Origin of the sequence: Microbacterium oxydans (assembly GCF_000956405.1) — a bacterium.
In the GTDB taxonomy this organism is placed as follows: domain Bacteria; phylum Actinomycetota; class Actinomycetes; order Actinomycetales; family Microbacteriaceae; genus Microbacterium; species Microbacterium oxydans_C.
On sequence record NZ_JYIV01000026.1, the window covers coordinates 110,282 to 223,252 of the forward strand.

The following is a 112,971-nucleotide window of genomic DNA, read 5'->3' on the forward strand; positions in this document are numbered from 1 at the left end:
GCAGGTACCAGAAGGTGGGCCGCGTCTCCTCGTTGCGGTAGAGGTCTGCGACGTCCTTCACCAGCAGCGGGTACGAGGCGAAGAAGCCGACCTTGCGATCGGGGCGGCCGAGCGACGGCTCCGGCACGTTCAGGAAGATCGGGATGCTGAAGACGATGGCCCAGACGGCGCACCCGACGGCGATCAGCCGGTAGGCGAGCCCGTTGTCGGTCGACATGCCGAACCAGTCGAAGGTGTCGAGCACCACCACGATCACGAGCGCGATGATGCCACCGAGGTAGCCGAACCCCCAGCCCATGCCCGAGATGCGACCGACGTTCTTCGGGTTCGCGATGCCGATGAGCATCGCGTTGGAGTTCACCGCCGCGATCTCCTGGAACACCGTCGCGGCCGAGATCAGGGCGACGCCCAGCCAGAACAGGCTCGGCATCGGCTCGACGAACCAGAGGCCGAGCATGCACAGGATCAGCGCTCCGGTGCCGATCCCGAGCCAGAGCTTCTGACGGCCCGCCGCATCCGCACGCTGACCGAGAACCGGCGCGAGCAGCAGGATGCCGAACGCCGCGATCGTCGAGCCGAGACCGAGTCCGGACGCGAGGTCCGCCTCCGCGGCGAGTCGGACCGGATCGTCCACACCGAGGGACGCGACCTCGGGCGGGAGGAATCCCTCGCCGACGAGATAGAGCGCCGTGAACACGAACGTGAGGATGACGGTGTTGAAGGGCTGCGTCGCCCAGTCCCACAGTGCCCAGGAGTAGACCTGCTTCTTCGGGGCGGGCGCCTCTCCACGCAGGTCCAGTCCGACGACGGCCACGGCGCCGCTGTTCGCTGTCGCCACGGGCTCGGGCACGGCGCCGTGCCCCTCGGTTTCGCTCATTCTCGAAGTCTGGCGGTGCCGGGTGAACGCCCGGTGACGGCGCGCCGCGCGGTGCGTGGCGGAGACGCGGTGGCGCGGGGTCGGTCAGAGGGCTGGTCCGCGGCGGATGCGGACGGGGCCACGGGCCTCGTCGATGCGGACGACCTCTCCCTTCTGCGTCACGACGATCTCGCCGCCGTCGGCCAGGGCCGCGGCCACACGTCGGACGTCGGACATCCGAGAACGCCACGACTCCCCGCCGACAGCGCGCGCGACATCGCTCGGACAGATCGACGACTCCGAGCGTTTGCGGGTGAGTGCCCGGATCGTGGCGGCGATCCGGTCGTCGGCCGCCTCAGCGGACGGGTCCTCCCACCAGGGCGCGCCGCGTTCGCCGAGTGCGGTCTTGGCGTCATGCACCCGGCGTCGCGCATCGTCAGCCGAGGTCTTCACCGCTCGCCGCGCGGCCATGAGCTCGTCCACCAGCTCCTGGCGCAGGGTGTCCGGGATCGAGGGGTCGGTCGCACGCCAGCGCCGCCCGTCCACGACGATGTGGTGCCCATCCGCCGTGCGCTCCGGCCCGGCATCCGCCGCCGACGACTCCTTGCTGCTCATGCGGGCAGTCTGCCGGTGTCGGGCCGTACTCTCGACCCCCTTGACGCCCGCCCCGGCGCCTCAGTCCGTCCGCAGCGGGCGCAACGTGCGGGCGTAGTCCTCCTTCAGCACGGCGAGGTGCAGCCAGGCCTCGATGCGCGTCACTCCGGGCAGTGCGCGCAGACGTTCCAGGCTGGCGTAGAGCGCGCCCGCCGAGGGCTCGACCAGAGTGGCGACCGCGTCGAACCGGCCGAGGGTGCGCGCGGCGAAGTCGACCCCTCGCCCGCGGCGCAGCTCGTCGATCACGGCGTCGTCGTCATCGCCGAGGGTCATGCCCACCCCCATCGAGAGCTGCCGGTGAGCGAGGCCTCGGGCCTCGACCGCACTGATCTTGATCACGCCGGCGTCGATCAGTCGCTGCACCCTGGTCGCGACGGCCGAGGGGGAGAGCCGCACCTCCTCGCCGAGGGCGCGGAAGCTCTTGCGCCCATCGGCCTGCAGCTGCTCGATCAGCGCCTCGTCGATCGCGTCGAGGGTGACGCCGCCGTGATACTCCGAGACGAAGAAGCCCTTGATCACGGTCGAATAGATGATCGTGCTGATGTCGAGCACTCCGTCGATCGCTCGGATCAGGGCCAGCAGGTCGTGCAGCTCCGACATCGACCCCACGCGCACCTCGGTGACCACGTCGTGCGCCCCGCCCACCGCCGACACCAGCACGGTCTCGCTCATGTCGCGCAGGTGCTCCGCCACGAGCTCCACCGAGCCGTCGGTGCGGATCGACACGTGGGCGAGCACATGCTGGCCGAGGAACACCGGGTCGACGGCGGCGACGACTCGCACGGTGCGGTCGGCGAGCATCGTGCGCAGTCGCGCGGCCACCGCAGCCCTGGACTGCCCGAGCCGCTCGGCGAGGGAGACGATGCTTGCCCGGCCGTCTTCCTGCAGTGCGCGGATGAGTTCGGCGTCGAAATCCATGGTCCCGCCCATTTCGTCAGTTTCCTGCGATCGCACGCTTCGCCGTGCGCAACTTCAGTGTAAGAGGGGAATGATCCAGAGAGAAGGCGCGGATTGTGCGGATGGGCGATCATATGTTCAGTGAATCTCCGTTATCGCTGGAGTTATGCCCTTGCTGGCGAGGCTGCGCGACCGTAGCATCCTTCGCTATCCGACATCTTCCGCAAAGGAGCGGGCACCCCCATGACCACTACCCCCACCAGCGGCACCCACACCCGGGCGCGCCGCGCCGGCATCGCCGCCTTCGTCGGTACCACCATCGAGTGGTACGACTTCTACGTGTATGCGACCGCCGCTGCACTCGTCTTCGGTCCGCTGTTCTTCCCGAGCGGGGACCGGCTGGCCGAGACCGCAGCGGCCTTCGCGACCTTCGCGGTCGCCTTCCTCGTCCGCCCTCTCGGCGGCATCATCTTCGGTCACATCGGAGACAAGCTCGGTCGACGCACGTCGCTCGTGATCACGCTGCTCATGATGGGCGCGGCCACGGTGCTCGTGGGTTGCCTCCCCACGTACGAGAACATCGGCATCCTCGCCCCGATCCTGCTGATCCTGCTCCGTGCGGTGCAGGGTCTCGCGGTCGGCGGCGAGTGGGGTGGCGCGGTGCTCATGAGCGTCGAGCACGCCCCCGAGAAGTCGAAGACCTTCTATGGCGGCTTCACGCAGCTCGGCAACCCGGCCGGTGCGCTGCTGGCGTCGGGCATCTTCGCGATCATGACCCGCATGGGCGACGACTTCATCATCAACGGCGGCTGGCGCATCCCCTTCCTGCTGTCGATCGTGCTGGTCGGCGTCGGCTTCTGGGTCCGTTACCGCGTCGAGGAGACCCCGGTGTTCGAAGCGAAGGTCGAGGGCCGCAAGCAGTCGATGCCGCTGGCCTTCGCGCTGCGCACCAACTGGCGCCCGATCCTGCTCGGCATCGGCATCCTGCCCATCTCGACCGGTGGCTACTACCTGGCCACCACCTTCGCCACGGCCTACGCCACCGGCGACACGGTCGCGATCAGCGAACAGGTCATCCTCGACGCCATGACGATCGCCTCCTTCGTGGAGTTCGTCGTGACCCTCCCGGTCGCCTGGTTGGGTGACAAGTGGGGGCGGAAGAACGTCATGTACATCGGTCTGATCACCTCGGTGCTGACCTTCGTGCCGTTCCTGCTGATCCTGCCGGGACGCATCGAACCGCTCATCTTCCTGTTCGCCTCGCTGGTGCGCATCGCGATGAGCGCCACCTACGCGCCGATCGCCGCGCTGCTCTCGCAGATGTTCCGCCCGCAGGCCCGCTACACCTCGATCGCCCTCTCCTACGGCGTCGGCGCAGCGGTCTGGGCCGGCTTCTCGCCCTGGTTCGCGACGCAGCTGATCGCCTGGACGGGCAGCATCTGGTCGGTGATCGCGATGTTCATCGGCATGGCCCTCATCGCTGGCATCTGCACGCGCCTCGCGCCGCAGCACTCCGACGAGGCTCCCGTGACGGCATCCTTCACCGCGCGTACCGACACGACGGCGAAACCGGCTGCCCTGACGCCAGAACGTCCCCGACAGCCCGCCTTCCTCCCGCACGCCACGACCGCGAACAGGTTCCCCATGAGAAAGCTCACCCCCTTCGACCGCTCGGCTCAGACGGCTCCCCTCCTCCTGACCGCGCATGCCATCCACACCGCGGATGCCGACGCCACCACGGCGACGGCGATGTTGATCGATCGCGGGCGCATCCTCGCGATCGGCACACCCGCCGCGTGCGAGGCCGCGGCGGAGGGGGTGGGCCTCTCGCCCGAACGCATCGATCTCGGTGACGCCGTGATCGTCCCCGGCTTCGTCGACGCGCACGCCCACCCGCTGATGTTCGGGCAGATGATGACGTGGGTGGACTGCGGCCCGGAGAAGGCGGCCAGCATCCCCGAGATCGTGGCGCTGCTGAAGGCCGCGGCCGCCGACCTCCCCGCCGGACGCCCGGTGCGCGGCTACGGGTACGAGCAGCGCAACCTCGCCGAGAAGCGCCACCCGACCCGGTTCGAGCTCGACGAGGTCGCCGCCGACCGCGAGGTGTACCTCATGAACGCCTCGGGTCACGGCGGCGTGGTGAACTCGTACACGCTCGAACTCAACGGGGTCGACCGGGACACCCCGAACCCCGACGGCGGGGAGTTCTTCCGCGACGCGGAGGGCGAGCTCACCGGCGAGCTCTCGGATGCGGCGTGCAACATCCTGACCGGCGTCCACGGGGTGAAGATCGGCCACCACGGTCCGAACTTCCACCTGGCGGACGAGCCGGAGGAGCACCTGCGCCAGCTCGACGCGGCGACGCAGCGCTTCCTCGCCGGCGGCGTGACCTCGATCGGCGACGCCCAGGTCACCCGACGCGAGTTCGACATGTACCTGCGGCTTGCCGAGGCAGGGCGCCTCGAGCTGCGCGTGTCGATGTACCTGCTGTCGCACCTGCTCGACGAAGCGCTGGAGATGGGGCTGGTCGGACAGTTCGGCAACGCGCACCTCAGCTTCGCCGGCATCAAGTTCTACGCCGATGGCACGTTGGGTGGCTGGACCGCGTACTTCCCTGACGGCTACGTGGGGGATCCCTGCCGCACCGGTCAGCTGTATCACGAGCCCGCCGAGTACGAGGGGCTCATCCGCAAGGCGCACGCCGCCGGACTGCAGACCGCCACTCATGCCCAGTCGCCCACCGCGATCGAGATGGTGGTGTCGGCGATCGAGGCCGCGCTCGCCGAACATCCCGACGCCGACGCGAGGCACCGCATCGAGCACTGCGGCCTGCCGACGCCCGAGCAGATCGAGCGTATGGCGGCGGCCGGCATCCGCCCGGTCAACCAGACCCAGCACTACTTCAACTGGGGCGAGGGCGTCGAAGAGGCCATCGGCACTCCGGGCGAGCGCTTCAACCCGTTGGGCGAGTTCGAGCGCGCGGGCGTGCCGTTCACGATCTCCTCCGATGCCCCGGTCGCCGAGCCGATCCCGCTCGAGGCCATCCAGACGGCTGTGACCCGCGTCACGCGCCGCGGTCACAAGCTCGGCCCCGACGACCTTCGCATCTCGGCGCTCGCTGCCCTGCGCGCCCACACGATCGAAGGCGCCGTGTCGATCGGCCGCGAAGACGACCTGGGTTCGCTCGAGGTCGGCAAGTACGCCGACTTCGCGGTGCTCTCCGGCGACCCGCTGGCCGTTCCCGCCGAGGAGATCTCGGCGATCACCGTCCGCGAGACCTGGGTCGACGGCGTCCGTCGTCACCGGGTGTGAGGATGATCCGATGAGCCACGACACCACACCGGCAGCCCCGTACGCCGACACGGCGGGACGGGCGGTGCTGGAGACGATCCGCGCCTATGGCGTCACCGCGGTCTTCGGCATCCCCGGCACCCACAACCTCGAGCTCTACCGTCCGCTCGCCGACCTCGGCATCCGCGCGGTGACGAACCGCCACGAGCAGGGGTCCGGCTATGGCGCCGACGGCTGGGCGCAGCAGACGGGCCTCCCCGGTGTCGTCATCACCACCTCGGGTCCCGGACTGCAGAACGCCATGAGCGCGATCGGCACGGCGTTCTGCGAGTCCCGCCCGCTCATCGTGCTCTCGCCGGGAGTGCCGCTGGGCGCGGAGTTCGCCGACGTGGGCACGCTGCACGAGACGAAGGATGCTTCGGCGATGGTCGCCGCCATCGCCGAGTGGTCGCGTCGTGTGGCCAGCGCCGCCGAGGCCGTCGAAGCCGTGCACGATGCGTTCCACCTGTTCCGCACCGGCCGTCCACGTCCCGTGCACATCGAGATCCCGCTCGATGTGCTGGAAGCGCCCGCCGACGTTCCCGCCGAGGCGCGGCAGCCGCGTCCGGTCCCTGCGCGGGTCTCGGGCGATCCGGCTGCGCTCGCCGAGGCGGCCAAGCTGCTGGCGGAGGCGAAGAGCCCGGTGATCGTCGCCGGTGGGGGAGCGGTGGATGCCGCCCACGAGGTCACTCTCCTCGCCGAGCGCCTCGGTGCCCCGGTGCTCACGACCCTCAACGGCAAGGGCGTCGTCGACGAGCGGCATCCGCTCTCGCTCGGCTCGAACCTGCGTCTGGCCGCTGCTCGCGCGGTCGCGGAGAGCGCCGACGTGGTGCTCGTGATCGGATCCAAGCTCGGCGAGGCCGAGCTGTGGGCGCCGCGGCTCGAGGCCACAGGCGCGGTCATCCGCGTCGACATCTCGCCCTCGCAACGCGACAAGAACCTGGCCGCGACCATCGGACTCACGGGTGACGCGGCGGCTGTCCTGGAGGGGCTGCTCTCCACCCTCCCCGCCGAGGCGCGCCCGCCGCGCGACCTCGCCGTCGAGCGCGCCGCGATCGACGCCGAGATGCGCGAGACCGCCCCCGACACCGTGGCCCTGGCCGAGGTCATCGTCGGAGCACTGCCCGCGGATGCGATCGTCGCGGGTGACTCGTCCCAGATCGTCTACATGGCGCTCGGCAGCGTGCTACGGTCCGCGCATCCGCACTCCCTGCTCTACACACCGACCTATGCCACCCTCGGCTACGGCCTTCCGGCAGCGATCGGCGCCAGGGTCGCGCAGGACGAGCACCCGGTCGTCACGGTGATCGGCGACGGCGCCCTGATGTTCTGCGTGAACGAGCTGGTGACGGCGGTCGAGCAGCGTCTCGACCTCACGATCGTGTGCGTCGACAACGGCGGCTATGCCGAGATCCGTCAGAACGAGGTCGACCGCGGCATGACGCCCATCGGCGTCGACCTGGTGCAACCCGACTGGGCGGCGCTCGCCACGGCCTTCGGCGCGACCGGGCGCCGGGTGGAAAGCCGCGACCACATCGCATCCAGCATCCGCGCGGCGATCTCCGACGGGGGAGTGCAGCTGGTGCACATCCCGCAGCACGCCCTCTGAATCCCTCGACACCTCGACCTCGACACCTCGACACCTCCAACGAACAGGAACGAGCAATGCCCGACACGATCGGCCCCATCGACGCCTCCGTGAACCCGCGATACTCCGGCATCGCGACCTTCGCCCGGCTGCCCCGCATCGAAGACGTCCCGCAGGCGGACATCGCCATCGTCGGCATCCCCTTCGACTCCGGCGTGAGCTACCGACCGGGCACGCGCTTCGGGCCGTCGCACGTTCGGGAGTCCTCGCGACTGCTGCGCCCCTACAACCCGGCCCAGGACGTGTCGCCGTTCGCGGTCGCGCAGGTGGTCGATGCCGGTGACATCCCGGTCAATCCGTTCGACCTCACCGAAGCGGTGAACGAGGTCGAGCGCGCGGCGCTGGCGCTCGGCGAGCAGGTACAGCGCATCGTCACGATCGGCGGCGACCACACCGTGGCCCTGCCGCTGCTGCGTGCGGTCGCCGCGAAGCACGGTCCCGTCGCGGTCCTCCACTTCGATGCGCACCTCGACACCTGGGACACCTACTTCGGGGCTCCCATCACGCACGGCACCCCCTTCCGACGCGCGAGCGAGGAAGGGCTGATCGACCTCACGGCGAGCTGTCACGTCGGAACCCGCGGACCCCTGTACTCGAAGCAGGACCTCGAGGACGATGAGCGTCTGGGCTTCTCGATCGTGTCGAGCGAGTTCATCGAGGAGCACGGGGTCGAGGCCGGCATCGCCCGCATCCTGCAGCGCATCGGCGACAAGCCGCTGTACGTGTCGATCGACATCGACGTGCTCGACCCTGCCCATGCGCCCGGCACCGGCACACCCGAGGCGGGCGGGCTCACGAGCCGCGAGCTGTTGCGGATTCTGCGTGCCCTGACCTCGCAGAACATCGTCGGGGCGGATGTGGTCGAGGTGTCGCCCGCCTACGATCACGCGCAGATGACCGGCATCGCCGCGAGCCACGTGGTGTACGAGCTCGTGACGCTGCTGGCTGCGCGCGTGGGATCCGGCGCTCAGTAGAGCACGGCGAGCAGCTCGGCGAACAGCTCCTCGGGGTCGCGGTCGACGCGACGCCGGGTGAACCACTCGCAGATGTTCACGCAGTCGCGGTGCAACAGGTCGAGCCCCTGCGGGTTGGCGATGACGTCGACGATCTGCGGCAGGTCGATCACCCGCACCCGGCCTTCGTGCACCAGCAGGTTGTAGGGCGACAGGTCGCCGTGGGCGAAGCCGGCTGCGGCGAAGGTCCGCATCAGATCGACGGTCTGCGCGTAGAGGTCCCGCAGTTCGGCGCGGTCGTTGCGCACCTGGGCGAGTCGGGGCGCGGCCGTGCCGTCGGGCGTGCCGAGGAACTCCATCAGCACCTCGGTGCCGTTCACCTGCACCGGGTACGGCACGGGGGCGCCGAGCTCCCACATCCGGCAGAGCGCCTCGAACTCGGCGAACGACCACTGCGCTGCGGCCACCTCACGACCGTGCACCGACTTCCGCGCGAGCGCGCGTGTGTCTCGGGTGTTCCGGGTGCTGCGGCCCTCGGTGTAGATCGACGAGCGATGGAAGCTGCTGTGCTCGGCGCTGCGATACCGTTTCGCGGCGAGCAGGCTGTGCTGCGTCGCATCGCCCGGCACCGCGCGTTCGAGCAGGAACACGTCGGCTTCCTTCCCTGTCTTGAGGATGCCGCGCTCGGTGTCGAGCGCCCCTGCGGAGGTCACCACCCATGCGGGGCGGGGTTCAGGACCTCGCTCGGAAGGGGTGACCGCCGGCCACGTGGTCCAGCGCTGCCCCTCGCCGGGATCGACGTCGGCGAAGGTTAGCTCGGTCTCGAGGGCGTCGAAGGACGAGGCGTCGAAGGAAGAGGGGTCGAAAGGCGAGGATGGTGCGTCGAGGGACGCGGCTTCCGAGGAAGCGAAGAGATCAGACACGATGTGGCTCCGGGAGCAGGAGGCCACACCAGGATCAGGAGCGGGTGGCCTCGAGGGGAAGGTGGTCGGCGGAGAGCGCGACAAAGACGGTGTTCATGTCCTCGGCTCCTTCCGCTCAGGCTTCCCGGGCGCATCCCGGTGCGTCGTCGAGCCTAGGGTGTCGACGACACCGTGTCTAGACCGGACGAATGGTCGGATGCCGCGGACGCCTGATCGGGCGTCGGGCCACGCGGACTGCGAGTGTGGAGGACATGACGACCACTGCCCCCGTTCCCACCGTGCCGCCCTCCGTGGCCACCCGCATCCGCTACGGCGGACTGATCGTGCTCATGCTGATGGGGTTCCTGCTGGTCACTGCGGAGTTCCTGCCGAACGGCGTCCTCACCGAGATGGCCGACGGGCTCGGGGTCACCCCGGGGCAGGCAGGACAGACCGTCACGGTCACCGCGCTGGTGGGACTCGTGGTCGCTCCGACCGTCGGACTCATGTTCCCGCGGCTCGATCGACGGTCGCTCCTGGTGTGGATGGCACTCGCCGCCGCTGCGTCGAACCTCATCGTCGCGATCGCCCCGAACCTGATCATCGTGCTGCTGGCGCGCTTCCTGCTGGGCGCGGCGATCAGCGCGTTCTGGGCGATGTCGATCACGGTCGCGGCACGTCTCGCGGGGCCGGAGAACCTCGGTCGTGGTGTCATGTTCACCTCGGCCGGAGTGTCACTGGCGACGGTGGCCGGCGTGCCGCTGGGCGTCATGCTGAGCGAGCTCGTCGACTGGAGGATGGTCTTCGCCATCGCGGGTGTGCTGATGGTCGTGCTCGCCGTCGTCCTGCGGTTCGCCCTCCCGTCGGTCCCGGCCGAGCGCGCGTCGAGCCTGCGTCTGCTCGTCGACACGCTGCGCCGTCCCGGGATCGGCCTCGGCATGGTCGGGCACGTCCTGGTCGTGCTCGGACACTTCCTCGCTTACACCTATGTACGTCTCGCGCTGGAGCGCATCCCCGAGGTCGACGCCTCGACCATCGTCGTGCTGCTCGCCCTGTTCGGTGTCGGCGGGCTCCTCGGCAACATCACCATCGGACTCGTGATCGACCGCACCTTCGCGTTCTTCGCGGTGTTCGCGCCGCTGGTGATCGCCGTGTCGGTGCTGTCGATGATCCTGTTCTCCGGGTCGATCATCGGGGTCGGCATCGTCGTGCTGGTGTGGGGCTTCTTCTTCTCGTCCTGGCTGATCGTCGCCAACACCTGGGTCGGTCACCGCATGCCGGATCGCCTCGAGGCGGGAGGCAGCCTGGTCGTCGTCGGGTTCCAGGGAGCGATCACGCTGGCCGCAGGCATCGGCGGACTCCTCGTCGACACCCTGAACGTCGAGCTCGTCTATGTGATCGGCGCGATCGCACTGCTCGCCGGGGCCGTGCTCTTCGGCATCTCCAACCGCGTCAGCACCAGAGCCTGAGGCGCCGCGGTCTCAGGCCGAGACGGGCATGCGGTGCGCGAGACGCCACGACGAGGGGGTCATGCCGGTGCGGCGTCGGAACGCACGGCTGAACCCCTCGTCGGAGGCGTATCCCAGCTCGCGCGAGATGTCCGAGACGCTGCGTCCGGCCTCGAGCATGCGCTTGGCTGCATCGACCCGTACCTCGGTCACGTAGTCTGCCGGTGAGCGGCCGACGGCGCTGCGGAACCTCTCGGCGAAGGTCGAGCGTGACATGGCGCCGATCCCGGCGAGGCGCTCGACCGTCCAGTCGCGGCCCGGCTCCTCGCGGATGGCATCGACGACGCGGTCGAGGAACGGATCGTTCGACAACGAGGGCCAGCCCGTCGGCGCGCAGCCGTTCGCTGCCCATGCGCGGATGACCGAGAGCAGCACGGTGGTGGCCATCATGCGGCAGATGATGGGGTCTCCCTGACGTGCGGGCGTCACGGTGTGATCGATGACGCCCATGTTCAGGGCGAGCGCTGCGGCAGCGGGCTCCACGGAGTCGAAACCGGTGACCGTGAGGAACGGGGGGAGCAGGGCGGGGAGCGGGGACGCCGCATCCGCGAGCTCGATGTCGGCGATCATCAGACTCGTGTCGTCCTGCGCTTCGAGGACGAACGGCGAATGACCGAGCGTCAGGAACGCGTCACCAGCCACGAGCACGTCTCGGCGGGTCATCGGGTCCAGAGCACCGGGGGAGAGGCGCCTCGCGTCGGTGTCGGTATCGGCGTCCGTGTGGGTGTCGACGTCGAGCCGGCAGCCTTCACCGAGCGGCGGGTGTCCGTTCACGCCTCCCGCGGCGACGTAGACCAGGGTGATGGCGTCGGCCGGGATGGGCAGGAGTGATCCTGCGGGCAGCGAGGCGCGTCGACCGATGCCGACTCGGAGGTCGACGGAGCCGAGCACGTTCGATAGCGCATCCGCGTCCACTGTCACCATGCATTCGGCAACGTCGTCGCGTGGTGCGCTATTCCGTCGCAGTCACTCGCGATCCGGCGCGGTGCGCGCAGCGCTGCCACCCGACCTCAACCATTCGGTTGATTCGACGCGGCGAACGGGCGGATACGGTGGAGGGACACCACCCGAGGAGTACCGTGTTCCGCACCCCCGACCGCCTGTTCCGAGTTCTCGCGATCGCCGAGGCGATCACCTGGACGATCCTGATCTCCGCGATCATCGCGCGCGCCGTCGGCGCCCCCGGGGTCGTGGTGACCGTGGGCGGTGGCATCCACGGGTTCGTGTTCCTGTCCTACGCGGCGACGGCGATCCTGGTCGCCCTCAACCAGCGCTGGCACGCCGGAGTCGGCGTGCTCGCAGTGGCCAGTGCGATCGTCCCCTACGCGACGATCCCGATGGAGATCTGGTTGCATCGCACCGGTCGACTCACCGGAGACTGGCGCCTCGAGGCGACGGACGATCCGCGCGATCGGCGCTGGTACGACCGGCTGATGCGGTGGTTCCTGCAGCGGCCGTGGGTGCTCGCGCTGCTGCTGGTCGTGGGCATCGTCGCGCTGTACGTCATCCTGCTGCTGATCGGCCCTCCCGGCGGGAAGTGAGACGATGCGGGCCGTCCTCCGCCGTTCACGGCGTGACGACGACCGCGTTCTCCTCGTTGATCTTCGCCATGGTCGCCTCGGCGTCCCCGGCGGTGCAGTCCACGATCACGGAGAGTCCCACCCCGGTCTGGGTGAAGGCGCGCGCAGCCATGAGCCAGGTCCGGCTGCCGTCCACTCCGACGACCTGACGCGTCTCGACGCCCCCGTTCCCTCCCGCCATGTAGCTGAACTCCCCGGTGGTGGCGAGCGGCGTGACGTCTGCCGTCGGCATCTGCAGCAGCACGCCGAGGATCGCATCGGACGACACGCTGTCGTCACCGGGGACCACGGGCACGTCGGTCGTGTGGCCCTGCCAGAACCGGGCAGTGCAGGTGCCGTCGACCGTGCCGTAGGTCCACCCGCCGTTGCCGTCGTCCGGCGCGACGACCTTCCACCCGTCGTCGACGACGAGGCCGTCGCCCCACTCGATGTAGGTGTCGCTCGCAAGATCGAGCCCCTCGGCGAAGGTCAGGGTCGACCCGGAGGGGCCGTCGGCCGGTGCGTCGGTGTCCGTGCTCGCGGAGGGGGCGTCGGAGGGCGACCCCGTCGGGATCTGCGCATACAGACATCCGCTGAGGGACAGCGAGGCGACCGCGAACACGACGGCGGACACGATGCGGGCCGTCGGGCGGGCTGTGCGGGTGCGACTCATGCGGGTCAGCCTAGCCGCGGGGCGAGCGTGTCCTCGGCCGCCGAAGAAGATCCATGTCACGTTCTGTGACGGAGAGCGTCCTTCTCCTTGGAGCCGCACCGGCCCCGCAGGATCTCACGCTCCTGCCAACGAGAGGAAGTATGACGATGAACGAACGAGTGATGACCCTCGACACCCTGCACGCGGCCTTCGCGGCGCGATTCAATGCCGGAGACATCGAGGGCCTGTTGGCCCTGAACGCACCGGGTGCGGTGCTCGTGCCCGCGCCGGGGCAGCCGCTGTCCGAGCCGGATGCCGTGCGCGGTGGGCTCGAGCAGTTCATGGCACTGGGAGGACCGATCCAGATGGCGCTGCGTCACGTGTTCGTGAGCGGCTCCATCGGTCTCGCGATCGCCGACTGGACGCTGAAGGGCACCGCACCTGACGGATCGCCGGTGGAGCTGGCGGGAAGCACCTCCGACGTCGCGGTCTTCGATGAGGAGCACGGCTGGCGCATCGTGATCGACAACCCTTTCGGCACCGCCTGAGAGGGTCGCGGCGCCGCCCGAGGAGCGAAGACCCGTCTTCCTCCTCGGGTCGGCTGTCCTCACCCGCCCAGCAGGCGACGAGCTCGTGCCAGACGCTGTCGCACCGCGAGGACGGAGATGTCGAGTCGGCCCGCGATCTCGACTGCGCTCAGATCCTCGTCGACGCGGAGCACGAGCGGATCGCGCAGAGACGGGGGAAGCGCCGCGATCGCCTCGCGTGCGGCACGGAGGCGCTCCTTGGCCTCGACCTCCTCCTCCACCCGGCGGGGGGCCTCGACCTCCCAGGCGTCGATGTGGTCCTGGAAGGGACGTCGCTGGCACCGCCGTGCGCTGTCGACCACGACGCTGCGGGCTACCATGTCCAGCCACGCGCACAGGGATCCGGGCGCAGCCGAGCGCACGGAGGTGACCGCCTGCCAGGCGCGGGCGGCGATGTCCTGGGCCACGTCGTCGGCCTCATCGACCGGGACACCGAGCGATATGCCGCGGCGACGCAGCCGCTGCGGCTCCGAGGCGAGGAGCGCGGTCAGGCCGGCCTTCGCGGACGCGTCGTCGACGGTGGTGAGTGTGATGCTCATCGAATCCTCCGAGTTCCCTCCGTGTAACGCCGACTCGCGTGCTCGTAATCCCGCGGCGGTCCCGTTGCGCTCTCACGCCGATGATCGTTCAGTGCGCGGTGGCCACGCCGATCGAGTCGTGCACCATGACCGCCGCGACCCGCGCGCCCGCACCCGCCGCGACGATGAGCTGCTGCGGCCCGGGAGCAGCCGCGTCGCCTGCGGCGTACAGTCCCGGCACGCCTGTGCGGCCCGAGCGGTCGGTGCGCAGGTGCCCGTCGCCGTCCGTCGCCGGAGCGATCCCCTCCAGGAACGACAGCGTGCTGTGCCATTCGGGACGCACGAACCCCCCGTCGATGGCGACCGTCGTCTCGTCGGCCAGACGGATGCTCTCGATCTGACCTCGGTCGCCGACGAGCTCGACGATGGGTTCCCGGCGCAACGCGATCCCGACCGCGGCCAGTTGCGCCTCTTCCTCCGCTGTCACCACGTCTGCGCCATGGGTGAACACGGTGAGGTTCTCGGTCAGGCGTCCGATGAGGCGGGCGCGATCGGCGATGTCCGGTGTCTCGCCGATGAGGGCGAGGCGGCGACCCTGCAGCTCCCAGGCATCGCAGGCCGCGCAGCTGAACAGGCTCATACCGTAGTAGCCGCGGAGGTTCGGCACCTCGGGGAGCGTCTCGCGCAGCCCGGTGGCGAGCAGCACGGTGCGGGCGGTCACCGTCGTCTCGACCTCACGCCGCCCGATGTCGGCCGCGAACCCGTCGTCACCCGGTCGGAGCGCGATGACCCGTGTGCGCCGTCGCACCTCGACGTCGGGATAGGCGGAGAGCTCCTCGCGGGCGAGACGTCGCAGCTCCTGCGGCGGGATGCCGTCGCGGGTGAGGAAGCCGTGTGATCGCAGGGTCGCCGCGTTGCGCGGACGATCGGCGTCGATCACCAGCACCCGCATGAGTGCGCGCCCGAGGTTGAGCGCGGCGGAGAGGCCGGCCGGTCCGCCGCCCACGATGAGCACGTCGTAGTCGGTGCGCTCGCTCCCGCGCATCGCCGGAGATGTCATCCGCATGGTCCTTCCGAGAAAGGGACGGATCCATGCCGCGGCGTCTGCCGGGCGACACCGCCGGGGCGGCCGGTAAGGCTCGCCTTACTCTCATCCTGCCATCGTTCGATGCTCGCGGCGCCGCGTCGCTCAGCCTCTTCGCACGGGCTGCTGCAGTTCGGTGACCCAGTCGGACTGGTCGTCGGAGACGGCGCGCACGTAGAGCTCACGGCAGGGTCCGTCGTGCACCAGACCGCGGGCGACGATCTCGGTGTGGATCGCGTGCCAGCTCTCGGCGATGTGGTCCATCGAGCCGAGGTGGATGCCGCAGACGGCCTCTTCCGCCGCCGGCAGCTCGATGATCTCGACGCCGTCCCGCGCCGGCCCCGTATAGGTGTACCCGGCGATGACCTGCAGACCGTCGTCGAGCGTCTCGTACTGGGCGATCGGAGTCGACAGGGAGTGGTCGTCGCCGATGATCTCCGCCACAGCGTCGAACGACGGGCCGACGACGCCGGCGACGGCGGGCTGGTCGGGGACGACCGTGCGGATCGCGGCCAGACGAACGGCGGGGAGGGGCTTGTCGATGATCTCGATCTGGGACATCTGATTCTCTCTCTCGATGAGGTGGAGACGCCGTTCCACGTCGACGAGTCGCTCCGCGGCCACGCGGTGCTCCTGCTCGACCTCGGCGCGACGGATCCGCAGCAGGGAGGCGATGCGCTCGGCGCCGACGCCCTGGTCGAGGATGGCGGAGATGTCGTCGAGCCCGAACCCCAGCTGGCGCAGGGCGACGATCCGGTGCAGCCGTTCCAGCTGAGACGGATCGTAGGAGCGGTAGCCGCTGAACTCGTCCACGTGGGCGGGCACGAGCAGGCCGGCGGCGTCCCAATGCCGAAGCATCCGGTGGGTCACCTGGCCGATCTGCGCGAACGCTCCGATGGACAACATGTCTCCGTTCTCCCGTCTGCCACTGTGTGAGGGTCAAGTGAGTCTCAGGGTCAAGTATCGCGGCGGGGCGGCGGGGAGCCTCGGCGCGCTAACGTCGACGAGTGGACGAAGAGGTGCTGGCCGGAGGGAACGCGAGCGGAGTCGTGGTGCGCATCGGTGACACCGTGCGCAAGTCGTGGACGGCGGCGACCCCCAGCGTCAATCGCTTCGTCGCGGTGCTGCGGGCGGCAGGGGTGGATGCGCCTCAACCGCGTGGTCGCGACGAGCAGGGACGCCAGGTCGTCGAGTTCGTGCCTGGGACCTTGGCGATGGACGGTGAGCGGCTGACGGAGGTCGATCTGCGGCGCGTCGGGTCGATGATCCGCGAGATCCACGACGCCGGTGCCGGCTACCGGCCGGAGGAGGGCGCGGTCTGGGAGAGCCCGATCGCCGCACCCGGTTCCGAGCTCATCTGTCACAACGACCTGGCGCCCTGGAACCTCGTCATCGGCGAACGCTGGGTGTTCATCGACTGGGATGCGGCCGCTCCGAGCACCCGACTCTGGGACCTCGCCTACGCGGCGCAGGCATTCACCCTGTCTGATGTCGGACGGGCCCCGCAAGAGGCGTCCCGGGATCTCGCTGCGCTGATCGACGGATACCGCGCGGACGACGCCGTGCGCCGTGATCTGCCTCGAGCGATGGAGGACCGGACGGCGGCGATGCTCGCACTGCTCGAGCGATCGCATGTGGTCGGCGACGAGCCGTGGGCGTCGATGTACGTGGACGGGCATGGCGACCACTGGGCGAACGCGCTGCGCTACGTACGGGAGCATCGAGCGTTGTGGGCCGACGCGCTGGGCGGGAACTGACTCGGCTTCCGGGGGAGCTTTCGAGTGCTGCGACGACCACATTCCGATATATCGTTTTTGCGCCGTGATCTGGTGCTTCGAATGTCGGAGGCTCCTGGTTCACTGCGGGTATGACGGCACTGGCTGACGCGACGATCGAGCAGGTGGGCGCGCTCGCCGCGCTCACCGACATGCTCGTCGAGGTCGAGCGCACGATCAGCAGTCTGCAGGCCGCGCGCGACGGCATCCTGGCGGTGGGGTCACAGATCGCCCTCGAAGTCGCCGACCAGGCGGAGCATCCCGATCACGGTGACATGTCGGCGCGCACGGTGGCCGCCGAGTTCGCCGCCGCCCTGCGGGTGAGCGATCGGACGGTGCAGCGCCGGATGGCAGACGCGGCGTGGGTCGTGGAGCGCTTCCCGCTGGTCTGGGAGGCGCAGGGTGCCGGTCGCATCAGCGCGGCGCACGCCCGGGTCATCTGCGAAGCGGGCGAGCACCTCTACGACGGGGCAAGCCGCGATGCCTACGCGACGCAGATGATCGCCTTCGCTGAGACGGAATCTCCGGGGCGAGTGGGCCGCATGGCTCGTAGGGTGGCTGAGCGGTTCCAGGCGCGGTCGATCGAGGAGCGCCACCTCGACGCACGGGAAGAGCGATCCGTGTGGGTGAAAGACGTCGGCGACGGGATGTCTCAGCTCGGCCTGCTCGGCCCGTCGACGCTCGTCCACGGTGTCTTCGATCGGCTCACACAGATGGCCGAAACAGTGCGAGGGACGGATGGGCCTTCTGGTCGGGAATCGGACGCTTCGGCTGATCCGCGCACCGCTGATCCGCGCACCATCGCTCAGCTCCGCGCCGACCTCGCTCTCGACCTGCTCCTCTCCGGCGCTCCGATCGGCCACGACGCTCCCGATGGCCTCCTCGCGGGGATCCGCGGGGCCGTGTCGATCAGCGTTCCGGTCACCACGCTCATCGGGCAGGACACCGCCCCGGCCGAGTTGAACGGCCGCACTCCGATCGACCTCGAGACCGCCCGCGCGCTCGCCGGCGCGGCCTCCGGGTGGGATCGAGTGCTGACCCACCCCATCACCGGCGCGCTCCTCGCGGTTGACCGGTATCGTCCGGGCCCTGATCTGAAGCGACATCTGCGGGCGAGGGATCAGCGCTGCCGGTTCCCCGCCTGCGGATACGCCTCCACTGAGTGCGACATCGATCATCATCACGATGCCGCGCTCGGGGGCGCCACCCGCGAATCGAATCTCGGTCATCTGTGCCGACGCCATCACATGCTCAAACACCACTCGCCGTGGGCGGTCGAGCCTCTGGGTGGCGGCGTCTACGCCTGGACGAGTCCGACCGGCAAGAGCTACATCGACCGACCGCCACCTCAGAACACCGTCGCCTTCACGGAAGACCTCGCGGTGGTCCCGTTCTGAGCGCTGCCTTGTCGTGAGTCGGGTGCTCGCCCCGCGTGAGGGGAGCCCTTGATCTCAAAGTTGAGCCAGTTCATATCAAGTTCATTTGACTCCTCGTCGACCTCTGAGTACACTTGAGTCATCGCGACTCAGGTTTTCCTGATCGCCGCAGATTTCCGAATCACGCAGAACTTCCCACGAAGAGAACTTCCAACAAAGGAGAGAACACATGGCACGTGCTGTCGGTATCGACCTCGGAACCACCAACTCCGTCGTCAGCGTCCTCGAGGGTGGCGAGCCCAAGGTCATCGCCAACGCAGAGGGCTTCCGCACGACCCCCTCGGTCGTGGCCTTCACCAAGGACGGGGAGGTGCTCGTCGGTGAGACCGCGAAGCGCCAGGCCGTCACCAACGTCGACCGGACGATCGCTTCCGTCAAGCGCCACATGGGCACCGACTGGACCTTCGACGTCGACGGCAAGAAGTGGACGCCGCAGGAGATCTCCGCGCGCATCCTCATGAAGCTCAAGCGCGACGCCGAGGCGTACCTGGGCGACACCGTGACCGACGCGGTCATCACCGTCCCCGCGTACTTCAACGACGCCGAGCGTCAGGCCACCAAGGAGGCCGGTGAGATCGCGGGCCTCAACGTCCTGCGCATCATCAACGAGCCGACCGCCGCCGCTCTGGCCTACGGCCTGGACAAGGGCAAGGAAGACGAGCTCATCCTGGTCTTCGACCTGGGTGGTGGAACGTTCGACGTCTCGCTGCTCGAGGTGGGCAAGGACGACGACTTCTCCACGATCCAGGTGCGCGCCACCGCCGGTGACAACCGTCTCGGTGGAGACGACTGGGACCAGCGTCTCGTCGACTACCTGATCAAGCAGTTCAAGGAGACCACGGGCGTCGACGTCTCGGGTGACAAGATCGCCCTGCAGCGTCTGAAGGAGGCCGCCGAGCAGGCGAAGAAGGAGCTCTCCTCCTCGACTTCGACGAGCATCAACCTGCCGTACCTGTCGCTGACCGACTCCGGCCCCGTGTCGCTGTCCGAGACCATCACCCGCGCGAAGTTCGAGGACCTCACGAAGGACCTGCTCGACCGCACCAAGAAGCCGTTCGAGGACGTCATCCGCGAAGCCGGCATCAAGGTGTCCGAGATCGACCACATCGTGCTCGTCGGTGGATCGACGCGTATGCCCGCGGTCGCCGAGCTCGTCAAGCGCGAGACCGGCAAGGACGCCAACAAGGGCGTCAACCCGGACGAGGTCGTCGCCGTCGGTGCCGCCCTGCAGGCCGGTGTCCTGAAGGGCGAGCGCAAGGACGTCCTCCTGATCGACGTCACCCCCCTGAGCCTCGGCATCGAGACCAAGGGCGGCATGATGACCAAGCTCATCGAGCGCAACACGGCCATCCCGACCAAGCGCAGCGAGACCTTCACCACGGCAGACGACAACCAGCCGTCCGTCGCGATCCAGGTGTTCCAGGGCGAGCGCGACTTCACGCGCGACAACAAGCCGCTCGGAACGTTCGAGCTGACGGGGATCGCTCCGGCTCCCCGTGGCATCCCGCAGATCGAGGTCACGTTCGACATCGACGCGAACGGCATCGTGCACGTGTCCGCCAAGGACAAGGGCACCGGCACCGAGAAGTCGATCGTCATCTCCGGCGGCTCCTCGCTGTCGAAGGAAGACATCGAGCGCATGGTGCGCGAGGCCGAGGAGCACGCGGCTGAGGACAAGGCGCGTCGCGAAGCCGCCGAGGTCCGCAACCAGGCCGAGACGCTCGCGTACTCGATCGACAAGCTGATCACCGAGAACGACGACAAGCTGCCCGAAGACGTGAAGACCGAGGTCAAGGCCGACGTCGACGCGCTCAAGACGGCGCTGGCCGGTGAGGACGACGACGCGGTCAAGACCGCGTTCGACAAGCTCAACCAGTCGCAGTCCAAGCTCGGCGAGGCGATCTACGCCTCCTCGCAGGCGGATGCCGCCGCCGGTGCTTCGGCTGACGGCGAGGCCCCTGCGGGTGACGCTCCCTCCTCCGACGAGGACGTCATCGATGCAGAGGTCGTCGACGACGAGGACGAGAAGAAGTAACCATGACCGACAAGAACTTCGACGAGAACCAGAATCCTGAGTCCGCCGAAGGTCGCAGCGAGGGGTCGGATGCTCAGGCATCCGGCCCCGCGCCGCACCACCAGGACTCCCGCGATGCGCAGGCCGCCGAGGGCTCGGATGAGACCCCGGCAGACGGCGCTCCCGATGACCTGACGGTCGACGACATCCTCGGAGCGACCCAGACCGGCGAAGCCGCGGCGGAAGACGCCGTGCTCGCCGACCTCGAGTCCACTCTGCTGAACGACCTCAAGCGTCTGCAGGCCGAGTACGCCAACTACCGTCGCCGCACGGAAGAGCAGCGCCAGGTCGAGATCGAGCGGGCGAAGGGCGAGGCCGCCAAGGGCCTGGTCCCCGTGCTCGACGACCTCGATCGCGCGGCCCAGCACGGCGACCTGGTGGAGGGTACGCCCTTCGCCGTGATCGCCGAGAAGGTGCGCGCGGTCGTGGAGCGTCTCGGAGTGGTCGCATACGGCGAGAAGGGCGAGGAGTTCGACCCGCAGCGTCACGAGGCGATCTTCCAGCAGCCGACCCCGGGAGCTGCGAAGACCACGATCCTCGAGGTCGTCGAGGTGGGCTACCGTCTCGGCGATGTCGAACTGCGCCCCGCGAAGGTCGTCGTCGCTGTCCCGGAAGGGTAGGTGATCGATGGCCAGCCAGGATTGGTTCGACAAGGACTTCTACAAGACCCTCGGGGTCTCCAAGGACGTCAGCGATGCGGATCTGAAGAAGACGTACCGCAAGCTCGCGCGCAAGTATCATCCGGACTCCAACCAGGGTGATGCCAAGGCCGAGGCGAAGTTCAAGGAGATCAGCGAGGCGTACTCGGTGCTCTCCGATGCGGAACAGCGCAAGGAGTACGACGAGATCCGCGCCATGGGCTCCGGTGCCCGCTTCACGGCGGGCGGCCAGGGCGCAGGCGGCTTCGAAGACGTGTTCAGCCGGTTCGGCCAGCAGGGCCGAGGGCAGACCGCGGACTTCGAGGACATCTTCGCGATGTTCAACCAGGGTCAGGGTGGGAGCTTCGGCGGCGGACGCTTCGGGCAGCCGAGCGGCGGCTACCGCGGCTTCGGCGGACCGCAGCGCGGCGCCGACGTGACCGCGCGCACCACGCTCGACTTCGCCACCGCCGTGCAGGGCGAGACCATCTCGCTGCAGGGTGAGGACGGCAAGCCGTTCAAGGTGAAGATCCCGGCGGGCGTGGCCGACGGTCAGAAGATCCGTCTGCGTGGGCGCGGACGGCCCTCGCCCGATGGTGGCGAGAGCGGTGACATCGTGGTGCAGATCACGGTGCGGCCGCATCCGGTCTTCACCCGCGACGGTCTCAACCTGCGCGTCGTGGTGCCCGTCACCTTCACCGAGGCGACGCTGGGCGCGACCATCGAGGTCCCGACCCTCGGGGGCGACGTGGTCAAGCTCCGCGTCGCGCCGGGCACCCCCTCCGGGCGGGTGCTGCGCGTCAAGGGACGAGGAGTCGCGACGTCGAAGGGCACCGGTGATCTGCTCGCCGAGCTCCAGGTCGCGGTGCCGACGCACCTCGACGAGGCCGCACGCGCGGCGCTGGAGAAGTTCCAGGAGCTCGAGCCCGACGAGAACCCGCGAGCCGAGTTGATGGCGAAGGCCCGGCGATGAGCACTCACCAGCTCCACGCCGCGCACACAGGCATTCGCGCCGGATCAGGCCGTTCTGCGAAGAACGCGCCTGTTCCGGCGCCTCTGCCTGAATCCGCGCGCACGACAAGAGACACGGGTAGGAGAGGAGAGGGGAGTCGATGATGAACGCCGACACCCCGGTGTTCGCGATCGCGGCCGCCGCCGAGCTCTCCGGCCTCCACCCCCAGACGCTGCGGCAGTACGACCGCATCGGTCTCGTCGTCCCCGGCCGCACCTCGGGAGGCTCGCGCCGCTACTCTTCTCGCAACATCGAGCAGCTGCGCGAGGTCGCACAGCTCTCCTCCGAAGGAGTGAGCCTTCCCGCGATCGCCCGGCTCCTCGACCTGGAAGACGAGAACAGGGCCTTGCGCAACCGGATCGCCGTGCTGGAAAGCGCACTGCGCACCGAACGGGAGAATCGTCCGGGCGTGCGCGTGTTCGCCGCGGGTTCCGCCGGCGTCGTCCCCATGCCCACCGGACGACGCCTGCGGCGCTCCACCGAAGTGGTGCTTTGGGACCCGCGAGGCAGCGCCTGAGGGGGCGCCTGAGCAGCGCCTGAGGGTGCGCCGGAATCAGACCTCCCGCCTCAGTCGCCTGCGTCGCGCCGAGGATCCACCCTCCGCACGAGCACCCACGTGTTGCCGTGGTCGCCGACCGTGTGGGTGAACTCATCCAGTGCTGCCTGAGACAGCGCCAGGCCGCGACCGCTTTCCGCTGCCTCTTCCGGCATGGAGACGGCGTCCCAGTCGATCGGGGCAGGCGGAGCAGTGTCGCGAACCGAGGCCCGCAGCTCGTCGGCGGTCACCCGTACGTCGACGCTGAACACGACCTCCGTGCGGTCGTTGTGCTGCGCGATGTTGGTGGTGACCTCGCTCAGCGCGAGGGTGAACAGGGTGCGATCCTGCGGCGACACCTCTGGGGCGCGCTCCCAGAGTCGGTCGAGCTCATCGAGCGCACGGTCGACGAGGTCGAGCCCGGCGGGCCCTGAGACGTGGAAGGCCCGCGTCTCAGCGTCCATCGAACGCCGATTCCGGCGTGGGGTAGTCGCGCAGCACGCGATCCAGGTTGGTCAGGTGGAGCACGGTGCGCACCGCCTCGGGGACGGCGGCGATGCGCAGATCGCCGCCGGCGACGCGAGCGCTCTTGAGACCGCCGATGAGGGCGCCGAGGCCGGAGGAGTCGACGAACTCGGTGCCGCTCAGATCGATCGCGACGTTCGGCTCGCCGCCCGCGATCAGGTCGCTCACCGCGTTGCGCAGCATCGGCGCTCCCGACGCGGTCAGGCGCCCGGTGATCGTGACGACGGCATAGCCGTCCCTGGTGTCAGTGGTGACGTTCATTCGACTCCTTCTCGAGGACCTGTGCGGCGGGACCGCGGTAGCGCGCCGCCTGGATGATGACGCTGAGGACGACCAGGTCGTACAGCACCCAGGCGGTGTTGACGAGGGTTCCGGTGCCGTCTCCGGTGCCGACGATGACCCGGCCCACGCCGATCACGAGGGCGATCACGAGCACGATCATGGCGGTCAGCTGCGGCCAGATCTGCCCCCACGGTATGCCGCGCGGGTCGCGACCGTCCTTCCGGGTCACGGCGAAGGACAGTGGACGCCCGAGGACGACGTTGGCGAATGCCGTCCAGCACGCACGGATCCACACGGGGAACAGGGCGAGGGAGTACTGCTGGCCGCGCCAGGTCTTCACTCCCTTGGCGACCACGAGGAACAGCGCCTGATTGACCAGGAAGTACGGCAGGAACCGCACGAAGAAGTCGACCGACCAGGCGGTGACGGGAAGCACCCCGAAGACGAGATAGATGACCGGCGCGGCGAGGTACACGATGGCGGCGAACCCGGAGAGGTAGCTCCACATCGTCGCGAAGTACATCAGTCGCTGTCCCACCGAGAGCCCGCGCTTGGCCAGCGGGTTGTCCCGCAGCATCACCTGCAGCGTTCCCTGGGCCCATCGGAGTCGCTGCGTGAGCATCGTCCGCAGGTCTTCCGGTGCGAGTCCATGGGCCAGGATCTCGTGGTGGTAGACGCTCCGCCATCCCAGGGCGTGCAGTTGCATCGCCGTCGCCATGTCCTCGGTGACCGAGATCGTGGCGAGGGGGAGGATCGGCTGCGCTTCCTCGGCGCGGTCGAGGCGCAGGGCGTCCAGCAGACCCCGCACCGCCTCCACCGCAGTGAGGGGGGAGAGGTCGGAGGCTGCCAGCGCATCGAGCCCTGCCTCGTCCACGACGACTCTTCCGAGTTCCGCGTCCTGTTGCACGGGAAGCGACTCGATCACCGCGAGATCGGCCCGGATGCCGTCGAGGTCGTGCGCGACGAGGATGCGTGAGGCGTTGTCGACCGCCTCACGCACGCGTGCCGCGACCTCGGCCACGGATTCCCCGGCAGCCAGCTGCTTGCGGCCACGGGTGATCGCGATCCGCAGTGCGCCGAGCTCGGTGGCGAGTGCCGGATCGGTGGAGGCCTCGGCCTCGCGTGCGATCAGCGTCTCGGAGGTCTTCAGCGCCTTGGCGGCCGAGTCGGTCACGTTCCGCACGTAGCCCACGATGCCGAGCTGCATGAGGGCCTCACGGCGGAGCACGGCGTTGGAGCCGCAGAAGAAGGCGGCGTTCCAGCCATCCTTCCCCTGCTGGATCGGTCCGTAGAAGAGGGGAGCCTGGCTGCCGAGAGGGTCGGCTTCGTCGACGTTCACGAACCACTGCGGCGTCTGCACGAGCGCGACTTCGGGATCATCGGCGAAGTAGCCCAGAGTCCGGTGCAGGATCAGCGGATCCGGCACCTGATCCGCGTCGAGGATGAGGAGGAATTCGCCGTCCGTCTGGAAGAGAGCGCTGTTGAGGTTGCCCGCCTTGGCATGGCGAGGTTTGTCGGTCCAGTCCTCGGAACGCGTGAGGTAGCCGACACCCGCCGCGCGGGCCTCCGCTTCGAGATCGGGTCGGGAGCCGTCGTCGAGGATCCACGTCGAATGCGGATAGGCGATCCGCTTGGCCGCCCTGGCCGTCGCCATGACGAGCTCGATCGGTTCGTCGTAGGTGGTGATGAAGACGTCGACCGTGCCCTGCGGCGGCGACACAGGTGCCGGACGCTCCTTCGCCCGCCACATCGTGAGGCAGAACAGGAACGTGTCGATGAGGCTGTAGGTCTCGGCGATCACCAGCGGCACCGCGATCCACCAGGCCGACCAGTTCACCGACTCCAGCCACCGCCACGCGACGTAGTTCACGCCGAGCAGCACCGACAGCAGCGCCAGCACGCGGATGGTCGCGAACCGCGCGGTCATGCGTCCCTCCGCACGACGACGACCGTGATGTCGTCCGTCGCGCGGTCGTCGCGGGCGAGGCGCAGGGCTTCGCGCACGGCGCCGTCCGGGCCCTCCGAAGCGAGCACCCGTTGCACGTGCCCGAACGGGTCGTCCGCGTCGAGCACGTCGAGGAGGCCGTCGCTGCAGCAGATGAAGGAGTCGCCCACCTCGAGCGTGGTGGTCGCCGGCACTCGCGGGTCTGCGATGCCCATGCCCATGCCGAGGGGCAGATTCGTCGAGCGGAGAGACGTCCACGAGCCGTCCGCGCGCACGACGAACGCGAGGCTGTGGCCGGCGTCGATGACGTCGAGCTGACCCGTCTCCGGGTGCAGCTCGGCGACGACCGCCGTCACGAACATCGAGGTGTCGGCGAGGTCGTCCTCGAGCAGGCGGTCCACCTCGGCCACCGCATCCGCGAGGGATCGTTCCGGCGCGGTGCGCAGGGAGGCGCGCACGGACGCGGCGACCAACGCCGGTCCTGTGCCCTTGCCCATCGCATCGGCCACGGTCACACGCAGAGCGTCGCCATGGTGGGAGAAGTCGTAGTAGTCCCCGGCGAGGGAACCGCGCGGTGCGGCGCCCGCCGCGATCGTGTACCCCGCGATCTCCGGATGCACGCGCGGACGCAGTGCGCGCTGCAGGATGGCGGCGTGGTCGAGGTCCTCGTCCTGCGCCAGCTCCGTCTGCACCCAGAACGCGAGGTCTCGCAGCAGGTCCTGCTGCGCATCCGTGAAGGTGTGCGGCTCGGTGTCCAGCACGCACAGTGTGCCGACCGGTTCGCCTCCCGGCGCGTGCAGCGGATGCCCGGCATAGAAGCGCAGGTGCGGGTCGCCGGTCACGAACGGATTCTCGGCGAAGAGGTCGGTCGTGCTCGCGTCCTCCACCACCACCGTCCGGTCCTGCGACACGGTGTAGTCGCAGAACGAGTCCTGTCGTGGTGCCTCGTTCCCCCCGAGGCCGATCTGCGATTTGCGCCACTGCCGATCACGGTCGATCAGCGAGACGCTGACCATCGGCACGCCGAACATCTCCTTCGCCAGTCGTGCCACCCGATCCACCCGATCATCGGCTGGTGTGTCAAGGATCCCCAGTTCCTCGAGCGCTGCCTGTCGCCGCCGCTCGTCGAACATGCCCTCGCCCCTCCCTCTGTCTCCGACATCCTATTGACGAATCGAAGAGCGGAACCAGCGCCCCGGTGCTGACCCGGCGATCCGCGCCTTCGACACCCCGCGACAGCGGTGAAACGTCACACGTGAAAGGTCACAGGAGATGGAAATGTCCTGTTCTTAGCGTGGACGCAGGGAAAGACCCTGCTCCGCGCATGGCGCGCGGGTGTCCTGCCACGAAGGAAGAACTCCTCATGACGAACACCACAGCCCCTTCCGCCGCACCCTCGCTGGGACTCCTGGTCCTGCGTGTGGTCGTCGGTGCGATCTTCGCCGCGCACGGTGCGCAGAAGATCTTCGAGTTCACGCTCCCCGGAACCATCGGCAGCTTCGCCGGCATGGGGATTCCCCTCCCCGAGATCGCCGGCCCGGTGGTCGCGTTCGTCGAGCTCATCGGCGGCATCCTCCTGATCCTCGGACTCTTCACCCGTCCGGTGGGGATCCTGCTGGCGATCGACATGATCGTCGCCCTCATCGCCGTGCACCTGCCGGCCGGTCTCTGGGTGGGAGAGGGCGGATACGAGTTCGTCGCGGTGCTCGGTGCCGCCGCTCTGGCTCTCGCCCTCACGGGAGCGGGTCGCTTCTCCCTCGACGGTGCATTCCTGCGAGGGCGTGCACCGGCCTGGCTGAGCTGAACGCGGATCACAGCGCGCATAACGCGATGGATGCCGCGGCCCGGAGGGGTCGCGGCATCCGTCGTTCCGGCGTGGTGTTGCGGAAGGGAAACCGGCCGTCCGCGTCGTTGCGGCATCTGCACGCACCACAACTTTCGTTTTCGATGAGAAAGGCGTGTGAAAACACAGAAATAGAAAGACTTTCCCCGGACTTCCCTGTCTTCATGGTGCTCAATACGCAAATAAACCTAAACTGAGCGCATCCGGCATTCCGCCGAGGACTTTTACAGCGAAGTAAGGGGATTGCAGATGAAGCTCAAGAGGAGCCTGGCGGGTGTGGCGACGATCATCACCGCTCTCGGCGTCACCGCATGCGCAGGAGGCGCAGCGCCCAACGCATCCGAGAACGCCTCCAGCGACACCATCACGTTCCGCTCATGGAGCCCCATCGAGCAGACGACCCGTCAGATGATCGACGCCTTCCAGGCCGAGAACGAGGGCGCGAAGATCGATGCGACGATCTTCAACTACCCGGAGTACCTCGTCGACCTGCAGAGCCGCGCCAGCTCGAACACGATGCCCGACGTGCTCGGCCTGCAGCCCGGGGCTCTCACCCAGCAGTACCGCGAGAACCTGCTGCCGCTTCAGGACTGCGCCGCCGAGACCTGGGGCGACGACTGGCAGAGCAAGTTCTACCCGATCGGCATCGAGCAGGCACGGATGGGGAATCCGGAAGGGGATGACAACTTCTACTCCCTCCCGATCCTCACGCAGACCGTCAACCTGTGGGCCAACTCGAAGATCTTCGATGCGGCGGGCCTGAGCGTGCCGAAGACCTGGGACGAGCTGGTGCAGGCCACGAAGGACCTCAGCGGCGGCGACGCTGCCCCGTTCCTTCTTCCGGCCAAGGACTCCTGGCTGCGCAACGTCGTGTTCCTGCAGATCGCCAACAACGTCTCGCCGGGAACGGTCTACGAGGCCGAGGACGGCAGCGTTCCGTGGACGGATCCGGCCATCGTGAAGGCGTTCGACTACTGGAGCAAGCTGTTCTCCGACGGGATCGCGCAGGACGGGGCGATCGGTCTGGACGCCTACCCGTCGGCGGTGAACCAGTTCGAAGCCGGTAACGCGGCCATGATCCCGCTCGGCGCCTGGTGGATCCAGCAGTCCGACCCGACGAAGTCCGACATCCCGCCGCTCTCCGAGGGCATGTCCGGCTACGAGCCGTTCCTGTTCCCGACCATCCCCGGTGGAGCGGCCGAACCGCAGTTCGTCGGCGGCATCGATGTGAGCCTCGGCATCTCGAAGAACACGGCGAACCCCGACCTCGCCTGCAAGGTGCTCACCGACTTCATCGCCGGCTCAGCTGCCCAGAAGCTCGTCAACACGATGAACGATGTGCCGGCCGTCACCGGCCTCTCCCCGGAGAAGTTCACGAGCGACAAGCAGAAGAAGATCTGGAACCTGTTCGTCGACGAGTGGCTCCCCCAGGTGAAGTACTCGCGCTACTTCGAATCGCCCAAGCTCGACCAGGCCGTGGCGGATGCGCTCGCCGCGATCGCCACCGGGGACTCCACTCCGCAGGAAGCGGCGGAATCCGTCCAGGCCGTCCAGGACACCCTGTAGCAGGAGAATCTCGGAACAACGGAGTTCGTGCAGGGTCCGGGGCCTCATCCCCGGACCCTGCCTGAGAGGAGCGTGCATGAAGATCCTGACGAGAGAGCGACTGGTCGGCCTGGCCTTCCTGGCGCCGACCCTGATCCTGTTCGCCGTGTTCGTGGTCTACCCGATCGTCTACAACGTGCAGGCGAGCACGCTCGACTGGGACGGCGTCAACGTGGGTACGGCAGTCGGGGTCGGCAACTACCTCGAGCTGTTCCAGGACCCGACGTTCCTCATCACCCTGCGCAACTCGGCCTTCTGGATCGTCCTGACGATCGTCCCGCAGGGCGTGATCGGCTTCCTCCTCGCCGTCGCTCTCAATCAGGGGCTGCGGGGCAGCACTGTCTACCGCGCGATCTTCTTCATCCCCGCGATCCTCTCGCCGGTCGTGGTCGGGATCGTCTGGCAGCGGATCCTCGACCCGTTCAACGGCGTGCTCACCGCGGTCGGCAAAGCGACCGGACTCACCTTCCTCGGCGGCAACTACCTCGCCGACCCGCAGACGGCGATCTTCGCGGTGATCTTCGTGAACGTCTGGATGTGGACCGGGTTCTCGATGCTGTTCTACCTCGCAGGGCTCCAGCTGATCGATCCCAGTCTCGTGGAGGCGGCGCGCATCGACGGTGCCAGCGGCTTCCAGACCATGGTGCGCATCACCTTCCCGCTGCTGAAGACCACGACGCTGTCGCTCGTGCTCCTCGGGATCATCGGCTCGCTCAAGACCTTCGAGCTCGTCTACGTGCTCACGCAGGGCGGCCCCAACCACGCCTCGGAGATGTTGCCGACGTTCGCCTTCCTGGAGGCCTTCCAGCTGCAGAACGTGGGCTACGCCTCGGCCATCAGCGTCGTGCTGCTCGTGGTCGCCGTCGTGAGCTCGCTCTCGATGGTGCGGGTGTTCGGTGCCGGATTCATCACAGGAGACGAGAAATGACCGCGACGAGCGAGACCCGCACCCTGATCGTCCCCAAGGACACGGCCGGTCGTCACCGCCACGGAGCGCCGGGAAGGCGCGTCGGCTGGTTGCACCTCGTGCTCGCGCCGCTCGCCCTGCTCTGGCTCGTGCCGATCATCATGGTGGTCGGGCTCTCGATGATGCCGCCGAACAACCCCGGCACGCAGTTCTTCGGACTCTTCCCTGCAGAGTTCAGCGTCAAGAACTACCTCACGATCTGGGACCAGAACCCGATCCTGCTGCACCTGCTCAACAGTCTCCTCATCACGGTGCCCTCGGTGCTGCTGGTCTGCCTGCTGGGATCGATGACCGCCTTCGCCCTCGCTCGCCTGCGCGTACCGCTCAAGGCCCTGATCTTCGGGGTGCTGATCCTCGCGCTCATCCTTCCGATGTCGAGCATCGTGGTCGCCACGTTCCGCATCCTGCAGTCGATGCAGCTCTACAACAACCTGCTCGGGCTCGTGCTCGTGTACACCGCACTGGGGCTTCCCTTCGCGGTCATCATCATCCGCACCTCGTACCTGGCGATCCCGCTCGAGACGTACGAGGCGGCACGTCTGGACGGCGCCAACTCCTGGCAGATCTTCTGGCGCATCTACCTGCCGCTGGGCAAGCCCGCACTCGCCGTCGTCGCGGTGTGGCAGACGATGATGAGCTGGAACGACTTCCTGCTGCCGCTCGTGACCCTCGGCGACAACGAGCTCAAGCCCCTGACGCTCGTGCCGCTCGCCTATCGCGGCATGTACCTGTCGCAGCCCGGCGCGCTGTTCGCGATCCTGGTGCTGATCTCCATCCCCGTCGTGCTGTTGTTCATCTTCATCCAGAAGTACCTGGTGAACGGCCTCTCGGGAGCGATCAAATGAGTGTCATCGGACTCGACCTCGGCACGAGTGGAGTGCGCGCGGTCGCCTTCGCCGCAGACGGGCGGACGCTCGGTGAGGCGTCGGCACCCCTGACTCTCCGACGCGATGGACGCGGCAGGGTCGAGCTCGACGCCGAGGAGATCATCTCCGCTGCCGAGGCGGTGGTGTGGGCTGCCGCCGCGGAAGCCGCACAGCGAGGGGATGCGGTGCAGGCCATCGGGTTCAGCGTGCTCGGTGAGGCCGTCGTACCCATCGACAGCTCCGGAAACCCGCTCGCCCCGGTCGCTGTGAGCATGGACACGCGAGGCATCGAGCCGGCCGAGACACTGGGTGAGCGGCTCGGCGACGGTCGCTTCACCGCGATCACCGGACAGCCGCTGCACGGCATGTTCTCGATCTTCAAGATCATGGCCGGTGATACGGCGTGGGCCGCGGCCGCGGCGTATCGCTGCATCGGGGACCTCGTCGCGGAACGGTGGAGCGGCGTCGCGGCGATCGATCTCGGTCAGGCCGCTCGAACCGGCATCCTGGGCGTCGAGCGCGGCGAATGGAGCGAGGAGATCCTCGGCGCGGCCGCAGCTTCCGCTCCCTGGCTGCGGGCGGAGCGGCTCCCGGTGCCCGTCCCCTCCGGCACCGTGATCGGCGGCGTCCATGCCCGCGCGGCGACCCTGCTCGGTGTCGAAACAGGCACGCCCTTGGTCGCGGGCACGCACGACCAGGCTGCCGCATTCCTCGGAGCCGGAGGGGAGGTCGGAGTGCGCTCCGTGATCACGCTCGGCTCCAGCGACTGCCTCACCGTCGCCACACGCGAACGCCCGCACGGCCTCGAGGAGACGGGCTTCGCCAGCTACCGACTGGACCAGGCGACCTGGGTCACACTCGCCGGAACCGCGGCCGGAGGCTGGGCGCTCGAGTGGCTGGCCGGACTCCTCGGCGCCGAGGTCGGAGATGTCTTCGGCGCGCTCTCCGCACACCCGCCCGCCCTCATCGTGCTGCCCTACCTCGCCGGCTCCGGCACCTTGGACAACGACCCCTCGGCGCGCGGCACGATCCACGGGCTCACGCTCGACACCACGGTGTCGGAGCTGGCGCGTGCCGTCGTCGAGGCCGCGGGTTTCGAGTTCCACAAGATCATCGCGGCGCTCGACGCCCACGGCGTCCGCGTCGAGGACCTCCATGTCACCGGCGCGGGAGTCGCGAACTCGGCGGCGCTCGCCGCTCGGGCCTCCGCCGCCGGCGCACGCCTGACGCCGGTCGCCCGTGACGCCTCCGCTCGCGGAGCGGCGATGCTCGCCGTCCGAGGCATCGGCGGCGATCCGCGGCGGCTCCTCGTCGCCGCCGATCCTGGAGCCGTCGCCGAGCCCGACTCGTCGTCGAGCGATTGGTACGCCGCTCAGCGTGCCGCCTACGTCGCCCTGTACGAGGCGACGCAGGGCATCGCCCCGCACCTGAACGCGCGCCCCGACTGAGCGTTCAGAGCCGACCAGCCCCGAACCGCACACCCCTGAACCACACACCCCTGAACCACACACCCCAGAAGGAGAACACGACATGACCGAGACGACGCTCCAGCTCGACTTCGACCTCGACGCGGCACGCGAGGAGATCCTGGACTACTGCCTGCGCTCGATGCAGTACGGACTCAACTTCAACACGCAGGGCAACATCAGCATCCGCGTGCCCGGCGTCGAGGACCGGTTCCTGATCACGCCGACCGACCTCGAGTACGACAAGATGAGCGCTGACGACATCGTGCTCGTCAACGGCGACAGCGAGGTGATCGACGGACGCCTCGGGCCGTCGAGCGAGGTCACGGTGCACATGGCCGTCTACCGTCGCCGACCCGACGTGAACGCGATCGTGCACTCCGAGCCGGTGTTCTCCAACGTGTGGGGTGTCGTCGGATCCCCGATCCTGGGGACACTGGTGAACATGGTGATCTACACCAAGGGCGACGTGCCGATCATGCCGTTCGAGCTCAGCAACAACACCGAGTTCGGCGAGCACATGTGCGACGCGATGGGCGATCTCAACGCGGTCGTATGGGCGAACCACGGGCTGCTCACGGTCGGGCCCAACCTTCGCGATGCGTTCAAGACCAGCGTGGCTGTGGAGTCGGCGGCCAAGGTGCAGGCATACGCCAGCGCGCTCACCGACACCCCGATCGTGCTCGACTACGACACGCTCGGCATCACCGAGTCGCTCTGAGGGGGAGAGGATGGCACTGCTCACGCTGCGCAGCGCACTCGCCGACGCCGAGAAAGGCGGCTATGCCGTCGGAGCATTCAACGTGTCGAGCCTCGATCAGGCGATCGCGGTGCTCGAGGCCGCCGAGGCGGAGAGCTCGCCCGTGATCGTGCAGGCGATCGCGGGGATGTCGGCGTACGACGACGAGTCGCGTTGGTGGAGTCGTCTGCGCGCCCTCGTCTCGGAGTTCGACGGCGTCCCGGCCGTGCTGCACCTTGACCACGGCCGCACCTATGACGATTGTCTGCGAGCGATCGACCATGGTTTCACCAGCGTCATGATCGACGCAAGCAGGGCAGCCGACACGGATGAGCCTGCCTCTTTCGAGGACAACGTGGCTCTCACCCGTCGAGTCGTCGAGGCCGCGACGCGCTCCGGCGTGAGCGTCGAGGGCGAACTGGGCACGATCGGCGGAGCGGAGGCCGGGATCGCCGGGGAGCTCGAGGAGATCGTGTTCGCAGACCCGGACCAGGCCGTCGAGTTCGTCGAGCAGACCCGTGTCGATGCGCTCGCCGTGGCGGTGGGCACCAGCCATGGCTCGGTGAAGTTCACGGACGCCGCCGGAGGGGGACGGCTGCGGCTCGGCCTCATCTCCGAGATCAAGGAGCGGTTGCCGGACACCTTCCTGGTGCTGCACGGCTCGTCCTCGGTGCCGGCCGAAGCGGTCGCCGTGATCAACGCCAACGGCGGAGCGGTGCGCCCCTCATACGGGATCTCACCCGAGCAGAAGTCCGAGGGCATCGCGGCAGGCATCCGCAAGATCAATCAGGGGACCGACTCGCATCTCGCCTGGAGCGCCGCGCTGCGCGCGTTCCTGCACGACAACCCGGCAGTGGTCGAACCCGGGGAGCAGTTGCGGCCGGCGATGGGCGGGTTCCGCGCGATGGTGACGCAGCGCATGCGCGAGTTCGGTTCGTCGGGCCGCGCCTGAGCATCAGGCTCGAGCGTCAGACCAGCTCGATCGCCAGCCCTGCCTCTCGAAGCGCCTCCAACTCGGTCGGGGGCGCTTCGACGCCTGTGATCAGCATGTCGACGCGCGCGAGCGGAGCCACCTGGATCACCTGGCTCTTGCCGATCTTCGAGCTGTCGGCGACGACGATCGCCCGCGCCGCCGAGTCGAGGTAGCGCCGTTTCATGGTCACCTCGGGGAGGCTCGAGTTCGTGAAACCGTGCTCGGAGACCCCGTTGCATCCGATGAAGCTGAGGTCGCTGTGCACCGATCCGATGAACATGTCGCCCATCGGGTCGATGAGTGAGCGCTGCTTGTAGTTGACTGTGCCGCCGGTGACCACCACGGTGATGTGGTGCGGTTCCGCGACGCCGAGTTCCAGGGCGATCGTGAGCGAGTTGGTGAAGACCACGACACCCCGCAGATCTTCTCTCGCCCGCAATGCCCTGGCGATCGCGAGCGTCGTCGTGCCGGCGTCGAGCAGGATGGCCATCTCGCTCTCCACCAGAGCGGCCGCGGCGTTGCCGATGCGTCGCTTCTCGGTGACAGCGCGGGTGAGGGCGCGCTCGTAGTCGGGGGAGTGCGCGGTGGATTTGATGCCCGAGATCGCCCCGCCGTGCACGCGTTGGATCACGTTCTCCTCGGCGAGGAGGTCGAGATCGCTCCGTACCGTGACCTCGGAGACGCTGAGGGTGCGGCTCAGCTCCTGCACGCGGGCGAAGCCCTGACGCTCGATGATCGACACGATCTGCTCGCGCCGCACCGTCGCGGGGACCGTCTGCGACCACTCTGGCATCCCCTCAGCGTACTCGGAGCACCGATCCCGGCATCGATTTCAGATCGCCCCGCCGCGCGATACTGTTGCAGCATTCCGCCGTCGACGACGGCTTCAGGAGTACGGGGAGCAGGGAGCAGGGAGCGCATGGCAACGATCTACGACGTCGCCGAGCTCGCGGGCGTCTCTCCCGCGACGGTCTCCCGCGTGTTCAACGGCACGAGCGTCTCGGAGGAGAAGGCGGCAGCCGTCCGCGCGGCCGCGGTGACCCTCGACTTCACCCCGAACCGTGCGGCGCGGTCGTTGCGGCGGCAGAGCTCCGAGGTCATCGCCCTCGTGATCCCCGACATCGAGAACCCGTACTTCACCGAGATGGCGCGTGGAGTCGAGGACGTCGCCTCCGAAGCGGGTTACTCCGTCGTGCTCTGCAACTCCGACGCGCAGGTGCAGAAGGAGGCGACCTACCTCCGGATCGCGATCGCGGAGAACATGTCCGGCGTGATCATCGCGACCGCGGACGAGCACTCCGACCTCGACGGTATCCTGGCCACCGGGCGACCCGTCGTCGCCGTCGACCGCAGCACGACCTACGACATCGACGGCGTCGTGATGGCCAACCGAGCTGCAGGCACCTCGGCGACCCGCAGCCTGATCGAGGCCGGCCATCGTCGCATCGCGTACATCGGCGGACCAGAGCACATCGACACCGCCGCAGAACGCGCCGCCGGCTGGCGATCCGCGCTCGCCGCGGCGCACCCCGACCTCGCTCTCGACGGACTCGAGCGCTTCGCGTCCTTCCGCGTCGAGGGTGGGCGGGCTGCGATGGAGGAGCTGCTCGCGCTGCCGGAGCCGCCGGATGCCGTCGTGGCGGGCAACAACCTGATCGGAGTGGGAGCCATCCAGGTGCTCACCGAACGCGGTCTCACCCCACCGGATGTCGGTGTCGCGGTGATCGGTTCGCTGCCGTTCACGACGCTCTCGCCGAGCGCCGTGACCGTGGTGCGTCTGCCGGCGCGGCACATGGGAGTGACGGCGGCGCGGATGCTGCTCGAGCGGATCAAGGGCGACACGCAGCCCTCACGCACGGTCGTCCTCCGCAACGAACTCCAGCCGGCGCGCGTCGTGCGACCCTGATCGAGCGCGTGGTGATCGGGCGTCCGGCCCTCGGGTGCACGGCGTCGGGCGGCTTCACTGCGAGCGCCAGAACCGTGTAGCGAGGTTCGCCACCTCTTTGTCGAGACTGTCGACCTTGTGCTCGAGGGCATCGATGCGGCCGGTCAGTCGCCCCTCGAGGCTCTCCAGCTGTCCGCTCAGCTCTCCGCGCAGCCCACCGATCTCGGCACGGATCACCCGGCTGAACTGCATCGTCATGAGCGTCATGCCGCCGAGCATCATGGTCGTGAACACGCCGATCAGCGTCCATACCTGCGGGTCGTCCAAGCGCATGCCTCCAGCCTGTTTCGGGGTGCCCAGATTGTCACGGTATTCCGGTGCGGAACCTCGCCATGGCCGCATCATGTGGGGAGATCTCGATGATGCATGCCTTGTGCAGAAGTGTTTGCACCTTGCGACGTGAAATCGATTTCGCGTACAGTGTGGATCAGTTCGGGACTCCGTCGTCCCGGGTATGAGGAGGACTCCATGCGCTGCACCCTCGGCGTGGACATCGGCACGTCCAGCAGCAAGGGCGTCCTGGTCGGCGCGGACGGCGAGATCCTGGCATCGGCGACCAGAGCACACGAGGTGCAACGGCCCCGCACCGGTTGGGTCGAGATGGATGCGGCGATCTGGTGGGACGAGTTCGTCGCGATCGCGCGGGAACTGCTCGACGTCGTCCCCGACGCCGAGATCGTCGGTGTGGGAGTCAGCGGGATGGGGCCGTGCATCCTGCTCGCCGACGAAGACGACCGACCGGTGCGTTCCGCGATCCTGTACGGCGTCGACACCCGCGCGACCGCGCAGATCGAGCAGCTCACCCAGGATCTCGGCGTGGAGGAGATCACCCGCGTCGGCGGATCGACGCTGACCTCGCAGGCGGGCGGCCCCAAGATCGTCTGGATCGGAGACGAGGAGCCGGAGGCACGCGCGCGGGCCCGACGTCTGTACATGCCCGCCTCCTGGCTCGTGCGCAAGCTCACCGGCGTCTACGTGCTCGATCACCAGTCCGCCAGTCAGGTCTCGCCCCTCTACGACATCGAGGGCGAGCGCTGGCATGACCCGTGGTGGGCGCGGTACGCGAGCGGCATCCAGCAGCCGCCGCTTCGGTGGGCGGGCGAGATCGCTGGAGAGATCACGGGCGACGCGGCGGCTGTCACCGGGATCCCCGCCGGCACGCCGGTGATCGCGGGCACGATCGACGCCTGGACCGAGGCCGTCAGCGTCGGCGCACACGAGGTCGGCGACCTGATGCTGATGTACGGCACCACGATGTTCATGGTCTTCACGAACGGTGCGGAGACGCTGCGGACGCCGTCGATGTGGACCACGGCCGGAGCCTTCGCCGGCACCCGCAACCTCGCCGGAGGGCTGTCCACCTCCGGAGCGCTGACGGCGTGGCTCACGGGACTCACCGGCGCCGACTACCCCGAACTGCTCGCCGAGGCCGCGGCCTCCGGCGCAGGAGCCCGCGGCCTGCTCATGCTGCCCTACTTCGCGGGCGAGCGGACTCCGATCCAGGATCCGGACGCGCGAGGGGTGATCGCCGGGCTCACGCTCGAGCACACTCGCGGAGATCTCTACCGTGCCGCGCTCGAAGCCACGGCACTCGGTGTGCGACACAACATCGAGACCATGCGCGCCGCCGGAGCCGACATCCGCCGCATCGTCGCGGTCGGCGGTGGCACGCAGGGACGGCTGTGGCTGCAGATCGTCTCCGATGCCACCGGCCTCACTCAGGAGGTGCCGGCGACGACGATCGGGGCGAGCTACGGTGCCGCGTTCCTCGCCGCCACCGCGACCGCCGAGACGGGCGATACTCCGTCCATCAGTGACTGGAACCCGACCTCGGAGCTCATCAGCGCCGACGGCGAGCTGCGATCGCTCTACGACACCCTGTTCGACCGCTATGTGCGGCTGTACGAGGGATCGAGATCCGTCGTCCACGAACTCGCCGCCGCGCAGCGTGGCACCCCCTCGACCCGCGCGACCCCGACGATCCCGAACCCGACTCCGAACCCGACTCCCCCGAACCCGACCACCACGAACCCGACTCCCACTGCCACGGAGGCACCATGACCACCTACACCCTGCCGACGACGGCACCTCTCCCGACGACCGCGCCGAAGACCGCGTACCTCATCACGTCCGGAGATCTGCGCGAGTCGGCGAACGTGGCCGGGTGGCCGACCCAGGTCGAGCTGGAGACGGGCGTCACCGGAGTGCTGAACGCCCTCGGGTGGAACGTCATCCGCCCCTTCGGCGTCGACCCCGAGACCGGGCACGGCTTCATCTCGAGCCAGCGCATGGGCCTCGAGGTCTTCACGCGCATCCCCGTCGACGCGCCGCTGATCGTCGCGATCGCCAACTGGCAGTACTCGCATCATGTGCTCGCCGGACTGCGAACGCACGAGGGGCCGATCCTCACCGTTGCGAACTTCGCCGGCGACTGGCCAGGCCTCGTCGGCCTCCTCGGGCTGAACGCGGGCCTGACCAAGATGGACAAGCCGTACGCGACCACGTGGTCGGTCGACTTCACCGACGACTGGTTCCGCGACGGCATCAGGGAGTGGACGGAGACCGGCGCCATCACCCACGACGCCTCCCACGTGCGACCGCTGCCCGCGCTGCCGGACAGCCCGGAGAAGCAGCTCGGAGAGGCGCTCGCCGCACAGCTGCGCTCCGAGAAAGCGATCATCGGGGTGTTCGATGAGGGCTGCATGGGCATGTACAACGCGATCTTCGACGACGAGCTGCTCAACCAGACCGGCATCTACAAGGAGCGCCTGTCGCAGTCGGCGCTGTACGCCGAGATGCTCGAGGTCACAGAGGAGGAGGCCGACGCTGCCTACGACTGGCTGATCGACGCGGGGATGACCTTCCGCTACGGCGAGGACGGCGCCACCGAGCTCACGCGTGAGCAGGTGCAGTGGCAGTTGAAGATGTACATCGCCGCGCTCCGCATCGCCGACGACTTCGGGCTCGACGCGGTCGGCATCCAGTACCAGCAGGGTCTGAAGGACCTGGTGCCGGCGTCGGACCTGGCCGAGGGCATCCTGAACTCCACCGAGCGCCCGCCGGTGACCTCGCGCGACGGCTCCCGCGTGCTGCATGAGGGACGGGCCTTCCCGCACTTCAACGAGGCCGACGAGGGTGTCGCCGTCGACGCGCTCGTGACCGACCGGGTGTGGCGCGCGATGGGGCTCGTGCCCGACAACACGCTGCACGACGTGCGCTGGGGAGAGGACCACGACGGACGGTTCGTCTGGGTGTACGAGATCTCCGGTTCGGTGCCGGCATCGCACCTCGGTGGCTGGCAGCACGCGGAGGGATGGCGGCAGGGCCACGTGTTCTTCCCCGCCGGCGGCGCCACGATCAACGGCGTCTCGAAGCCCGGTGAGGTCGTGCTCTCCCGGGTGTTCATCGCCGAGGGCATCCTTCAGGCCGACATCTTCCGGGCGTCGGTGGTCGAGCTGCCGGCGGAGGAGACCCAGCGGCGCAAGGATGCAACGAACCCGGAGTGGCCGATCGCCCACGTGGTGCTGCACGGTGTCTCGCGCGACCAGTTCATGGCGCGGCACAAGGCGAACCACGCGCAGCTCGTCTACGCGCCCGACGCCGAGACCGCCGACAAGGCCCTGATCGCGAAGGCCGCGATGTTCGACGGCATGGGGATCGCCGTCAACCTCGTGGGGGACGTGACGATCTGATCGGTCGCTGAACGCTACTGCGAGCGCCAGAAGCGGGTCGTGAGGTTCGTGAGTTCCTTGTCGAGGTCGTCGACCTTGGTCTCGATGCGGCCGAGTCGGGCGTCCAGCCCGTCGATGCGGGCCGAGAGCGTGCCTTCGACGCGGTCGACTCTCGCCGAGAGCGTGCCTTCGACGCGATCGACCTCGGCGCGGATCACCCGGCTGAGCTGCGTCGTCATCAGCGTCATGCCGCCTAGCATCACCGCTGCGAACACGCCGATCAGAGTCCATACCTGCGGGTCGTTCAAGCGCATGCCTCCAGTCTGATTCCGGAGGGCCAGGTTGTCACGGTATTCCGGTGGTGACGTGCTGTTTTCCCGCTGGCTGTGGAACGTGTGACGGTCCGAAGCATCGTGCAGAACAGGTCAGGAATCCGCTGCAGCCGAGCCTCCGCGACCAATGGCGTCGTCCGATGGACGAGAGTCGTGAACATGCACGCGAAGCGTCAGGCCATGGGCCGCGGCGACGCCGGCTTCGAACATGGAAGGCATGACACTTCACGAAGAGGAAGGGGCTCCGGTCGTCGTACTCGGAGCCACCGGCACGACGGGCTCGCAGGTGGCGGATCTGCTGGAGGCCGCGGACGTAGGGGTGCGACGCGCCTCCCGCCGTTCGCTGTGGCGGTTCGACTGGGGCGATCCGAGCACCTGGCCGTCGCTGTTCGACGGTGTCGGGGCGGTGTACGTGGTCCTCCCTGAGGATCCGATGGACCTCACCCCGTTCACACGGGTGCTCACCGACTCCGGAGTCGAGCGCGCCGTGGTGCTCACCGCACGGAACCCGGGGGTCAGCGGCGACGGCATCGCGTCCGGGGCGGAGGAGGTCTTCGGCGCCGCCGCGCTCGCTTCGACCTTCCTGCGCCCGTCATGGTTCGCGCAGGGCTTCACCACCGGTCTCTTCGCCGCGCAACTGGATGCGACGGGCGAGCTGCGACTGCCGGTGGGCGAGGGGAGGGAACCGTTCATCGATGCACGGGACATCTCCAGAGTCGCAGCGACGCTCCTGCGTTCGCAGACGCCGGGCCCGTCCCACGTCGAGCTCTCCGGCCCGCAGTCGCTCTCGTTCGCCGAAGCCGTCGAGACCGTCGGGCGGTGCACCGGGCGTGCCCTGACCTTCACCGACATCGGGGTCGACGAGTGGCGGGGCTCCGTCGCGCCCTACCTGAAGCCGCGGATCGTGGATGCCCTCGCCAACCTGTTCGACGCGATCCGTGCCGGGCGCGATGACTATCTCTCCGACGGCGTCCGCGGTGTGCTCGGCGAACAGCCGCGCTCCCTGGAGGCCGTGGTCGCCAAGGATCGTGCGGTGGCGCGGTGACCGGCGACGTGGCCAGCGGGCCCACCCCCCGAGGGGTCAACAGGCGGATGGTGCTGGGCGCGGCACTGGGGGTGACGGCCGCGGTCGCCGCCGGGGCGGGTGCGGCGGTCGTCCCGTCCGGCAGTGCTTCCGCCTCCCGTTCCCGCGCCGATCTCGTGCTCATCCACGGCGGATCGCACGGAGGCTGGGCCTGGCGGCGCGTCGTCGAGGAACTCGATCCTCGCCGGGGGCGGATACTCACGCCAACGCTGCCGGGAGTCGGCGACCGTGCACACCGTCTCTCGCCCGACATCCGCTTCCAGGACGGCGTGGACGACATCGTGGCGACGATCGACGCCGAGGAGCTGCGTGACGTGGTGCTCGTGGGGCACAGCATCGGTGGCGCCTACGTCTCCGCCGTCGCCGAGCGGATCTCCGATCGCCTCCGCGGCGCGGTGTACCTCGACGCCGTCGTCGTCGATCCCGGGGAACGGATCCTCGACGTGCTCACCCCCACCAGCCGGGCCGCGCTTCCGACCGTTGTCGCGCAGGCGGGTGAGGGGTACTACGTCCCCAAGCCGCAGGATCCGACGATGTTCGGGGTGACGCGTCGGAACGACGTCGAGTGGCTCGACCGCAGGCTCACCGCGCACCCGTGGAGCAGTTGGAGCGACGTCGTACCGCTCACCGGCACGATGCCCGATGTCCCCCTGCTGTACATCGACTGCACGGCCCTGCCGTTCGCCGATGTCGGCCCGTCGAAGGACCGGGTGCGTGCACGGCCGGAGCGATGGTCTGTCACGAAGCTCGCGGCGGGACACGACGCGCTCGTCACGGCCCCAGCCCACGTCGCGCGTCTGGTCCGGCGCTTCAGCGCGGGGGTCTAGCTTCGGATGCGGCTCGGCGCGGGATCCACGTAGTTGCGGGGACTCGCGCCGAAGCGGCGTTTGAACGCGGTGCTGAGCGCGAACTCGTCCGAATAGCCGAGCCGTTCCGCGACGTCTTTCAACGGCAGCTCGGGAGCGGCGTCGAGGAGTTCGAGCGCGTGCGCCATGCGCCATCGGGCGAGGTGCGACGACGGCGTCGAGCCGACGACCTCTCGGAAGAGTCTGGCGAACGCCGAGCGGGACATGTGGGCGTGCGCAGCCATGTCTGAGACCGTCCAGGCCGCCCCGAGTTCGCTGTGCACCGCCTCGAGTGTGGCCCCGATCGTCGGATGCGCGACGCCGCCGATCCAGCCCGGTGGTGTCGGTGCCGTGTCGATCCAGGCTGCGATCGCCGCGCACACTGCGACCTCGGTGAGCTTGCAGAGCAGGCTGTTGACGACAGGATCGCGCCTGCCCTCGGCCTGCAGCAGTGCGACCACGGATACCAGCAGCGGTGTGCGGTCGACCACGATCGTCCGGGGGAGCTCCTGCTCGAGGAGCGTGTAGACGTGTCCACGACTCTCGAACGCGATCGCCTCGACGCCGACGACAGTGTGCATCTCGGCACGGATCTCGCGGGTCAGGGTGATGGTGTCGCCCTCGGCCGGGCACACCACGGCGAGCTGGTCCGAGCGGACGAGGTGGTGTCGTCCGCCGGTGTCGATGCGAAGGTCGTCGCGCTCCGGGATGACGAGGAGCTGCGGGGGTGCGCCCTCACTGGCGACCGGCGATCGAGGGGCTTTCCAGCGCCGCGACGAGACCACTCTGATGCTCGAGAGGGCACGATCCACCGAACTCACTCGACCCCCTCGCTGCGCGGCGGACGCCCCGTCAGTCCATTCTCTCCCCGTGCCGGGGCGATGGCTCCTGGCTCGAGGCCGGGCGCAGCCCGCTGGGCGGTCCGCTGAGCGCCCGCAGTGCGTAGAGGATCGTCGCCAGGTCGACGAGCTCCTGCACGAGCGCGCCGACGACCGCCGGGATCACACCGGTCATCGCGACGATCATGAGTCCGACGCTCAACCCGATGCCGATCCAGATCGCGGTGAGCGCGACTCGGAGCGTGTGGCGGCCGATCGCGACGGCGTCGACGACCTTCGCGAGCGAGTCGACGAGGATCACGACGTCTGCGGCATCCCCGGCCGCAGTGGCGCCCTTCGCCCCCATCGCGATGCCGATGTCGGCGGCTGCCAGCACGGGCGCGTCGTTGACGCCGTCGCCCACCATGAGCACGGGGCGCGGCTGCATCTCGGCCGCGAGCCGCACCTTCTCTGGCGGCAGCAGCTCCGCATGGATCTCGTCGATGCCGAGCTGGCGTCCCACCGATTCCGCCGTCGAATCCACGTCGCCCGTGAGCATCGCCACGCGATCGACCTCGTGCAGCCGCAGCCAGGAGATCACGGCGGACGCCTCAGGCCGGGCGGCGTCCGCGAGCACGAGAACGCCGGCGAACCGCCCGTCCACCGCCACGTAGGCCGCGGCTTCTCCCGGTTCGAGCTGCGCCCGGACGGTGTCGGGTGCGAGCGAGGCGACGTAGGCGGGCTTCCCGACCACCACGGTGCGTCCGGAGATCGTCGCCGCGACCCCGTTGGTGGCGGTCTCGCTGGCTTCTCGAGCCGCGTGCAGGACGAGCCCGCGCGCATCGGCCGCGCGACGGATGCCATCGGCGAGCACGTGCGAGGAGTACTGCTCCGCGGATGCGGCCAGCTGCAGGATCTCGTCGGCGCCGAAGCCCGCGGCAGGACGGACCTCCACCAGTTCGGGGCGCCCCTGCGTGAGCGTCCCGGTCTTGTCGAACGCGGCCGAGCGCACCCGGGCGATCTGCTCGATCACGGCCCCGCTCTTCATGATCACCCCGGACTTCGCCGCCCGCGAGAGCCCGCCGAGGAATGCCACGGGTGCCGCGATGAGGAGGGGGCACGGCGTCGCCAGCACGAGCACCTCGGCGAAGCGCGTCGAGTCGCCGGAGATCGCCCAGGCCGTGCCGGCGAGCACGAGCGACACGGCGGTGAACGGGATGGCGAAGCGATCGGCGAGCCGGACGATCGGCGCGTGCGACGTCTCGGCGGAGTGCACCAGCGCGACGATCTGCTGGTATTGGCTGTCGGCGCCTGTGCGCAGCGCTCTGATGCGGACCGCGCGGCTTCCGTTGATCGCCCCGGACAGCACCTCCCCGCCCGCCTCGCGCGTGACCGGCATGCTCTCGCCCGTCAGCGAGGACTCGTCGAACGTCCCCGTGTCGGTCAGGAGCGTCGCATCCACCGGCACGATCTCGGAGGGGCGCACCAGCAGCACGTCGCCGACCGCGACATCGTCGATCGGCACGTCGCGGGCCTCGTCGGAATCGGGCGAGTCCGGGTGCACCAGCACATGGGCGATGCGCGGCGAGCGGTCCAGCAGGGCGGACAGATCCCGCTTGGCCCTGCGTCCGGCGAAGTCCTCGAGCGCCTCGCCGCCGGAGAGCATCAGCACGATGATCAGCGCGGCGATGTACTCGCCGACCGCCAGCGTGGCGACCATCGCGACGACCGCCAGAATGTCGAGCCCGACGTGTCCGTGCAGCACGTCGCGCACCATGCCGATCAGCGTCCACACCACGACGGCGGACACGTACACGGTGGCGATCCAGCGGCCGATCCCCGCTTCGTCCACCGCGTGCAACACCCCGACCGCGGCGAAGACGAGCACGGTGAGCGTGATCACGGGGTACCGCCACAGCGGTCGAAGTGCGCGCATGCGTCCAGCATCGCGGGAAAGCGATGTCGGCGCCAGTGCCCGTGCGACCCGGTGCTCGTGACCGTGATCCGGGCTCTTTCGGCCCGATCGCTTAAGCGATATAGTCGGCCGCGAGTCGCACCGACGCGGCTCGATCTGGACACGACGACGAAGGAGACGAACTGTCATGAGTCAGCCGAAAGCCAGGACCCACCGGTTCCGCAGAGCGATTGCAGCCACAGCGGCACTTGCGCTCGCGGGGATGGGGGCGGTCGCCGGATCGGCGGCGGCCGCTGCGGACGACACGACTGCCGAGCCGAAGCTCGCTGTCTACGTGGAAGTCAACTCGAACGATTTAGCCAATGTCGCGGACTACACGCTCGCCGACTCCGGTCGGCCGGCCGTCGATCTGGCGATGATCTTCGCCGCCAACATCAACTACGACGGCGAGAAGGCCTACCTGCACTTCAACGAGCGCGTCACCGAGACGCTCCAGGACGCGCAGAACCAGATCCGACCGCTGCAGGCCCGCGGCACCAAGGTGCTGCTGTCCGTGCTGGGGAATCATCAGGGCGCCGGGTTCGCGAACTTCACGTCGTTCGCGGCCGCAGACGCCTTCGCCGCCCAGCTCGCCGACGCGGTCACGACCTACGGCCTCGACGGCATCGACTTCGACGACGAGTGGACGAACTACGGCGCGAACGGCACGCCGCAGCCCAACGCGCAGTCCTTCGGGTGGCTCGCCTCGGCGCTGCGTGACCGCCTCGGCCCTGACAAGCTCATCACCCTGTACGCGATCGGGGAGACCTACACCGTGACCGACTTCACCCGGTTCGACGCCGCAGCGGTGATCGACCACGCCTGGAACCCCTACTACCCGTCCTACAACGCCCCCACGGTGCCGGGGCTCGAGGACAGGGCCCGGCTCGGCGCGGCCGCGATCGACCTGTCGAACGTGAGCTCCGCGACAGCCGCGGACTACGCCCGGCGCACGGTCTCCGACGGCTACGGCGTCTACGTGGCGTACAACCTCACCGCGACCGACCAGTCGGCTCTGCTCTCCGGGATCACGCAGGCGCTCAAGGGCGAGGCGACCGAGTACCGAGCGGCTCCGTGAGCGGCACGAGACCCGATCAGTCGAGATCGAAGAGCTCGATCTGACGGAGCGTGACCTCGGCCTCCGCCCGGACGCGGATCGCCGAGGTCACGACCCGTTCCGTGAACGTGAAGGGCGTCGTGCGGTCGGCCGGGAGATCGGAGACATGGGTCGTCGCGACGGTCTCCCACTCACCCGCGGCGTTCAGGTACTCCCACAGCAGCGCCGAGGGGGAGGCCTCTGAAGTCGCGGTCACCGTGATGTCGCTGACACCCTGCGGCGAGGGGAACCGCCATCCGACCCAGTCCCCGGCGTGCAGCGTGCTGCCCTGCCGGCTCCCGAGGTCGAGACCTGCGCCGTCGTCGAAGAGGTGCTCGGGGTGCGTGACCCTCGACGAGGCGAGCGGGCATCCGTCGAGCGAGGTCAGATCCTGATGCCAGGGGGCCGAGTGCCGTTGCGGACCAGCGAACTCCAGTGCCAGACGGGGATCGGTGCCGAACCGCAGCTCGAGGACGACGTCTCCGACGAGCGCGTCGATCGGCAGGTCGGCGGACGTCAGGCCCACGCCGTCGAGGCGCGCCTCCTCCAGCACGTGGGCCGAGGGTCCGGAGCGTCGCGACCGAATCCGCAGCGTCGAGCCGTCACCGCGATCCACACGGATGTCGTCGAACAGCGGCGACCCGATCCGGAGTCGTCCCGACGCGAGCTCCAGTGGATAGAGCCCGAGCGCGGCCCACAGCCACCATGCGCTCATCTCGCCGTTGTCCTCGTCGCCCGGGAACCCCTGACCGATGTGGGCGCCGGCGAACAGGCGCCCGGCGAGGTCATGCACGAGCGGTGCCGTCTGCCACGGGCGGTCGGAGAATGCGTACATGAAAGGGATGTGGTGGGCGGGTTGATTCGAGATCGCACACATCCCCGACCGCAGCGCGCGTGCCTCCCGCTGCTCGTGGATCACGGTGTCGTACGCACCGCCGAATCGCTCGTCCGCGGTCTCGGGTTCGGCGAAGAGCGCGTCGAGATGGCGGCCGAGGCGCGCGGGGCCGCCGTGGAGGTCGGCGAGTCCTGCGCCGTCGTGCACGGCTCCGACCGACATGCCCCAGGCGTTCGTCTCGACGTTGTCTCCGCCCCAGGAGCGCGGATCGAAGCTTCCCGCGAACTCGCCGAGAGCATCCCGCCCGCGGAAGAATCCCGTGGCCGGGTCGAACAGGGTGCGATACGACCGCGCTCGGTTCGCGAAGTACCGGGCGAAGGATCGATAGCGGGCGGCATCCGATGCGGACTCGCACTCGGCGGCGAGCTGCGCGGCGAAGTGGCCGAGCGCGGCATCGCTCACCGCGTTCTCGATGCTCCAGCTCATGCCCTCCGGTACGTCCGAGGAGATGTACCCGGTGAACCGACCCGTCGCGATCCCCTTGCGACCACGGCGTGCGTCGGGCCCCGGCTCGCAGGCGTTCCGCCACCCGCTCTCGAAAGCGGCCGCGCGGTCGAACCCGACGCCCCAGCGGGCGGCATCCGCGAAGATCTGGTCGCTGGAGGTGCCGACCATGCTGTCGACGTAGCCGGGAGCGCTCCATCTCGCCATCCAGCCGCCCCGACGGTACTGCTCGATCTGCCCGTCGAGCAGCTCTCCGGCGCGGGCGGGGTCGAGCAGGGCGAGTGCCGGCCACTCGGTGCGATAGGTGTCCCAGTAACCGTTGTTGACGACGAGCTCACCGTCGACGATCGGTGGTGTCTCGCCCGAGGGCCCCCGCGCGGCGAACACGTCGGCGAACCTCCAGACGGGCGCCTCCGCCGTCCCGACGTTCTCCGCCGCGCTGTTGGGATACAGATGCATACGGTGGAGGGCGGCAGCGATCCGGGAGCGGTGCTCCTCGTCGGCGAGCGAGCGATAGGGGAGCTCGCCCTCCGGCAGCCGGGGGATCGTCACGCGCGACAGCAGACGATTCCAGCGAGCTGCGGTCGCGTCGCGCAGCTGCTCGTAGGCGATCGACCATGGTGCTTCGATCTCCAGAGCATGTCTGGCCTGCTCGATGGAGAGGAAGGAGATGCCGATCCGTACCTCGAGAGAGCCCCGTCCGGAGACGTAGCCTGCGACGGCACCGCGTCCGTCACCGTGTCCGTCGCCGTGTCCGCCGTCGTCGAGTCGACCGTGCGCCGATGTCGGCCCTGCGCCACCGGCGTCAGGGGCGGGGTGCGACACGGTCCCCGCGAAGAAGCAGCGGGGAGCGTTGCCCCACTCCTCGGAGCCTTCGGGGATCCAGCCTTCGAACGCGCCGGCTTCCGTCCAGGCGAGGCACCCGTCATCGCTGAGCTGGTCGATGACGAAGCCGATGCGACCGCCGGCATCGGAGCTGCTGCACACGCGGAACGCGGCGGTGTGGTCGGTCGCCGTCGTCTCGACGTGCAGACCGTCGCCGAGCTCGGCCGCGTACTCGTGCGGTCGTGCGCGTTCGGTGCCCGGTGTGACCCACCGTCGTCGCCCGACACGACTCGATGTCGGGTCGCCGAGGAAAGGCATCAGCTGCAGCACGGAACGATCACCGATCCACGGACTCGGCTGATGCGAGAACTGCAGGGCTTCGAGTCGTCGCCCCTGCGGATCGTCGTGCACGAACGGGCGATACGGCCAGCGGGAGTCGGTGGCATCGGTGGCCGGAGTGACGAACGTGAATCCGTGCGGCACGGCCACCGCCGGGATGGTGTTGCCGCGCGAGAACCGGGGACCCGAGTGCGAGCCGCGCCGGGTGTCGACGCGCTCCACGGGTGCGAGGTCGGCCGGTGCCGGGACCCTCTCCTCGACCAGGAGCTGCACGAAGCCCGTGCAGCTCGCGGGGAGGTCCGCGGTATCCGCAGGCCGCGACGCAGACAGCGACGCGGTGCCGAGCACGACCTCGACCGCCCCGGTGCGACCTGCGAAGGGGGCGAGGGCGACGGTGTCGGCGTTCCACTGCTCCGGCAGACTCCACCGGGCATCGAACTGCGCCTGGGCGGTGACCGGGAAGTCGTAGCGGTCCCGTACGGCCGTTTCATCGCTCAACCGCGAGCCGTCGGCGAAGCGCACATCGACCGTCACAGCGAGTGCGGCGTGCGGTGCCAGGGTCGCCGTCGGCCCGTCCGCGTAGAACGCCCAGTGCAGCACGGTGTCCTGGGTGACCTCGAGCGCGGCGAGATCCGGTACGTCGAGCCGCTGCTCGCCGACGGACGGATCGAACGAGAAGGCGAAGACCGGAGCCCGGAGCACACCGCTGCGGGCGCGGGACGACGGGGGATCGGCTGGGCCGTCCGCCGGGATGAGGTGCACGGTGCTCACCCCTTGATCGCGCCTTCCTGCACTCCCTTGAAGAAGAACCGCTGCGTGAACGAGAACATGATCACGATGGGGACGAGCGCGATCATGGTGCCGGCGGCGATCAGGCGCGGATCGACCGAGAAGCTGCTGTTGAGGTACGCCATGCCGACCGTCAGCGTGTACTTCGCGGGATCGGAGAGCACGATCAGGGGCCAGAGGTAGTCGTCCCAGGCGCCGATGAAGGCGAAGATCGCGACCACGGAGACCATGCCGCGGATGTTCGGCCACACGATGTGGCGGATGCGCTGCCATGTGGTCGCGCCGTCGACGGTCGCCGCATCCAGCACATCCTTCGGGATCATGCGGCACGCGGTGGCGACCAGCAGCACGTTCATGGCGCTGATCGCTCCGGGCAGGAACACGCCCCACAGGGTGTCGGCGAGACCGAGCGCACGGATCGTGAGGAAGTTGCTCGTCACCGTCACCTCGCCCGGGAAGAGCAGCGTGGACAGCAGGATGCCCATCACGATCCACTTGCCGCGGAAGGTCATGCAGGCGAGTGCATAGCCGGCGAATGTGGCCAGGATCACGTTGCTGATCACGGTGCCGACCGAGACGAGCAGCGAGTGCCACGCATACAGGTACACGGGCACGACGTCGGCGACCCTGGTGTAGTTCTGCAGGGTCGGCTCGCGCGGGATCAGCTCCGGCGGGAAGGAGTAGATGTTCTCGGTCGCGCCCTTGAACGAGGTCGACAGCTGCCACACGAACGGTCCGATGACCAGGAAGAGCACGAGCACCAGCAGCGCGTATCGGCCGATCAGCCCGCCGAGAGTCGGCTTGCTGAAGTCGCCGGAGCCGCGGTGCCGGAAGATCCGCTCGCGCGCGGGAGCCGGAGCGTCCTGCGGCTTCTCGTCGCGTTCGGGCGCGGTGATCGTCTGAGCGGTCATGCGGGAGCCTTCGCCTTCTTCTCGCGGTTCATGAACGCGATCGCCGCGAGCGGTATGAGCGTCAGGAGGAACAGGGCGACGCTGATCGCGGAGGCGTAGCCGATGTTGCCGTTCAGACCGGAGCCGACCTGGCGGATGAGCATCACGAGCGACATGTCATAGCCGCCGGGGCCGCCGGTGCTCTTGGAGAGCACGTCGAGCTCGGCGAACACGCGCATGGCGGAGACGGCGATCAGCACCGCGATGAGGAGCATCGCGCCGCGGACCGAGGGGATCGTGACCGAGAGGAATCGGCGGAACGACCCGGCGCCGTCGAGCATCGCGGCCTCGTGCAGCTCCTTGCCGACGTTTCCGAGGGCGGCGAGGTACACGACCATGTAGTAGCCGAGTCCCTTCCATACCGTCAGCAGGATGGCGCACCCGAGCAGCAGCCACCGGTCGACGAGGAAGGGCATCGGCTTGTCGATCAGGCCGAGGAAGTCGAGGGTCTGGTTGATGATGCCGCGGCTGTCGAACAGCCAGGTCCAGATGAGGGCGACCACCACGACCGAGGCGATCACGGGGAAGTAGAACGTGGTGCGGAAGAACGAGATGCCCGGCAGCTTCTTCTGCACGAGCAGGGCGAGCAGCAGAGGCAGGATCGTGAGCAGCGGAACGCACACCACCACGTAGATGAGACATGTGGTGAGGGCGTTCCAGAACATCTCGTCGCCGAGCATGCGCTCGTAGTTCGCGCCGCCGACGAAGCCGGGGGTGCGCAACGGTCGGGCGTCGGTGAAGCTGAGGAAGACCGTGTTCAGGAAGGGCCAGAGCGCGAACACCAGCACCCAGATCACGGCGGGGGCGATGAGCAGCCACGGTGTGTACCACTTGTGGGATCTCATCGTCTTCCTCCGGCTCCTGGTGCCGGTGTCCGCGCGCATGCTCACTGGTCCACGCGGTTGGCGTTGGCGTACTCGACGATCTTGTCGAGCTGGGCCTTCGGGTCCGCCTCGCCATTGACGGCGAGGGCGATCTGCTGGGTCATGTACGTGGCCATGTCCGAGGTCCACTGGAACGGCAGCGCCTTGGCATCCTTCATCGCACCGAACACGGTGTCGATCGCGGCGAGCTGCTTCGGATCCGTCACGGTCGAGGCGATGCTGTCGACGACCTGGTCTCCACCTTCGGCCGTGCCCGGCGCGGTGCCGACGGCCAGCGACGAGAACGCGACCTGGTTCTCCTGGTTCGTCGCGAACTCCGCGAACGCGAGCGCGGCTTCCTTGTTGTCGGAGTCGGCCGAGACGTTGAGTCCCTGCACGTACAGGGGTGCCACCCCGAGGCGCGGCGTGGCGACCGTGTTCTCGAGCAGTGCCGGGGCGTCCTTCTGCAGGTCGGTCGTGAACCCGGTGCCGCCGGTCGTGAAGGCGACCTTCTCCTGGATGTAGGCCTCGGCGTTCCCGCCGTAGTCCCCGGTCAGTGCCTCGGCCGGCATCGCACCTGCCGCGTAGGCGTCCGCGTACTTCTGGATGATCGCCGCGGCCTCGTCGGTGTTGAAGTCGAACTCGCCCTTGTCGTCGATGACCTCCATACCGGCGGCCGTGAACGTGTCGAGGGCCGGGATGGACGAGAGCAGCTGCACCTTGCCGCCCGACTCGGTCGCCACGTCCTCGGCCAGGGTGAGGAGCTCGTCGACCGTGGTCGGCAGGTTCTGCTCGGTGACCCCGAACGGCGCGAGCTGCGCGAGGTTCCACCAGGAGGCGTCGCTGGAGAGGTACCACGGGAGGCCGTAGGTGCCCTCCACGCCGGGGTAGGCGCTGTAGGCCTCCCAGGCGCCGGTGTTGTAGGAGGACTTCAGCTCGGGATCCGCGGTCTCCAGGTCGACGAGCTTGCCCGCGGCGACGAGCGGGTAGGCGATGTCCGGCGGCAGGTTCAGCACGTCGGGCAGGGTGTCGGCGTTCGCCTGGCTCAGGATCTTCTCCTGGTAGCCGTCGCCCGGCTGGTCGAGCCACTCCACCGTGACGTCGGGGTGCTCCTTCTCGAACGCGGCGATGAGGTCTTCGAAGTACGGGGTGAACTTCTCGTTCTTGAGCGACCAGGTCTGGAACTGGATCTTCCCGCTCAGTTCGCCCGACGTGTCGATGGGCCCGGAAGCCCCGGAGGATCCGCCGCCTCCCGTGCAACTCGTCAGCGCCAGAACGCCGATGCTGAATGCTGCCAGAGCGACTATGCGTGTGGGAACTTTCATCGTGCTTCTTCCTCGAGGCGGGCGAATCCGCGTAGCAGCCCGATCGGGACTACAACGCTTTAGCAGATGAAACCATCCGATTCCGTCCCTGTCAAGGCACCCGGCCGCGAAGGCACTGTCCGTGTATAGAGAGAGGTGCAGGGTCTGTTGCTCAAGCGTTATAGTGGTGCGAAATCCGCCCTCCTCGGAGGACCTGTCCGAAAGGCCTGACACATGACGCAGCGCGGCGCCCTCGATGCTCCTCTGAGGTTCGGGGCCAACTACACGCCGTCGAAGAACTGGATGCACTCCTGGCTCGACTTCACCCCCGACGACGTGCGCCGCGACTTCGCCGCCCTCGCCGAGCTCGGTCTCGACCACGTGCGGGTGTTCCCTCTGTGGACCGTGCTGCAGCCGAACCGCACCCTGATCCGCGACACGGCGATCGACGATGTCCGCGCCGTCGTCGACATCGCCGGCGAGTTCGGCATGGACGCCAGCATCGATGTGGTGCAGGGCCACCTCTCCAGCTTCGACTTCGTGCCCTCATGGCTCTACACCTGGCACGACAAGAACATGTTCACCGACCCTCGGGCGCTCGAGGGGCAGGTCGCGCTCGTCGACCGCCTGGGGCGAGCGCTGCGCGAGGCGCCGAACTTCCTCGGGCTCACGCTCGGCAATGAGACGAACCAGTTCTCCGCGCACACGCATCCGTCGCCCTGGCCGGTCACGCAGGACGAGGCCGGGGGATGGATCAGCGCGTTGCTGTCGGCCGCGGAAGCCGCAGCGCCAGGGCTCCCGCACGTCCACAGCGAGTACGACGCGGTCTGGTACATGGACGGGCACGGCTTCACCCCCGCCCACGCCTCCCGGCTCGGGGCGATGACCACGATCCACTCCTGGATCTTCAACGGCACCGCACAGAGATACGGTGGGCGCTCCATCGCGTCGGATCGTCATGCCGAGTACCTGATCGAGCTCTCCCGCGCCTTCGCGACCGACCCCGACCGGGTGGTGTGGTTGCAGGAGGTCGGCGCCCCCTCGAACTGCCTCACCGACGACGAGATGCCGGGCTTCCTGGAGGCGACCGTGCGCTCGGCCGCGCGCACCGAGAACCTCTGGGGCATCACCTGGTGGTGCTCGCACGACGTGAGCCGCGACCTCGGCGACTTCCCCGAACTCGAGTACACCCTGGGGTTGATCGGTCAGGACGGCGCCGCGAAGCCCATCGGTCGGCGTCTCGCCGAGCTCATCCCCGAACTGCGCCAGCGCGTCGCGCCGCCCACGAGGGACACCGCGATCGTGGTCGACGTCGACGAGCGTGAGGTTCCCGTGAGCCGCGCGGCACTGAGCCCAGGGGGTGCCGTGTTCCAGGCATGGGTGGACGCGTGCGCCGCCGGACTCGACCCCACCCTGGTCACCTCCCGCGATGCACTCGACCCTGTCGCGCTCGAAGGGCGGGGCATCCGTCGCCTCATCCGTCCCGACCTCTCGGCGGATGTCGTCGATCCCTACGGCTCGGTCAACACGGTCGTTCCCGGCTGATCGAGTCGGGCGTGCGGCTCAGTTCGTGGGCTCAGTCCGTGCGGGTGGGCGGAGCCGTGCTCTCGCGTGCGGTGAGCACGGGGGTCGGGCCCTCGACGCTGGGCAGGTTCGCTCCCGCCTCGATCTGCTGCAGCAGCAGGGTGGCGGCACGCTCGCCGAGCTCGAACGTGTCGCGGGTCATCGCCGTGATCGACGGATTGATGAGCCCGGCGATGACCGAGTCATCGAACGAGGCGAGGGAGACGTCGCGAGGAACAGCTCGACCCATCTCCTGGGCGACCCGGAGGCCGGCGACCGCCATCACGTCGTTGTCGTAGACGATGGCCGTGGGGCGCTGTCGCCCTGACAGCAGCGTCCGCGTCACGGCGGAGGCACGTGCCGGGGAGAAGTCCGTGGTGATGACCTCGCCCTCGAAGCCCTCGGCTGTCATGCGATCGAGCACTTCGGCGCGCAGTCGGGTGTGCTCGAGCTCGGCCGGTCCAGCGACGTAGGCGATGCGAGCGTGCCCCAGCGCGGCGAGATACGAGAAGAGGGTCTCGGCCACCGTGTCGTCGCCGATCCAGACGCTGGGCACCGAACCATCGGGCGACGGCTCCGACCCGATCATGACGGCCCGTGCGTCCAGCGCCTCGATGCGTCCGACCCGGGGGTCGTCTTCGCGGGGGTCGATGAAGATGAACCCGTCGACCTGGTTGGAGGAGCGCCACTGCCGGTGCACCTCCATCTCCTCGGCGACGTCGGCCACGAGTCTCAGCTGCAGGCTCACCTTGCTCTCCGACAGACGCGATTCGATGCCGGCGATGAGGTCAGTGAAGAAGGCCTCGGAACCGAGGGAGCGCGCGGGCCGGGCGAGGGCGAAGCCCACCGTGTTGGCGCGGGCGCCCACGAGCGCTCGTGCCGCGGAGCTGGGCTGCCAGCCGTTCTCCTCCACGATCGAGAGGATGCGCTGCCTGGTCTCGTCGCTCACGCCGGGACGGCCGTTCAGCGCGAAGGAGACGGCACCGGGGGACACCCCGGCCATGCGCGCGATATCGGCGATCGTCACGCGTTTCGCCGGACTCATAGTCCCTCACCCTACTTGATCGGTTTAGCCTCGGGAAAGACATGACGACGTGCCTTAGACTCTTCCACTAGATCGCTTTAGTACAACAGATAGCATTCACGTACGGCGCATCACCGCAGACCCGAATCAGCCCTCACCGTCGAGCCCGGAGACCCACTCATGCATGACGACACCTCGCTCACCGTCGGCCGCGTCAAGCGCGTTCTCGAGGAGCGCATCCGCCCGGCGATCCACTCGGCCTCGGTGCCGCTCGACGTGGAGGTGCACGAGTTGCCCGGCGAGCCCATCGCACCCGCCGAGGGACCGGCTCTCGACTACGCGCCGAGCACCGTCGGCACCCCCTGGGGTCCTGCCTGGGGCACCACCTGGTTCAAGCTGACCGGGCAGGTTCCCGCCGAGTGGGCCGGCCGACGCGTCGAGGCTCTCATCGATCTCGGCTTCGACGTGAACATGACCGGCTTCCAGTGCGAGGCCCTCGCCTACCGACCGGACGGCACGCCGATCAAGAGCATCAACCCGCGCAATCAGTGGGTGCCGATCGCCGAGGCCGCCGCCGGTGACGAGCCCGTCGAGCTCTACCTGGAGGGCGCGTCGAACCCCGTCCTCCTCGACTACCACCCCTTCCTGCCGACGCAGGAGGGCGACATCCTCACCTCCTCGAAGGAGCCGCTCTACCGCGCCCGCCGGATGGACCTGGCGGTGTTCGAGCCCGAGGTGTTCGACCTGTCCCTCGACCTCGAGGTCCTGTTCGAGCTGCAGGCGGAGCTCCCCGACACGTCACCGCGCCGTATGCGCATCCTGCAGGCCATGGACGACGCGCTCGACGTGCTCGACCTGCAGCACATCGTGGAGACCGCCGGCGACGCGCGGGCTCGGCTCGCGGATGTCCTCGCGGCGCCGGCTGAGGCCAGTGCGCACCGGATCTCGGCCGTGGGCCACGCACACATCGACTCGGCGTGGCTGTGGCCGGTGCGCGAGACGATCCGCAAGGTTGCGCGCACCACCTCGTCCATGACCACGCTCATCGAGGAGCAGCCCGAGTTCCAGTACGGCATGTCGAGCGCGCAGCAGTACGCCTGGATCAAGGAGCACCGCCCCGAGGTGTGGGAGCGGGTCAAGGCCGCGGTCGCCGCCGGACGCTTCCTGCCGCTGGGCGGCATGTGGGTGGAGTCCGACACGGTGATGCCGACGGGGGAGTCGCTCGTGCGGCAGTTCTCGCACGGGCAGCGCTTCTTCGAGCGCGAGTTCGGCATCCGGTCGAAGGGCGTGTGGCTGCCGGACAGCTTCGGCTACTCGCCGGCCCTCCCGCAGCTCATGCGCCGTGCGGGGTTCGAGTGGTTCTTCACGCAGAAGATCTCCTGGAACCAGCAGAACGTGTTCCCGCACCACTCCTTCCTCTGGGAGGGCATCGACGGCTCGCAGGTGTTCACGCACTTCCCGTCGATGGACACCTACAACTCGCAGCTCAGCGGCATGGAGGTCGCGAAGGCCTCGCGGCAGTTCAAGGAGAACCGTCTCAGCTCGCGGTCGATCGCCCCGGTCGGCTGGGGTGACGGCGGCGGCGGCACGACGCGCGAGATGACGGGCAAGGCAGAGCGGCTGCGTGACCTCGAAGGCAGTGCGCAGGTGGTGTGGGAGCACCCGGACGTGTTCTTCGACGCCGCCAAGGCCGAGCTGCCGAACCCGGCAGTGTGGGTCGGCGAGCTCTACCTCGAGCTGCACCGCGGCACGCTCACGAGCCAGCACGCCACCAAGGCGCTGCACCGCTGGGCCGAGCACGCGCTGGTGGAGGCCGAGCTGTGGGCCGCGACCGATGCCGTGCGCACCGGCGCCGCGTACCCGCAGGCGGAGCTCGATCGGCTGTGGCAGGCCGTGCTGCTGCACGAGTTCCACGACATCCTGCCCGGCACCTCGATCGCGTGGGTGCACCGCGAGGCCGTCGCCGTGCTGTCCGACGTGCTGTCGGATGCGCGCGACATCGCCGACGCCGCACGCCGGTCGCTCGCCGGCGAGGGTGACCGCGAGCTGCGATTCGAGCCGACGTCGGTCGGACGTGGACGGGCGCTCGGGGCGGCGTTCGTCACCGACTCCACCGCGACTCCGGTGTCGCTGAAGGAAGAAGACGGCGGGTGGCGCCTGGAGAACGATCTCGTGTCCGTGCTCGTCTCGGGCGAGGGGCTGATCGTCTCCGCCGTCGACAAGGCCACGGGGCGGGAGACGGTCGCGCCGGGCAAGGCCGCGAACCTGTTCCAGCTGCACCAGGACTTCCCGAACATGTGGGACGCCTGGGACATCGACCGGTACTACCGCAACAGCGTCGATGACCTCACGGCGGTCTCCTCCATCGAGGCATCACTCGTGAACGGTGTCGCGCGCATCGTCGTCGTGCGCCCGTTCTCGGAGTCGACCATCACGCAGACGATCCTCCTCGCGCCCGACTCGCGCACGGTGCTGCTGCGCAACGAGGTCGACTGGCACGAGACCGAGAAGCTGCTCAAGCTCGCGTTCCCGCTCGACATCCAGGCGTCGCACACCGAAGCCGAGACGCAGTTCGGCTACCAGGCACGCGTCACCCACACGAACACCAGCTGGGAGGCGGCGAAGTTCGAGACCTCGATGCACCGCTTCGTGCTGGTGCGCGAGCAGGACTTCGGTGCGGCCCTCGTGAACGACTCGATCTACGGGTACGACACGACGCGCGAGGTCGGCGACGACGGGGTCACCACCACCGTGCGGCTCTCCTTGCTGCGGGCGCCGCGCTTCCCCGACCCGGACACCGACCACGGGCTCCACGAGATCGAGGTCGGCTTCGTGATCGGTGCCGACGCCGCGATCGCCACGGCCGAGGGCATCCGGATCAACGCACTCCCGACGACGGTGCGCGGTGCACGCGAGATCGAACCGCTGGTGGAGGTGCAGGGCGAGGGCATCGTGGTCTCCGCCGTGAAACTCGCCGACGACGGTTCCGGCGACGTGATCGTGCGCGTCTACGAGGCGCTCGGGCGTCGCGCGGTCGGCGAGCTGTCCGTCGGCTTCGACCACCGCGAGGTGCGCGAGGTGAGCCTGATCGAGGACGACATCGACGACGCGCGCACCGGCGGCGAGCTGCGACTGCGGCCGTTCGAGGTGCGGACGCTGCGCGTCGTGCGCTGAGCAGGCGGCGCGGGATCAGGCGGAAACGCGGGATCAGGCGGAACTTCCGCGAAAGTGCCTGATCCCGCGTGTGTGCCTGATCCCGCGTGTGCGGGTGATGTGCGCGGGCCCGTTGTGTCGGCCCGGCGAGCGGGTGCACGATGGCGGGATGGTGAGCATCGATGACGTGCGCGCGATCGCCCTCGCCTTGCCGGGCGCCGAGGAATCCGTGGGCGGTCACACCGGAGCGGCGGCCTGGCGGCTGAAGAGCGGCCAGTTCGCGTGGCTTCGCGGACCGAGAGCGACCGATCTGCGTCAGCTCGCCGAACTCGGACGGGAGTGGCCGGCCGGTGATGTGCTCGCGGTGCGTGTCGCCGACCTCGAAGAGAAGGACGCCCTTCTGGCCGCCGAGCCGGATGTACTGTTCACGATCCCGCACTTCGACGGGTTCCCGGGACTGCTGGTGCGCCTCGACGTCGTCCACCGCGACCGGCTCGAAGAGATCATCACCGACGCGTGGCTGGTTCGTGCCCCTGCGAGAGTCGCGAAGGCATGGTTGGATTCGCACGGACTGGAATGACGCGGGATGCGATCCGCGGCCTCCCGGGAATCACGCGGGGAGCGGGAGAGTGATGTCAGGCCGGTGGCAGGCGCAGCACGTCGGGGGACTCTCCGCCCGTGAGGTCGTCGGCGATGCGGAGGCTGCGCGCGAGGTCGTCGAGCGCACCGATGAGCGTGCCGAACCGCTCCTTGTCGCTGCACACCGCGGTCAGGGTCACCAGGTGCGTGCCGGTGTCCCAGGTGTAGGTCGCGAACGGCGGTGATGCGGGCGACGGCGGCATCGGGACGAGCAGCTTCTCGCCCGCGCCGAGCCTGGTCGGAAAGGAGGTCGTGTCGTCGTACTCCATCGGCATCGAGGCCCGGGCTATGCGCACGTCGGGGGTCAGCACCTGCGCGGTCGCCATCGCCACGACCAGCTCCGGTTCCGCCTTCCAGGTCCACACCAGCACACGTCCGTCCGCGCGCTTCATGAGCATCGGCGCCGCCTGGCTCATCGCCCACGCGCCGAACCTCGATCCGGGTCGCTCCGCGGCACCGACCGCGGCGTTCACCTGGCCGAGCAGCATCCGGATCGCGGCCTTGCGATGCCGGCGCCCCTTCCATCCGAGCGAGTCCGTCACAGGGATCCACAGCTGGGGGTCGGCGTCGGCACTCAGTCGCATGTCTCCACGGTAGCCGTCGCGTCTGAGTGATGCCCGGTATGCCTCGGCGGCGCGATCAGGGCCCTCGGGTAGAGTTGCCACCGCCCGACCAGGGCTTCTCCTTGGCCGCCACCCCGTTAGGCATCTCTGTGACCTCCTCCGACGATCCGATCGATCCGTCGAGCGGCCCCGCCGCCGAATCCGCGCCCCGACCGTTGAAGATCGTGATCGGCTGCGACACGTTCGCGCCCGACATCAACGGCGCCGCCCGCTTCGCCGAGCGCCTCGCCGCCGGCCTCGTGCAGCGCGGACACGACGTGCACGTGGTGGCCCCCAACCAGGCTTACCGCCGCACACAGCCGCACACCGAGGTGATCGAAGGCGAGCCGATGACCCTGCACCGGCTGCCGTCGGTGCGCTGGGCCCCGCACGACTGGCTGCGATTCGTCTGGCCGTGGCGCTCGAAGCACTACGCCCGCACGGTGCTCGACCGGGTGCAGCCCGACGTGGTGCACATCCAGTCGCACATCGTGATCGGCCGCGGACTGTCGCGTATCGCCCACGAGCGGGGCATCCCCGTGGTCGCGACCAACCACGTCATGGCCGAGAACATCCTCGATCACACGACCATGCCCAAGTTCATCGACGACCTGGTGCTGAAGTTCGCCTGGGCCGATGCGAAGCGCACCTTCGATCTGACCAGGGCGATCACCACGCCCACCCGCCGCGCCGCCGACTTCCTCGAGAACACCGTCGAGGTGCAGGGGGTCATCCCCGTCAGCTGTGGCATCGACCGCTCGCAGTACACCCCGGTGCTCGGCCCGCGTGAGAAGAACCGCATCGTCTTCGTCGGTCGCCTCACCGCCGAGAAGCAGGTCGAGGTCATCCTCCAGGCCATGACGAAGCTCGACCCCGCGCTCGACACGACCTTCGACATCGTGGGCGGTGGCGACCAGCGCAAGCAGCTGGAGCACCTGACCACGCAGCTCGGACTCTCCGACCGGGTGACCTTCCACGGCCGCACCAGCGACGAGGACCTGCGAGCGCTGCTGTCGCGGGCGAGCCTGTTCGTGATCGCCTCGATCGCCGAGCTGCAGTCCATCGCGACCATGGAGGCCATGGCTTCGGCCCTGCCGATCGTCGCGGCGGATGCGGTGGCCCTCCCGCACCTGGTGCACGACGGCGAGAACGGCTACCTGTTCGAGCCGGGTAACGTCGATGAACTCGCGGCGCGCCTCACCGACGTGCTCACGGCGGAGCCCGCGGAGTACGAGCGGATGCAGCAGGCCTCGCTCGACGGCGTGCTGATCCACGACATCAACCGCACCCTCGACACCTTCGAGGCGCTGTACCGCGACGAGCCGCTTCCGGAGTAACGCGCCATGCACATCGTCTTCTTCGGCGATCAGCACCTCGACTCCCTCGGGGGTGCGCAGGTGTCGATGCGGCTCCAGCGGGAGTTCCTCGAACGCGCCGGTCACACCGTGACGGTCGTGGCTCCGAAGATGCACGGTTCGCGCGCCTCGTCCGGCACCCACGGCGGCGCGTACGTCGACCTGCCGTCGATCCCGATCACGACCGATCGCGAATACTCGATGAGCTGGCCGGGCCGCGGCACCGATCGCTTCCTCGACAAGGCCATGACCCGCCGCCCGCCCGTCGACCTGGTCCATGTGCAGGCCGACTTCTGGGGAGCCTTCATCGGACACCGGTATGCGCAGCGCCACGGCCTCCCGGTCGTGCACACGATGCACAACCGGGTCGATGTGGGGATCGCCGCCGTCACCCCGCTGCATCGCCCGGTGCTCGCGGCGCTCAACGCCTGGCGTGGAATCGCGCTGCGGGGCGTCGGGGTCCCCGTGAAGGGAAGCGACGGGTGGACGTTCCTGCGCGGTCTCGCCGCCGGAGCATCCGCTGTGACCGCCCCGTCGACGCATTTCGCCCGCCGCCTCGAGCAGCACGACGTCTTCCCGCACGTCGACGTGATCTGGAACGGCATCGACGACGACCTCCGCGAGCAGACCCTCGCTGAAAAGCCCGCCGACCGCCGGCCAGGGCGACCGCGGTTCGTCTGGCTCGGCCGGATGAGCCCGGAGAAGCGCCTGCTGCCGTTCCTCGAGGCGTTCGTCGCTTCGGGAGTGGATGCCGACCTGGAGATCATCGGAGGAGGTGCTCAGCGTGCCGCCGCCGAGAAGATCGTCCGCGCACGCGACGGCGTGCACTTCGCCGGCCGCCTCACCTACCCGCAGACGCTGGAGCGGATCGCCGCCGCCGATGCGCTCGTGCAGACGTCGATCGGCTTCGAGACCCAGGGGATGACCCCTTTCGAAGCGGCCACCCTGGGGACACCGTCCGTGATCTGCGACCCCGATATCGCCGCGGAGCTCGGTGGCGGGCTCTGGGCTGTTCCTGAGCCCGGCGTGGACGGAGAGTCGCACTCCGGGGTGGAGCTCGAGGCTCGCCGTCGAACCGCGCTCGCCGAGACGCTGCGACAGGCCGCAGCGGACATCGCCGGAGGGACGGCTCCGGTGCCGCTTCCCGAGGTGGCCGAAGCGTTCCGACAGTCGTCACGCACCGCGGCGATGGTCGAGGTCTACGAGCGCGTGACCGCGTGATGTCGCGGGAAACGAGTGCCGTCGCTTCGGTGCGGCAGTCTCAGAAGAACCGGTAGAAGAGCGACGAGGCCCAGGTCGTCACCATGCCGATGGCGCCGACTCCGGCGATGCCGATCGCGATGCCGGCGAGCAGATGCGGGGCGGGACGGCGCACGGCGACGAGTCCGAGGATGAAAGCCAGGACGTATCCGACGAGGCTCACCGCAGCGACAAGGCCGGAGATGACGCTGTACCAGCCGTAGCCGTCGGCGGCGAAGTACGCGAACGGTGCCGTCAGCGAGACGACCAGGTTGACGGCGAACGCGATCACGGCGATGAGGAACGCGACGCGTCCGAGCGGGTTCCCCGTGTCGACAGGGTGCGGCGGATAGGGCGGCGCAGGATAGGTCGGCGCGACATATGCCGGTGTGGTGGGTCCTGGGGCCGCAGCGGTCTGACCTCCCGGATGGGGTGCCGCCGGGTACTGGGGTGCCGCGGGCAGGTGCGGGGCGGGGGGACCGGAAGGTTGCTGAGGCTCGCTCATGACGACGAGCGTAGCCCCTGAGGCCGTGGCGGCGGTCAGCGGTAGACGTGCCTCGACTCGGCTTCGTGGCCGGCATCGCGTCCGGCGACGCGCGTCCAGTCGGTCGGGGTGCGGTGGTATCCGTCGCGGCGCAGTTCGATGAAGGTGGCGACCGTGGCCCACCCGGCGAGGGCGAGGAGTGCGATGAGGAGTATCATGGCAGAAACGCTACGTTCGATGTCGAACAGCCACGAGTGGCAGAATAGACTCCTTACGTATGAAAACTGCCAAACGGGAGTGTGCATGAAGACGGTCGCCTGCGTCATCCAGGATGGGTTCGCGCCCTTCGAATTCGGAGTGGCCTGCGAGGCGTTCGGCCTCGACCGCGCCGACGACGGGGTGCCGAACTTCGACTTCCGCATCGTCGCGCCCCGTGCCGGCGTCGTGACGTCGAAGATCGGCTTCTCGGTGAACGTCGAGCACGATCTGACCTTCGCCTACGAGGCCGACCTCGTGGTGTTCTGCCCTCTTCCCCGGGAGAACTGGGGCGACGTGGATCCGCTTCTGGTCGACCTGGCCCGTCACGCGGTCGACCGCGGCGCGTGGGTGATGAGCGTGTGCAGCGGGTCGTTCATCCTCGCCGCCGCCGGGGTGCTCGACGGTCGACGTGCCACCACGCACTGGATGTACGCGCACGTCATGGCCGACATGTATCCCCAGATCGATATCGACCCCGATGTGCTGTTCGTGCAGGACGGCAAGATCATCACCAGTGCCGGCACCGCGGCGGGCATCGACGCCTGCCTGCACCTGCTGCGCCAGGAGGTGGGCGCCGAGCTCACCAACCGGATCGCCCGACGGATGGTCGTGCCTCCGCAGCGCGACGGCGGGCAGGCGCAGTTCATCGATCGCCCCATCCCCGTCGTCCCCACCGATTCGCTCGCCGCGGTCGCGGACTGGGCGGTCGAGCACCTGCGCGAAGACCTCGGTGTCGACCAGCTGGCAGCCAGGGCGCTCATGTCGCCGCGCACGTTCGCCCGCCGGTTCAAGGCCGAGTACGGTGCCACGCCCGCGGCATGGCTCGCGCGTCAGCGCATCATCCACGCGCAGCGGATGCTGGAGCGTACCGACCTGCCGCTCGAGCACATCGCCGACGAGTGCGGGTTCGGGTCGGCGGCCGTGCTGCGGCAGAACTTCGCCCGGGTGCTCGGGCTGACGCCCACCGCCTACCGTGCGCGGTTCTCCTGTGCCGAGGAATCAGCGGTGCCAGCGGCCTGAGCGGGCCAGTGCGCTCCTCGGCCCCTTTCTCTACTCGCTCCAGTGGGCCGGCGAGGGCAGCGCGACGTCGCGCACCTCGATCCCGTCCGGGGTGACCGCGGCGATGCAGTAGAGGAGCGACTGGGTGGGGTAGCCGTGCGGCCGGTTGTCGCGGATGATCGCCCTGTCGTCCTCGGGAGGCAGCTCGGTCGAGGATGCGAGCAGCGCTGTCCACTCGGCCGTCCAGTCGTCGCTGTCGGCGGTCGGGCCCAGAGCGCGGAACTCGGGCAGCCACGCCTCGATCCGCGGAGTCGTCGCGTCGTCGAGATCGTCGTGGGCGATCATGTGCGTGCCGGGTTCGATGGGCGTCTCGCGCAGGTCGACGCCGTCCCACGACAGCACTCGCGCGCCGTCCGGGCCCACCTCCAGCAGGTTGAAGCCGTGCATCGGGAGGGGTGCGACCGGAGAGTGGCCCGTCACCGATTCCAGCGCGAGGGCGCCGCGGGACACGGCGTGCGCGGCGGGGAGGTCACGCACATCGGCGCGGTTCAGCAGCACGGCGAGTCTTCCCTCTGCGGGGTTCGCGGCCAGCCACGCCCCGCCTGCTCGACGGTCGCGGATGCCCACCACGCCAGGAAAGTCGTCCGGCCACCAGGCTCCGAGGGAGTCCCAGGCCCGCCGCGGGTCCTCGTCGCGGACCGCGAGAAGTCGTGCGGATCCGGCATTCTCGACATCGATCACGACCGTGCACACGGCATCAAGTCTAGGTCGGTGACGCGATCGTCGGCCCGCGGCGGTGGATGCTGGGGCAGAATCGAGACGTGAACATCGTGGTCGGAGTCACAGGCGGCATCGCCGCGTACAAGACGGTGCAGCTGGTGCGCCTGCTCACGAAGGGCGGGCACGACGTGACCGTGGTGCCCACCGAGGATGCGCTGCGCTTCGTCGGGCTGCCCACCTGGGAGGCCATCAGTCGTCACCCCGTGACCACGAGCGTGCACGAGGACGTGGCGCGGGTGCGGCACGTGGCTCTCGGCCAGGCGGCCGACCTCGTGATCGTGGCGCCGGCGACCGCGAACTCGATCGCGAAGATCACCGCCGGCCTCGCCGACGACCTCCTGGGGACCACCCTGCTCGCGACCGAGGCTCCGGTGCTGATCGCTCCGGCGATGCACGCCGAGATGTGGCGGAACAGGGCGACGCAGACGAACATCGCGACGCTCAGGGAGCGCGGCGTGCACCTGGTGGGTCCCGCCGACGGGGAGCTCGCCGGAGGCGACAGCGGTCCCGGGCGGATGTCGGAGCCCGAGGAGATCCTCGCTGCCGCGCAGGCCCTGCTAGTCCCCGGCGATCTCGCCGGCGTGCGGGTCCTGGTCTCCGCCGGCGGCACTCGCGAACCGATCGATCCCGTGCGTTTCCTCGGCAACCGCTCCAGCGGCCGGCAGGGCGCGGCGCTTGCCGCGGAGGCGGCCGCTCGCGGAGCCGAGGTGACCCTGGTGTCGGCGAACATCTCGGGTGACGTGCTCGCCGACGTGCGGCATCCGTCGATCCGCGTCGTCGGCGTGGGCTCCGCGGCCGAGCTCGCAGACGCGATGAAGCGTGAGGCGCCCGAGGCCGACGTGGTCGTGATGGCCGCCGCCGTCGCCGACTACCGTCCCGTAGCGGTGTCGGATCGAAAGCTCACCAAGGAGGGCGGGGGAGTGCCGGCCATCGAGCTGGTCGAGAACGAGGACATCGTCGCGGGCCTGGCCTCGGCGCGCCGACCGGGTCAGCTCGTCGTCGGCTTCGCAGCCGAGACTCCCGAGGACGAGGCCGAACTGCTCGCACGCGCTCGCGGCAAACAGCAGCGCAAGGGCGTCGACCTGCTCGTGGTGAACGAGGTCGGCTGGGAGCGCGGGTTCGAGAGTGCGGAGAACGCCGTGCACATCCTGGGCCCCGGGGGTGCGGTGGCGGCGACCGTCTCCGGCTCCAAACGCGCTGTCGCGTCCGCGATCTGGGACACGATCGGACGGGAGCGCTGACGAGGCAGACGGACTGGAGGAGAATCTCGGCGAGTGCTAAACTTGAGTCAACAAGACTCAACTTTGATCCCGTTCTCCGACTTGGTGGACGGGAGACGACCAGAAGGAGCAACTCCAGGAGGAGCGCATGACCACCCCGCAGACCGGCAACCAGAACCAAGAGCAGCAGTCCGCCCTCGAGCAGTTCGGCATCAACCTCACCGACCGTGCCCGTGAGGGCAAGCTCGACCCCGTGATCGGACGCGACAGCGAGATCCGTCGGGTCAGCCAGGTGCTCACCCGACGCACGAAGAACAACCCCGTGCTGATCGGTGAGCCCGGCGTCGGCAAGACCGCCGTCGTCGAAGGCCTCGCCCAGCGCATCGTGGCTGGCGACGTCGCCGAGTCCCTCAAGGACAAGGAGCTGGTCACGCTCGACATCTCCGCCCTCGTGGCCGGCGCCATGTACCGCGGGCAGTTCGAGGAGCGGCTGAAGCAGGTACTCAAGGAGATCACCGAGTCCGACGGACAGATCATCACGTTCATCGACGAGTTGCACGTGCTCATGGGCGCCGGTGGCGGTGAAGGATCCGTCGCGGCCTCCAACATGCTCAAGCCGATGCTGGCGCGGGGCGAACTGCGACTGATCGGCGCGACCACGCTCAACGAGTACCGTGAGTTCATCGAGAAGGACGCAGCGCTGGAGCGCCGCTTCCAGCAGGTGTACGTCGGCGAGCCCACGGTCGAAGACACGATCGCGATCCTCCGCGGCCTCAAGGGGCGTTACGAGGCCCACCACGGGGTGACCATCTCCGACAGTGCTCTCGTTGCGGCTGCGGCTCTGTCGAACCGCTACCTGCCCGCACGTCAGCTGCCCGACAAGGCGATCGACCTGATCGACGAGTCGATGTCGCGGCTCAAGATGGAGATCGACTCGTCGCCCGTCGAGATCGACCAGCTCAAGCGTCAGGTCGACCGCATGAAGCTCGAGGAGCTCGCCCTCAAGCGCGAGAAGGACGCTGCGTCCAAGGAGCGACTGAGCGCCTTGCGCGAGCAGCTCGTCGGCATGGAGCGACAGCTCGCCGAGCTCGAAGCCCGCTGGGCGCGCGAGCGTCAGGGGCTGAACCGGGTGGGTGAGCTCAAGAAGCAGCTCGACGACGCGATCACGCAGCGCGACCTCGCCATGCGCAACGCCGACTACACGAAGGCGTCGAAGCTCGAGTACGAGACGATCAAGCGCCTGGAGCGTGACATCGCGGAGGCCGAGCAGGCGGAGGCGACCGCGTCGAGCGAGCCCCGCATGGTCAACGAGCAGGTGACGGAGGAGGACATCGCGGCCGTGATCGCCGCGTGGACCGGTATCCCCGTCGGCCGCCTGCTGCAGGGGGAGAGCGAGAAGCTCCTGCACCTGGAGAACGAGCTCGGCAAGCGTCTGATCGGGCAGAAGGACGCCGTGAAGGCCGTGTCGGACGCCGTCCGCCGCTCGCGCGCGGGGATCAGCGACCCCGGTCGGCCGACCGGATCGTTCCTGTTCCTCGGCCCGACCGGTGTCGGAAAGACAGAGCTGGCCAAGGCGCTCGCGCAGTTCCTCTTCGACGACGAGCACGCCATGGTGCGCATCGACATGTCGGAGTACGGCGAGAAGCACTCGGTCTCGCGACTCGTCGGCGCCCCTCCCGGGTACGTCGGCTACGAGCAGGGCGGTCAGTTGACCGAGGCCGTGCGTCGTCGGCCGTACAGCGTGATCCTGCTCGACGAGGTCGAGAAGGCGCACCCCGAGGTGTTCGACGTGCTGCTGCAGGTCCTCGACGACGGTCGGCTGACCGACGGACAGGGGCGCACGGTCGACTTCTCGAACGTGATCCTGATCCTCACCTCCAACCTGGGCTCGCCCATCCTCATCGACCCGGTGCTCGCACCCGATGAGAAGCGCGACCAGGTGATGGCGCTCGTGCGGCAGGTGTTCCGTCCGGAATTCCTGAACCGCCTCGACGACATCGTGATGTTCTCGGCTCTGAGCGAAGACGATCTCGCGCAGATCGTGGAGCTCTCGGTCGACCAGCTGCACGACCGGCTGCGCGACCGTCGCCTCACCCTCGCGGTGACCCCGGACGCGCGGGCCTGGCTCGCCGAGCGCGGGTACGACCCCATGTTCGGTGCCCGTCCGCTGCGCCGCCTCATCCAGAGCGAGGTGCAGAACAAGCTCGCGACGGCACTGCTGTCCGGCAACGTGCACGACGGCGACACGGTTCGCGTCGACGTGGCCGCCGACGGGATGGGCCTCGTGCTCACCTCGACGACGCCGCAGCCGGAGCCCGCGGCCGAGTCCGACGACGATGAGGTGATCGAGGCGGAGCTCCTCGAGGACTGATAGGGACCGGCAGGCAATGGAAAGGCCCGGTATGCGTGACGCATACCGGGCCGTTCCGTGTGTCGATGCTCAGGCGCTGAGGACGACCGTCTCGTCGATGGGGCGACGCACGCGCGGGGCGACCTCGCGCTGCTGCAGCACCTCGGGCAGCGCCTCGACGTCGCCGAACTCGCCGACGGCGAAGACCGTGACCGGCGCGAAACGGGCCTCGAGGTCGGCGAACTCACGGACGACCTCGGGGTCGAAGCCGCTCATCTGGTGCACGAGCAGACCGTCGTGGTGGGCCTGCACCGAGAAGTGCGCGACGGCCTGGCCGAGGTCGTAGAGTGCGTGCGTGATCGGGGTGCCGTCGGGCGTGGCCGTCTCGGCGATCGCGACCACGAGCACGGCTGCGTTGCCGGCCCATGCCTGGTTGAACCCCATCAGGGCGTCGACGACCTGGGCGTGCAGAGCGGTGCCGCGGCGGGCGACGATGAAGCGCCAGGGCTGGCTGTTGTTGGCGGACGGGCTCCAGCGGGCGGCCTCGAGGGCGGTCGCGAGCTTGGCCTCGTCGATCGAGTTCTGCGCGTCGAAGGCGCGGGGGCTCCAGCGGCCGGCGAGGACATCGAGGACGGGGTGCTCGGTCGGAGCGGTGCGGTCGATCACGGGAGTGCTCACAGAAATGCCTTTCGAAAGGAGTGGATCGGACTCCTTCGTCCGGGTACACGGGAGCCAACAGATGCATGTGCATGCATATTCCCGGATCTTCCTGATGCCCTCGGCGGCCGGATTCCGCAGAGATCGGACCCCGATCGCGGCGACGAACAGAGTGACTGCGATCGCGAGCGCGACGGACACGGGGCCCGCGGCCGAGACCTCGGCGACGTCCAGCCAGGCGATCGCGTAGGTGGCGACGGCCGTGACGGGGAACGTGAACGACCAAAAGCCGAGGGCGAAGGGGAGACGGCGGTAGCGCGGGATGGTGGCGACCTGTGCGGTGACGAGGAGCACCGTGAGGCCGGCGAAGGCGAAGGACAACGGTGACGCGATGCCGTCCGTGAGGGCGAACAGCGCGATGCCGCCGACGGCCGGCGGGGCCATCAGCACGGTCAGCGCCGGGGTCAGCCCATCCGGCAGTGGAGGGCCTGCGACCAGACGCACGAGCACGAGCGAGGTCACCACGACCCAGAAGAAGCAGCCGACGCCGAACGCCGCCCATCCGAGAGCCCGCAGCCCGAGCGCCTCCGCGGCGGTCGCGGTGATGAATCCGCCCGCGACTGGCGGCAGGATGTACCCGCCGTGGATCGCGCCGAGCTCGATCCGACCGGTCATCCAGGTGCTCACCAACCAGCCTGCGTACCCGGCGGTGGCGATCATCGAGGCGATCACGATCGTCGAGCCCGCTGCAGGGAGCCAGGAGAGCATCCGGACGCCGATGAGCATCCCGACGAGCGGGAGGATCACGGCGAGCGGCGCCTGGACGGGGTCGCGGAGCTGCGCGCGCAGCGGCGCCCTGCTGAGGGCACCTCTCGCCGTGTGCGCGACGAGCAGCCCGATCGTCGTCAGAGCGGTCAAGCTCCAGAAGAGGGCAGCGACGGAGTCGGGGACGGGCGCGACCGCGGACGCCGCCGACCACGTCGATGCGACCCCCGCGAGGCCGAATGCGCTCGCCAGAGTATTCAGCGGGATCCTGCCCGGGCGAGTGCGTGTGGAAGAGGACATGTCGAGTAACCTCTGACATTTTACTTCCTCGTTCGCACGCCCGGCGTGGATCCCGGGGCTGGACGGCGAGCTCAGGCGGAGAGGTCGTGCGATGCGGCGTCGGCCAGCGCGCTGCGTACGGCGCGGATCGAGGGGGCGTCCGCCGACACGCGTCTCGCGGATGAGAAGATCTCGCGTCGAGGTTTCCGCGGCAGCGGCGCCAGGTCGACCGTCGGGGTGTCGCCCGCCCACACGAGCTCCGGCAGCAGTCCCACGGCCAGTCCGGCATGGATCAGCCGCACGTGCGCGGTGAGGTCGGCGATCTCGAACCGCACGTCGGGTTCGAACCCGGCGGTGCGGCACAGCTGCTCGGCCCAGGCGCGCGACGCCGTGCCGGCGGGTTCCAGCACCCAGGGTTCGTCGCGCGTCGACCACAGCGCGGCGACGGCATCGTCGTGCGTGGGCGCTCCGGGGCGACGCGCGAGGGCGATCGCGTCGTGGGCGAGCACCACGCGATCGAGGTCGGCGTGGATCGGGCGGGTGCGGCCGGGATACTGCTCAGCGAGGATGAGGTCGAAGTCGCGGCTGGACACTCCGACGAGTCCGGTCTCCGGGTCGGACTCGGTGACCTCCACTCGCAGGGCCGGATGACGGTCCTTGAGGGCCTCGAGCCCGCGGGGGAGCAGCGAGTGCGCCGTGGACTGGAACACCGCGATGCGCACGGTGCCCGTGACCTCGGTCAGGGATTCGGCGACGGCGACCTGGGCGTGCTCGAGCTGATCGAGGATGCCGATGGCCTCGGCGACGAGCACGTTCCCCTGCGGGGTGAACTGCACCCCGCGCCCCACTCGGCGCAGCAGAGGCACGCCCACGTCGCGCTCCAAGGCGCTGAGCTGCTGCGACACCGAGGCCTTGCTGTACGACAGGGCGTCGGCGACAGCTGACAGTGTTCCGCGACGGGACAGCTCCACCAGCATCCGCAGTCTGTTCACGTCGAGCACGGCGGGTCCTTCGTTCGGCACTCATCGTTCAATCTCACTGAACATAATTCACGCAAATCGGTTGATAGACGGAGCCTACCGAGCGGCAGGACAATGAACCAGCCCGCACACGAAATCCCGGTGTGCGCTGTCTTGGAAGGTCCCACCCATGCCTGTCGCCGCCGACACCACCACCCCCCGCACCGAAGACGTCGCCGCCCTGGTGCAGCGCTGGCTCGCCGAGAGCGAGACCCACCCCGTCGAGCCCGCTGCTCAGCGCCTGTCCGAGGTGCTCAAGGACCCGAACGGACTCGCGTTCACGGTCGGCTTCGTCGACGGCGTCATGCGTCCGGAAGACCTGCGCGTCGCCGGTCGCAAGCTCGCCGAGCTGAGCGACATCACCCCGTCGCTGCTGCCCGGCTACCTGCGGGCCGCGATCAAGACCGGTGGCTTCTGGGCGCCCAAGCTCCCCGGCGTGGTCGTGCCGATCTCGCGCCGTGTGCTGCGTGCCATGGTCGGTCACCTGGTGCTCGACGCCACGCCCTCCAAGCTCGGGCCCGCCATCGCCAAGCTGCGCAAGAGCGGCAACCGCCTCAACCTCAACCTGCTCGGCGAGGCCGTGCTCGGCGAGCGCGAAGCCGGGCACCGCCTGCAGGGCACCCGTGACTTCCTCGCCCGCGACGACGTCGACTACGTGTCGATCAAGGTCTCCAGCGTCGTGAGCCAGCTGTCCATGTGGTCGTTCGACGAGGCTGTCGCGGACGTCGTGGAGAAGCTCACCCCGCTCTACGAGCTCGCCGCCGCGGCCGAGGCCAAGGGCAAGGCGAAGTTCATCAACCTCGACATGGAGGAGTACCGCGATCTCGATCTGACGATCGCCGCCTTCACGAGCATCCTCGACCAGCCGGGACTTGCGAACCTCGAAGCCGGCATCGTGCTGCAGGCGTACCTCCCCGACGCGCTCGGCGCGATGCAGCACCTGCAGGAGTGGGCAGCCGCCCGCCGTGCCAAGGGGGGAGCGCCGATCAAGGTGCGCGTCGTCAAGGGAGCGAACCTCGCGATGGAGGAGGTCGACGCCGCGATCCACGGCTGGCCGCTCGCGACCTACGGCACCAAGCAGGACTCGGACACCAACTACAAGCGGGTGCTCGACTGGGCGATGACGCCGGAGCGCCTGGACGCCGTGCGCATCGGGATCGCCGGCCACAACCTGTTCGACATCGCCTACACCTGGCTGCTCGCACAGGCGCGCGGGGTGGCGGACCCGACCGGCGCCGATCCCCTCGTCGAGTACGAGATGCTGCTGGGCATGGCGACGGGCCAGGCCGAGGCCGTCCGCAAGGATGTCGGACGCCTGCTGCTGTACACGCCGGTCGTGAACCCCGCCGAGTTCGACGTGGCGATCGCGTACCTGGTGCGCCGCCTCGAGGAGAACGCCAGCCCGGAGAACTTCATGTCCGCGGTGTTCGAGTTGGCATCCAACCCCACGCTCCTCACCCGGGAGCGTGAGCGCTTCGAGCGTTCGCTGGCCGCGCTCGCGACCGACGAGCCGGAGCATGTCCCCGCCGCCCACCGGGTGCAGGACCGAACGGCTGAGGCTCTCGCTGGCACGACCACGGGCTTCGCGAACCAGGCAGACACCGACCCCGCCATCGCAGCGAACCGTGCGTGGGGCCGGGAGATCCTCGGCCGCTCGGTCGGGTCGGCCCTCGGACTCGACACGATCGCGCTCGCGAAGGTGGAGACGGACGCGGAGCTCGACGGCATCTTCACCGCGGCGACCGCAGCCGCCGAGAAGTGGGCGGCCCTGCCGGCCGCCGACCGTGCCGCCGTGCTGCACCGCGCCGGCGACGAACTCGCCGCACGTCGTGGTCAGCTCATCGAGATCATGGCGCACGAGGCCGGCAAGACCATCGCCGAGGCCGACCCCGAGATCAGCGAGGCCATCGACTTCGCGCACTACTACGCCGAGCGCGCGAAGGACCTCGAGGCCGTCTCCGGTGCCGAGTTCGTGCCGTCGAAGGTCACGGTGGTCACGCCTCCCTGGAACTTCCCGGTCGCGATTCCCGCAGGCGGTGTGCTCGCGGGCCTGGCCTCGGGCTCTGCCGTGATCATCAAGCCGGCCAAGCTCACCCAGCGCTGCGGTGCCGTGATGGTCGAGGCGCTGTGGGCCGCCGGAGTGCCGCGCGATCTGCTCGCGCTCGTCGACCTCGCCTCTCGCGACCTCGGCACGCGCCTGGTCGCCGGCCCCGCGGTGGATCGTGTGATCCTCACGGGGGCGTACGAGACGGCGCAGCTGTTCCGCTCGTTCCGCTCCGACCTGCCGCTGCTCGCCGAGACCAGCGGCAAGAACGCGATCATCGTCACGCCTTCCGCCGACCTCGACCTGGCGGCCGCGGATGTCGCCCGCAGCGCGTTCGGCCACGCCGGGCAGAAGTGCTCCGCGGCCTCGCTGGCGATCCTCGTCGGCTCGGTCGCCGACTCGAAGCGGTTCGAGCGTCAGCTGGTGGATGCAGTGACCTCGATGCGCGTCGGCCTGCCCGACGACCCCGCCACGCAGATGGGTCCGATCATCGAGCCCGCGAACGGCAAGCTGCTCACGGCGCTCACGAAGCTCGAGAAGGGCGAGCGTTGGCTGGTGGAACCCCGCAAGCTCGATGACGAGGGCAAGCAGTGGACGCCCGGGGTGAAGACCGGAGTGCGCGAGGGATCGTACTTCCACCTGACCGAGTTCTTCGGCCCGGTGCTCGGCATCATGCACGCCAAGGACCTGGACGAGGCGCTGCGTCTGCAGAACGCGGTCGACTACGGTCTCACGGCCGGCATCCACTCGCTCGACTCCGACGAGGTCGCCACGTGGCTCGACAACGTCGAGGCCGGCAACCTCTACGTGAACCGCGGCATCACCGGAGCGATCGTGCAGCGTCAGCCGTTCGGCGGCTGGAAGCGCTCGGCGGTCGGCGCCGGAGCCAAGGCCGGTGGCCCGAACTACCTCTTCGGTCTCGGCGAGTGGACCCCCGCAGAGCTTCCGGCTGCAGCGCCGGGTGCGGCTGTCGTCCCCGTCGTGCGTGCGCTGCTCGAGGCGGCGTCCTCCGAGATCGACGCGGCCGAGGCCGAGTGGCTGCAGCGCGCCGCCGCGTCCGATGAGCATGCCTGGATCGACGAGTTCGGCGCCGTGAGCGACAAGTCCGGCCTCGGGGTCGAGCGCAACCTGTTCCGCTACCGTCCCGTCGCCGTCGACGTTCGCATCGCCGACGACGCTCCTCTGGTGGAAGGCCTCCGTGTGCTCGCGGCCGCCCTGCGCAGCGGCAGCCCGTTCACGGTGTCGGCTCCGGCGCTGCCCTCTCGCGTCGAGAAGGCGCTGCGCGCGCACGGCGTGAGCGTCAAGCACGAGTCGGACACGGCGTGGACCAAGCGCTACGCCAAGGCGGCGAACTCGTGGCACCGCGTGCGTCTGGTCGGCGGCGACGCCGCGGCGCTCCACGAGGCGCTCGACGGAAGCCCGGATGTCGCGGTCTGGTCGCACGCCGTGACCGGGGCGGGACGGGTCGAGATGCTGCCGTTCCTGCACGAGCAGGCCGTGTCGATCACGAACCACCGCTTCGGCAACCCCACCACCCTGGCGGACGGCGTGATCTGACCCCATCCCCCCGTCGCCGAGACCCATCGGCCACAACGAAACCCACCGTCGCAGACGACTGCGACGGTGGGTTTCGGCGTGCGGGATGGGTCTCGGCGCCAGGGGCCTCAGCCTCGCAGCGCCTCGGCGAGCTTGACGCGGGAGCCCATGCGCAGGAGCGAGTTCTCGTAGATCTTCGCGCCGATGACGATCGCGGCCACGCAGCTGGCGAGCAGGATCACGAGGCTCAGCAGCGGCTCCCACCACTGCGCCTCTCCCACGAACAGGCGCATGGGCATGCCGACCGGTGCGGAGAACGGCACGTACGACATGATCGTCAGCACCAGCGGGTTGTCGTTGAAGACGATGACCAGGATGTACGGCGCCATGATCAGCATCGTGATCGGCGTCGTGGTGGACCCGATGTCCTCCTGGCGCGAGACCATCGACGCCGCGGCTGCGAACATCGCCGCCAACAGGATGAAGCCGAACAGGAAGAAGATCGCGAACCAGATGATGGGCGCCCCCAGCGTCGTGAGCACCTCCCGTTGACCCGTCACGATCAGGCCGATCGTGGCGACCGCCGCCAGGGCGAGGATCTGGCCCATCGCGAGCACCGTGTTGCCGATCACCTTGCCGGCGAGCAGCGTGCGGGCCGGGATCGCCGAGAGGAGGACCTCGACCACGCGGGTCTGCTTCTCCTCCACGACGCTCTGTGCGATGGTGCCGCCGAACGTGGCTGCGGCCATCATGAACACGAGGCCGAACGCGATCGCGATGAAGTACCGCAGCAGCGGGTTGGTGGTCGCGGGCTCGAGGCTCACGATCTCGGGAGCGATCGACAGGGCCGAGACGATCTCGCCCGGGGGATCCTGCATCGCGATGATCGTGTATCCCGACGGCCCGTCGCCTTCGACCACCGCGGCATCGACCTTGTCGTCGCGCACCAGCTGTTCGGCTGCGGCCTGGTCGGCGACCGTGGTGACCTCGACGTTCGGGATGGCGGAGACGGCGGAGGCGGTCTCCGCGGTCGCGGCGATCGGCGTGGTCTCGGTGTTCTTGCTCGCGAACCCGCCGAACAGGATGCCGGCGAGGGCGAGGACCAGCAGGATGCCGGTGGAGATCAGGAAGGCCTTGCTGCGCAGCTTCGAACCGATCTCGCGCTCGGCGACGAGCCAGATGCCGTTCGAGCTGCGAACGGGGGAGGGGGTGCTCACTGGATGACCTCCTTGAAGATCTGGGCGAGGGACGGATGCTTGGGGGCGAAGCTGGCGACATCGCCGCGCTGCACGGCGGACTGCAGCACGCGCTGCGCCGTCTCCGGGCCGTCCGCGTCGAACAGGGCATAGCCGCCCTCGAAGTCGACGACCGTCACTCCCGGCTCGGTGCGCAGCCACCCGGCATCGCCCGCGGAGACCAGCTCGTAGCGGTCCCGCGCATGCTCGGCGCGGAGTGCGTCGCGTGAGCCCGCCGCGCGGATCGTGCCCCCGGCGAGGATGACCAGGTCGTCGCATAGCCGTTCCACCACGTCGAGCTGGTGGGAGGAGAACAGGATCGACGCGCCCTTCGCCGCGCTGGACTGCAGGACGCCCGCGACCACGTCGACGGCGAGGGGATCCAGGCCGGAGAACGGCTCGTCGAGGATGAGCACCTCGGGGTCGTGCACGAGCGAGGCGGCGATCTGTGCGCGCTGCTGGTTGCCGAGCGACAGCGACTCGATGGTGTCGTTCAGTCGCTCGCCCAGTCCGAGTTCCGTGAGCAGTGAGGTCGCCCGCTCCGTGGCCTCCTGCTTGCCGAAGCCGTGCAGGCGTGCGAGGTACACGATCTGCTCGAGCACCTTCATCTTCGGGTAGAGGCCGCGCTCCTCCGGCATGTAGCCGAAGCGTCGGCGGTCGGCGGTCGTCAACGGGGCACCGTCCAGATCGACGCGGCCGCCGTCCGACGACAGCAGCCCCAGCACGATCCGCATGGTCGTCGTCTTGCCGGCGCCGTTGCCGCCGACGAAGCCCGTCAGCCGCCCGGGGGCGACCGTGAAGGACACGTCGTCGAGCACGCGCCGAGAGCCGTAGCTCTTGGTGATGCCGGAGAGTTCGAGCATTCCTGTGGTCATACCCTCACGCTACGGAGCGCGCGTGACTCCGACATCCCCCGCACGGCGGACTCCGCAGGATCACCCGAGCGGGGGAGGAGGCGCTCAGCGGCGGGTGTGCAGCACCGTGCGCACGAGGAGACCGGCGACGAGGGCCCAGAACGCGGCGCTGACCCCGAGCACGGCGATCCCGGACGCGGCGACGAGGAACGTCACCACCGCGGGGATGCGCTCACCCGGGTCGTCGATGGCCTGCTGCACGGACGATCCGAACGCGGCGAACAGCGCGAGACCGGCGACCGCGGGGATCACGGCGGTCGGCGCCAGCACCACGAGCGCGGCGAAGGCCGCGGAGAACACGGCGAGCACGAGATACGACACCCCGGTCGAGACTCCGGCCACCCACCGCCGCTTCGGGTCGGGGTCGGCATCCGGAGAGGCGGCGAGAGCAGCGCTGATCGCGGCGAGGTTGATGGCGTGTCCACCCGCCGTCGCACCGAGCGCCGTGCCGACTCCGGTGACGAGCATGGCCGGGCGCCACGGCACCTCGTATCCGAAGCTGCGCATGATCGCGACGCCCGGTACATTCTGCGAGGCCATCGTCACGATGAACAGCGGCAGGGCGAGGCCCGCGAGCGCGCCGACCGTGAACGTGGGAGCGGTGAATTCGAGGCGCGGCAGCAGCACGCCGGGGTCGAAGGCTGCGTGCTCGATCGTCAGAGACACCGCGACCACCACGGCCGCGGCCACGAACGCGAACGGGACCGCCCAACGCGGGGCGAGGCGCGCGAACAGCAGCCAGGTGAGCACGACGGGCACCACGCCCCAGGGGTTCGCCACCAGGCCGGTGATCGGGGCGAGGCAGAGCGGCAGTAGCACCCCGGCGAGCATCGCCTGCGCGATGGACGGAGGGATGCGGGCGATCAGGGCTCCGAGCGCAGGCCAGAGCGCGGTGAGCAGGATGAGCGCGGCGGTGACCAGGAACGCACCCACTGCGGCCGGCCAGCCGCCTTCGACCGTGCCGGTGGCCACGAGGAGGGCGGCCCCCGGCGTGGACCAGGCGACGGTGATCGGCATCCGATACCGCCAGGCGAGCACGACGCACGCGAGACCCATCATGAGGCTGACCGCGAGCAGTCCGCTGGCCGCCTGCGCCGGGTCCGCCCCGACGGCGTCGAGCCCGGTCAACACGACCGCGAACGAGCTCGTGAACCCGACGAGCGCCGTCACCACTCCCGCCAGGATCGGGCGGGACAGGGGTGCGGCGTCGGGCATGGCTCCGAGGCTATCGCGGAGTCAGGGCAGATGCCGTCCTAGGCGAGGCCCATGCGATGTGCGAGCACCACCGCCTGCACACGGTCGCGTGCGCCCAGCTTCTGCAGGATGCGGGAGACGTGCGTCTTCACGGTGGCTTCCCCGATGAACAGCGCCTGCCCGATCTCGGCGTTGCTCCTGGCATCGGCGAGCAGGGTCAGCACCTCGGCCTCGCGTTCGGTGAGGGGCTCGGCGAGGGCGACGTTCGACACACCGCCGCTCCCGGTCGGCGCCGTGGACGAGACCGTCGGAGCAGGTGTCGCGGTGAAGCGGGCGAGCACGCGGCGGGTCACCTCGGGCGCGAGCATGCCGTCCCCGGCGGCGAGCGCCCTGACGGCGGCGATGAGGTCTTCCGCGCCGGCGTTCTTGAGCAGGAAGCCGCCGGCTCCGGCGTCGAGAGCCTGGTACAGGTAGTCGTCGCGATCGAAGGTCGTGACGATCGCGATCGCCGCTTCGACGGTGGGGTCGGCCACGATGCGTCTGGTCGCCTCGATGCCGTCCATATCTGGCATCTGCACGTCCATCATGATGACCTCCGGGCGGAGGGCGGATGCCTGCCCAACGGCCTCTGCACCGGTGGATGCCTCGCCGACCACCTCGATGTCGGGCTGCGTGTCGAGGATCGTGCGGAAGCCCGCGCGCAGCAGCGCATGGTCGTCGACCAGCAGCACGCGGATCGATCCGGTCATCGGCGCACGCTCGCTTCGTGTGTGACGGATTCATGTGTGACGGAGGCGACGGGAAGGGGCACCCGGGCGCGCACGCGCAGTCCTCCGAAGGGGCGGGGCGTCACCTCGAGCGTGCCACCGGAGGCCGCGGCACGCTCTCGCATCCCCAGCTGTCCGAGTCCAGGGCGCAGCTGCGAGACGGGGCGCCCCGTGTTCACGATCTCGACTTCGACGCCGTCGCCGTCGTAGCGCACGCGGACGTCGGCGGTCGCGTCGGGTCCGGCATGACGGCGGGCATTCGTGAGCGACTCCTGGGCGATGCGGTACAGGTTGACGGCGACGAGCGACGGGACGGGTGTCGGGTCTCCGATGACCGTGTACGCGGTCGGAAGCCCCGCCTCGGCCGACGCGTCGACGAGTTCGGCGATGTCGTCGAGGGTCAGGGTCGATGCGGCGTCGGAGGTCTCTCCGCCCGGTGCGCGCAGGGTCTCCAACAGCTGACGCAGCTCGTGGATGGCGTCGCGCGCCGACCCCTCGATGCCCGTGAGGATGCGAGAGGCCTCCGCCGGGTCCCGCTCCAGCACCAAGCGCGCAGCTCCGGCCTGCACGCCCATGACCGAGACGTGATGGGCGACGACATCGTGCAGCTCCCTGGCGATGCGCACCCGGTCGAGGGCGACGGCCTGGGCTGCGGTGACCTCTCGTTCGCGCTCGAGTTCGGCCGTCCGCTGCTCGAGCACGGCCAGCTGGGCAGCAGCCGTCCACGAGCGCTCGCCGAAGTAGTAGGCGCCGCCGAAGTAGAGCACGTTCAGCAGCAGCTGGATGAGCATGAAGGCCACGTAGGGCGACATGGCTCCGGCGATGACTTCCGCCTTGTCCGCCTCGCTGATCGCGTCCCGGTACATGGTGATCAGCAACCACACGAACATGCTGACGATGATCGCGACGCGCACGACGAGCGCGCGCCGGCGGTTGTTCATCCAGGCGCCGACCGTGTAGATCGCGATGAACATGGCGATGTTGCCGACGTAGATCTCGGGGATGCGGAGCGTCACGGCCGTGAAGTACGCGGCCACGACGACGACGGCGACGGTGCCGGGCCAGCGCCGGCGGACGGCCAGGGGAGCGGTGACGACCACCGCGTACACGAGGGCGGTCCACAACGGTGCCTGTTCCTTGCCGTACATCTCCGCGATGGAGGAGAGCGCCGCACTCAACACGGCGCCGACGAACAGCACGGCGGCGGGCACGAGGTCGCTGCGCCGTTCGCGCTCTGTCGGCGTGCGGATGAACGGGGCGGCGGGCATCCTTCCACCGTAGGGCGGGTCGTGGCGGTGCCGCATCCCCCGTGCGGGGGATCGGTGCCAACTTGCTATTGACAAGCATGCTTGTTTTTAACAAGCTATTCCCCAACGGGCTCACCGACCGATGAGCTCACACCTCCGGAGGAGCCATCATGACCAAGGTTTTCGTCAATCTGCCCACCACCGACCTCGAGCGCGCGAAGGCCTTCTACACCGCGCTCGGCTGCGAGATCAGCCCCCAGTTCACCGACGAGAACGCGGCGTGCGTCGTGTGGAGCGAGGACATCTACTTCATGATCCTCAAGCGCGAGTTCTTCTCGACCTTCACCGACAAGCCCATCGCCGACCCGAACGAGGTCGTCCAGGTCTCGGTGGCGTTCAGCCAGGACTCCCGCGAGGAGGTCGACGCGATCCTCGCGAAGGGCCTGGCGGCCGGTGGCGCCGAGCCGAAGCCCGTGCAGGACTACGGCTTCATGTACTCCCGCGACCTCGACGACCCTGACGGCAACTCGCTCGGCTTCCTCTACATGACGCCCGAAGCCGTCGAGAACGGCCCGGATCACGTGGCCGGCACCGCCACGTCGGCCTGACATGGCGGCGCGCAGCTACGGCCAGTACTGCGGTGTGACGACGGCCGTCGAGCTGATCGGGGAGCGGTGGGCGCTGCTCATCGTCCGTGATCTGCTCGTCGGACCGCGCCGCTACACCGACCTCAAGCAGGGCCTGCCGCGCATCCCCACGAACATCCTGTCCACTCGGCTGAAAGAGCTGCAGGAGGGTGGGGTCGTGCGACGTGTGCCGCTGCTGAACTGCGGACTCGTGTACGAGCTCACCCCCTACGGTCGCTCCTTCGAGCCGATCATGCTCGCCCTCGGCCGTTGGGGCTTCCAGGCGATGGGCGACCCGGAGGAGGGCGACGTCGTCACGGCCGATTCCCTCACGATGGCGCTGCGCACGGCGTTCGTCGCCGAGAGCGCGCTGGACGCGGAGTACGAACTGCACGTCGGCGATGTCGCCCTCCGTGCGTCGGTGCGCGACAGTGAGCTCCGCGTCGCGCAGCTCGAGCCTCCTGCGCCGCCGGTCGGCGGACGTCTGCCCGACGGGCCGCCGGACGCAGTGATCGTCGCGGGCCCCGGCATCCGTCGGTTGATCGGCGGCGACATCACGCCGGCTGAGGCCTTGGCTCAGGATGTGGTCGCGGTCGTCCGCGGCGACACATCGTTGCTGGACTCCTTCGCCGACACCTTCCACATCGCACGAATGGCAGTAGGGAGCACGACATGAACAACCGATATGCCGATGAACAATTTGCCGATGGACAACGTGCCGATGGAAAACGGGCGCCCGGTCGCATCCTGATCGATCTCTTCACCTCGCTCGACGGCGTCGCGCAGGGTCCCGGCGGTACGGATGAAGACACCTCCGGCGGGTTCCGGTTCAGCGGCTGGCAGGCCGGCTACCCCTCGTCCGGCGTCGGACCCGAGATCGAGAAGGGGATGCGAGGGCTCGATGCGCTGCTGCTCGGGCGACGCACCTACGACATCTTCGCCTCCTATTGGCCGCACCACACCGAGGGTGAGTCCGGCGACATCGGCACGCTCTTCAACCGCGTGCCGAAGTACGTCGCGACCCGGGACGCCGATGTCGCGCTCGACTGGGAGGGCAGTACCCGCGTCGGTGCCGACCTCCCCGCAGAGATCGCGGCCATGCGGGCGGCCCACCGCGAGGTGCACGTGATCGGCAGCATCGACTTCGTGCACACGCTGCTCGCCGAGGGGCTCTTCGATGAGCTGAACCTCTGGGTGTACCCGCTGCTGCTCGGCGCGGGCAAGAAGGTCTTCGACGATGGCGCGTTGCCGTCTGTGCTGCGTCTGCTCGAGCCGCCCATCACCGACGAGGCCGGGGTGACGCTGCTCCGCTACGCTCGGACCGATCGGGTGCCGGAGGTCGGTACGTTCGAGTGATCACGGCCGGGTAACTCCCGTGGATCGACTATTCCCTTCCTATGTCTCGAACCCCTATGTTCGAGATGAACGTTGCCGTGCGATCGGCACTGGCTCGAGGCCGACGCGGTATCACGATGATGCGTACGCGGCCTCCTTCACGGGTGGGATGAAGATGACGCGACGACGCGGGATGCTACGAGCTGTGCTGGGCGGGATGGCGGCCTTTGCGCTCGCCCTGGGAGGGGCGACAGCCGGCGCGGCCGCAGAGGATCCCGTCGTCACCGGCTCGATCTCCGGAACAGTGACGGCGGATGCGGGAGGGGCGGCGCTGGAAGGCATCCAGGTCTTCGCGCAGCGGGACGGCGCGCTGGAACGCGTCGACGCCGTCACCGACGCGAGCGGCGGATACACGCTCGCCGGGCTGACCGATGGCGCCTACCTGGTCCAGTTCGTCGCACCGGACGGCTCGTTCGCGACGGAGTACTGGAACGACGCCAGCGATTCCCTCGGCGCGCAGCGCGTCACCGTGACAGGCGGATCAGCGGTCACAGGCATCGATGCCGCGCTTGCGCCTGCACCTTCGGCATCGATCACCGGGACCGTCACACGCGAGGATGACGGGTCGCCGGTCTCGGGCGTCGCCGTCTCGGCGAGAGGACAGAGTCCTGCCGCGGAGGCCTCTGTCCTCACGGACGCGTCTGGCGCGTACACGCTGGACGGGTTGCCCGCCGGTTCCTACATCGTCGAGTTCTACGCGGAGGGCAAGGACCTGAAGCGCGAGTACTGGCAGAACACCTTCGACTACTCCCAGGCGACGCCTGTCGTCCTCACCGAGGGTCAGGCAGTCTCCGGTATCGACGCCTCGCTTGCGGCAGGAGGTTCGATCGCCGGTGTCGTCACGCGCGCCGACGGCGGGGCGCCTCTGACGGACGCCACGGTGAACGCCCTCGATGCGAACGGCGAGATCGCCGCTTTCGCCCGAACCGATCTCGCCGGTAGATACGAGGTGGGCGGCCTCCCCGCCGGCTCCTATCGCGTAGCGTTCGTGGCACCCGGTCCTGGAGTGGCCTCGGAGTACTGGGAGGACGCCTACAGCTTCGAGGCGGCGACCCCCGTGGTCGTCACCGAGTTGCAGACGACCTCGGGAGTGGATGCGGCGCTCGAGACCGAAGGCTCCATCAGCGGATCAGTGACCAAGAGTTCCGACGGGACCCGTGCGCTCGGAGCGGTGACCATCACCAGTGTCGACGATGACAACCACTCGTACTTCGTGGGTGTGTCGAACGCGGGAACCTATCAGGTGGCCGTCGCACCCGGTACGTACCGCGTGCACTTCGAGCCGTTCGATTCCGGTCTGCTCGCCGAGTACTGGGCCAACGCCTCCACGAAGGCATCCGCGACTCCCGTCAGCGTGTCTCCCGGGGGAAGCGCCACGGGAATCGATGCGCAGCTCGACGCCGCCGCTATCGTGACCGGCACCGTCACTCTCGACACCACTGTGGGGCGAGAGGTCATCGTCGAGGCGTGGTCGGGTCAGAAGGTCGTCGGCACGGCCTTCGCTGATCTTCAGACCGGCGCTTACTCTCTGAGCATCCCTGAGGGATCGTTCATCCTCAAGGCCTCGGCGAACTTCTACAACGACCGCACGACGATCGCGCAGCCGCAGTTCTATGACGGCGTCGACACGGCGGCACTGGCGACCCCCGTCGTGGCGACCCTCGGGACTCCTGTCTCCGGGATCGACTTCACCCTCATCGCGGTCACCAACCCCGAGCCTCAGCCGAAACCCACGCTCACGCTCGCGGCGGGCTCGATCCGTGCCGGCAAGGACATCACCGTCTCGGGCACCGGATTCACGCCGGGCATGGCGATCGAATTCGAGTTGCACTCCGATCCGGTCAAGCTCGGGACGCTGACCGCGGGTGCGGACGGCGTTCTCCAAGGCAACCTCCGCATTCCGGCGAGCGTGCCGGCGGGTACGCACACCCTGGTGGCGCTGACGGGCACGACGGTGATCGCGAGCGCGACGCTCACGGTCGACGGAGCCGTGACGGGCGGGGCGGGTGGAAGCGCCGCGGCGCCTGGCACCGGCTTGGCCAGCACCGGGCTCGATGCCCCAAGCGCGATCGTCGCCGCCGGTCTCGTGCTCGCAGTGCTGGGTGGACTGCTCGTAGGGCGTCGCCGCGTCGGGCTGTAGATGCCTCCTGAACTGGTGATCGGGCCGGTACTGATCGCGATCGGCGTGGTGCTGATCTTTTTCGTGGACCCATCTCGCGGACCTTCCACCGATGTATGGAGCGGATGTATGGAGCGCCGCTGGCCGACGATGCGATACCACCCGAGACGACTCCGATGAGGATGCTCGTGGTGGGAATCTTCTTCATCGGCTTCGGGATCTTCACCGGGACAAGCGCGTTCCTGAGCTGAGATCGTGGGGGAAGGTTGGATGCCTCAACCCGAGCGAGAGATCGGCGCTTCCCGGAGGAGGGTGCGAGCGATGCGGCTGATGCGAACGCGCTCACATCGTGTGATCGCGCTCGCTTCCGTGGCAGGCGTGGTGCTCGTTCTCGCGGGATGTGAGACCGCATATCAGTACGGGCCGTACGCGTTGGGCACCGACGGTGAGAACCTCTCGGTCGCATCCGGCGAGATCGTCGTGGTCGGCGGCGACAATCCGGGTCCTGTCAACCGTGTCGGCCTGAAGTCGACCGCTGAACCCGGCGTGCGCTATTTCCTGGACATGAACGAGGCACTGGGGCAGGTCACGTCCGCGCTCTTCAGGGTTCCGGAGGGCGGGCTCTCTCCCGGTGAGTGGCTGACACCGGAAGGCGATGTATCTTCCGAGCCCTGTTCCCGTCCCGATACGACCTGACTCGCGTCTCGCCTGCTCCGTTGGCATGTGCGTCGACGGCGCCCGCAGTGATGACCTGACGGGTACTAAGCGTCAGCCGAGCAGGCGCTCGATCACCTGCGCCACACCATCCTCGTCGTTCGAGGCGGTGGTCTCGTCGGCCGCATCCTGCACGAGGGGTTCGGCACCGGCCATTGCGACGCCGTGCCCCGCCCAGCGGAGCATCTCGACGTCGTTGAGCGCATCGCCGAACGCCATCACGTCAGCACGGTCGATGTCGAGATGCTCGCAGAGTCGCGCGAGGCCTGTCGCCTTGGTGACGCCCTCCGCCATGACCTCGACGAACGGGGCGCCCGACAGCGTCGCCTCGAAGCCGGTGAGTCCGAGCGAGCGCAGGGTGTCGAACAGGGCGGCAGGGGCGAGTTCGGGATGGCGGATCACGAACTTCAGGCTCGGTGCGCACAGCACCTGCTCCAGCGGTACGCCGCCCATCGTGGCCGGGTCGCGCTTGTGATCGGAGAGGGCGGCGATCGCGGCGTAGCCGTCCTGGGCGACGAACGTCTCACCGGCGTCGCGCACGCTCGCGAACAACAGGCCGGGGATGCTCGCGCGCAGAGCTTCGGCGAGCGTACGGATGGTCTCGGAGGGCAGCTCTTCGGCGAACAGCATCCGCCCGTCGTCGAGGCGCACCGCGTAGGCGCCGTTGCTGCACAGCGCCCACCTGTCGAACCCCGCGTCCGCAGCGATGGCACGGAGGCCGATCGGTTGGCGTGCGGTGACCGGGACCACGTGGATCCCGCGGGCCCGGGCCGCGTCGAGGGCCGCGCGGGTACGCGGAGTGACGGCCGAAGTGGAGTCGAGCAGGGTGCCGTCGAGATCGGTGGCGATCAGCCGCACGCGCACGTGTTCGGCCCTCAGGAGAAGATCATCGGCATGTCGTCGTCGTCATCGGCGCCGTCCGTCCCGAGACGACGGCTGTCGAGGTCGACGACCACCGGGACGTGATCGCTGGGCTGCTCGCCTTTGCGCTCGTCGCGGTGGATGGATGCGCCCTGCACGGCCTCGGCCAGGGTGCGCGAACCGAGCACGAAGTCGATGCGCACACCCTCGTTGCGCGGGAACTTCAGGCGCTGGTAGTCCCAGTAGGTGAAGCCTTCCGGGATCAGCGGGCGCACCACGTCGGTGACCCCGGCGTCCTGGAACGCGAAGAACGCGTCGCGCTCCTGCGGGGACACGTGGGTCGAGCGGCCGACCACGATGTCGGGGTCGCCGTTGTCGACGTCGAACGGGATGATGTTGAAGTCGCCGACCAGGGCGAGGGGCAGATCGGGGTTCGCCGACAGCTCGGCGGCCGTCGACCTCTTGAGCTGCTCGAGCCAGTGCAGCTTGTAGAGGTAATGCGGGTCTTCCAGCGAGCGGCCGTTCGGCACGTACAGGCTCCACACCCGCACGCCGTCGACCATCACGCCGAGCGCGCGTGCTTCGAGCGGCGCATCCGGTCCTTCATGCCCCTTCGCGAAGCCGGGCATGCCGTCGAACGAGGTGCGCACGTCGGTGATCGGGAGGCGGCTCGCGATCGCCACGCCGTTCCACTGGTTCAGCCCGTGCACCTCGACGTGGTACCCGGCCTCCTCGAACGGCCCGTACGGGAACTGCTCCGGCTTGCACTTGATCTCCTGCATCGCCAGCACGTCGATGTCCTCTCGGACGGCGAACTCGACGGTGCGGGTGACACGGGTGCGGATGGAGTTGACGTTCCAGGTGGCCAAGCGCATGCGTCAAGCCTAGTTGCGGGATCCGACACCGGATGCCGCGCGGGTCGTCGCCGGGAGCGTCATGGCTGCCACCTGCATGCCCGCAGGACGGATGCATGAGCCTCAAGGCCGAACGCTCATGCATCCGGCCCAACCTCATGCATCCGCGCGTGCGCCCGTGCCTCCTACACTGGATGCCGTGACCGCACTCGACGCAGACCGCCAGACGCTCCTCGACCTCATCAAGGACGAGGCGGTGTTCCACGGCGACTTCACCCTCTCCAGCGGCAAGCAGGCGACGTACTACGTCGACATGCGCAAGCTCACACTCGACCACCGCGCCGCTCCCGCGATCGGCCGCATCATGCTCGACCTAATCGGCGACCTCGATGTCGTGGCGGTCGGCGGGCTGACGCTCGGCGCCGACCCGATCGCGAACTCGGTGCTGCATGCCTCGGTCGCCGCCGGCACACCCCTCGACGCGTTCGTCGTGCGCAAGGAGCCCAAGGATCACGGGCGTGGCCGCCAGATCGAAGGCGCCGACGTCAAGGGCAAGCGCGTCGTCGTGCTCGAAGACACCTCGACCACCGGACAGTCGGCGCTCAAGGCCGTCGAAGCGCTGCGCAAGGAGGGCGCCGAGATCGTCGCCGTCGCCGTGATCGTCGACCGCAAGACCGGAGCGCAAGCCGCCATCGAAGCCGAGGGCCTCGAGTGGCGTGCGGCCTTCGACCTCGACGACCTCGGACTCGACCCCCAGTGACGCGCTACGCGCTGGCCGTCGACGTCGGCGGCACGAAGATGGAGGCTGCGCTCGTCGGCGAGGACGGCCGGCTCGTCGAGGGGAGCAGGAGCCGACAGGCGACAGGGCGCGAAGCCACTCTCGCCTCGCTCGATGCCTCGGTGGTCGCGATCGTCGAGCACGCGCTGGCGGCTCTTCCCGCTGATGCCGAGCTCGTCGGAGCGGGAGTCGGCAGCGCCGGACCGATCGATCGCAGCGTCGGGGTGATCATGCCCGTGAACATGCCCCTGGCGCGCGGGTTCCGTCTCGAGGAATCCGTGCGCGCGGCCGCGTCCACAGCCCTGGGAAGCGACGTGCGCACGGTGCTCGGTCATGACGGCGGTGCGCTCGCCCTCGCCGAATCCTGGCTCGGGGCGACGCAGGGCGCTGGTGCCTCGCTGTCGATCGTCGTCTCGACGGGTGTCGGCGGCGGGTTCGTCGCGAACGGCGCGTACATCCCGGGCGCCACCGGCAACGCGGGCCACCTGGGTCAGGTGCGCCGCGAAGGTGGGCTGACCCTGGAGGAGATCGCCTCGGGTCCGGCGAGCGCCGCCTGGGCGCAGACGCAGGGCTGGACCGGGGCCACGGGGGAGGACCTGGCCCGTGACGCAGCCGCCGGAGACACTGTCGCTCGTGCGGCGATCGAGCGCTCCGCCCGCGAGGTGGGCGGAGCGTTGGCGGATGCGGCGACCCTCGTCGACCTCGACGTCGTCGCCATCGGCGGTGGATTCTCGCGCGTAGCGGCCGACTACATCGACCTCGTTCAGGCAGCGCTCACCGCGAGCGCTGCGCATGAGTACTCGCGCCGCACCAGGGTCGTGCGCTCCGGGCTGGGCGACGAGGGGCCGCTCATCGGCGCCGCCGCCCTCGTGCTGCGGTAGACGAAGACACGCCGGGCTGCGGTCGGCGAGGCCTCAGCGATTCGCAGTGAGCAGGTGCCGCGGTGGTCCTTCGAGCCGTGCGACGGAGATCTTCAGATCGGTGACGTCGGCGGCGACGGCGTCGATACGGGTGCTGAGCTTCTCCTCGACCCCGTCGATACGGGTGCTGAGCTTCTCCTCGACGGCGTCGATACGTTCGTCGATGCGGCGGACCATCCAGGCGCCTGCTGCGAAGAGGCTCGCGCCGAGGGTGAGCACGATGCCGAGAGCGCTGAGGACGATGGTGACGGTCTCCGTGCCCACGGGCTCACCCTCTTCTCGCAGTGAGCAGATGGCGGGGAGGACCTTCGAGTCGGGCCACGGAGATCTTGAGGTCGGTGACGTCGGCGTCGACCGCGTCGATATGGGCCGTCAGCTTGTGGTCGACGGCGTCGATGCGGCGGAACATCCAGGCGGCGCCGACGAACATGCTCGTGCCGAGCGTCACCACGACGCCGACGGCGCTGATGATGGTCGCGAGGGTCTCCGTGGACACGCGTGCTCTCCTTGATCGGCTGGGTACATCGACGACGTTACGCCGCTCATCCCGGTGTGCGCGCCGGTATTCCAGCATCTGTGAAGAGGTCGCGGAGGTTGCGCGATGTGGAGAAGAGGTCAGTGCGTCGCAGGCGTCTTCCGCGGCGCCCGGCCGGCGGCGAGCATCAGCACCGGCACCAGCGCGCACAGCACCGCCGACGCGAAGAACGTCGCGCTCGATGCGGGGTCACGTCCGATCAGGAGGATCACTGTCGGCACGAACGTGCCGCCGACCGCGCCGCACGCGACGAGAGCACCGGTCGCGGCGGCACTGCGAGCAGGGTCGAGGCGGTCGAGCGCGAGGCCGAGGATGAGCCCATAGCTCGGAGCCAGCAGCACGACCACCACGGCCAATGCGACGAGTGCGCCGCCTGGGGCGGATTCCACCAGGAAACCTGCAGCAGCCATCAGCACAGCCGCGGTGCCCGTAGCGGAGACCAGGATCACGATCGGCGACACGGTGAGCCGGCGCAAGGCTGCGGCCCCGAAACGGCCGACCGCCATGAGTGCCCAGAACGCGGAGGTTCCGAGGGCAGCCACGCCGGGATCGAGCGCGAGCGTGCGCTCCGGGATCACGGCCGACCACCCCGACAGCACGGTCTCGACACCGACGTAGAGCGGCAGAGCCACCGCGAACGGAAGCAGCACGAGCAGCCCGCGCGCATCGCGATGGGTCGGCCTCTCGGAGCGCGTGAAGGCGGTCGACGGCCCTGCGAGCATCACGATGGTCAGGAGGGGTACGAGTGCCAGCACGCCGAGCACCGGCGGAGTGTCGGATCCAGCGGCGATGAGCAGCGGCGTCACGGCCGCGCACACGGCGACCGTGCCGAGCAGGGCGCTGAGCAGACCCGTCGCGCTGCCCACCGCCACAGACTTCGCCGCCACGGATCCCGAGGCCTCCACCAGCCCGAAGCCGAACCCGGCGACGGCGGCCGCGGTGATGAACAGGGCGGGTGTGCCGGCCAGAGCCGCCACGGCGATGGCGGCGGCCTGGAGGGCACTGCCGAGGATCAGCGTGGTCTGCGGCGGCCTGCGCATCAGCAGCGGCCCGGAGGCCAGCACCCCCACGAGCAGCCCGGCGAACAGTGCGGGCACGGCGACGCTGAGGTCGGCCGCCATGGCCCGTTCGACCGAGGGGAGGATCGCCGGAACGAAGGCGGCCGTGACGCCGAGCCCCGCGAACGCGGTGAACAGTCCAGCCCGCCCGCGTCGGGCGCCGTCGATCACGCTCCGGTCGTCCGCACGCGGTGCACGGCGGCGAACGTGTCGCGCAGCGCCTCCATCGAGCGGTCGTAGTTCGACTGGGCGACGCCGATGAAGATGCAGTCGACCACCATGAGCTGGGCGATCCGGCTGCCCAGGGCTCCGGAGCGGAAGCCGGTCTCGCGCGCGGCGGTCGTGAGGACGATGTCGGCCTGATCGGCGAGGGGAGCGCCCGCGTGGTTGGTGATCGCGATGGTGGTGGCGCCCGCCTGCCTGGCGAGCAGCAGGAACTCGATCGTGTCGGTCGTGGCACCCGTGTGCGACACCGCGATCGCGACGTTGCCGGCACCGAGCGTCGCGGCCGAGGTCCAGGCGGCATGCGGGTCCGACCATTCGAGTGCCGTGCGCCCGATGCGGGTGAGCTTGCGCTGCAGGTCGAGTCCCACGATGGAGCTGGCGCCGACGCCGAAGATGTCGACCCTGGTCGAGGAGGTGATGGCATCCACGGAGGCGCGCAGCGACTCGGTGTCGAGCACCTTCGCGGTGTCGGCCAGGGAGAGCGTCTCAGCGAGCGAGACCTTCGCGACGATGTCGGCCAGGGTGTCGTTGCGGTCGATGTCGCCCGAGACGGCGGGCAGCGCGGCGGTGTCGAACGTCTCGCGCTCGACGTCGCGCAGCACGTGGTTGCGGAGCTCGCGCACGTGCTCGTACCCGAGGCGCTTGCAGAACCGGACGACCGAGGTGGTGGACGTGTCGCAGCGGTGGGCGAGCTCGGCGACCGAGAGGCCCGCGGTTCCCGCGGGGTCGGAGAGGAAGAGATCGGCGATTCGCTGCTCGCTCGGACGCAGTTCAGGGCGGATCGCGCGCATGCGGACGAGCACGGGGTGTGCGCCGGCTTCGTCGCGGGCGGCTTTATGAGGCATGGGGTCTCCGATCGCTGTTCATAACAGTAGAGGAACTTCTGTTACATCAGTAGTGACCTTCGTGTACTTTTGGTACCAACCAAGACCGACGACGTTCACGGGGCGGCAGGCAACAGCGCCTGACCCGACGCCACGGCGGCGCGTCACACTCAGGAGGATCCAGCAATGAGCACAGCACGCTGGGCGTCACTCGGCGCTCTCACGGCGACGGGCCTCGCCTTCGCCCTCGTCATCACCGGGTGCTCCGCACCCGCATCCGACCCGAAGCCCTCCGAGGGCGCGGCGGGCGGCGACCTCGTCATCGGCGTCACCAGCGACCCCGACACCCTTTTCCCCTGGAAGGCGACCCAGTTCCAGGCCGTCAACGTGCTCCAGAACCTCTACGGCACGCTGACCGAGTTCGACGAGGACCTCAACGTGGTCCCCGGCCTTGCCGAGTCGTGGGACGTGTCCGAAGACGGTCTCACCCTGACCTTCCACCTGCGCGAGGGTGTCACGTTCGCCGACGGCAGCACGTTCGGCTCCGAAGACGTGAAGTACTCGCTCGACGCGATCGCAGCCGAGGCCACCGCAGCCGTCGCGCGCAGCTCGCTCGCCTCCGTCACCGCGGTCGAGGCCACGGACGAGAACACCGTGACCCTGACGCTCAGCGCTCCGGATGCCGCTCTTCCGGCCAACCTCGCCGTCATCAACATGGCGATGCTGTCCTCGGACGACACCGAAGAGGGGCTGAACACCACCCCGAACGGCACCGGCCCCTTCGTCCTGGACAGCCGCAAGGCCAGCCAGTCGCTCACGCTCGCGAAGAACGACGACTACTGGGGCGACGCCGCGCTGCTCGACACCGTCGAGTTCCGCGTGATCCCCGACGAGTCGTCGATCGTCTCGGCGATGCAGTCCGGCAACGTGCAGCTGGCGGTATTCGACGACCCGCTGGTCGCGCAGACCGCCGAGGGTGCCAACGTGGAGGTCGCCACGACCCCGCAGCTGAGCTACCACGCCCTGCAGCTGAACGCCACGCGTGGAGACCTCGCCGACGTCAACGTCCGTCTCGCCGTCCAGTGCGCGATCGACCGCCAGGAGGTGCTCGACACCGCAGCCCTCGGCGAGGGAGAGGTCACCGGACCGATCACCTCTCCCGCGTACAAGTCCGACCCCGATGCGCGCCCGTGCCCCGAGCGCGACCTCGACAAGGCGGCCGAGTACCTGAAGAAGGCGGGCAAGGAGGACGGCGTCACCATCAAGACGATCGTCTCCCAGGGCGAGTACGCCACCTCGGTGAACGAGGCGCAGAACCTCAAGGCGCAGTTGGCCGACGCCGACATCACGCTCGACCTCGAAGTGCTCGAGTCCGGAGCGTTCGTCGACCGCTGGATCGCAGCCGACTTCGACGCCGCGGTCGCCCTCAACGGCGGTCGTCCCGACCCCGACGGCATGTACGGCCGCTACTTCACCAGCACCGGAAACCTGAACAAGGTCGCCGGCTACTCCTCGCCCGAGCTCGACGCGCTGTTCGCGGAAGGACGCCAGACGGCCGATCCCGACAAGCGCAAGGACATCTACGCGCAGGTCTCCGAGAACCTCGAGGACAACGCTGCGTGGATCTGGCTGTTCACGAGCTACACCTACACGGCGACCGCCTCGAACGTCGACGGCTTCGTCCCGATGGTGAACGGCTCGCTGCAGTACCTGCGGACCACCTCCATCAAGTAGCGGATCGAGGGGGCGCGGTCGCCCCGCGCCCCCTCCCTCCCCGACGACAGGCACCCACACACGCGCATGTTCAGACAGCTCCTCCGCAACAGTGTGCTGCGACGCATCCTCGCAGCCCTCGGCACGCTCCTCGGCGTCGCCATCTTCGTCTTCCTGATGCTGCGGGCCATCCCCGGCGACCAGATCAGCTCCGGCCTCGGCACCGAGGCGGCCGCGCTCACGCCCTCCCAGCGCGCCGCCCTCGAGTCGTACTACGGCCTCGACCAGCCGCTCATCGTGCAGTTCTTCTCCTGGCTCGGCAACATCTTCACCGGCAACCTCGGCTTCTCCTCGCGGGCGCAGACGAGCGTCCTCGATCTCACCGCCGCCGCCCTCCCCGTGACTTTCGAGCTCGCGATCATCTCGATCGTGATCGCCCTCGCCATCGGCATCCCGCTGGGGATGCTCTCCGCCTCGAAGCCCGACTCGTTCCGCGACGGCGTCGGTCAGGTCGTCGGGCTCGCCGGGCTCTCGATCCCCGCGTTCCTGCTCGGCACGGCATTGCTCGCGATCCTGGCCCAGTCGTTCGGGTTCAACCCCAACGGGCAGGCCTACGCCACGCTCTTCGAGAACCCGCTGCTGAACCTCCAGCAGATGCTGCTGCCCTCGATCGTGCTCGGTTTCGGCATCGCGGCCCCGATCATGCGCACGACCCGCACCGCGGTGCTCGAGATCCGCTCCAACGACTTCATCCGCACCGCCAGGGCGAAGGGCGTGCCCCCGCGCCGGCTGCAGGTGCGCCACGTGCTCGGCAATGCGCTGGTGCCCATCGTCACGATGACCGGTCTGCAGTTCGGCTACCTCCTCGGAGGTGCGGTCGTGGTGGAGCAGATCTTCTCGCTCCCCGGCATCGGGCGTCAGGTGCTGCTCGGCATCCAGCAGAAGGAGTACGCCCTCGTGCAGAGCACCGTGCTCGTGATCGCGCTCGCCTTCGTCATCGTCAACCTGCTCACCGACCTGCTGTACCGGGTCATCGATCCTCGGGTGCGTGCCGCATGACCGACATCTCTCAGACCCCGACCATCGCCCCCGGCGGCGGGCGCACCATGGAGCGCGTGCGTCTCCTGCTGCGCAGCCGCAGCGGTCTCGCCGGCCTCATCATCGTCGTGCTCCTCGCGGTGCTGAGCCTCGTCTCGGCGTTCGGCCTGCTGCCGTTCGATCCGCTCGCGCAGGATCCGCCCTCCCGTCTGCAGCCGCCGTCGGCCGTGCACTGGTTCGGCACCGACCAGTTCGGTCGCGACGTGTTCTCCCGTGTCGCCGCCGGCGTCGCCAACTCGGCGCTGATCTCCGTGGTCGCCGTGGCCTTCGCGACCGTGGTCGGCACGGTCTGCGGCCTGATCGCCGGCTTCTACCGCGGTTTCTCCGACGGGGCGATCACCGCTGTCACCAACGTGCTGTTCGCGTTCCCCCCGCTGCTGCTCGCCCTCTCGCTGGCGTCCGTGTTCGACCGCAACTGGTTCACGATCGCCGTGGCCATCGCGATCGTCTACGTGCCGATCTTCATCCGCGTCACTCGCGGCCCTGTGCTGTCGCTGCGCGAGGTGGAGTATGTCAAGGCGGCCAAGAGCACGGGGCAGAGCCGCATGGCGACCATGTTCCGACACGTGCTGCCGAACATCACCTCGATCATCATCGTGCAGGTCACGCTGTCGCTCTCGTGGGCTGTGCTCACCGAGGCGTCGCTGAGCTTCCTCGGACTCGGCACGCCGCCGCCCGCACCGTCGCTCGGCTCGATGATCTTCGAGGCGCGCACGCTCGTCACGATCGCCCCGTGGACCATGATCGCGCCCGGCGTGATCGTCGTGCTCCTCGTCGTCGGTCTGAACCTGCTCGGCGACGGTCTGCGCGACAGCCTCGACCCTCGGAACAGAGGAAAGCGATGACCATGGAGGATCTCGGCGCACTGGCCACCGAGGCCAGCGACCCCCGATACGCGGAGCTCGACCGGATGAGCGTCGCAGAGCTCGCGCGGACCATGAACGAGGCCGATGCCACGGTGCCGGCCGCGGTGCAGCGGGCTCTGCCCCAGATCGTGCCGGCGATCGAGGCGACGGCCGCGCGCATGGCGCAGGGCGGACGCCTGGTGTACGTCGGCGCAGGCACCCCCGGACGCATCGGTGTGCTCGATGCCTCGGAGTGTCCGCCCACGTTCAGCACCCCGCCGGAGCTGGTGTTCGCGATCATGGCCGGCGGTCCCGGTGCGATCGTGAATCCCGTCGAAGGCGCGGAGGACGACGCGGAAGCCGGCGCTGAGGCCATCGACGCGGCGGGCATCGGTCCGCTCGACACCGTGATCGGCATCGCCTCCAGCGGACGCACGCCGTACGTGATCGCGGCAGTGCGCCGGGCACGTGAGCGTGGAGCACTCAGCATCGGCCTGTCGTGCAACGTCGACACCGCGTTGAGCGCCGCCGCCGAGCACGGGATCGAGGTCGAGGTCGGCCCTGAGGTGCTCTCCGGCTCCACCCGTCTGAAGTCCGGCACGGCTCAGAAGCTGGTGCTGAACATGTTCTCGACCATCTCGATGGTGCGCAACGGCAAGGCCTACGGCAACCTGATGGTGGATGTGAAGGCCACGAACCACAAGCTGCGCGAGCGCGCGATCCGCATGGTGCAGACCATCGCGGACGTCGATCGCGCCGCGGCCGTCGCCGCCCTCGAGGCCGCGTCCTTCGACGTGAAGCTCGCGTCGATCATGATCCGCCGCGGCGAGGACCTCGCCGCGGCCACCGCACGACTGGACGCGGCCGACGGTCGGCTGCGCACCGCACTGGAGGAGAACTGATGCGCGTCCTCGGACTGATCTCCGGCACCTCGCACGACGGGATCGATGCCGCCGTCGTCGACTTCACCACCAGCGGGGGGTTCACCCACCACGGCGTGGATCTGCAGGGAAGGGTGCTCGCGGCGACGAGCGTGCCCTACACGCCAGAGCTGCGGGCGCGACTGATCGCGGCACTGCCTCCGGCGCAGACGACCCTCGCCGAGGTGGCCGAGCTGGACACTCTCATCGGGCAGGCGTTCGCCGACGTCGCGGCCGACGTCGCGGCAGAGGTCGGCGGCGTCGACGCGGTCTGCTCGCACGGCCAGACCGTGTACCACTGGGTCGACGGTGCCCACGCGCTCGGCACCCTGCAGATCGGGCAGCCCGCCTGGATCGCCGAGAAGGTCGGTGTGCCCGTGGTGTCCGACATCCGCATCCGCGACATCACCGCGGGCGGACACGGAGCCCCGCTGGTGTCGTTCCTCGACGAGCTGCTGCTGCGCGGCCGTGCCGGAGTGTCCGCGGCACTGAATCTGGGCGGCATCTCGAACATGACCGTCGTGCGGCCCGACGGCCTGGTCGCCTACGACATCGGACCGGCGAACGCCCTGGTCGATGCCGTCATCGTGGAGCACGGCCTCAACCCGCTCGGTTACGACGACGACGCCGCGATCGCCCGCACCGGACAGGTGGACGAAGCGCTCCTGGCCGCGCTGCTCGAGGACCCCTACTACGCGCTCACCCCGCCCAAGAGCACGGGCAAGGAGCACTTCCACCTCGGCTACGTGCACGAGCACCTGGCCGCGCAGGGCCGCGAGCTCGCGGTCGCCGACGTCGTGCGCACCCTCACAGAGCTCACGGTGCGCACGGTCGCCCGTGATGTCGAGGCCGCAGGGATCGGCTTCCTCGCGGTGTCCGGTGGCGGGTGCCGCAACCCGCTGATCCTCGAAGGTCTGCGCGCCGCCCTGCCCGCGACCGAGGTCGTGCTGGCGGACGAGCTGGGGGCCGCAGCCGACAGCAAGGAGGCGATCCTCCTGGCGCTGATCGGCTGGTCCACGATGCACGGCGTGCCCGCGATCGTCCCCGGCGGCACGGGGGCGCGCGAGCCGCGGATCCTCGGCACCATCACGCCGGGCGTCGGCCCGCTGCAGATGCCGGAGCCCGTCGCCGCCATCGACTCCCTCGTGCTCACGGAGGCCTCGGCATCGTGAGTCTCCCCGTGCGCCCCGCCACCCCGGACGACCTGTCCGGGGTGCTCGGCGTGTTCCTCGCCTGCTGGCGGGAGAGCTATCGCGGTGTGCTCCCGGATGCCGCGATCGACGCGATGACCGACGAGCGTGCCGAGGCGCTGTGGCGTCGGGTGCTGGCCGACTCTCGGGGCGTCGTGCTGGTGGCCGAACGCGAGGGCGAGATCGTGGGGATCACCCGCTACGCCACCACCCCCGAAGACGACGGCCATGTGGACGGTGCCGTGCATTCTCTCTACGTCTCGCCGCGCGCCCACGGCGGTGGGATCGGCGGTGCACTGCTGGCACGGGCGACCGAGGAGCTGCGGGCGGCGGGAGCCGAGGCCGCCACGCTCTGGGTGTTCGCGGCCAACGCCCCCTCGATCGGGTTCTACGAGTCGAAGGGCTGGCACGCAGACGGGGCCACCCGCACGCAGCCGGAGTTCGGCGAGCCGGAGCAGCGCATGCGCAAGGAGTGGTCATGAGCGCGGGCTCGAACGCCGTCGTGCGCATCCGCGTGCTCCGGGTGTCGTCGCCCCTGGTGCGCCCCTTCGTCACGGCCGTGCGCCGCACCGACCACCTCGATGTCGTGCTCGTCGAGGTCACGGACGCCGAGGGTCGTCGCGGATATGGTGAGGCCGCCACGAGCTGGCGCGTCACGGGGGAGAGCCCGCAGAGCGTGGCCGCTGCTGTCGCGGGGCCGCTCTCCGAGGTCGTCCTGCAGCGCGATGCCGGTGATCCCGCCCTCGCGACCGACATCGCACGCGCCATCTGGGGCAACGCCGCCGCCCGCAGTGCCGTCGAGTGCGCCGTCGCCGACCTCTCCGCGCAGCAGCAGGGATCGCCGCTCGTCGCGGACCTCGCTTCGTCCCTCGCTGTGGACAGCACCTCGAGAATCCCGCGCATCCGCACCGACATGACCCTGTCCGCGGGGGAGCCGTCCGCGTTGGCGGCGCTCTCCGAGGAGCACGTCGGCGCGGGCTTCGGCTGCCTCAAGATCAAGGCCTCCGCGGCGCACGACACCATCGCCGGACTCCGGGCGGTCCATGCCGCCGTCGGGCCCGACATCACGCTGCGGGTCGACGCGAACCAGGCCTGGGACGTCGAGACGGCGATCCGCGTCATCCGTGCCGCAGAGGACGCGGGGCTCGGGCTCGAACTCGTCGAGCAGCCGGTCGCCGCGTACGACCTCGACGCGCTCGCCGCCGTGACGGATGCGGTGGACACCCCGATCATGGCCGACGAGTCGGTGCGTACGGCGCGCGATGTGCGTCGGATCTCCGAGCGTGGTGCCGCCGACCTCATGAACCTCAAGCTCGCCAAGACGGGCGGCCTCGCCGAGGCGCTCGTCGCCGCTGAGGCTGCGCGCACCGCCGGGCTCGGCGTCGTGATCGGCTGCATGATGGAGTCGCACGTCGGAGTGAGCGCCGCCGCCCATCTCGCGGCCGCCGTCGCCCCGGATGTCGTGCACGACCTGGACGCGGCGTTCTGGCTGCAGAGCTCGCCCGTGACCGGCGGAGTCAGGCTGACCGGGGATGCACTCGACCTCGACCTCAACAGCGGGAACGGCATCGGCATCACGGGCCTGCTCGCAGATGAGCCGGAGATCCTCGTCGACCTCTCCACGAGAGCCGGGGTGACTGCATGAGCGCCGCCGCCGCCGTCTCCGCCGTCCTGGCCGCACCATCCGGCCCGCGCGGCGTCGTCGCGGGTGTCATCACGGACGCAGGGCGGGATGTCGCCGCCGGCGGCCTGGCCGACCTCGCCGGGACCGCCATGACCACCGGTACCGCCTTCGACATCGCCTCGGTGTCGAAGGTCGCCGCGACCACCACCGCGATCCTCCGGCTGGTCAGCGGCGGGGAGCTGCGCTTCGACGACCCGGTCGACCGCTTCGTCCCCGGTACCGCCTGTGCGCCCGGGACGACCGTGCGCCACCTGCTGCAGCACCGTGCCGGCCTCTGGGAGTGGCAGCCGCTCTACCTCGACCGCGCGCATGCGGGAGACCCCGCGGCGGCGATGGACGCGATCCCGCTCCGTTACGCCCTCGACGAGGCCCGACACTACTCCGACCTGGGCTTCATGCTGCTCGGTCGCATCATCGCCGCGATCGCCGGACGGCCCCTGGACGCCGCAGTGCGGGAGCTCGTCACCGCGCCGCTCGGTCTCGCCCGCACCGGCTACGGTCCCGTCGGTCAGCCCGTCGCCTCCTCCGCTGTCGGCGATGCGGCCGAGCGCCGGATGGTCGCGACCGGAGTGCCGTACCCCGTGCTCACCGCGGACACCGACTTCGCCTGGCGCGACGACGAGATCAGCGGTGTCGTGAACGACGGCAACTGCTTCCATGCCCTCGGCGGCGTGTCCGGGCATGCGGGGCTCTTCAGCACCGCCGATGACCTGCTGACCCTCGGCGCCGCGCTCGCCGCGCCCGAACGGCACCCCGACCTCTGGCACCCGGAGACCGTGGCCGAGCTGTTCCGAGACGGGCCCGACACCGGCCAGGCACTCGGGTGGCGCAGCGACACGGCCGCCCTCGCCGGTCGGCCGACCCGCGTGCTCTGGCACCCCGGTTTCACCGGTTGTGCGCTCGGGATCGTGCCGGGGACCGGTGCGTCCGCGGTGCTGCTGACCAACCGACTCTTCGCCTCCGAGCCCGTGCCGACCGAGACGCTGTGGCGTACGGCTCTCCCCCCACTCCTGCCTGATGGCAACGCTTCTGACAACGCTTTCGACAACGAAGGAACGAGAACCCCATGAGCACCACCGAGCCCGTGCTGAGCATCAGCGGCCTCGCCGTCGCCTTCCGGACCGGTTCCGAGCTGGTCACCGCCGTCAGCGACGTCACCATCGACATCGCCGCAGGCGAGACCGTCGCGGTCGTGGGGGAGTCGGGCTCGGGCAAGTCGACCACTGCAGCCGCGGTCAACCGTCTGCTCCCGGAGAACGGCGTGATCACCGCAGGCAGCATCCGCTTCGACGGTCGCGAGCTGACCGACCTGCCGGAGAACGCGATGATCTCGCTGCGGGGTGCCGGGATCGGGCTCGTGCCGCAGGACCCGATGTCGAACCTCAACCCGCTCATGCGGGTGGGCGAGCAGATCGGCGAGGCGCTCGAGGTGCACGGACACACGCACGGCGACGCCACCAAGGCACGAGTCGTCGAACTGCTGGAGATGGTGGGCATCGCCGACGCCGCGCAGCGCGCGCACCAGTACCCGCACGAGTTCTCCGGCGGCATGCGTCAGCGTGTCCTGATCGCGATGGGCCTGGCGTGCAAGCCGCGTCTGCTGATCGCGGACGAGCCCACCTCGGCGCTCGACGTGACCGTGCAGCGGCGCATCCTCGACCAGCTCGACACCCTCACCGACGAGCTCGGCACCGCGGTCTTCCTCATCACGCACGACCTGGCCCTCGCGGCCGAGCGCGCCGACCGCATCGTGGTGATGTTCCGCGGCCGTGTCGTCGAGGAGGGCACCTCTGCCCAGGTGCTCGGCGCTCCGCAGCACGAGTACACCAAGCAGCTGCTCGCGGCGGCTCCGAGTCTCGCCTCGCGCCGTGACGCCCTGCCGCAGCGCGAGACCGCCACGGGAACGCCGTTCGTCGAGATCCGCGACCTCCGCAAGGAGTTCGCGCTGCGCGCGCCCAAGCCGGGCGAGCCCGAGACCTTCACCGCCGTCGACGGGGTGAGCTTCGAGATCCGGCGCGGCACGACGGTCTCGATCGTGGGCGAGTCGGGCTCCGGAAAGTCGACGACCGCGAACATGGTGCTGGGTCTCGAAGACGCCACGTCGGGTTCGATCCTGTTCGACGGGCTCGACCTGACCACGCTCCGACGCAAGGAGCTGTTCGCCCTGCGTCGACGTGTGCAGCCCGTCTTCCAGAACCCCTACGCCTCGCTCGACCCGCGTTACACGGTCGAGCAGTCGATCGCCGAGCCGCTGCGCGTGCACCGCATCGGCACCGCGGCCACCCGCCATGCCCGTGTGCTCGAGCTGCTCGAGCAGGTGGCCCTGCCCGCGGCCATGGCCGAACGTCTGCCGCATGAGCTCTCCGGAGGGCAGCGTCAGCGCGTGGCGATCGCCCGGGCACTCGCGCTCGAACCCGAGCTGGTGGTGCTCGACGAGGCGGTGTCGGCCCTCGACGTGCTGGTGCAGGCGCAGATCCTCGACCTGCTCGCCGACCTGCAGAAGCGGCTCGGGCTCAGCTACCTCTTCATCAGCCACGACCTCGCGGTGGTGCGCATGATCTCCGAAGAGGTGCACGTCATGCAGCGGGGCGTCGTGGTCGAGAGCGGCACCCCCGAGCGCATCTTCGACGCCCCGCAGCACCCGTACACGCGAGAGCTCCTCGCCGCGATCCCCGGGGCGTCACTGGCGTCCTGAGCGCGCGCCGATGTCGACCTGCGCCGACGTCGACGACCGCAGGTTCAGCGCTTGCGGTCGTCGTCGTCCCAGGGACCTTCCCACCAGCCGGCGCGCTCATCCTCGCCGGGGCCACGCCGTCGGCGGGAGCGGATGAACTGCACGACGAACACCGTCAGCGTCGACAGCAGGATCACGAACATCACGAGGAACAGCAGGTCGCTCTGGTTCATGGGCGTCTTCCCTCCGCGGCATCCGCCACGATCTTGGCGATGCGCGCTGCCCGGGTCTCCGGTCGCTTGGCCATCGCGATGTGCGTGAGTCCGAGCTTCTTGACCGACTTCGGGAACGCGTCCCAGTTCGCGCGGGCGACGGGGTCGGCATCGAGCGCGACGGCGAGCTCGTCCGGTTCGATCCCGGCCTCCGGGCCATCGAGCACGGTCCATGAGCCGTTGGCCTTCGCGGTCTCCAGCGCTCGGACACCCGCGGGTGCGAGCAGCCCTGCCGCTTCGAGCTCGGCGATGCGCGCCTTGTTGGTGGCCGCCCACCCGCTGCCGGGACGCCGCGGCGAGAACCACTGCCCATTGGCGCGGTCGTCCGTCCCCTCGCCGAACACGCGTACGGGACCGTCGATCCATCCGAAGCAGAGCGCCTGGCGGACGGCATCCTCGTAGCCGACGCCGTCCGACGATCCGCGCACGCTCAGCAGCCAGACCCCCGCCGTGCGCTCGTGGTTCTCCTCGAGCCAGGCGCGCCACGCCGCCGCATCACCGGCCCGGAACCGCTCGCCCTCGTCGAGTGCGCCCACGAGCTACTTCTTGGTCTTCACCGTCGGGATCGTCTCGGTGATCCGCGGCAGCAGGTCGGCCACGGACTGCACGATCTCGTCCGGACGGAACGGGTACTTCTCGATCTCGGCCTGGTCGCTGATCCCGGTGAGCACGAGCACGGTGTGCAGACCAGCCTCGATGCCGGCGACCACGTCGGTGTCCATGCGGTCGCCGATCATGCCCGTGCGCTTCGAGTGCGCGCCGATCTTGTTCAGCGCCGAGCGGAACATCATCGGGTTCGGCTTGCCGACCACGTACGGCTCCTTGCCCGTCGCCTTCGTGATGAGGGCGGCGATGGCTCCGGTGGCGGGCAGCGGACCGTCGGTGCTCGGGCCTGTGGCGTCGGGGTTCGTCACGATGAAGCGTGCGCCGCCGATGATGAGCCGGATCGCCTTCGTGATCGCCTCGAAGGAGTAGTTGCGCGTCTCGCCGACCACCACGAAGTCCGGGTTCGTCTCGGTCATGATGAAGCCGGCGTCGTGCAGGGCGGTGAGGATGCCGGCCTCGCCGATCACGAAGGCCGAGCCGCCGGGGAGCTGCTGCTTCAGGAAGTCGGCGGTCGCGAGGGCCGAGGTCCAGATGCGCTCCTCCGGCACGTGCAGACCGCTGATGCGCAGGCGTGCGGACAGGTCGCGCGCGGTGAAGATCGAGTTGTTGGTGAGTACCAGATACGGGATGCCCGCGCTCTCCCATCCGGCGAGCAGTTCCGAGGCCCCGGGGATGGCGTCGTTCTCATGGACCAGCACGCCGTCCATGTCGGTGAGCCAGCATTCGATGTCGTCACGTTTTGCCATGTGCACAGCCTAGGGGCCGCACCTTTCCGTTTGAATCGCGCAATTGGTTCCATCGCGACCCCGGACGCAACCATCTGCGCGATTCGAAAGGGCCGGCGTCAGGCCGTGAGCCAGATCGCGTCGGCAGCGTGCGCGACCTCGGCGTGCGTCCCACCGACGGAGAAGCCGTCCTCGGTCACCGTCACCTCGACGCCCACGGCGATGCCGGACGCCTCGACGGCGCGGAGCACCTCGGGGTCCTGGTCGCTCACCCGCAGCACGCGACCCACGTGTCCGACCGGGGCATCGGCGAGCAGCACGAACGGAGCGCGTTCGATGCGACCCTCGGCGTCGGGGATCGCGTCGCCGTGCGGGTCGAACCGGGGGCGTCCGAGGCGCGCATCTATGCCCTCGAGCAGTCGATCGCTGATGGTGTGCTCGAGCACCTCGGCCTCGTCGTGCACCTCGTCCCAGCCGTAGTCGAACTCCTGCACCAGCCAGGTCTCGACCAGGCGGTGTCGTCGCACCATGGCCAGAGCGCGCGTCGTCCCCGCTTCGGTCAGCCGCACCGCTCCGTAGGGCACGTGCGAGACGAGTCCGGCGGCGGCGAGCTTCTTCACCATCTCGGTGACCGACGACGGCGCGATGCCGAGCTTCGCGGCCAGCACCGAGGGGGTGATCGGTGCGTCCTGCCACTCGGTATGCGCGTAGACGGTCTTCAGATAGTCGTCAGCTGCAGGGGATGCCACCCGCCCAGCCTACGTGGTGCTCTCGCGCGCCCATGCGGTGAGTCCGTGGATGAGTGCCCGCACCCCGATCTCGAACGTGCGGCGGGCGGGGTCCGTGCTGAGCCGGGCCCTGGCGGCCTCGGCCTCGGCGAAGGTCGGGAACTGCGGGGCAAGCGCTCCCGGTGCCATGTTGTCGGCGGGCGCGAGCGCGTCCAGCGCGGAGCCGATGATGAACGACTCCAGGGCGACGATGGCGTCCACGATGGTCTCGGTGGGCCACCCGTCGTGCGCGAGCAGGCGTGCGATCTGGTCGTAGTCGGCGAACGAGCCCTCGTCGGCGTCGATCGGCGATGTCGCGAGCATGACCATGGCTTCCGGCGCGGCGATCGCGGCCGCGCGGTAGCTGTGCGCCCAGGTGAGCAGTGCCTCTTCCACGGGCATCGAGTGCAGGACGGGGGAGACGAGCGCGCGGCTGACCTGCCCTCGCATGGCCCGGATCACGGCGTCCCGGTTCGCGAAGTGGTGGTAGAGGGCAGAGGTGCGCACACCGAGCGACTCGGCGAGCGCAGTCATCGTGAACTGACGCGGTGTGCGTTGGGCGCTGAGCCGGAAGGCGGCCTCGAGGATGCGTTCCTCGGTGAGCACCTGGGTCGATGGTCGGCCGACGCTGCGCGGGGTTTTCGTCATCGTGCTTGCTTCCGCTCCGGCGTCTGGTACTTTATTGAAACTCTTTCAATACCGAGAGCTCCCATACCGATGAAGGTACAGTCATGACCGGTTTCGACGCCGACACCATTGTCACCGGCGCGCACGTGGTGACGATGGACCCGCGCCGCCCGCTCGCCACAGCCTTCGCCGTGCGCGACGGACGCTTCCTCGCGGTCGGCGACGATGCGCTCGTGCGTGAGCTCCGCGGACCCCGCACCGTCGTGCAGGACCTGGGAGGAGCAGCGGTGACGCCTGGCCTCATCGACGCGCACCTGCACCCCATCCAGGGGATCGAGCTGACGGCGGGCATCGACCTCGGCGGTCTGGCCACCGGGGCGGCGCTGCTCGCCGCCCTTCGCGTCGAGGCCGACCGCGCGCTCGCCGAAGATGCGGACCCGTGGGTCCGCGGCTGGAATCTCGACTACGACGTGTTCCACGACCTGCCGATGACCGCCGCCGCGATCGAGGACGCGGTGCGCGGACTCCCGGCGCTGCTCATCGTCTTCGACGGGCATACCGCCCTCGCCAGTCGCGCCGGCCTGGAGCGTGCGGGCATCACAGGTGCGCGTGAGTTCGAGGATTCGTCGTGCGTGGTCGTCGATGCCGACGGCCACCCCACCGGCGAGCTGCGCGAACTCGGCGCCTACGAGCCGGTCCGGCTGAGCGCCCCCGCCCGGACCCGCGAGCAGACCCTGGCGATCGGGCACGACCTGCTGCGCGGGCTGCGCGACTCCGGACTCACCGGCGGTACGATCATGGACGGCGGCTTCGCCACACTCGATCTGCTCGACGCGCTGGAGCAGGGCCCGGGTCTTCCGGTCCGCATCGTCTCGGCGATCGACCATGAGCCCGGATTCGACGAGGAACGGACGATCGAGAACCTGCGGATGCGGGATCGACGCGGCGAGCGCTGGCGTGGCGGATCGGTCAAGCTCTACGCCGACGGCGTGGTCGAGACGGGCACCGCATGGCTGCATGAGCCCGACTCTGCAGGTGAGGGGCTCGAGCCCTTCTGGAAGGACATCGCCGCCTACGCCCGCACGGTGCGCCGGTATGCCGATGCCGGGTTCCAGGTCGCGACGCACGCGATCGGCGACCGGGCGGTGGGCGAGGTCGTCGACGCGTACCTCGCTGCCGGTGTGCGCAGTGCCTCCGGCGCCCCGCACCGCATCGAGCACCTGGAGACGACGACCGACCGCGACGTCGCACGCATCGCCGCCGCCGGGATCACCGCCTCGATGCAGCCCCTGCACATGCAGTGGCGCAAGGCCGACGGCTCCGACGACTGGTCGCACCGCCTCGGGCCGGAGCGCGCCGCCCGCGCGTGGCGGGTGCGCGACTACTGGGACGCGGGAGCCCCTCTCGCTCTCGGTTCGGACTGGCCCATCGCGCAGAACGACGCGCGCATCGGCCTCGCCTGGTCGATGCTGCGCCGACGTCCCGGCGACCCCGACGCCCCGGTGTTCGAGCCCGACCAGGCACTCACCCCGTACCAGGCGCTGCACGGATACACCGTGGGTGCCGCGCTGGCTCAGGGGGATACCGACCTCGGTCGCATCGCCCCCGGGTTCACAGCCGACTACGCCGTGTGGGCGGAGAACCCGCTGCACGTCTCCCCGGACGACCTCCCCGACCTTCCCGTACAGGGGACGGTCGTCGGCGGCGTCGAGCCCTGACCCCCGGCTCGCCGCTCCTTCGCGCCCGCATCCCTCCATGCTCCTTCTCACTGAGGTGACCCCCATGCCCGAATTCGGCGCTCTCGCGCTCCTGCCCATCGTGGTGATCCTGATCGTCGCGGTCGCCACCAGACGCACCCTGTTCGCCCTCTTCTGCGGCACCGTCGCCGGAGCGCTGATCCTCGGCGGCTGGGGCGGCTTCGACGTCTGGGTCGAGTACACCGGCACAGCCCTCTCCAACGAGACGGCGCAGTGGCTGCTGCTGATCGTCGCCCTGTTCGGCATGCTGATGATGCTGTTCGAGAAGTCGGGCATCGTCACCGACTTCGCCGACTGGGCCGAGCGATTCGTCACGTCCCGTCGCAAGTCGCTGGTGCTGACCTTCCTGCTCTCGGTCGTGCTGTTCGTCGACGACTACCTCAACGTGCTCACCACCGGCACCTCGATGAAGCGGGTCACCGACCGCTACCGGGTTCCCCGCACGCAGCTCGGCGCGATCATGAAGATGACGGCCGCACCGATCGCCGTCCTCATCCCCGTCTCGACGTGGGCGCTGTTCTTCTCCGGGCTGTTCGAGGCGCAGGGGGTCACCGTCGGCGGCACCGGCTTCGGGGCGTACCTGCAGGCCATCCCGTTCATCTTCTTCGGCTGGGCTGCCCTGGCCGTGGCGCTCCTGATGAGCATCGGCTGGCTGCCGAAGCTGGGGGCGATCAAGCGTGATGCGCTCCGTGCCGAGCGTGACGGCGACGTCTTCCCGGTCGGCACGACGGATGGGGAGCGCAAGGCCGAAGGGGCGGCCCTCCTCGCCGAGCTGAAGGCGGACGACCCGGACGGCTCGACCGCGCAGCGCGTCGCCACGGCGCTCGCGACCTCAACTGAGACCGGCCGCAAGCCGCAACCGTGGGGATTCCTGATCGCCATGGCCGTGCTCGTCGGCGTGACGATCGCGACGAACGCCAACGTGGTCGCCGGCACCGCCGCGTCTCTCGCGGTGACGATCGTGATCGTGCTCGTGCAGCGCCGACTCCGCATCCGCGCGGTGCTTGATGCCGCGCTCGAGGGCATCGAGAGCATGCTGTTCGTGATGGTGCTCACCGTGCTCGCGTTCATGGTGCAGGAGATGAACATCACCCTGCAGCTGGCGGAGTTCGTGATCCAGGTCACCGAGCCCGTGCTCACCCCGGCACTGCTCCCGGCGATCGTGTTCGCGGTGTGCGGCGTGTACGCCTACGCGACGGGATCGTTCTGGGATCTGGCCGCGGTCATCACCCCGGTCGTGCTTCCGCTGGCGCTCGCCCTCGGCGCCGACCCGATCCTCGCGGGTGCCGCCGTGTTCTCCGGCGCGGCGCTGGGCAGCACGACGTGCCTGTACGGTGACGGCATCATCCTCGCGTCGCGGTCGATCGGCATCAAGCCCCTCAACCTGATGCTCGCGATCCTGCCCTACGCGGGCATCGCCGCCGGGCTGTCGTTCGTGCTCTACCTCGTGACGGGTTTCGTCACGACGTAGCGCGGTCTGCGCGGGTCAGTTCGCGACGGCGACCAGGATGCCGAACGCGGCCTGACCCGCGAAGAACACGACGAGGAATCCGAGGAGCGCGGCGGCCAGCGACAGGCGTCCGTCGAAGTCCTCGATCTCGGCCATGCCGATCTTCCGTGCCCGGAACGCCAGCACGAGTGTGGCGATGCCGAGGGCGAGCTGCACCCACGGGCTCGCGAGGTCGATGACCTTCGGGAATGCGATCAGGACGGCGCCGATCACGCCCGCCGCGAAGCCGGTCCAGGTGAGGATGCGGACGTTGCGGCGGGCGTTCTCGGCAGACATGTGTCGAGCCTATCCGGGGTCAGGCGCCCGTCAGCACCAGCCAGAGCAGGGCTCCGTTGAGCGCGATCAGCAGCACGGAGGCGATCACGCCGGCCGCCGTCGTCCAGCGGCTGTTCACCCAGGTGCCGAGGGTGCGTCGCTGCGCGGTCAGGGCGACCAGGGGGATCAGCGCGAACGGGATCCCGAACGACAGCACCACCTGGCTGAGGACCAGTGCGAGCGTCGGGTCGAAGCCGATGCCCAGGATCACGAGCGCCGGGACCAGCGTGACCAGCCGACGGGCGAGCAGGGGGATGCGCACGTGCAGCAGGCCGTGCATGATCTCCGCCCCGGCGTAGGCGCCCACCGAGGTCGATGCCAGCCCCGAGGCGAGCAGTCCGACGGCGAAGAAGGTCGCGACGACCGGTCCGAGTCCGGCGGCGAGCGCGGCGTGCGCGCCCTCCAGCGAGTCGGTGCCCTCCACGCCTGCGAGGTTCGCGGCGGCGAGCAGCAGGATGCACAGGTTCACGGAGCCGGCGACCACCATGGCGATCGAGACGTCCCAGCGGGTGGCCGTGAGTAGGCGGCGGATGCGTGAAGCCTCGGTGCGCACCGCCTCATCGCCGACGTGAGCGGTCGCGGCGCCGAAGCGGTCGCGGGCCAGGGAGGAGTGCGCGTAAATGGCGTGCGGCATGATCGTCGCACCGAGGATGGAGGCCGCGAGCAGGACGGAGCCGGTGTCCTCGAACCGGGGAACCATGCCGCCGAGCACACCGGCCGGGTCCGGTGGTGCGACGAACACGCCGGCCACGAAGCCGATCGTGATGATCGCCATGAGCGCGATGATCACGAACTCGAACGGACGTGCCCCGCGACGGCTCTGCACCGTGAGGAGGATCATCGAGACCGCACCGGTGATCAGGCCGCCGAGCAGCAGCGGCACATCGAAGAGCAGGTTGAGGGCGACCGCGCCGCCGATGACCTCGGCCAGATCGGTCGCCATCGCGACGAGTTCCGCCTGCAGCCAGTATGCGCGGCGGGCCCAGGGGCGCGTGAGCCGTGAGCCCAGCAGCTCCGGAAGGCTCTGTCCGGTGACGACCCCGAGCTTGGCGGAGAGGTACTGGATCAGCCAGGCCATCACGTTGCCCGCGACGACGACCCACACCAGCAGGTAGCCGTACTGCGCGCCTGCGGTCATGTTGCTGGCGACGTTGCCGGGGTCGAGGTACGCGACACCCGCGACGAGGGCGGGTCCGAGCAACCACAGACTGCGCGGAGCCCTGGCCGGGGGAGCGGTCGGGTTCGTCATCGGAGCGGAAGTATTTTTAGGCACACCGAAACCGTAGCGTATTTTTCGGTGGACCTAAATCCCTTCGAATCGCGCACATGGTTCCATTCGGGGGCGGATGGAACCATGTGCGCGATTCGAGCCGAGGTCGTCACGGCGATAGCCTGGCCGGATGGATGATGCGAGCACAGGGTCGATCGCCCAGCCCGGGTACGGCGTCGGTCCGTGGCCGGGAGGCGAGCGAGCCTGGCCGGAGGGCGAGCAGTACGACCCTGAGCTCCTGGCGGCGGGTGACACCCGCAATGTGATCGACCGCTACCGCTACTGGCGGATGGAGGCGATCATCGCCGACCTCGACACCCAGCGGCATCCGTTCCATGTCGCGATCGAGAACTGGCAGCACGACATGAACATCGGGTCGATCGTGCGCAGCGCCAACGCGTTCCTCGCCGACACCGTGCACATCATCGGCCGGCGGCGCTGGAACAAGCGCGGTGCGATGGTCACCGACCGCTACCAGCACGTCGTGCACCACGAAGACGTGGAGACGTTCGCCGCCTGGGCTGCCGTGGAGGGGATCCCCATCATCGCGGTCGACAACGTGGAGGGAGCGGTGCCCGTCGACAAGGCAGAGCTGCCGCAGAGCTGCGTGTTGCTGTTCGGACAGGAAGGGCCGGGCCTCTCACCGGAGGCGCTCGCTGCGGCGTCCGCGCACATCGAGATCACTCAGTACGGCTCCACCCGGTCGATCAACGCCAGCGCTGCGGCCGCCGTGATCATGTACGAGTGGTGTCGGAGATACGCGGCCTGACCACGGCTCGTGCGATCGGTCAGCCGCGGTCGATGCCGAAGATGTGGCGATAGATCGCGCTCACGTCGCGGTCGAGATGATCCATGCGCTCATGCACCGCCCGGATCTCCGTGCGCACGCCGGCGAACTCGCTACCCGTCTCGGTGCGCACGCTCGCGAACTCGTTCCGGAACTCGGTCCGCACGCTCGCGAACTCGTTCCTCATCTCGGTGCGCACGCTCGCAAACTCATTCCGCATCTCCGTGCGCACGCCCTCGAACCCGTTCTGCATCGTGCGCAGGAACATCGTCGAGATCAGTGTGATGGTGCCGAACATCCCCGCGGCGAAGACGCCGATCAGTGTCCAGACCTGTGGTTCCGTCATCCCCAGCATCCCTTCAGTGTCCCTCGATCCTCGTCGAGAGCACCAGGGGGCGGCGACCTAGTATTCCGCGGATTCCAGCGATTGTGGAGAAGTCGCGATCGGCTGGTTCGGTGCAGTATCAGGCGGTGGCGGAGAGCCAGCGTCCCGACCGTACGCGCCAGCCCAGCGTGCCGAGCCGGGCGAGCAGATAGACGCCGAAGAAGGCGACCGCGAGCCACACGAGTCCCGCGGTGCCGTCGACCCCTGTCACCGTGACGATCCACAGGGCGGGGAGGAACGGCACGAGGTTCAGACCGCCGGCGATCACGAGGTACCGGGCGTCGTTCGCCCCCATCAGCACTCCGTCGAGCACGAAGACCACACCGGCGATCGGCTGGGCGACGGCGAGCACGAGCAGCGCAGGCTGCACGAGCGAGGCGATCTCCTCCGATCCCGTGAAGACGATGCCGAGCACACCCGACAGGGCTGCGATCACCGCGCCGACGATCACGCCGAACCACGCGCCCCAGGCGACGGTGCGGGCCAGCACACGGCGCACCTGCTGTTGGTCTCCGGCGCCGAGTTCCTTGCCGATCAGCGCCTGCGCTGCGATGGCGAGGGCGTCGAGCGCGAACGCGGCGGCCGAGAAGATCGTGAAGACGATCTGCCATCCGGCCAGCTCGTCCGTGCCGATGCCGGTGGCCACGCCGACGGTCGCGAGCAGTGCGATGCGCAGGCTCACGGTGCGCAGGAACAGCCATCCGCCCGATGTCGCGGTGCTGCGAAGACCCGCTCCCTGCGCGCGCAGGGAGGCGCTGTGCCGGGTGGCGAGACGACGCACGACCAGGACGTAGGCGGCGACCATCCCCCATTGCGCGGTCACGGTGCCGGTGGCGGAACCGGCGATGCCCCAGCCGAGCCCGTAGATGAACAGCCAGTTGAGCAGGGCGTTCGCGCCGAATCCGAGTCCCGCGATCCACAGGGGCGTCATGGTGTCCTGCATGCCGCGCAGGAGCCCGGTCGCGGCGAACACGATGAGCATCGCCGGCAGGCCCCACATCGAGATCACGAGGTACTCGTTCGCCTGGGCGGCCACGGCCTCGCTCGCACCGAACAGCGAGACCAGCCACGGCGAGGAGACGGCTCCGATGACCGCGAGCACGGCGCCGAGCCCGAGGGCCAGCCACATGCCGTTGATCCCGACGGAGACGGCCTCTCCCGGCTTCCCCGCTCCGAAGCGCCGCGCCACGGCGGGTGTCGTGGAGTACGCCAGGAAGACCATCAGCCCCACGATCGTCTGGAGCACGGCCCCCGCGATGCCGAGTCCGGCGAGCGGGGTGGTTCCGAGATGACCGACGAGCGCGGCGTCCACGATCAGGAACGCGGGCTCCGCGATCAGCGCGCCGAGAGCGGGGACCGCCAGCCGCAGGATCTCTCGGTTGAGGGAGGGGCGCGCGGTCATCCTCCGAGCCTATGACCTGGCGCCGACCTCACCGGCCGCCACGGACGTAGGGTGAAAGGACTCGGATGCCACGGAGGTGCATCATGACGGACCCCAGAGACGCGGCCGCTCGGTATCTCGCGAGCAGGCGCGACAGCATGGACGGCGACGCGAGTGCGGATGGCGACGCGAGTGCGGAGTCGGGGGCCGCTCCGGGATTCGCTGCTGCCGTCGATCCTGCGGCATTCATCGAGACGGCGATCCAGGTGGCGATCCGTCGAGGGGAGTTCGACGATCTTCCCGGTGCGGGAAAGCCCATCGAAGGGCTCGGCACCCACCATGATCCCGACTGGTGGATCCGGCGCAAGATCCAGACCGAGAACCTGACCGGCCTCGGGCCGCCCGCGATCCTGCTCCGCACCGAGGACAGGGAACTGGACGACCAGCTCGACCTGCTCGGGCGCGAGTCCGATGTGCGCGACGTGCTGGAGGACTTCAACCGCCGCGTGCGCGAGGCGCGGCGCCAGCTGCAGGGCGGCCCACCGGTCGTGACGCCTCTCCGCGACGTGGATCACGAGGTGGCTGCATGGGCCGAGCGCCGTGCCGCGCGCCCGGCCCCCGTTCCCGCCGAGCAGTCGCGTCGCCGGCGCTTCCGCACGCGACGACGCGACTGACCCGGACGCCCCGCCCCTCCGCGACGCGATCCGGTCCCTTCCTCGTCGGGCTCATCCCTCCCGTCGCTTCAGTCCTCCCACAGGCCTGAAGTCACCTCGGTCCCTCGCGCTCGACGAGCACGAAGCCATCCGTCCACGCCGAACCGTCCCGCGAGCGGGACGAGGAGCACGACGGCGGAGAGCACCACCATCGCCGGGTACTGCGCGATCAGCTGATCGGCGCTCCAGTAGAGCATCAGCGTCCCGATCGACAGGAACGCGGTGATCCGGGTCAGCAGGCCCACGACCAGCAGCACGCCGAGCGCGACCTCGAGAGCGGGCATCACCGCACCGAACAGCTCGGGCGCCGTCCCCATGAACGACCCGAACGGCGCGAAGAACCACGGCACCCGTGGGTTCCCCTCCGTGCTCTGCGCCACCAGCTCGATGTCGGCCGCCCCGAACCCTGCCCGGTACTTGAGGATGCCCTCGACAAGCCAGAGCACTCCCACAGCCACCCTGGCCCCGCCGCCGAGCAGCGAGAGGGTCAGGGTGCGTGCTGGTCGCGGTCCGCTCATGAGAGCTCGGCTGCTCCGAACACGGCCTTCGCCTTGTCGCAGTGGATCACGACGTAGGAGTACTCGGAGGTGTCGATGCCGTCGAGCATGAAGGTCTGCGTCGCGGTGTCGAACGAGACCGCGTCGACGAGCATGCCGGCGGAGACCGCTGCCTCATCCGTGCCGTTCGTGAGGTACACGTGCAGGTCCGGTCCCTCGTCCGAGGAGAACCCGGACAGGGCGACCTCGTCGCCTGACACGGTGACGGTGCCCGACACCTTCTTCTCGTTCAGGCCCATGAAAGTGCCGGTCTTCTCGGACATCTTCATCTCGGTCGTCGAGGCGCCGGAATCGGCGCTCTGCGACGCAGATGACGAGGGCTTGGTGTCCTCTGTCGCGGCGGGCGAGCTGCACGCCGACAGGGCGAGGGCGAGGGTGACGGCCGCAGTGGCGGCGAAGGCGATCTTGCGCATGAGGTTCTCCTGTTCACGGTGCGTGCGACGTGATTGCGTGGTGGCGGATGCCGTGTCGGGTCGCACTTCGAAGAACGCTACGAACGCGCGGAGGTCGACGGGGAAGACCTTTCAGAACCGTAAGGAACCGCTGGACGGCGCGGAGCGCGCGACTAGTGTCGACCCATGCCTGATGAGACCCTCGTGCGGGAGGCGACCCCCGAACACCAGAAGATCGAGGTGGCGGTCGTCGAGGACGACCCCACCGTCAGAGCCGCGGTCGGCGCGTATCTGCGGGCCGACGGCTACGCGGTGTCGAGCTTCGGGGACGGCGTCTCGGCGCGGACGGCCCTGCGCGAGAGGACCCCGGACGTGGTCATCGTCGACCGCATGCTGCCGGGGATCAGCGGGGACGAGCTCTGCCGCGATCTGCGCTCGTTCTCCGATGTGCCGATCATGATGCTCACCGCCCTCGGCCAGGTGGACGACCGCATCGAAGGTTTCGAGTTCGGCGTCGATGACTACCTTCCCAAACCGTTCTCGCTGCGGGAGCTGTCGATGCGCGTCG

At 69.1% G+C, this 112,971-nt stretch carries 106 protein-coding genes and 2 pseudogenes (2 of these 108 only partly in view); 56 read left to right on the forward strand and 52 right to left on the reverse strand.

Features of this window, described 5'->3' with window-relative positions; all coding sequences use genetic code 11:
- The 3 genes from RN51_RS10065 to RN51_RS10075 all read right to left on the reverse strand — a co-directional run.
- Positions 1-877: the 5' portion of an MFS transporter gene (locus RN51_RS10065; RefSeq protein ID WP_052674672.1), read on the reverse strand. 530 nt of this gene lie to the left of the window's left edge; only the first 877 of its 1,407 coding nucleotides appear in the window; its start codon is at positions 875-877; its stop codon lies beyond the left edge, outside the window.
- A gap of 84 nt (positions 878-961) precedes the next feature.
- Entirely contained in the window at positions 962-1,471 is a 510-nt protein-coding gene (locus RN51_RS10070) for a DUF3253 domain-containing protein (RefSeq protein ID WP_045263906.1), read from the reverse strand.
- A 60-nt stretch (positions 1,472-1,531) separates the two neighbouring features.
- On the reverse strand, positions 1,532-2,440 hold the full coding sequence (locus RN51_RS10075; RefSeq protein ID WP_231579274.1) for an Lrp/AsnC family transcriptional regulator: 909 nt from the start codon (positions 2,438-2,440) through the stop codon (positions 1,532-1,534).
- Positions 2,441-2,650: 210 nt separating this feature from the next.
- Between RN51_RS10075 and RN51_RS10080 the strand changes: the two are divergent.
- The 4 genes and pseudogenes from RN51_RS10080 to speB all read left to right on the forward strand — a co-directional run.
- Positions 2,651-3,874: pseudogene (locus tag RN51_RS10080) on the forward strand (MFS transporter); the annotation flags it as partial.
- A 177-nt stretch (positions 3,875-4,051) separates the two neighbouring features.
- Entirely contained in the window at positions 4,052-5,719 is a 1,668-nt protein-coding gene (locus RN51_RS10085) for an amidohydrolase (RefSeq protein WP_045264039.1), read from the forward strand.
- 10 nt (positions 5,720-5,729) lie between these two features.
- Positions 5,730-7,346 carry a thiamine pyrophosphate-dependent enzyme gene (locus tag RN51_RS10090; protein WP_045263907.1) on the forward strand — a complete coding sequence of 539 codons (1,617 nt, stop codon included), beginning with the start codon at positions 5,730-5,732 and terminating at the stop codon, positions 7,344-7,346.
- 56 nt (positions 7,347-7,402) lie between these two features.
- On the forward strand, positions 7,403-8,359 hold the full coding sequence (gene speB, locus RN51_RS10095) for an agmatinase (protein WP_045263908.1): 957 nt from the start codon (positions 7,403-7,405) through the stop codon (positions 8,357-8,359).
- Here speB and RN51_RS10100 read toward each other — a convergent pair.
- Positions 8,353-9,261: a serine protein kinase RIO gene (locus RN51_RS10100; protein WP_045263909.1), complete on the reverse strand. Its 909-nt coding sequence runs from the start codon at positions 9,259-9,261 to the stop codon at positions 8,353-8,355. The two genes, speB and RN51_RS10100, sit on opposite strands and share 7 nt — an antisense overlap.
- A gap of 251 nt (positions 9,262-9,512) precedes the next feature.
- Between RN51_RS10100 and RN51_RS10105 the strand changes: the two genes are divergently transcribed.
- Positions 9,513-10,709 (forward strand): MFS transporter, encoded by a 1,197-nt coding sequence (locus tag RN51_RS10105; protein ID WP_045263910.1) that lies wholly within the window; start codon positions 9,513-9,515, stop codon positions 10,707-10,709.
- Between the two features lie 12 nt (positions 10,710-10,721).
- On the opposite strand, the gene RN51_RS18010 is transcribed toward RN51_RS10105, so the two are convergent.
- Complete coding sequence (locus tag RN51_RS18010) at positions 10,722-11,672, reverse strand: helix-turn-helix domain-containing protein (protein WP_052674673.1); 951 nt, start codon at positions 11,670-11,672, stop codon at positions 10,722-10,724.
- Positions 11,673-11,827: 155 nt separating this feature from the next.
- Here RN51_RS18010 and RN51_RS10115 point away from each other — a divergent pair, with 155 nt between their 5' ends.
- The gene (locus tag RN51_RS10115) at positions 11,828-12,289 is read left to right on the forward strand and encodes a DUF3817 domain-containing protein (RefSeq protein WP_045263911.1); all 462 of its coding nucleotides are present in this window, start codon (positions 11,828-11,830) and stop codon (positions 12,287-12,289) included.
- Positions 12,290-12,314: 25 nt separating this feature from the next.
- Here RN51_RS10115 and RN51_RS10120 read toward each other — a convergent pair whose 3' ends face one another.
- Positions 12,315-12,980 carry a hypothetical protein gene (locus RN51_RS10120; RefSeq protein ID WP_045263912.1) on the reverse strand — a complete coding sequence of 222 codons (666 nt, stop codon included), beginning with the start codon at positions 12,978-12,980 and terminating at the stop codon, positions 12,315-12,317.
- 146 nt (positions 12,981-13,126) lie between these two features.
- On the opposite strand from RN51_RS10120, the gene RN51_RS10125 reads away from it, so the two are divergent.
- The gene (locus RN51_RS10125) at positions 13,127-13,507 is read left to right on the forward strand and encodes a YybH family protein (protein ID WP_045264041.1); all 381 of its coding nucleotides are present in this window, start codon (positions 13,127-13,129) and stop codon (positions 13,505-13,507) included.
- A 59-nt stretch (positions 13,508-13,566) separates the two neighbouring features.
- Here RN51_RS10125 and RN51_RS10130 read toward each other — a convergent pair whose 3' ends face one another.
- From RN51_RS10130 to RN51_RS10140, 3 genes are all read right to left on the reverse strand, one after another.
- A complete protein-coding gene (locus RN51_RS10130; protein ID WP_045263913.1) occupies positions 13,567-14,085 on the reverse strand; it encodes an RNA polymerase sigma factor in 519 nt (172 codons plus the stop codon).
- Positions 14,086-14,173: 88 nt separating this feature from the next.
- Positions 14,174-15,124 carry an NAD(P)/FAD-dependent oxidoreductase gene (locus tag RN51_RS10135; RefSeq protein WP_045264042.1) on the reverse strand — a complete coding sequence of 317 codons (951 nt, stop codon included), beginning with the start codon at positions 15,122-15,124 and terminating at the stop codon, positions 14,174-14,176.
- 129 nt (positions 15,125-15,253) lie between these two features.
- Complete coding sequence (locus RN51_RS10140) at positions 15,254-16,054, reverse strand: MerR family transcriptional regulator (RefSeq protein ID WP_045263914.1); 801 nt, start codon at positions 16,052-16,054, stop codon at positions 15,254-15,256.
- Between the two features lie 101 nt (positions 16,055-16,155).
- Here RN51_RS10140 and RN51_RS10145 point away from each other — a divergent pair, with 101 nt between their 5' ends.
- The 6 genes from RN51_RS10145 to RN51_RS10170 all read left to right on the forward strand — a co-directional run bounded on the left by RN51_RS10145 (position 16,156) and on the right by RN51_RS10170 (position 22,600).
- On the forward strand, positions 16,156-16,905 hold the full coding sequence (locus RN51_RS10145; RefSeq protein ID WP_045263915.1) for a phosphotransferase: 750 nt from the start codon (positions 16,156-16,158) through the stop codon (positions 16,903-16,905).
- Positions 16,906-17,015: 110 nt separating this feature from the next.
- Positions 17,016-18,320 carry an HNH endonuclease signature motif containing protein gene (locus RN51_RS10150; RefSeq protein ID WP_045263916.1) on the forward strand — a complete coding sequence of 435 codons (1,305 nt, stop codon included), beginning with the start codon at positions 17,016-17,018 and terminating at the stop codon, positions 18,318-18,320.
- A gap of 208 nt (positions 18,321-18,528) precedes the next feature.
- Complete coding sequence (dnaK, locus tag RN51_RS10155; RefSeq protein WP_045263917.1) at positions 18,529-20,394, forward strand: molecular chaperone DnaK; 1,866 nt, start codon at positions 18,529-18,531, stop codon at positions 20,392-20,394.
- Between the two features lie 2 nt (positions 20,395-20,396).
- Positions 20,397-21,053, forward strand: a complete 657-nt coding sequence (locus RN51_RS10160) for a nucleotide exchange factor GrpE (RefSeq protein WP_045263918.1) — start codon at positions 20,397-20,399, stop codon at positions 21,051-21,053.
- Positions 21,054-21,060: 7 nt separating this feature from the next.
- Positions 21,061-22,044 carry a DnaJ C-terminal domain-containing protein gene (locus RN51_RS10165; RefSeq protein ID WP_045263919.1) on the forward strand — a complete coding sequence of 328 codons (984 nt, stop codon included), beginning with the start codon at positions 21,061-21,063 and terminating at the stop codon, positions 22,042-22,044.
- A gap of 142 nt (positions 22,045-22,186) precedes the next feature.
- Positions 22,187-22,600, forward strand: a complete 414-nt coding sequence (locus RN51_RS10170) for a heat shock protein transcriptional repressor HspR (protein WP_045264043.1) — start codon at positions 22,187-22,189, stop codon at positions 22,598-22,600.
- Between the two features lie 50 nt (positions 22,601-22,650).
- On the opposite strand, the gene RN51_RS10175 is transcribed toward RN51_RS10170, so the two are convergent.
- The 4 genes from RN51_RS10175 to RN51_RS10190 are packed head-to-tail and all read right to left on the reverse strand — an operon-like array spanning position 22,651 to position 26,503.
- Positions 22,651-23,082 (reverse strand): ATP-binding protein, encoded by a 432-nt coding sequence (locus tag RN51_RS10175; protein ID WP_045263920.1) that lies wholly within the window; start codon positions 23,080-23,082, stop codon positions 22,651-22,653.
- Positions 23,072-23,404 (reverse strand): STAS domain-containing protein, encoded by a 333-nt coding sequence (locus RN51_RS10180; RefSeq protein ID WP_045263921.1) that lies wholly within the window; start codon positions 23,402-23,404, stop codon positions 23,072-23,074. The genes RN51_RS10175 and RN51_RS10180 overlap by 11 nt, the downstream gene beginning before the upstream one ends.
- Positions 23,388-25,352, reverse strand: a complete 1,965-nt coding sequence (locus RN51_RS10185; RefSeq protein ID WP_045263922.1) for a glycosyltransferase family 2 protein — start codon at positions 25,350-25,352, stop codon at positions 23,388-23,390. The genes RN51_RS10180 and RN51_RS10185 overlap by 17 nt, the downstream gene beginning before the upstream one ends.
- Positions 25,349-26,503 (reverse strand): PP2C family protein-serine/threonine phosphatase, encoded by a 1,155-nt coding sequence (locus RN51_RS10190; protein ID WP_045263923.1) that lies wholly within the window; start codon positions 26,501-26,503, stop codon positions 25,349-25,351. The genes RN51_RS10185 and RN51_RS10190 overlap by 4 nt, the downstream gene beginning before the upstream one ends.
- A 230-nt stretch (positions 26,504-26,733) precedes the next feature.
- Between RN51_RS10190 and RN51_RS10195 the strand changes: the two genes are divergently transcribed.
- The 7 genes from RN51_RS10195 (at position 26,734) to RN51_RS10225 (ending at position 33,808) form a co-directional block, all read left to right on the forward strand.
- Positions 26,734-27,174, forward strand: coding sequence for a DoxX family protein (locus RN51_RS10195; protein ID WP_021201700.1), 441 nt, complete (start codon positions 26,734-26,736; stop codon positions 27,172-27,174).
- A 288-nt stretch (positions 27,175-27,462) separates the two neighbouring features.
- On the forward strand, positions 27,463-28,779 hold the full coding sequence (locus tag RN51_RS10200) for an ABC transporter substrate-binding protein (RefSeq protein ID WP_045263924.1): 1,317 nt from the start codon (positions 27,463-27,465) through the stop codon (positions 28,777-28,779).
- Positions 28,780-28,855: 76 nt separating this feature from the next.
- Complete coding sequence (locus tag RN51_RS10205; protein ID WP_045263925.1) at positions 28,856-29,746, forward strand: carbohydrate ABC transporter permease; 891 nt, start codon at positions 28,856-28,858, stop codon at positions 29,744-29,746.
- Entirely contained in the window at positions 29,743-30,630 is an 888-nt protein-coding gene (locus tag RN51_RS10210) for a carbohydrate ABC transporter permease (protein ID WP_045263926.1), read from the forward strand. The genes RN51_RS10205 and RN51_RS10210 overlap by 4 nt, the downstream gene beginning before the upstream one ends.
- Positions 30,627-32,099, forward strand: a complete 1,473-nt coding sequence (locus RN51_RS10215; RefSeq protein ID WP_045263927.1) for an FGGY-family carbohydrate kinase — start codon at positions 30,627-30,629, stop codon at positions 32,097-32,099. Before RN51_RS10210 ends, RN51_RS10215 begins: the two co-directional genes overlap by 4 nt.
- Positions 32,100-32,181: 82 nt before the next feature.
- Positions 32,182-32,838, forward strand: a complete 657-nt coding sequence (locus RN51_RS10220) for a class II aldolase/adducin family protein (RefSeq protein ID WP_045263928.1) — start codon at positions 32,182-32,184, stop codon at positions 32,836-32,838.
- A gap of 10 nt (positions 32,839-32,848) precedes the next feature.
- Entirely contained in the window at positions 32,849-33,808 is a 960-nt protein-coding gene (locus tag RN51_RS10225; protein ID WP_045263929.1) for a ketose-bisphosphate aldolase, read from the forward strand.
- Between the two features lie 16 nt (positions 33,809-33,824).
- Here the strand turns inward: RN51_RS10225 and RN51_RS10230 are convergent, their stop codons facing one another.
- Positions 33,825-34,622, reverse strand: a complete 798-nt coding sequence (locus RN51_RS10230; RefSeq protein ID WP_045263930.1) for a DeoR/GlpR family DNA-binding transcription regulator — start codon at positions 34,620-34,622, stop codon at positions 33,825-33,827.
- A 126-nt stretch (positions 34,623-34,748) separates the two neighbouring features.
- On the opposite strand from RN51_RS10230, the gene RN51_RS10235 reads away from it, so the two are divergent.
- Positions 34,749-35,735: a LacI family DNA-binding transcriptional regulator gene (locus tag RN51_RS10235; protein WP_045263931.1), complete on the forward strand. Its 987-nt coding sequence runs from the start codon at positions 34,749-34,751 to the stop codon at positions 35,733-35,735.
- A gap of 54 nt (positions 35,736-35,789) precedes the next feature.
- Here RN51_RS10235 and RN51_RS10240 read toward each other — a convergent pair whose 3' ends face one another.
- Entirely contained in the window at positions 35,790-36,047 is a 258-nt protein-coding gene (locus tag RN51_RS10240; protein WP_045263932.1) for a hypothetical protein, read from the reverse strand.
- Between the two features lie 195 nt (positions 36,048-36,242).
- Here RN51_RS10240 and RN51_RS10245 point away from each other — a divergent pair, with 195 nt between their 5' ends.
- Entirely contained in the window at positions 36,243-37,835 is a 1,593-nt protein-coding gene (locus RN51_RS10245) for an FGGY-family carbohydrate kinase (protein ID WP_082066547.1), read from the forward strand.
- Entirely contained in the window at positions 37,832-39,466 is a 1,635-nt protein-coding gene (locus RN51_RS10250; RefSeq protein ID WP_045263933.1) for a fucose isomerase, read from the forward strand. Before RN51_RS10245 ends, RN51_RS10250 begins: the two co-directional genes overlap by 4 nt.
- A gap of 14 nt (positions 39,467-39,480) precedes the next feature.
- Here RN51_RS10250 and RN51_RS10255 read toward each other — a convergent pair whose 3' ends face one another.
- Entirely contained in the window at positions 39,481-39,759 is a 279-nt protein-coding gene (locus RN51_RS10255; RefSeq protein ID WP_045263934.1) for a hypothetical protein, read from the reverse strand.
- Between the two features lie 235 nt (positions 39,760-39,994).
- On the opposite strand from RN51_RS10255, the gene RN51_RS10260 reads away from it, so the two are divergent.
- Both RN51_RS10260 and RN51_RS10265 read left to right on the forward strand, forming a co-directional pair.
- Positions 39,995-40,822 carry a hypothetical protein gene (locus RN51_RS10260; protein ID WP_045263935.1) on the forward strand — a complete coding sequence of 276 codons (828 nt, stop codon included), beginning with the start codon at positions 39,995-39,997 and terminating at the stop codon, positions 40,820-40,822.
- The gene (locus RN51_RS10265; protein ID WP_156149159.1) at positions 40,819-41,688 is read left to right on the forward strand and encodes an alpha/beta fold hydrolase; all 870 of its coding nucleotides are present in this window, start codon (positions 40,819-40,821) and stop codon (positions 41,686-41,688) included. Before RN51_RS10260 ends, RN51_RS10265 begins: the two co-directional genes overlap by 4 nt.
- On the opposite strand, the gene RN51_RS18015 is transcribed toward RN51_RS10265, so the two are convergent.
- Together RN51_RS18015 and RN51_RS10275 are read right to left on the reverse strand one after the other, a co-directional pair.
- Entirely contained in the window at positions 41,685-42,518 is an 834-nt protein-coding gene (locus RN51_RS18015) for a helix-turn-helix transcriptional regulator (RefSeq protein ID WP_052674675.1), read from the reverse strand. The two genes, RN51_RS10265 and RN51_RS18015, sit on opposite strands and share 4 nt — an antisense overlap.
- A gap of 40 nt (positions 42,519-42,558) precedes the next feature.
- Positions 42,559-44,460, reverse strand: coding sequence for a heavy metal translocating P-type ATPase (locus RN51_RS10275; RefSeq protein WP_045263936.1), 1,902 nt, complete (start codon positions 44,458-44,460; stop codon positions 42,559-42,561).
- 166 nt (positions 44,461-44,626) lie between these two features.
- On the opposite strand from RN51_RS10275, the gene RN51_RS10280 reads away from it, so the two are divergent.
- Positions 44,627-45,556 (forward strand): endo-beta-N-acetylglucosaminidase H, encoded by a 930-nt coding sequence (locus RN51_RS10280; protein WP_231579275.1) that lies wholly within the window; start codon positions 44,627-44,629, stop codon positions 45,554-45,556.
- A gap of 16 nt (positions 45,557-45,572) precedes the next feature.
- Here the strand turns inward: RN51_RS10280 and RN51_RS10285 are convergent, their stop codons facing one another.
- The 4 genes from RN51_RS10285 to RN51_RS10300 are packed head-to-tail and all read right to left on the reverse strand — an operon-like array spanning position 45,573 to position 52,004.
- A complete protein-coding gene (locus tag RN51_RS10285) occupies positions 45,573-48,848 on the reverse strand; it encodes a GH92 family glycosyl hydrolase (RefSeq protein ID WP_045263938.1) in 3,276 nt (1,091 codons plus the stop codon).
- Positions 48,845-49,777, reverse strand: a complete 933-nt coding sequence (locus tag RN51_RS10290) for a carbohydrate ABC transporter permease (protein ID WP_197073229.1) — start codon at positions 49,775-49,777, stop codon at positions 48,845-48,847. The genes RN51_RS10285 and RN51_RS10290 overlap by 4 nt, the downstream gene beginning before the upstream one ends.
- Positions 49,774-50,661, reverse strand: a complete 888-nt coding sequence (locus tag RN51_RS10295) for a carbohydrate ABC transporter permease (RefSeq protein ID WP_045263939.1) — start codon at positions 50,659-50,661, stop codon at positions 49,774-49,776. The genes RN51_RS10290 and RN51_RS10295 overlap by 4 nt, the downstream gene beginning before the upstream one ends.
- A 41-nt stretch (positions 50,662-50,702) precedes the next feature.
- Positions 50,703-52,004 carry an ABC transporter substrate-binding protein gene (locus tag RN51_RS10300; RefSeq protein ID WP_045263940.1) on the reverse strand — a complete coding sequence of 434 codons (1,302 nt, stop codon included), beginning with the start codon at positions 52,002-52,004 and terminating at the stop codon, positions 50,703-50,705.
- A 213-nt stretch (positions 52,005-52,217) separates the two neighbouring features.
- Between RN51_RS10300 and RN51_RS10305 the strand changes: the two genes are divergently transcribed.
- Positions 52,218-53,528, forward strand: a complete 1,311-nt coding sequence (locus RN51_RS10305; protein ID WP_045263941.1) for a glycoside hydrolase 5 family protein — start codon at positions 52,218-52,220, stop codon at positions 53,526-53,528.
- Between the two features lie 31 nt (positions 53,529-53,559).
- Here the strand turns inward: RN51_RS10305 and RN51_RS10310 are convergent, their stop codons facing one another.
- Positions 53,560-54,591 carry a LacI family DNA-binding transcriptional regulator gene (locus RN51_RS10310; RefSeq protein WP_045263942.1) on the reverse strand — a complete coding sequence of 344 codons (1,032 nt, stop codon included), beginning with the start codon at positions 54,589-54,591 and terminating at the stop codon, positions 53,560-53,562.
- 159 nt (positions 54,592-54,750) lie between these two features.
- On the opposite strand from RN51_RS10310, the gene RN51_RS10315 reads away from it, so the two are divergent.
- Entirely contained in the window at positions 54,751-57,744 is a 2,994-nt protein-coding gene (locus RN51_RS10315) for an alpha-mannosidase (RefSeq protein WP_045263943.1), read from the forward strand.
- Between the two features lie 148 nt (positions 57,745-57,892).
- Entirely contained in the window at positions 57,893-58,303 is a 411-nt protein-coding gene (locus RN51_RS10320; RefSeq protein ID WP_045263944.1) for an MmcQ/YjbR family DNA-binding protein, read from the forward strand.
- 55 nt (positions 58,304-58,358) lie between these two features.
- On the opposite strand, the gene RN51_RS10325 is transcribed toward RN51_RS10320, so the two are convergent.
- Positions 58,359-58,946, reverse strand: coding sequence for a hypothetical protein (locus tag RN51_RS10325; RefSeq protein WP_045263945.1), 588 nt, complete (start codon positions 58,944-58,946; stop codon positions 58,359-58,361).
- A gap of 122 nt (positions 58,947-59,068) precedes the next feature.
- Between RN51_RS10325 and RN51_RS10330 the strand changes: the two genes are divergently transcribed.
- Complete coding sequence (locus RN51_RS10330; RefSeq protein WP_045264048.1) at positions 59,069-60,301, forward strand: glycosyltransferase; 1,233 nt, start codon at positions 59,069-59,071, stop codon at positions 60,299-60,301.
- 6 nt (positions 60,302-60,307) lie between these two features.
- Entirely contained in the window at positions 60,308-61,540 is a 1,233-nt protein-coding gene (locus RN51_RS10335) for a glycosyltransferase (protein WP_045263946.1), read from the forward strand.
- 40 nt (positions 61,541-61,580) lie between these two features.
- Here RN51_RS10335 and RN51_RS10340 read toward each other — a convergent pair whose 3' ends face one another.
- Together RN51_RS10340 and RN51_RS18540 are read right to left on the reverse strand one after the other, a co-directional pair.
- Positions 61,581-62,063: a hypothetical protein gene (locus RN51_RS10340; protein ID WP_045263947.1), complete on the reverse strand. Its 483-nt coding sequence runs from the start codon at positions 62,061-62,063 to the stop codon at positions 61,581-61,583.
- A 35-nt stretch (positions 62,064-62,098) separates the two neighbouring features.
- A complete protein-coding gene (locus tag RN51_RS18540; protein WP_197073230.1) occupies positions 62,099-62,260 on the reverse strand; it encodes a hypothetical protein in 162 nt (53 codons plus the stop codon).
- An 85-nt stretch (positions 62,261-62,345) separates the two neighbouring features.
- Here RN51_RS18540 and RN51_RS10345 point away from each other — a divergent pair, with 85 nt between their 5' ends.
- The gene (locus RN51_RS10345; protein ID WP_045263948.1) at positions 62,346-63,320 is read left to right on the forward strand and encodes a GlxA family transcriptional regulator; all 975 of its coding nucleotides are present in this window, start codon (positions 62,346-62,348) and stop codon (positions 63,318-63,320) included.
- Between the two features lie 30 nt (positions 63,321-63,350).
- On the opposite strand, the gene RN51_RS10350 is transcribed toward RN51_RS10345, so the two are convergent.
- A complete protein-coding gene (locus tag RN51_RS10350) occupies positions 63,351-64,052 on the reverse strand; it encodes an NRDE family protein (RefSeq protein WP_045263949.1) in 702 nt (233 codons plus the stop codon).
- 68 nt (positions 64,053-64,120) lie between these two features.
- Between RN51_RS10350 and coaBC the strand changes: the two genes are divergently transcribed.
- Complete coding sequence (coaBC, locus tag RN51_RS10355; protein WP_045263950.1) at positions 64,121-65,320, forward strand: bifunctional phosphopantothenoylcysteine decarboxylase/phosphopantothenate--cysteine ligase CoaBC; 1,200 nt, start codon at positions 64,121-64,123, stop codon at positions 65,318-65,320.
- A 127-nt stretch (positions 65,321-65,447) separates the two neighbouring features.
- The gene (locus tag RN51_RS10360) at positions 65,448-67,670 is read left to right on the forward strand and encodes an ATP-dependent Clp protease ATP-binding subunit (RefSeq protein ID WP_082066548.1); all 2,223 of its coding nucleotides are present in this window, start codon (positions 65,448-65,450) and stop codon (positions 67,668-67,670) included.
- Positions 67,671-67,739: 69 nt separating this feature from the next.
- Here RN51_RS10360 and RN51_RS18705 read toward each other — a convergent pair whose 3' ends face one another.
- From RN51_RS18705 to RN51_RS10375, 3 genes and pseudogenes are all read right to left on the reverse strand, one after another.
- Entirely contained in the window at positions 67,740-68,327 is a 588-nt protein-coding gene (locus RN51_RS18705; protein WP_045264050.1) for a nitroreductase family protein, read from the reverse strand.
- A 135-nt stretch (positions 68,328-68,462) separates the two neighbouring features.
- Positions 68,463-69,371 (reverse strand): annotated as a pseudogene (locus RN51_RS18710) (transporter); the annotation flags it as partial.
- A gap of 71 nt (positions 69,372-69,442) precedes the next feature.
- Positions 69,443-70,351, reverse strand: a complete 909-nt coding sequence (locus RN51_RS10375; protein WP_045264052.1) for a LysR substrate-binding domain-containing protein — start codon at positions 70,349-70,351, stop codon at positions 69,443-69,445.
- A 148-nt stretch (positions 70,352-70,499) separates the two neighbouring features.
- Between RN51_RS10375 and RN51_RS10380 the strand changes: the two genes are divergently transcribed.
- Positions 70,500-73,970 (forward strand): proline dehydrogenase family protein, encoded by a 3,471-nt coding sequence (locus RN51_RS10380; RefSeq protein WP_045263951.1) that lies wholly within the window; start codon positions 70,500-70,502, stop codon positions 73,968-73,970.
- 107 nt (positions 73,971-74,077) lie between these two features.
- Here RN51_RS10380 and RN51_RS10385 read toward each other — a convergent pair whose 3' ends face one another.
- The 5 genes from RN51_RS10385 to RN51_RS10405 all read right to left on the reverse strand — a co-directional run bounded on the left by RN51_RS10385 (position 74,078) and on the right by RN51_RS10405 (position 79,327).
- Positions 74,078-75,166 carry an ABC transporter permease gene (locus RN51_RS10385; RefSeq protein ID WP_045263952.1) on the reverse strand — a complete coding sequence of 363 codons (1,089 nt, stop codon included), beginning with the start codon at positions 75,164-75,166 and terminating at the stop codon, positions 74,078-74,080.
- Complete coding sequence (locus tag RN51_RS10390; protein WP_045263953.1) at positions 75,163-76,047, reverse strand: ABC transporter ATP-binding protein; 885 nt, start codon at positions 76,045-76,047, stop codon at positions 75,163-75,165. Before RN51_RS10390 ends, RN51_RS10385 begins: the two co-directional genes overlap by 4 nt.
- Before the next feature lie 96 nt (positions 76,048-76,143).
- Positions 76,144-77,313 (reverse strand): benzoate/H(+) symporter BenE family transporter, encoded by a 1,170-nt coding sequence (locus RN51_RS10395; protein ID WP_045263954.1) that lies wholly within the window; start codon positions 77,311-77,313, stop codon positions 76,144-76,146.
- A gap of 38 nt (positions 77,314-77,351) precedes the next feature.
- Positions 77,352-78,041: a response regulator gene (locus RN51_RS10400; RefSeq protein ID WP_045263955.1), complete on the reverse strand. Its 690-nt coding sequence runs from the start codon at positions 78,039-78,041 to the stop codon at positions 77,352-77,354.
- Positions 78,038-79,327: a sensor histidine kinase gene (locus RN51_RS10405; RefSeq protein ID WP_045263956.1), complete on the reverse strand. Its 1,290-nt coding sequence runs from the start codon at positions 79,325-79,327 to the stop codon at positions 78,038-78,040. The genes RN51_RS10400 and RN51_RS10405 overlap by 4 nt, the downstream gene beginning before the upstream one ends.
- 149 nt (positions 79,328-79,476) lie before the next feature.
- Here RN51_RS10405 and RN51_RS10410 point away from each other — a divergent pair, with 149 nt between their 5' ends.
- The 5 genes from RN51_RS10410 (at position 79,477) to RN51_RS10430 (ending at position 84,142) form a co-directional block, all read left to right on the forward strand.
- Positions 79,477-79,914 (forward strand): VOC family protein, encoded by a 438-nt coding sequence (locus RN51_RS10410; protein ID WP_197073231.1) that lies wholly within the window; start codon positions 79,477-79,479, stop codon positions 79,912-79,914.
- Between the two features lies 1 nt (position 79,915).
- Positions 79,916-80,608, forward strand: coding sequence for a winged helix-turn-helix transcriptional regulator (locus RN51_RS10415; protein WP_045263958.1), 693 nt, complete (start codon positions 79,916-79,918; stop codon positions 80,606-80,608).
- The gene (locus tag RN51_RS10420) at positions 80,605-81,288 is read left to right on the forward strand and encodes a dihydrofolate reductase family protein (RefSeq protein WP_082066550.1); all 684 of its coding nucleotides are present in this window, start codon (positions 80,605-80,607) and stop codon (positions 81,286-81,288) included. Before RN51_RS10415 ends, RN51_RS10420 begins: the two co-directional genes overlap by 4 nt.
- Positions 81,289-81,442: 154 nt before the next feature.
- A complete protein-coding gene (locus RN51_RS10425; RefSeq protein WP_197073232.1) occupies positions 81,443-83,467 on the forward strand; it encodes an MSCRAMM family protein in 2,025 nt (674 codons plus the stop codon).
- Positions 83,468-83,797: 330 nt separating this feature from the next.
- Positions 83,798-84,142, forward strand: coding sequence for a hypothetical protein (locus RN51_RS10430; protein WP_156149160.1), 345 nt, complete (start codon positions 83,798-83,800; stop codon positions 84,140-84,142).
- Between the two features lie 72 nt (positions 84,143-84,214).
- Here RN51_RS10430 and RN51_RS10435 read toward each other — a convergent pair whose 3' ends face one another.
- Both RN51_RS10435 and RN51_RS10440 read right to left on the reverse strand, forming a co-directional pair.
- The gene (locus RN51_RS10435) at positions 84,215-85,024 is read right to left on the reverse strand and encodes a Cof-type HAD-IIB family hydrolase (protein WP_045263961.1); all 810 of its coding nucleotides are present in this window, start codon (positions 85,022-85,024) and stop codon (positions 84,215-84,217) included.
- 11 nt (positions 85,025-85,035) lie between these two features.
- The gene (locus RN51_RS10440; RefSeq protein WP_045263962.1) at positions 85,036-85,896 is read right to left on the reverse strand and encodes an exodeoxyribonuclease III; all 861 of its coding nucleotides are present in this window, start codon (positions 85,894-85,896) and stop codon (positions 85,036-85,038) included.
- A gap of 178 nt (positions 85,897-86,074) precedes the next feature.
- Here RN51_RS10440 and pyrE point away from each other — a divergent pair, with 178 nt between their 5' ends.
- Both pyrE and RN51_RS10450 read left to right on the forward strand, forming a co-directional pair.
- Entirely contained in the window at positions 86,075-86,635 is a 561-nt protein-coding gene (pyrE, locus tag RN51_RS10445) for an orotate phosphoribosyltransferase (RefSeq protein ID WP_045263963.1), read from the forward strand.
- Positions 86,632-87,534 (forward strand): ROK family protein, encoded by a 903-nt coding sequence (locus RN51_RS10450; protein WP_045263964.1) that lies wholly within the window; start codon positions 86,632-86,634, stop codon positions 87,532-87,534. The genes pyrE and RN51_RS10450 overlap by 4 nt, the downstream gene beginning before the upstream one ends.
- Positions 87,535-87,567: 33 nt before the next feature.
- Here the strand turns inward: RN51_RS10450 and RN51_RS10455 are convergent, their stop codons facing one another.
- The 4 genes from RN51_RS10455 to RN51_RS10470 form a co-directional block, all read right to left on the reverse strand.
- Complete coding sequence (locus RN51_RS10455; protein ID WP_045263965.1) at positions 87,568-87,837, reverse strand: hypothetical protein; 270 nt, start codon at positions 87,835-87,837, stop codon at positions 87,568-87,570.
- 4 nt (positions 87,838-87,841) lie between these two features.
- Positions 87,842-88,069: a hypothetical protein gene (locus tag RN51_RS10460; RefSeq protein WP_045263966.1), complete on the reverse strand. Its 228-nt coding sequence runs from the start codon at positions 88,067-88,069 to the stop codon at positions 87,842-87,844.
- A gap of 119 nt (positions 88,070-88,188) precedes the next feature.
- On the reverse strand, positions 88,189-89,337 hold the full coding sequence (locus RN51_RS10465) for an MFS transporter (RefSeq protein WP_045263967.1): 1,149 nt from the start codon (positions 89,335-89,337) through the stop codon (positions 88,189-88,191).
- On the reverse strand, positions 89,334-90,236 hold the full coding sequence (locus RN51_RS10470; protein ID WP_045263968.1) for a MurR/RpiR family transcriptional regulator: 903 nt from the start codon (positions 90,234-90,236) through the stop codon (positions 89,334-89,336). Before RN51_RS10470 ends, RN51_RS10465 begins: the two co-directional genes overlap by 4 nt.
- Before the next feature lie 165 nt (positions 90,237-90,401).
- Between RN51_RS10470 and RN51_RS10475 the strand changes: the two genes are divergently transcribed.
- The 9 genes from RN51_RS10475 (at position 90,402) to RN51_RS10515 (ending at position 100,360) form a co-directional block, all read left to right on the forward strand.
- Positions 90,402-91,949: an ABC transporter substrate-binding protein gene (locus RN51_RS10475; RefSeq protein WP_045263969.1), complete on the forward strand. Its 1,548-nt coding sequence runs from the start codon at positions 90,402-90,404 to the stop codon at positions 91,947-91,949.
- A gap of 66 nt (positions 91,950-92,015) precedes the next feature.
- Complete coding sequence (locus tag RN51_RS10480; protein WP_045263970.1) at positions 92,016-92,987, forward strand: ABC transporter permease; 972 nt, start codon at positions 92,016-92,018, stop codon at positions 92,985-92,987.
- On the forward strand, positions 92,984-93,871 hold the full coding sequence (locus RN51_RS10485; RefSeq protein ID WP_045263971.1) for an ABC transporter permease: 888 nt from the start codon (positions 92,984-92,986) through the stop codon (positions 93,869-93,871). The genes RN51_RS10480 and RN51_RS10485 overlap by 4 nt, the downstream gene beginning before the upstream one ends.
- On the forward strand, positions 93,868-94,773 hold the full coding sequence (gene murQ / locus RN51_RS10490; RefSeq protein WP_045263972.1) for an N-acetylmuramic acid 6-phosphate etherase: 906 nt from the start codon (positions 93,868-93,870) through the stop codon (positions 94,771-94,773). Before RN51_RS10485 ends, murQ begins: the two co-directional genes overlap by 4 nt.
- Entirely contained in the window at positions 94,773-95,963 is a 1,191-nt protein-coding gene (locus tag RN51_RS10495; protein WP_045263973.1) for an anhydro-N-acetylmuramic acid kinase, read from the forward strand. Before murQ ends, RN51_RS10495 begins: the two co-directional genes overlap by 1 nt.
- A complete protein-coding gene (locus RN51_RS18545; protein WP_052674676.1) occupies positions 95,960-96,463 on the forward strand; it encodes a GNAT family N-acetyltransferase in 504 nt (167 codons plus the stop codon). The genes RN51_RS10495 and RN51_RS18545 overlap by 4 nt, the downstream gene beginning before the upstream one ends.
- Complete coding sequence (locus RN51_RS10505) at positions 96,460-97,626, forward strand: enolase C-terminal domain-like protein (RefSeq protein ID WP_045263974.1); 1,167 nt, start codon at positions 96,460-96,462, stop codon at positions 97,624-97,626. Before RN51_RS18545 ends, RN51_RS10505 begins: the two co-directional genes overlap by 4 nt.
- The gene (locus RN51_RS10510; RefSeq protein WP_052674677.1) at positions 97,623-98,735 is read left to right on the forward strand and encodes a serine hydrolase domain-containing protein; all 1,113 of its coding nucleotides are present in this window, start codon (positions 97,623-97,625) and stop codon (positions 98,733-98,735) included. The genes RN51_RS10505 and RN51_RS10510 overlap by 4 nt, the downstream gene beginning before the upstream one ends.
- Positions 98,732-100,360: an ABC transporter ATP-binding protein gene (locus tag RN51_RS10515; protein WP_045263975.1), complete on the forward strand. Its 1,629-nt coding sequence runs from the start codon at positions 98,732-98,734 to the stop codon at positions 100,358-100,360. The genes RN51_RS10510 and RN51_RS10515 overlap by 4 nt, the downstream gene beginning before the upstream one ends.
- A 44-nt stretch (positions 100,361-100,404) precedes the next feature.
- On the opposite strand, the gene RN51_RS18550 is transcribed toward RN51_RS10515, so the two are convergent.
- From RN51_RS18550 to RN51_RS10535, 5 genes are all read right to left on the reverse strand, one after another.
- Positions 100,405-100,572: a hypothetical protein gene (locus RN51_RS18550; protein WP_197073233.1), complete on the reverse strand. Its 168-nt coding sequence runs from the start codon at positions 100,570-100,572 to the stop codon at positions 100,405-100,407.
- Positions 100,569-101,147, reverse strand: coding sequence for a YdeI/OmpD-associated family protein (locus RN51_RS10520; RefSeq protein ID WP_045263976.1), 579 nt, complete (start codon positions 101,145-101,147; stop codon positions 100,569-100,571). Before RN51_RS10520 ends, RN51_RS18550 begins: the two co-directional genes overlap by 4 nt.
- 3 nt (positions 101,148-101,150) lie before the next feature.
- Positions 101,151-101,963 carry an HAD-IIA family hydrolase gene (locus tag RN51_RS10525; protein ID WP_045263977.1) on the reverse strand — a complete coding sequence of 271 codons (813 nt, stop codon included), beginning with the start codon at positions 101,961-101,963 and terminating at the stop codon, positions 101,151-101,153.
- Between the two features lie 98 nt (positions 101,964-102,061).
- Complete coding sequence (locus tag RN51_RS10530) at positions 102,062-102,691, reverse strand: metal-dependent transcriptional regulator (RefSeq protein WP_045263978.1); 630 nt, start codon at positions 102,689-102,691, stop codon at positions 102,062-102,064.
- 9 nt (positions 102,692-102,700) lie between these two features.
- The gene (locus RN51_RS10535; protein WP_045263979.1) at positions 102,701-103,357 is read right to left on the reverse strand and encodes a TetR/AcrR family transcriptional regulator; all 657 of its coding nucleotides are present in this window, start codon (positions 103,355-103,357) and stop codon (positions 102,701-102,703) included.
- Between the two features lie 83 nt (positions 103,358-103,440).
- Between RN51_RS10535 and RN51_RS10540 the strand changes: the two genes are divergently transcribed.
- Positions 103,441-105,054, forward strand: a complete 1,614-nt coding sequence (locus RN51_RS10540; RefSeq protein ID WP_045263980.1) for an amidohydrolase — start codon at positions 103,441-103,443, stop codon at positions 105,052-105,054.
- 64 nt (positions 105,055-105,118) lie between these two features.
- On the forward strand, positions 105,119-106,564 hold the full coding sequence (locus RN51_RS10545; protein ID WP_045263981.1) for a Na+/H+ antiporter NhaC family protein: 1,446 nt from the start codon (positions 105,119-105,121) through the stop codon (positions 106,562-106,564).
- 15 nt (positions 106,565-106,579) lie between these two features.
- On the opposite strand, the gene RN51_RS10550 is transcribed toward RN51_RS10545, so the two are convergent.
- Positions 106,580-106,879 carry a hypothetical protein gene (locus tag RN51_RS10550; RefSeq protein WP_045263982.1) on the reverse strand — a complete coding sequence of 100 codons (300 nt, stop codon included), beginning with the start codon at positions 106,877-106,879 and terminating at the stop codon, positions 106,580-106,582.
- A gap of 19 nt (positions 106,880-106,898) precedes the next feature.
- Positions 106,899-108,167: an Nramp family divalent metal transporter gene (locus tag RN51_RS10555; RefSeq protein WP_045263983.1), complete on the reverse strand. Its 1,269-nt coding sequence runs from the start codon at positions 108,165-108,167 to the stop codon at positions 106,899-106,901.
- 151 nt (positions 108,168-108,318) lie between these two features.
- Between RN51_RS10555 and RN51_RS10560 the strand changes: the two genes are divergently transcribed.
- Positions 108,319-108,957 (forward strand): TrmH family RNA methyltransferase, encoded by a 639-nt coding sequence (locus RN51_RS10560; RefSeq protein WP_045263984.1) that lies wholly within the window; start codon positions 108,319-108,321, stop codon positions 108,955-108,957.
- Positions 108,958-108,976: 19 nt separating this feature from the next.
- Here the strand turns inward: RN51_RS10560 and RN51_RS10565 are convergent, their stop codons facing one another.
- Positions 108,977-109,321, reverse strand: a complete 345-nt coding sequence (locus tag RN51_RS10565; RefSeq protein WP_045264056.1) for a hypothetical protein — start codon at positions 109,319-109,321, stop codon at positions 108,977-108,979.
- Positions 109,322-109,439: 118 nt separating this feature from the next.
- Positions 109,440-110,762 (reverse strand): MATE family efflux transporter, encoded by a 1,323-nt coding sequence (locus RN51_RS10570; RefSeq protein WP_045263985.1) that lies wholly within the window; start codon positions 110,760-110,762, stop codon positions 109,440-109,442.
- Positions 110,763-110,845: 83 nt separating this feature from the next.
- Between RN51_RS10570 and RN51_RS10575 the strand changes: the two genes are divergently transcribed.
- Complete coding sequence (locus RN51_RS10575) at positions 110,846-111,415, forward strand: DUF1992 domain-containing protein (protein WP_045263986.1); 570 nt, start codon at positions 110,846-110,848, stop codon at positions 111,413-111,415.
- 68 nt (positions 111,416-111,483) lie between these two features.
- Here RN51_RS10575 and RN51_RS10580 read toward each other — a convergent pair whose 3' ends face one another.
- Both RN51_RS10580 and RN51_RS10585 read right to left on the reverse strand, forming a co-directional pair.
- A complete protein-coding gene (locus RN51_RS10580; protein ID WP_045263987.1) occupies positions 111,484-111,972 on the reverse strand; it encodes a DoxX family membrane protein in 489 nt (162 codons plus the stop codon).
- Positions 111,969-112,424, reverse strand: a complete 456-nt coding sequence (locus RN51_RS10585; protein ID WP_045263988.1) for a DM13 domain-containing protein — start codon at positions 112,422-112,424, stop codon at positions 111,969-111,971. The genes RN51_RS10580 and RN51_RS10585 overlap by 4 nt, the downstream gene beginning before the upstream one ends.
- 165 nt (positions 112,425-112,589) lie before the next feature.
- Here RN51_RS10585 and RN51_RS10590 point away from each other — a divergent pair, with 165 nt between their 5' ends.
- Positions 112,590-112,971: the 5' portion of a response regulator transcription factor gene (locus RN51_RS10590; RefSeq protein WP_045263989.1), read on the forward strand. It continues 353 nt past the right edge of the window; the window shows 382 of its 735 coding nt (coding positions 1-382); its start codon is at positions 112,590-112,592; its stop codon lies beyond the right edge, outside the window.

What these genes read in the sequence shown, in the direction of transcription:
- RN51_RS10260 (WP_045263935.1), top strand. Translation starts at nt 39,995, where the DNA reads ATGACACTTCACGAAGAGGAAGGGGCTCCGGTCGTCGTACTCGGAGCC.
- RN51_RS10470 (WP_045263968.1), bottom strand. Translation starts at nt 90,236, where the DNA reads ATGCCTCATAAAGCCGCCCGCGACGAAGCCGGCGCACACCCCGTGCTC.
- RN51_RS10515 (WP_045263975.1), top strand. Translation starts at nt 98,732, where the DNA reads ATGAGCACCACCGAGCCCGTGCTGAGCATCAGCGGCCTCGCCGTCGCC.
- RN51_RS10535 (WP_045263979.1), bottom strand. Translation starts at nt 103,357, where the DNA reads ATGACGAAAACCCCGCGCAGCGTCGGCCGACCATCGACCCAGGTGCTC.
- RN51_RS10320 (WP_045263944.1), top strand. Translation starts at nt 57,893, where the DNA reads ATGGTGAGCATCGATGACGTGCGCGCGATCGCCCTCGCCTTGCCGGGC.
- RN51_RS10165 (WP_045263919.1), top strand. Translation starts at nt 21,061, where the DNA reads ATGGCCAGCCAGGATTGGTTCGACAAGGACTTCTACAAGACCCTCGGG.
- RN51_RS10125 (WP_045264041.1), top strand. Translation starts at nt 13,127, where the DNA reads ATGAACGAACGAGTGATGACCCTCGACACCCTGCACGCGGCCTTCGCG.
- RN51_RS10560 (WP_045263984.1), top strand. Translation starts at nt 108,319, where the DNA reads ATGGATGATGCGAGCACAGGGTCGATCGCCCAGCCCGGGTACGGCGTC.
- RN51_RS10495 (WP_045263973.1), top strand. Translation starts at nt 94,773, where the DNA reads ATGCGCGTCCTCGGACTGATCTCCGGCACCTCGCACGACGGGATCGAT.
- RN51_RS10570 (WP_045263985.1), bottom strand. Translation starts at nt 110,762, where the DNA reads ATGACCGCGCGCCCCTCCCTCAACCGAGAGATCCTGCGGCTGGCGGTC.
- RN51_RS10480 (WP_045263970.1), top strand. Translation starts at nt 92,016, where the DNA reads ATGTTCAGACAGCTCCTCCGCAACAGTGTGCTGCGACGCATCCTCGCA.
- RN51_RS10085 (WP_045264039.1), top strand. Translation starts at nt 4,052, where the DNA reads ATGAGAAAGCTCACCCCCTTCGACCGCTCGGCTCAGACGGCTCCCCTC.
- RN51_RS10070 (WP_045263906.1), bottom strand. Translation starts at nt 1,471, where the DNA reads ATGAGCAGCAAGGAGTCGTCGGCGGCGGATGCCGGGCCGGAGCGCACG.
- RN51_RS10160 (WP_045263918.1), top strand. Translation starts at nt 20,397, where the DNA reads ATGACCGACAAGAACTTCGACGAGAACCAGAATCCTGAGTCCGCCGAA.
- RN51_RS10555 (WP_045263983.1), bottom strand. Translation starts at nt 108,167, where the DNA reads ATGACGAACCCGACCGCTCCCCCGGCCAGGGCTCCGCGCAGTCTGTGG.
- RN51_RS10420 (WP_082066550.1), top strand. Translation starts at nt 80,605, where the DNA reads ATGAACAACCGATATGCCGATGAACAATTTGCCGATGGACAACGTGCC.
- RN51_RS10075 (WP_231579274.1), bottom strand. Translation starts at nt 2,440, where the DNA reads ATGGGCGGGACCATGGATTTCGACGCCGAACTCATCCGCGCACTGCAG.
- RN51_RS10245 (WP_082066547.1), top strand. Translation starts at nt 36,243, where the DNA reads ATGCGCTGCACCCTCGGCGTGGACATCGGCACGTCCAGCAGCAAGGGC.
- RN51_RS10390 (WP_045263953.1), bottom strand. Translation starts at nt 76,047, where the DNA reads ATGCTCGAACTCTCCGGCATCACCAAGAGCTACGGCTCTCGGCGCGTG.
- RN51_RS10395 (WP_045263954.1), bottom strand. Translation starts at nt 77,313, where the DNA reads ATGCCCGACGCCGCACCCCTGTCCCGCCCGATCCTGGCGGGAGTGGTG.
- RN51_RS10215 (WP_045263927.1), top strand. Translation starts at nt 30,627, where the DNA reads ATGAGTGTCATCGGACTCGACCTCGGCACGAGTGGAGTGCGCGCGGTC.
- RN51_RS10380 (WP_045263951.1), top strand. Translation starts at nt 70,500, where the DNA reads ATGCCTGTCGCCGCCGACACCACCACCCCCCGCACCGAAGACGTCGCC.
- RN51_RS18010 (WP_052674673.1), bottom strand. Translation starts at nt 11,672, where the DNA reads ATGGTGACAGTGGACGCGGATGCGCTATCGAACGTGCTCGGCTCCGTC.
- RN51_RS10485 (WP_045263971.1), top strand. Translation starts at nt 92,984, where the DNA reads ATGACCGACATCTCTCAGACCCCGACCATCGCCCCCGGCGGCGGGCGC.
- RN51_RS10540 (WP_045263980.1), top strand. Translation starts at nt 103,441, where the DNA reads ATGACCGGTTTCGACGCCGACACCATTGTCACCGGCGCGCACGTGGTG.
- RN51_RS10120 (WP_045263912.1), bottom strand. Translation starts at nt 12,980, where the DNA reads ATGAGTCGCACCCGCACAGCCCGCCCGACGGCCCGCATCGTGTCCGCC.
- RN51_RS10505 (WP_045263974.1), top strand. Translation starts at nt 96,460, where the DNA reads ATGAGCGCGGGCTCGAACGCCGTCGTGCGCATCCGCGTGCTCCGGGTG.
- RN51_RS10105 (WP_045263910.1), top strand. Translation starts at nt 9,513, where the DNA reads ATGACGACCACTGCCCCCGTTCCCACCGTGCCGCCCTCCGTGGCCACC.
- RN51_RS10410 (WP_197073231.1), top strand. Translation starts at nt 79,477, where the DNA reads ATGACCAAGGTTTTCGTCAATCTGCCCACCACCGACCTCGAGCGCGCG.
- RN51_RS10325 (WP_045263945.1), bottom strand. Translation starts at nt 58,946, where the DNA reads ATGCGACTGAGTGCCGACGCCGACCCCCAGCTGTGGATCCCTGTGACG.
- RN51_RS10300 (WP_045263940.1), bottom strand. Translation starts at nt 52,004, where the DNA reads ATGAAAGTTCCCACACGCATAGTCGCTCTGGCAGCATTCAGCATCGGC.
- RN51_RS18540 (WP_197073230.1), bottom strand. Translation starts at nt 62,260, where the DNA reads ATGATACTCCTCATCGCACTCCTCGCCCTCGCCGGGTGGGCCACGGTC.
- RN51_RS10255 (WP_045263934.1), bottom strand. Translation starts at nt 39,759, where the DNA reads ATGCGCTTGAACGACCCGCAGGTATGGACTCTGATCGGCGTGTTCGCA.
- RN51_RS10310 (WP_045263942.1), bottom strand. Translation starts at nt 54,591, where the DNA reads ATGAGTCCGGCGAAACGCGTGACGATCGCCGATATCGCGCGCATGGCC.
- RN51_RS10475 (WP_045263969.1), top strand. Translation starts at nt 90,402, where the DNA reads ATGAGCACAGCACGCTGGGCGTCACTCGGCGCTCTCACGGCGACGGGC.
- RN51_RS10440 (WP_045263962.1), bottom strand. Translation starts at nt 85,896, where the DNA reads ATGCGCTTGGCCACCTGGAACGTCAACTCCATCCGCACCCGTGTCACC.
- RN51_RS10220 (WP_045263928.1), top strand. Translation starts at nt 32,182, where the DNA reads ATGACCGAGACGACGCTCCAGCTCGACTTCGACCTCGACGCGGCACGC.
- dnaK (WP_045263917.1), top strand. Translation starts at nt 18,529, where the DNA reads ATGGCACGTGCTGTCGGTATCGACCTCGGAACCACCAACTCCGTCGTC.
- RN51_RS10135 (WP_045264042.1), bottom strand. Translation starts at nt 15,124, where the DNA reads ATGACATCTCCGGCGATGCGCGGGAGCGAGCGCACCGACTACGACGTG.
- RN51_RS10400 (WP_045263955.1), bottom strand. Translation starts at nt 78,041, where the DNA reads ATGACCGGATCGATCCGCGTGCTGCTGGTCGACGACCATGCGCTGCTG.
- RN51_RS10170 (WP_045264043.1), top strand. Translation starts at nt 22,187, where the DNA reads ATGAACGCCGACACCCCGGTGTTCGCGATCGCGGCCGCCGCCGAGCTC.
- RN51_RS10275 (WP_045263936.1), bottom strand. Translation starts at nt 44,460, where the DNA reads ATGCGCGCACTTCGACCGCTGTGGCGGTACCCCGTGATCACGCTCACC.
- RN51_RS10190 (WP_045263923.1), bottom strand. Translation starts at nt 26,503, where the DNA reads ATGTTCGACGAGCGGCGGCGACAGGCAGCGCTCGAGGAACTGGGGATC.
- RN51_RS10280 (WP_231579275.1), top strand. Translation starts at nt 44,627, where the DNA reads ATGAGTCAGCCGAAAGCCAGGACCCACCGGTTCCGCAGAGCGATTGCA.
- RN51_RS10235 (WP_045263931.1), top strand. Translation starts at nt 34,749, where the DNA reads ATGGCAACGATCTACGACGTCGCCGAGCTCGCGGGCGTCTCTCCCGCG.
- RN51_RS10210 (WP_045263926.1), top strand. Translation starts at nt 29,743, where the DNA reads ATGACCGCGACGAGCGAGACCCGCACCCTGATCGTCCCCAAGGACACG.
- RN51_RS10180 (WP_045263921.1), bottom strand. Translation starts at nt 23,404, where the DNA reads ATGAACGTCACCACTGACACCAGGGACGGCTATGCCGTCGTCACGATC.
- RN51_RS10340 (WP_045263947.1), bottom strand. Translation starts at nt 62,063, where the DNA reads ATGAGCGAGCCTCAGCAACCTTCCGGTCCCCCCGCCCCGCACCTGCCC.
- RN51_RS10305 (WP_045263941.1), top strand. Translation starts at nt 52,218, where the DNA reads ATGACGCAGCGCGGCGCCCTCGATGCTCCTCTGAGGTTCGGGGCCAAC.
- RN51_RS10550 (WP_045263982.1), bottom strand. Translation starts at nt 106,879, where the DNA reads ATGTCTGCCGAGAACGCCCGCCGCAACGTCCGCATCCTCACCTGGACC.
- RN51_RS10090 (WP_045263907.1), top strand. Translation starts at nt 5,730, where the DNA reads ATGAGCCACGACACCACACCGGCAGCCCCGTACGCCGACACGGCGGGA.
- RN51_RS10140 (WP_045263914.1), bottom strand. Translation starts at nt 16,054, where the DNA reads ATGTTGTCCATCGGAGCGTTCGCGCAGATCGGCCAGGTGACCCACCGG.
- RN51_RS10565 (WP_045264056.1), bottom strand. Translation starts at nt 109,321, where the DNA reads ATGACGGAACCACAGGTCTGGACACTGATCGGCGTCTTCGCCGCGGGG.
- RN51_RS10585 (WP_045263988.1), bottom strand. Translation starts at nt 112,424, where the DNA reads ATGCGCAAGATCGCCTTCGCCGCCACTGCGGCCGTCACCCTCGCCCTC.
- RN51_RS18550 (WP_197073233.1), bottom strand. Translation starts at nt 100,572, where the DNA reads ATGAACCAGAGCGACCTGCTGTTCCTCGTGATGTTCGTGATCCTGCTG.
- RN51_RS10240 (WP_045263932.1), bottom strand. Translation starts at nt 36,047, where the DNA reads ATGCGCTTGGACGACCCGCAGGTATGGACGCTGATCGGCGTGTTCACG.
- RN51_RS10295 (WP_045263939.1), bottom strand. Translation starts at nt 50,661, where the DNA reads ATGAGATCCCACAAGTGGTACACACCGTGGCTGCTCATCGCCCCCGCC.
- RN51_RS10200 (WP_045263924.1), top strand. Translation starts at nt 27,463, where the DNA reads ATGAAGCTCAAGAGGAGCCTGGCGGGTGTGGCGACGATCATCACCGCT.
- RN51_RS10360 (WP_082066548.1), top strand. Translation starts at nt 65,448, where the DNA reads ATGACCACCCCGCAGACCGGCAACCAGAACCAAGAGCAGCAGTCCGCC.
- RN51_RS10315 (WP_045263943.1), top strand. Translation starts at nt 54,751, where the DNA reads ATGCATGACGACACCTCGCTCACCGTCGGCCGCGTCAAGCGCGTTCTC.
- RN51_RS10290 (WP_197073229.1), bottom strand. Translation starts at nt 49,777, where the DNA reads ATGACCGCTCAGACGATCACCGCGCCCGAACGCGACGAGAAGCCGCAG.
- RN51_RS10415 (WP_045263958.1), top strand. Translation starts at nt 79,916, where the DNA reads ATGGCGGCGCGCAGCTACGGCCAGTACTGCGGTGTGACGACGGCCGTC.
- speB (WP_045263908.1), top strand. Translation starts at nt 7,403, where the DNA reads ATGCCCGACACGATCGGCCCCATCGACGCCTCCGTGAACCCGCGATAC.
- RN51_RS10205 (WP_045263925.1), top strand. Translation starts at nt 28,856, where the DNA reads ATGAAGATCCTGACGAGAGAGCGACTGGTCGGCCTGGCCTTCCTGGCG.
- RN51_RS10195 (WP_021201700.1), top strand. Translation starts at nt 26,734, where the DNA reads ATGACGAACACCACAGCCCCTTCCGCCGCACCCTCGCTGGGACTCCTG.
- RN51_RS10225 (WP_045263929.1), top strand. Translation starts at nt 32,849, where the DNA reads ATGGCACTGCTCACGCTGCGCAGCGCACTCGCCGACGCCGAGAAAGGC.
- RN51_RS10150 (WP_045263916.1), top strand. Translation starts at nt 17,016, where the DNA reads ATGACGGCACTGGCTGACGCGACGATCGAGCAGGTGGGCGCGCTCGCC.
- RN51_RS10230 (WP_045263930.1), bottom strand. Translation starts at nt 34,622, where the DNA reads ATGCCAGAGTGGTCGCAGACGGTCCCCGCGACGGTGCGGCGCGAGCAG.
- RN51_RS10575 (WP_045263986.1), top strand. Translation starts at nt 110,846, where the DNA reads ATGACGGACCCCAGAGACGCGGCCGCTCGGTATCTCGCGAGCAGGCGC.
- RN51_RS10510 (WP_052674677.1), top strand. Translation starts at nt 97,623, where the DNA reads ATGAGCGCCGCCGCCGCCGTCTCCGCCGTCCTGGCCGCACCATCCGGC.
- RN51_RS10335 (WP_045263946.1), top strand. Translation starts at nt 60,308, where the DNA reads ATGCACATCGTCTTCTTCGGCGATCAGCACCTCGACTCCCTCGGGGGT.
- RN51_RS10545 (WP_045263981.1), top strand. Translation starts at nt 105,119, where the DNA reads ATGCCCGAATTCGGCGCTCTCGCGCTCCTGCCCATCGTGGTGATCCTG.
- RN51_RS10185 (WP_045263922.1), bottom strand. Translation starts at nt 25,352, where the DNA reads ATGACCGCGCGGTTCGCGACCATCCGCGTGCTGGCGCTGCTGTCGGTG.
- RN51_RS10175 (WP_045263920.1), bottom strand. Translation starts at nt 23,082, where the DNA reads ATGGACGCTGAGACGCGGGCCTTCCACGTCTCAGGGCCCGCCGGGCTC.
- RN51_RS10405 (WP_045263956.1), bottom strand. Translation starts at nt 79,327, where the DNA reads ATGCCCGCCGCCCCGTTCATCCGCACGCCGACAGAGCGCGAACGGCGC.
- RN51_RS10345 (WP_045263948.1), top strand. Translation starts at nt 62,346, where the DNA reads ATGAAGACGGTCGCCTGCGTCATCCAGGATGGGTTCGCGCCCTTCGAA.
- murQ (WP_045263972.1), top strand. Translation starts at nt 93,868, where the DNA reads ATGACCATGGAGGATCTCGGCGCACTGGCCACCGAGGCCAGCGACCCC.
- RN51_RS10250 (WP_045263933.1), top strand. Translation starts at nt 37,832, where the DNA reads ATGACCACCTACACCCTGCCGACGACGGCACCTCTCCCGACGACCGCG.
- RN51_RS10425 (WP_197073232.1), top strand. Translation starts at nt 81,443, where the DNA reads ATGACGCGACGACGCGGGATGCTACGAGCTGTGCTGGGCGGGATGGCG.
- RN51_RS10525 (WP_045263977.1), bottom strand. Translation starts at nt 101,963, where the DNA reads ATGGCAAAACGTGACGACATCGAATGCTGGCTCACCGACATGGACGGC.
- RN51_RS10580 (WP_045263987.1), bottom strand. Translation starts at nt 111,972, where the DNA reads ATGAGCGGACCGCGACCAGCACGCACCCTGACCCTCTCGCTGCTCGGC.
- RN51_RS10130 (WP_045263913.1), bottom strand. Translation starts at nt 14,085, where the DNA reads ATGAGCATCACACTCACCACCGTCGACGACGCGTCCGCGAAGGCCGGC.